The sequence below is a fragment of the Salegentibacter holothuriorum genome (assembly GCF_900168045.1).
GTDB lineage: Bacteria > Bacteroidota > Bacteroidia > Flavobacteriales > Flavobacteriaceae > Salegentibacter > Salegentibacter holothuriorum.
Genome location: NZ_FUYY01000004.1, coordinates 1 through 115,343 on the forward strand (window position 1 = coordinate 1; position 115,343 = coordinate 115,343).

106 protein-coding genes, 2 tRNA genes and 1 pseudogene are annotated in these 115,343 nt (G+C 36.7%); 62 read left to right on the forward strand and 47 right to left on the reverse strand.

What is annotated here, in order from left to right; translation table 11 throughout:
* Together B5X51_RS15825 and B5X51_RS10490 are read left to right on the forward strand one after the other, a co-directional pair.
* A pseudogene (locus tag B5X51_RS15825) lies at positions 1 to 164 on the forward strand (IS1595 family transposase); the annotation flags it as partial.
* 96 nt (positions 165 to 260) lie between these two features.
* Complete coding sequence (locus B5X51_RS10490; RefSeq protein ID WP_079721139.1) at positions 261 to 1,724, forward strand: glycoside hydrolase family 130 protein; 1,464 nt, start codon at positions 261 to 263, stop codon at positions 1,722 to 1,724.
* Positions 1,725 to 1,740: 16 nt separating this feature from the next.
* On the opposite strand, the gene B5X51_RS10495 is transcribed toward B5X51_RS10490, so the two are convergent.
* Positions 1,741 to 2,754, reverse strand: a complete 1,014-nt coding sequence (locus tag B5X51_RS10495) for a glycosyltransferase family 4 protein (RefSeq protein WP_079721140.1) — start codon at positions 2,752 to 2,754, stop codon at positions 1,741 to 1,743.
* A complete protein-coding gene (locus tag B5X51_RS10500; RefSeq protein WP_079721141.1) occupies positions 2,754 to 5,033 on the reverse strand; it encodes a glycosyltransferase family 4 protein in 2,280 nt (759 codons plus the stop codon). Before B5X51_RS10500 ends, B5X51_RS10495 begins: the two co-directional genes overlap by 1 nt.
* 715 nt (positions 5,034 to 5,748) lie before the next feature.
* Here B5X51_RS10500 and B5X51_RS10505 point away from each other — a divergent pair.
* The 7 genes from B5X51_RS10505 to pflA all read left to right on the forward strand — a co-directional run bounded on the left by B5X51_RS10505 (position 5,749) and on the right by pflA (position 17,633).
* The gene (locus tag B5X51_RS10505) at positions 5,749 to 6,138 is read left to right on the forward strand and encodes a hypothetical protein (RefSeq protein WP_079721142.1); all 390 of its coding nucleotides are present in this window, start codon (positions 5,749 to 5,751) and stop codon (positions 6,136 to 6,138) included.
* 204 nt (positions 6,139 to 6,342) lie between these two features.
* On the forward strand, positions 6,343 to 10,683 hold the full coding sequence (locus B5X51_RS10510) for a CusA/CzcA family heavy metal efflux RND transporter (RefSeq protein WP_079721143.1): 4,341 nt from the start codon (positions 6,343 to 6,345) through the stop codon (positions 10,681 to 10,683).
* Positions 10,684 to 10,687: 4 nt separating this feature from the next.
* The gene (locus B5X51_RS10515) at positions 10,688 to 11,878 is read left to right on the forward strand and encodes an efflux RND transporter periplasmic adaptor subunit (protein WP_079721144.1); all 1,191 of its coding nucleotides are present in this window, start codon (positions 10,688 to 10,690) and stop codon (positions 11,876 to 11,878) included.
* 10 nt (positions 11,879 to 11,888) lie between these two features.
* Entirely contained in the window at positions 11,889 to 12,302 is a 414-nt protein-coding gene (locus B5X51_RS10520; RefSeq protein WP_079721145.1) for a Fur family transcriptional regulator, read from the forward strand.
* A gap of 325 nt (positions 12,303 to 12,627) precedes the next feature.
* Positions 12,628 to 13,908, forward strand: coding sequence for an L-lactate MFS transporter (locus tag B5X51_RS10525; RefSeq protein ID WP_079721146.1), 1,281 nt, complete (start codon positions 12,628 to 12,630; stop codon positions 13,906 to 13,908).
* 554 nt (positions 13,909 to 14,462) lie between these two features.
* Positions 14,463 to 16,703 (forward strand): formate C-acetyltransferase, encoded by a 2,241-nt coding sequence (pflB, locus tag B5X51_RS10530; protein ID WP_079721147.1) that lies wholly within the window; start codon positions 14,463 to 14,465, stop codon positions 16,701 to 16,703.
* A gap of 144 nt (positions 16,704 to 16,847) precedes the next feature.
* Positions 16,848 to 17,633 (forward strand): pyruvate formate-lyase-activating protein, encoded by a 786-nt coding sequence (gene pflA / locus B5X51_RS10535; RefSeq protein ID WP_245828740.1) that lies wholly within the window; start codon positions 16,848 to 16,850, stop codon positions 17,631 to 17,633.
* 231 nt (positions 17,634 to 17,864) lie between these two features.
* Here pflA and B5X51_RS10540 read toward each other — a convergent pair whose 3' ends face one another.
* The 18 genes from B5X51_RS10540 to B5X51_RS10625 all read right to left on the reverse strand — a co-directional run bounded on the left by B5X51_RS10540 (position 17,865) and on the right by B5X51_RS10625 (position 36,805).
* Positions 17,865 to 18,146 carry a hypothetical protein gene (locus tag B5X51_RS10540; protein ID WP_139374876.1) on the reverse strand — a complete coding sequence of 94 codons (282 nt, stop codon included), beginning with the start codon at positions 18,144 to 18,146 and terminating at the stop codon, positions 17,865 to 17,867.
* Position 18,147: 1 nt separating this feature from the next.
* Positions 18,148 to 18,468, reverse strand: a complete 321-nt coding sequence (locus B5X51_RS10545) for a rhodanese-like domain-containing protein (protein WP_079721149.1) — start codon at positions 18,466 to 18,468, stop codon at positions 18,148 to 18,150.
* A gap of 4 nt (positions 18,469 to 18,472) precedes the next feature.
* Positions 18,473 to 18,760 carry a rhodanese-like domain-containing protein gene (locus B5X51_RS10550; RefSeq protein WP_245828741.1) on the reverse strand — a complete coding sequence of 96 codons (288 nt, stop codon included), beginning with the start codon at positions 18,758 to 18,760 and terminating at the stop codon, positions 18,473 to 18,475.
* A 171-nt stretch (positions 18,761 to 18,931) separates the two neighbouring features.
* Positions 18,932 to 19,141, reverse strand: coding sequence for a YgaP family membrane protein (locus tag B5X51_RS10555; protein WP_079721151.1), 210 nt, complete (start codon positions 19,139 to 19,141; stop codon positions 18,932 to 18,934).
* Between the two features lie 18 nt (positions 19,142 to 19,159).
* Positions 19,160 to 19,465 (reverse strand): hypothetical protein, encoded by a 306-nt coding sequence (locus tag B5X51_RS10560; protein WP_079721396.1) that lies wholly within the window; start codon positions 19,463 to 19,465, stop codon positions 19,160 to 19,162.
* 73 nt (positions 19,466 to 19,538) lie between these two features.
* The gene (locus tag B5X51_RS10565) at positions 19,539 to 22,739 is read right to left on the reverse strand and encodes an efflux RND transporter permease subunit (RefSeq protein ID WP_079721152.1); all 3,201 of its coding nucleotides are present in this window, start codon (positions 22,737 to 22,739) and stop codon (positions 19,539 to 19,541) included.
* A gap of 108 nt (positions 22,740 to 22,847) precedes the next feature.
* A complete protein-coding gene (locus tag B5X51_RS10570; protein ID WP_079721153.1) occupies positions 22,848 to 23,924 on the reverse strand; it encodes an efflux RND transporter periplasmic adaptor subunit in 1,077 nt (358 codons plus the stop codon).
* A gap of 11 nt (positions 23,925 to 23,935) precedes the next feature.
* Complete coding sequence (locus tag B5X51_RS10575; protein WP_079721154.1) at positions 23,936 to 25,246, reverse strand: TolC family protein; 1,311 nt, start codon at positions 25,244 to 25,246, stop codon at positions 23,936 to 23,938.
* Between the two features lie 18 nt (positions 25,247 to 25,264).
* Positions 25,265 to 26,416: an NAD(P)/FAD-dependent oxidoreductase gene (locus tag B5X51_RS10580; RefSeq protein ID WP_079721155.1), complete on the reverse strand. Its 1,152-nt coding sequence runs from the start codon at positions 26,414 to 26,416 to the stop codon at positions 25,265 to 25,267.
* Positions 26,417 to 27,051: 635 nt separating this feature from the next.
* Entirely contained in the window at positions 27,052 to 27,546 is a 495-nt protein-coding gene (locus B5X51_RS10585; RefSeq protein WP_079721156.1) for a DUF2231 domain-containing protein, read from the reverse strand.
* Between the two features lies 1 nt (position 27,547).
* Complete coding sequence (locus B5X51_RS10590; RefSeq protein ID WP_079721157.1) at positions 27,548 to 27,865, reverse strand: hypothetical protein; 318 nt, start codon at positions 27,863 to 27,865, stop codon at positions 27,548 to 27,550.
* A gap of 118 nt (positions 27,866 to 27,983) precedes the next feature.
* On the reverse strand, positions 27,984 to 29,360 hold the full coding sequence (locus B5X51_RS10595) for a TolC family protein (protein ID WP_079721158.1): 1,377 nt from the start codon (positions 29,358 to 29,360) through the stop codon (positions 27,984 to 27,986).
* Between the two features lie 106 nt (positions 29,361 to 29,466).
* Positions 29,467 to 30,825: an HlyD family secretion protein gene (locus B5X51_RS10600; protein ID WP_079721159.1), complete on the reverse strand. Its 1,359-nt coding sequence runs from the start codon at positions 30,823 to 30,825 to the stop codon at positions 29,467 to 29,469.
* Positions 30,826 to 30,827: 2 nt separating this feature from the next.
* Complete coding sequence (locus B5X51_RS10605) at positions 30,828 to 32,492, reverse strand: peptidase domain-containing ABC transporter (RefSeq protein WP_079721160.1); 1,665 nt, start codon at positions 32,490 to 32,492, stop codon at positions 30,828 to 30,830.
* Between the two features lie 182 nt (positions 32,493 to 32,674).
* Entirely contained in the window at positions 32,675 to 33,949 is a 1,275-nt protein-coding gene (locus B5X51_RS10610; protein ID WP_079721161.1) for a Kelch repeat-containing protein, read from the reverse strand.
* Positions 33,950 to 34,094: 145 nt separating this feature from the next.
* Positions 34,095 to 34,247, reverse strand: a complete 153-nt coding sequence (locus tag B5X51_RS10615) for an SsrA-binding protein (RefSeq protein ID WP_079721162.1) — start codon at positions 34,245 to 34,247, stop codon at positions 34,095 to 34,097.
* Between the two features lie 188 nt (positions 34,248 to 34,435).
* Positions 34,436 to 36,436 carry a M56 family metallopeptidase gene (locus B5X51_RS10620; RefSeq protein WP_079721163.1) on the reverse strand — a complete coding sequence of 667 codons (2,001 nt, stop codon included), beginning with the start codon at positions 36,434 to 36,436 and terminating at the stop codon, positions 34,436 to 34,438.
* Between the two features lie 3 nt (positions 36,437 to 36,439).
* Positions 36,440 to 36,805: a BlaI/MecI/CopY family transcriptional regulator gene (locus B5X51_RS10625; protein WP_079721164.1), complete on the reverse strand. Its 366-nt coding sequence runs from the start codon at positions 36,803 to 36,805 to the stop codon at positions 36,440 to 36,442.
* Between the two features lie 221 nt (positions 36,806 to 37,026).
* Here B5X51_RS10625 and B5X51_RS10630 point away from each other — a divergent pair, with 221 nt between their 5' ends.
* The 10 genes from B5X51_RS10630 to B5X51_RS10675 all read left to right on the forward strand — a co-directional run bounded on the left by B5X51_RS10630 (position 37,027) and on the right by B5X51_RS10675 (position 48,888).
* A complete protein-coding gene (locus B5X51_RS10630; protein ID WP_079721165.1) occupies positions 37,027 to 37,974 on the forward strand; it encodes a calcium/sodium antiporter in 948 nt (315 codons plus the stop codon).
* Between the two features lie 122 nt (positions 37,975 to 38,096).
* Positions 38,097 to 40,283 carry a glutamine synthetase III family protein gene (locus B5X51_RS10635; protein WP_079721166.1) on the forward strand — a complete coding sequence of 729 codons (2,187 nt, stop codon included), beginning with the start codon at positions 38,097 to 38,099 and terminating at the stop codon, positions 40,281 to 40,283.
* A 972-nt stretch (positions 40,284 to 41,255) separates the two neighbouring features.
* On the forward strand, positions 41,256 to 41,999 hold the full coding sequence (locus B5X51_RS16000) for a hypothetical protein (RefSeq protein ID WP_262506831.1): 744 nt from the start codon (positions 41,256 to 41,258) through the stop codon (positions 41,997 to 41,999).
* Between the two features lie 70 nt (positions 42,000 to 42,069).
* Positions 42,070 to 42,555 (forward strand): hypothetical protein, encoded by a 486-nt coding sequence (locus B5X51_RS10645; protein ID WP_139374877.1) that lies wholly within the window; start codon positions 42,070 to 42,072, stop codon positions 42,553 to 42,555.
* A gap of 5 nt (positions 42,556 to 42,560) precedes the next feature.
* Entirely contained in the window at positions 42,561 to 43,313 is a 753-nt protein-coding gene (csgH, locus tag B5X51_RS10650) for a curli-like amyloid fiber formation chaperone CsgH (RefSeq protein WP_176132754.1), read from the forward strand.
* Between the two features lie 19 nt (positions 43,314 to 43,332).
* On the forward strand, positions 43,333 to 43,731 hold the full coding sequence (locus B5X51_RS10655) for a curli production assembly/transport component CsgF (RefSeq protein ID WP_079721170.1): 399 nt from the start codon (positions 43,333 to 43,335) through the stop codon (positions 43,729 to 43,731).
* 11 nt (positions 43,732 to 43,742) lie between these two features.
* The gene (locus tag B5X51_RS10660) at positions 43,743 to 45,152 is read left to right on the forward strand and encodes a CsgG/HfaB family protein (protein ID WP_079721171.1); all 1,410 of its coding nucleotides are present in this window, start codon (positions 43,743 to 43,745) and stop codon (positions 45,150 to 45,152) included.
* Positions 45,153 to 45,154: 2 nt separating this feature from the next.
* The gene (locus B5X51_RS10665; protein ID WP_079721172.1) at positions 45,155 to 46,645 is read left to right on the forward strand and encodes a carboxypeptidase regulatory-like domain-containing protein; all 1,491 of its coding nucleotides are present in this window, start codon (positions 45,155 to 45,157) and stop codon (positions 46,643 to 46,645) included.
* 120 nt (positions 46,646 to 46,765) lie between these two features.
* Positions 46,766 to 47,944: an AIR synthase related protein gene (locus tag B5X51_RS10670; protein WP_079721173.1), complete on the forward strand. Its 1,179-nt coding sequence runs from the start codon at positions 46,766 to 46,768 to the stop codon at positions 47,942 to 47,944.
* Between the two features lie 221 nt (positions 47,945 to 48,165).
* Positions 48,166 to 48,888, forward strand: coding sequence for a hypothetical protein (locus B5X51_RS10675; protein WP_079721174.1), 723 nt, complete (start codon positions 48,166 to 48,168; stop codon positions 48,886 to 48,888).
* A gap of 67 nt (positions 48,889 to 48,955) precedes the next feature.
* Here B5X51_RS10675 and B5X51_RS10680 read toward each other — a convergent pair whose 3' ends face one another.
* The gene (locus B5X51_RS10680) at positions 48,956 to 49,615 is read right to left on the reverse strand and encodes an ATP-binding cassette domain-containing protein (RefSeq protein ID WP_079721175.1); all 660 of its coding nucleotides are present in this window, start codon (positions 49,613 to 49,615) and stop codon (positions 48,956 to 48,958) included.
* Positions 49,616 to 49,998: 383 nt separating this feature from the next.
* Here B5X51_RS10680 and prfA point away from each other — a divergent pair, with 383 nt between their 5' ends.
* The 3 genes from prfA to B5X51_RS10695 all read left to right on the forward strand — a co-directional run bounded on the left by prfA (position 49,999) and on the right by B5X51_RS10695 (position 52,886).
* Positions 49,999 to 51,075, forward strand: coding sequence for a peptide chain release factor 1 (gene prfA, locus B5X51_RS10685; protein ID WP_079721176.1), 1,077 nt, complete (start codon positions 49,999 to 50,001; stop codon positions 51,073 to 51,075).
* A 209-nt stretch (positions 51,076 to 51,284) separates the two neighbouring features.
* On the forward strand, positions 51,285 to 52,103 hold the full coding sequence (gene pyrF, locus B5X51_RS10690) for an orotidine-5'-phosphate decarboxylase (RefSeq protein WP_079721177.1): 819 nt from the start codon (positions 51,285 to 51,287) through the stop codon (positions 52,101 to 52,103).
* Between the two features lie 9 nt (positions 52,104 to 52,112).
* Positions 52,113 to 52,886 carry an ABC transporter substrate-binding protein gene (locus B5X51_RS10695; RefSeq protein WP_079721178.1) on the forward strand — a complete coding sequence of 258 codons (774 nt, stop codon included), beginning with the start codon at positions 52,113 to 52,115 and terminating at the stop codon, positions 52,884 to 52,886.
* Here B5X51_RS10695 and B5X51_RS10700 read toward each other — a convergent pair.
* The 3 genes from B5X51_RS10700 to purU form a co-directional block, all read right to left on the reverse strand.
* Positions 52,883 to 53,065, reverse strand: coding sequence for a Lacal_2735 family protein (locus tag B5X51_RS10700; protein ID WP_079721179.1), 183 nt, complete (start codon positions 53,063 to 53,065; stop codon positions 52,883 to 52,885). The genes B5X51_RS10695 and B5X51_RS10700 overlap by 4 nt on opposite strands.
* 167 nt (positions 53,066 to 53,232) lie before the next feature.
* The gene (locus B5X51_RS10705) at positions 53,233 to 53,940 is read right to left on the reverse strand and encodes a DUF4197 domain-containing protein (protein ID WP_079721180.1); all 708 of its coding nucleotides are present in this window, start codon (positions 53,938 to 53,940) and stop codon (positions 53,233 to 53,235) included.
* A 64-nt stretch (positions 53,941 to 54,004) separates the two neighbouring features.
* Entirely contained in the window at positions 54,005 to 54,856 is an 852-nt protein-coding gene (gene purU / locus B5X51_RS10710; RefSeq protein ID WP_079721181.1) for a formyltetrahydrofolate deformylase, read from the reverse strand.
* 141 nt (positions 54,857 to 54,997) lie between these two features.
* On the opposite strand from purU, the gene B5X51_RS10715 reads away from it, so the two are divergent.
* Positions 54,998 to 58,453: a methylmalonyl-CoA mutase family protein gene (locus B5X51_RS10715; protein WP_079721182.1), complete on the forward strand. Its 3,456-nt coding sequence runs from the start codon at positions 54,998 to 55,000 to the stop codon at positions 58,451 to 58,453.
* A gap of 452 nt (positions 58,454 to 58,905) precedes the next feature.
* Positions 58,906 to 59,520, forward strand: coding sequence for a MarC family protein (locus B5X51_RS10720; protein ID WP_079721183.1), 615 nt, complete (start codon positions 58,906 to 58,908; stop codon positions 59,518 to 59,520).
* 10 nt (positions 59,521 to 59,530) lie between these two features.
* Here the strand turns inward: B5X51_RS10720 and B5X51_RS10725 are convergent, their stop codons facing one another.
* Positions 59,531 to 59,935 (reverse strand): hypothetical protein, encoded by a 405-nt coding sequence (locus B5X51_RS10725; RefSeq protein WP_079721184.1) that lies wholly within the window; start codon positions 59,933 to 59,935, stop codon positions 59,531 to 59,533.
* A gap of 116 nt (positions 59,936 to 60,051) precedes the next feature.
* On the opposite strand from B5X51_RS10725, the gene B5X51_RS10730 reads away from it, so the two are divergent.
* The 4 genes from B5X51_RS10730 to B5X51_RS10745 all read left to right on the forward strand — a co-directional run bounded on the left by B5X51_RS10730 (position 60,052) and on the right by B5X51_RS10745 (position 63,028).
* Positions 60,052 to 60,507, forward strand: coding sequence for an Lrp/AsnC family transcriptional regulator (locus B5X51_RS10730; protein ID WP_079721185.1), 456 nt, complete (start codon positions 60,052 to 60,054; stop codon positions 60,505 to 60,507).
* A 209-nt stretch (positions 60,508 to 60,716) separates the two neighbouring features.
* Positions 60,717 to 60,911 (forward strand): DUF1328 domain-containing protein, encoded by a 195-nt coding sequence (locus B5X51_RS10735; protein ID WP_079721186.1) that lies wholly within the window; start codon positions 60,717 to 60,719, stop codon positions 60,909 to 60,911.
* Positions 60,912 to 61,017: 106 nt separating this feature from the next.
* Positions 61,018 to 62,442 (forward strand): hypothetical protein, encoded by a 1,425-nt coding sequence (locus B5X51_RS10740; RefSeq protein ID WP_139374878.1) that lies wholly within the window; start codon positions 61,018 to 61,020, stop codon positions 62,440 to 62,442.
* A gap of 28 nt (positions 62,443 to 62,470) precedes the next feature.
* Complete coding sequence (locus B5X51_RS10745; protein WP_245828742.1) at positions 62,471 to 63,028, forward strand: DUF1684 domain-containing protein; 558 nt, start codon at positions 62,471 to 62,473, stop codon at positions 63,026 to 63,028.
* A 5-nt stretch (positions 63,029 to 63,033) separates the two neighbouring features.
* Here B5X51_RS10745 and B5X51_RS10750 read toward each other — a convergent pair whose 3' ends face one another.
* From B5X51_RS10750 to B5X51_RS10770, 5 genes are all read right to left on the reverse strand, one after another.
* Positions 63,034 to 64,149, reverse strand: a complete 1,116-nt coding sequence (locus B5X51_RS10750) for a porin (RefSeq protein WP_079721188.1) — start codon at positions 64,147 to 64,149, stop codon at positions 63,034 to 63,036.
* A gap of 108 nt (positions 64,150 to 64,257) precedes the next feature.
* The gene (locus B5X51_RS10755; protein WP_079721189.1) at positions 64,258 to 65,499 is read right to left on the reverse strand and encodes an ammonium transporter; all 1,242 of its coding nucleotides are present in this window, start codon (positions 65,497 to 65,499) and stop codon (positions 64,258 to 64,260) included.
* A 30-nt stretch (positions 65,500 to 65,529) separates the two neighbouring features.
* Entirely contained in the window at positions 65,530 to 65,868 is a 339-nt protein-coding gene (locus tag B5X51_RS10760) for a P-II family nitrogen regulator (protein ID WP_079721190.1), read from the reverse strand.
* 169 nt (positions 65,869 to 66,037) lie between these two features.
* Entirely contained in the window at positions 66,038 to 66,412 is a 375-nt protein-coding gene (gene crcB / locus B5X51_RS10765; protein ID WP_079721191.1) for a fluoride efflux transporter CrcB, read from the reverse strand.
* Between the two features lie 6 nt (positions 66,413 to 66,418).
* Positions 66,419 to 67,450 (reverse strand): SRPBCC family protein, encoded by a 1,032-nt coding sequence (locus tag B5X51_RS10770; RefSeq protein ID WP_079721192.1) that lies wholly within the window; start codon positions 67,448 to 67,450, stop codon positions 66,419 to 66,421.
* Between the two features lie 302 nt (positions 67,451 to 67,752).
* Between B5X51_RS10770 and B5X51_RS10780 the strand changes: the two genes are divergently transcribed.
* Positions 67,753 to 68,139 carry a pyrophosphohydrolase domain-containing protein gene (locus B5X51_RS10780; protein WP_079721194.1) on the forward strand — a complete coding sequence of 129 codons (387 nt, stop codon included), beginning with the start codon at positions 67,753 to 67,755 and terminating at the stop codon, positions 68,137 to 68,139.
* A 229-nt stretch (positions 68,140 to 68,368) separates the two neighbouring features.
* On the opposite strand, the gene B5X51_RS10785 is transcribed toward B5X51_RS10780, so the two are convergent.
* Positions 68,369 to 69,436, reverse strand: coding sequence for a branched-chain amino acid aminotransferase (locus B5X51_RS10785; protein WP_079721195.1), 1,068 nt, complete (start codon positions 69,434 to 69,436; stop codon positions 68,369 to 68,371).
* A 103-nt stretch (positions 69,437 to 69,539) separates the two neighbouring features.
* Between B5X51_RS10785 and B5X51_RS10790 the strand changes: the two genes are divergently transcribed.
* The 3 genes from B5X51_RS10790 to B5X51_RS10800 all read left to right on the forward strand — a co-directional run bounded on the left by B5X51_RS10790 (position 69,540) and on the right by B5X51_RS10800 (position 71,701).
* A complete protein-coding gene (locus tag B5X51_RS10790) occupies positions 69,540 to 70,046 on the forward strand; it encodes a DUF4920 domain-containing protein (RefSeq protein ID WP_079721398.1) in 507 nt (168 codons plus the stop codon).
* 1 nt (position 70,047) lies between these two features.
* Positions 70,048 to 70,722 carry a tRNA (5-methylaminomethyl-2-thiouridine)(34)-methyltransferase MnmC2 gene (gene mnmD, locus B5X51_RS10795; protein ID WP_079721196.1) on the forward strand — a complete coding sequence of 225 codons (675 nt, stop codon included), beginning with the start codon at positions 70,048 to 70,050 and terminating at the stop codon, positions 70,720 to 70,722.
* A 70-nt stretch (positions 70,723 to 70,792) separates the two neighbouring features.
* The gene (locus B5X51_RS10800) at positions 70,793 to 71,701 is read left to right on the forward strand and encodes a TIGR01777 family oxidoreductase (RefSeq protein ID WP_079721197.1); all 909 of its coding nucleotides are present in this window, start codon (positions 70,793 to 70,795) and stop codon (positions 71,699 to 71,701) included.
* Positions 71,702 to 71,770: 69 nt separating this feature from the next.
* Here B5X51_RS10800 and B5X51_RS10805 read toward each other — a convergent pair whose 3' ends face one another.
* Complete coding sequence (locus tag B5X51_RS10805) at positions 71,771 to 72,439, reverse strand: YceI family protein (protein ID WP_079721198.1); 669 nt, start codon at positions 72,437 to 72,439, stop codon at positions 71,771 to 71,773.
* Between the two features lie 156 nt (positions 72,440 to 72,595).
* Here B5X51_RS10805 and B5X51_RS10810 point away from each other — a divergent pair, with 156 nt between their 5' ends.
* From B5X51_RS10810 to B5X51_RS10840, 7 genes are all read left to right on the forward strand, one after another.
* The gene (locus B5X51_RS10810) at positions 72,596 to 73,189 is read left to right on the forward strand and encodes a nucleotide exchange factor GrpE (RefSeq protein WP_139374879.1); all 594 of its coding nucleotides are present in this window, start codon (positions 72,596 to 72,598) and stop codon (positions 73,187 to 73,189) included.
* Between the two features lie 30 nt (positions 73,190 to 73,219).
* Complete coding sequence (gene dnaJ / locus B5X51_RS10815; RefSeq protein ID WP_079721200.1) at positions 73,220 to 74,347, forward strand: molecular chaperone DnaJ; 1,128 nt, start codon at positions 73,220 to 73,222, stop codon at positions 74,345 to 74,347.
* Positions 74,348 to 74,648: 301 nt separating this feature from the next.
* Positions 74,649 to 75,578: an ABC transporter ATP-binding protein gene (locus B5X51_RS10820; RefSeq protein WP_079721201.1), complete on the forward strand. Its 930-nt coding sequence runs from the start codon at positions 74,649 to 74,651 to the stop codon at positions 75,576 to 75,578.
* Positions 75,571 to 76,863, forward strand: coding sequence for an ABC transporter permease (locus B5X51_RS10825; RefSeq protein ID WP_079721202.1), 1,293 nt, complete (start codon positions 75,571 to 75,573; stop codon positions 76,861 to 76,863). Before B5X51_RS10820 ends, B5X51_RS10825 begins: the two co-directional genes overlap by 8 nt.
* Before the next feature lie 3 nt (positions 76,864 to 76,866).
* Positions 76,867 to 77,799 carry a mechanosensitive ion channel family protein gene (locus tag B5X51_RS10830; RefSeq protein ID WP_079721203.1) on the forward strand — a complete coding sequence of 311 codons (933 nt, stop codon included), beginning with the start codon at positions 76,867 to 76,869 and terminating at the stop codon, positions 77,797 to 77,799.
* Positions 77,792 to 78,700: a DUF6268 family outer membrane beta-barrel protein gene (locus tag B5X51_RS10835; RefSeq protein WP_079721204.1), complete on the forward strand. Its 909-nt coding sequence runs from the start codon at positions 77,792 to 77,794 to the stop codon at positions 78,698 to 78,700. The genes B5X51_RS10830 and B5X51_RS10835 overlap by 8 nt, the downstream gene beginning before the upstream one ends.
* Before the next feature lie 2 nt (positions 78,701 to 78,702).
* Entirely contained in the window at positions 78,703 to 79,869 is a 1,167-nt protein-coding gene (locus B5X51_RS10840) for a sigma-54-dependent transcriptional regulator (protein ID WP_079721205.1), read from the forward strand.
* A gap of 8 nt (positions 79,870 to 79,877) precedes the next feature.
* On the opposite strand, the gene B5X51_RS10845 is transcribed toward B5X51_RS10840, so the two are convergent.
* Complete coding sequence (locus B5X51_RS10845) at positions 79,878 to 80,471, reverse strand: hypothetical protein (protein WP_079721206.1); 594 nt, start codon at positions 80,469 to 80,471, stop codon at positions 79,878 to 79,880.
* Positions 80,472 to 80,791: 320 nt separating this feature from the next.
* On the opposite strand from B5X51_RS10845, the gene B5X51_RS10850 reads away from it, so the two are divergent.
* From B5X51_RS10850 to B5X51_RS10865, 4 genes are all read left to right on the forward strand, one after another.
* Positions 80,792 to 82,210: a M20/M25/M40 family metallo-hydrolase gene (locus B5X51_RS10850; RefSeq protein ID WP_079721207.1), complete on the forward strand. Its 1,419-nt coding sequence runs from the start codon at positions 80,792 to 80,794 to the stop codon at positions 82,208 to 82,210.
* Between the two features lie 83 nt (positions 82,211 to 82,293).
* On the forward strand, positions 82,294 to 83,664 hold the full coding sequence (locus B5X51_RS10855) for an MATE family efflux transporter (protein WP_079721208.1): 1,371 nt from the start codon (positions 82,294 to 82,296) through the stop codon (positions 83,662 to 83,664).
* Between the two features lie 2 nt (positions 83,665 to 83,666).
* A complete protein-coding gene (locus B5X51_RS10860) occupies positions 83,667 to 83,897 on the forward strand; it encodes a hypothetical protein (protein ID WP_079721209.1) in 231 nt (76 codons plus the stop codon).
* Positions 83,897 to 84,466, forward strand: a complete 570-nt coding sequence (locus B5X51_RS10865) for a phosphatase PAP2 family protein (RefSeq protein ID WP_079721210.1) — start codon at positions 83,897 to 83,899, stop codon at positions 84,464 to 84,466. The genes B5X51_RS10860 and B5X51_RS10865 overlap by 1 nt, the downstream gene beginning before the upstream one ends.
* Here B5X51_RS10865 and meaB read toward each other — a convergent pair.
* On the reverse strand, positions 84,463 to 85,551 hold the full coding sequence (meaB, locus tag B5X51_RS10870; protein WP_079721211.1) for a methylmalonyl Co-A mutase-associated GTPase MeaB: 1,089 nt from the start codon (positions 85,549 to 85,551) through the stop codon (positions 84,463 to 84,465). The two genes, B5X51_RS10865 and meaB, sit on opposite strands and share 4 nt — an antisense overlap.
* A 95-nt stretch (positions 85,552 to 85,646) precedes the next feature.
* Between meaB and B5X51_RS10875 the strand changes: the two genes are divergently transcribed.
* Positions 85,647 to 86,078 (forward strand): organic hydroperoxide resistance protein, encoded by a 432-nt coding sequence (locus B5X51_RS10875; RefSeq protein ID WP_079721212.1) that lies wholly within the window; start codon positions 85,647 to 85,649, stop codon positions 86,076 to 86,078.
* Positions 86,079 to 86,231: 153 nt separating this feature from the next.
* Here the strand turns inward: B5X51_RS10875 and B5X51_RS10880 are convergent, their stop codons facing one another.
* Positions 86,232 to 86,795: a DUF2911 domain-containing protein gene (locus tag B5X51_RS10880; protein ID WP_079721399.1), complete on the reverse strand. Its 564-nt coding sequence runs from the start codon at positions 86,793 to 86,795 to the stop codon at positions 86,232 to 86,234.
* Positions 86,796 to 87,036: 241 nt separating this feature from the next.
* Here B5X51_RS10880 and B5X51_RS10885 point away from each other — a divergent pair, with 241 nt between their 5' ends.
* From B5X51_RS10885 to B5X51_RS10900, 4 genes are read left to right on the forward strand one after another with little or no spacing between them, the layout of a single operon-like run.
* Entirely contained in the window at positions 87,037 to 87,582 is a 546-nt protein-coding gene (locus tag B5X51_RS10885) for an RNA polymerase sigma factor (protein WP_079721213.1), read from the forward strand.
* On the forward strand, positions 87,566 to 88,183 hold the full coding sequence (locus tag B5X51_RS10890; RefSeq protein ID WP_079721214.1) for a hypothetical protein: 618 nt from the start codon (positions 87,566 to 87,568) through the stop codon (positions 88,181 to 88,183). The genes B5X51_RS10885 and B5X51_RS10890 overlap by 17 nt, the downstream gene beginning before the upstream one ends.
* A complete protein-coding gene (locus B5X51_RS10895; RefSeq protein WP_079721215.1) occupies positions 88,164 to 89,573 on the forward strand; it encodes a hypothetical protein in 1,410 nt (469 codons plus the stop codon). The genes B5X51_RS10890 and B5X51_RS10895 overlap by 20 nt, the downstream gene beginning before the upstream one ends.
* A 55-nt stretch (positions 89,574 to 89,628) precedes the next feature.
* Positions 89,629 to 90,330, forward strand: coding sequence for a peptidoglycan DD-metalloendopeptidase family protein (locus B5X51_RS10900; protein WP_079721216.1), 702 nt, complete (start codon positions 89,629 to 89,631; stop codon positions 90,328 to 90,330).
* Here the strand turns inward: B5X51_RS10900 and B5X51_RS10905 are convergent, their stop codons facing one another.
* The 7 genes from B5X51_RS10905 to B5X51_RS10935 all read right to left on the reverse strand — a co-directional run bounded on the left by B5X51_RS10905 (position 90,331) and on the right by B5X51_RS10935 (position 99,632).
* Positions 90,331 to 90,807, reverse strand: coding sequence for a DUF4199 domain-containing protein (locus B5X51_RS10905; RefSeq protein ID WP_079721217.1), 477 nt, complete (start codon positions 90,805 to 90,807; stop codon positions 90,331 to 90,333).
* Between the two features lie 127 nt (positions 90,808 to 90,934).
* Complete coding sequence (gene secA / locus B5X51_RS10910) at positions 90,935 to 94,294, reverse strand: preprotein translocase subunit SecA (protein ID WP_079721218.1); 3,360 nt, start codon at positions 94,292 to 94,294, stop codon at positions 90,935 to 90,937.
* Between the two features lie 88 nt (positions 94,295 to 94,382).
* Entirely contained in the window at positions 94,383 to 94,604 is a 222-nt protein-coding gene (locus tag B5X51_RS10915) for a DUF2795 domain-containing protein (RefSeq protein WP_013070580.1), read from the reverse strand.
* 233 nt (positions 94,605 to 94,837) lie between these two features.
* Positions 94,838 to 95,410, reverse strand: a complete 573-nt coding sequence (locus tag B5X51_RS10920; protein ID WP_079721219.1) for a cob(I)yrinic acid a,c-diamide adenosyltransferase — start codon at positions 95,408 to 95,410, stop codon at positions 94,838 to 94,840.
* Positions 95,411 to 95,858: 448 nt separating this feature from the next.
* Positions 95,859 to 96,638 carry a hypothetical protein gene (locus tag B5X51_RS10925; protein WP_079721220.1) on the reverse strand — a complete coding sequence of 260 codons (780 nt, stop codon included), beginning with the start codon at positions 96,636 to 96,638 and terminating at the stop codon, positions 95,859 to 95,861.
* A 270-nt stretch (positions 96,639 to 96,908) separates the two neighbouring features.
* Positions 96,909 to 98,414, reverse strand: coding sequence for an OmpP1/FadL family transporter (locus tag B5X51_RS10930; RefSeq protein ID WP_079721221.1), 1,506 nt, complete (start codon positions 98,412 to 98,414; stop codon positions 96,909 to 96,911).
* Positions 98,415 to 98,558: 144 nt separating this feature from the next.
* Positions 98,559 to 99,632, reverse strand: a complete 1,074-nt coding sequence (locus B5X51_RS10935) for a hypothetical protein (RefSeq protein WP_079721222.1) — start codon at positions 99,630 to 99,632, stop codon at positions 98,559 to 98,561.
* A gap of 111 nt (positions 99,633 to 99,743) precedes the next feature.
* Here B5X51_RS10935 and proS point away from each other — a divergent pair, with 111 nt between their 5' ends.
* The 4 genes from proS (at position 99,744) to rpsT (ending at position 101,788) form a co-directional block, all read left to right on the forward strand.
* Positions 99,744 to 101,222, forward strand: coding sequence for a proline--tRNA ligase (gene proS / locus B5X51_RS10940; RefSeq protein ID WP_079721223.1), 1,479 nt, complete (start codon positions 99,744 to 99,746; stop codon positions 101,220 to 101,222).
* 77 nt (positions 101,223 to 101,299) lie between these two features.
* A tRNA-Glu gene (locus B5X51_RS10945) sits at positions 101,300 to 101,371 on the forward strand.
* A 66-nt stretch (positions 101,372 to 101,437) separates the two neighbouring features.
* Positions 101,438 to 101,509, forward strand: a tRNA-Glu gene (locus tag B5X51_RS10950).
* Positions 101,510 to 101,539: 30 nt separating this feature from the next.
* Positions 101,540 to 101,788 (forward strand): 30S ribosomal protein S20, encoded by a 249-nt coding sequence (gene rpsT / locus B5X51_RS10955; protein WP_079721224.1) that lies wholly within the window; start codon positions 101,540 to 101,542, stop codon positions 101,786 to 101,788.
* Between the two features lie 80 nt (positions 101,789 to 101,868).
* Here rpsT and B5X51_RS10960 read toward each other — a convergent pair whose 3' ends face one another.
* Positions 101,869 to 102,783, reverse strand: coding sequence for a glutaminase (locus B5X51_RS10960; protein ID WP_079721225.1), 915 nt, complete (start codon positions 102,781 to 102,783; stop codon positions 101,869 to 101,871).
* 2 nt (positions 102,784 to 102,785) lie between these two features.
* Positions 102,786 to 103,493 (reverse strand): dipeptidase PepE, encoded by a 708-nt coding sequence (pepE, locus tag B5X51_RS10965; RefSeq protein ID WP_079721226.1) that lies wholly within the window; start codon positions 103,491 to 103,493, stop codon positions 102,786 to 102,788.
* Between the two features lie 143 nt (positions 103,494 to 103,636).
* On the opposite strand from pepE, the gene B5X51_RS10970 reads away from it, so the two are divergent.
* The 8 genes from B5X51_RS10970 to B5X51_RS11005 all read left to right on the forward strand — a co-directional run bounded on the left by B5X51_RS10970 (position 103,637) and on the right by B5X51_RS11005 (position 110,544).
* On the forward strand, positions 103,637 to 104,434 hold the full coding sequence (locus B5X51_RS10970) for a peptidase associated/transthyretin-like domain-containing protein (protein WP_079721227.1): 798 nt from the start codon (positions 103,637 to 103,639) through the stop codon (positions 104,432 to 104,434).
* Between the two features lie 23 nt (positions 104,435 to 104,457).
* A complete protein-coding gene (locus B5X51_RS10975; protein ID WP_079721228.1) occupies positions 104,458 to 105,225 on the forward strand; it encodes a carboxypeptidase-like regulatory domain-containing protein in 768 nt (255 codons plus the stop codon).
* Positions 105,226 to 105,972, forward strand: a complete 747-nt coding sequence (locus B5X51_RS10980; RefSeq protein ID WP_079721229.1) for a peptidase associated/transthyretin-like domain-containing protein — start codon at positions 105,226 to 105,228, stop codon at positions 105,970 to 105,972. It abuts the gene before it with no gap.
* Entirely contained in the window at positions 105,953 to 106,723 is a 771-nt protein-coding gene (locus tag B5X51_RS10985) for a peptidase associated/transthyretin-like domain-containing protein (RefSeq protein WP_079721230.1), read from the forward strand. The genes B5X51_RS10980 and B5X51_RS10985 overlap by 20 nt, the downstream gene beginning before the upstream one ends.
* A gap of 26 nt (positions 106,724 to 106,749) precedes the next feature.
* The gene (locus tag B5X51_RS10990; protein ID WP_079721231.1) at positions 106,750 to 107,253 is read left to right on the forward strand and encodes a DUF6702 family protein; all 504 of its coding nucleotides are present in this window, start codon (positions 106,750 to 106,752) and stop codon (positions 107,251 to 107,253) included.
* A gap of 62 nt (positions 107,254 to 107,315) precedes the next feature.
* Positions 107,316 to 109,625 (forward strand): M1 family metallopeptidase, encoded by a 2,310-nt coding sequence (locus tag B5X51_RS10995; protein WP_079721232.1) that lies wholly within the window; start codon positions 107,316 to 107,318, stop codon positions 109,623 to 109,625.
* Positions 109,626 to 109,695: 70 nt separating this feature from the next.
* Positions 109,696 to 109,977 carry a Sec-independent protein translocase subunit TatA/TatB gene (locus B5X51_RS11000; RefSeq protein ID WP_037315295.1) on the forward strand — a complete coding sequence of 94 codons (282 nt, stop codon included), beginning with the start codon at positions 109,696 to 109,698 and terminating at the stop codon, positions 109,975 to 109,977.
* Positions 109,978 to 109,986: 9 nt separating this feature from the next.
* Positions 109,987 to 110,544: a phosphatase PAP2 family protein gene (locus B5X51_RS11005; RefSeq protein ID WP_079721233.1), complete on the forward strand. Its 558-nt coding sequence runs from the start codon at positions 109,987 to 109,989 to the stop codon at positions 110,542 to 110,544.
* Here the strand turns inward: B5X51_RS11005 and B5X51_RS11010 are convergent.
* The gene (locus B5X51_RS11010) at positions 110,537 to 111,178 is read right to left on the reverse strand and encodes an O-methyltransferase (protein ID WP_079721234.1); all 642 of its coding nucleotides are present in this window, start codon (positions 111,176 to 111,178) and stop codon (positions 110,537 to 110,539) included. The two genes, B5X51_RS11005 and B5X51_RS11010, sit on opposite strands and share 8 nt — an antisense overlap.
* A 266-nt stretch (positions 111,179 to 111,444) precedes the next feature.
* On the opposite strand from B5X51_RS11010, the gene kynU reads away from it, so the two are divergent.
* A complete protein-coding gene (gene kynU / locus B5X51_RS11015; RefSeq protein WP_079721235.1) occupies positions 111,445 to 112,728 on the forward strand; it encodes a kynureninase in 1,284 nt (427 codons plus the stop codon).
* 29 nt (positions 112,729 to 112,757) lie between these two features.
* Positions 112,758 to 113,684, forward strand: coding sequence for a serine hydrolase (locus tag B5X51_RS11020; RefSeq protein ID WP_079721236.1), 927 nt, complete (start codon positions 112,758 to 112,760; stop codon positions 113,682 to 113,684).
* A 143-nt stretch (positions 113,685 to 113,827) separates the two neighbouring features.
* Here the strand turns inward: B5X51_RS11020 and B5X51_RS11025 are convergent, their stop codons facing one another.
* Entirely contained in the window at positions 113,828 to 114,508 is a 681-nt protein-coding gene (locus tag B5X51_RS11025; RefSeq protein ID WP_079721237.1) for a hypothetical protein, read from the reverse strand.
* A gap of 36 nt (positions 114,509 to 114,544) precedes the next feature.
* The gene (locus B5X51_RS11030; protein ID WP_245828743.1) at positions 114,545 to 115,315 is read right to left on the reverse strand and encodes an SDR family oxidoreductase; all 771 of its coding nucleotides are present in this window, start codon (positions 115,313 to 115,315) and stop codon (positions 114,545 to 114,547) included.
* Positions 115,316 to 115,343: the final 28 nt, after the last annotated feature.

A 115,343-nucleotide genomic window follows, 5' to 3' on the forward strand; every position in this document is an offset into this window, starting at 1 on the left:
CTATTGGAAATGCAAAAAAAGACTTGCAGAAATTCCATAAAATAAAGAGAAAATATCTGCAATTATATCTCAATGAGTTCATTTACAAACTCAACAGAAGGTATTTTGGAGACAAAATATTCAACAGGTTAATAATAGCAGGCATTACAGCTACTGGACGTTAAACGGATATGCAAAAAATTTAAGAGTGAAACTAAGTTTCTTATTCATTTAACATCTATCTTTAAAAGGTTGCCAGCCCTCCCTAAATTATTCATATTATGAGAGTTGCCGTAGAACGTAAAGATGTCAAGTTTCTACCTGATTGTAGCCGGGTTGTGGTACGTTTCTTTATGAATGGAGATCAAAGAACTCAAAACCTTATTGCCAGAATTATGGCGATGAGTGATTTCCAGGTAAACCAAACCCTAGAACAAACTCTAAGGGAATTCTCCAGGCGACACCGTAACATCTCTAAAGTGTTTTTTAAACATTGCTCCAATATTCAGCATATCATTGAGGGGATGCAGGTAAACTATAACGCTCTTTCTGATGATAGAAAATTGCTTATTGGTTCTTACTGCACAATGGAATTTGCCCTGGAATCAGCTGCATTTTTCAACCCTTCTATTGTAGAAGATTTTGACCAAACTTATTTAGAAGAAGGTGAAAAAAGAGTGATCATTTCTTTTAGAGCAACTGGAGAAGGCCATATTTCTTCATTAGTATTCAGAAGGGGTATTCTTGATAAAAACAATGATCTGCATTTATTGAAAATTGGGAATCATATAGATAAAGCAGAGATCTCACATAAAAAATTATATGATAAAAGTCGGTTTATAGAGCGTCTTTCAGAAATGGATATTCCCTCAAAATTTTCAAATGCTATTATGGACAGGCTTCCAGATAGATTTGAATACTATGCCTTAAAGCAGGAAGTAAGCAAAATATTAGAGGATACCAATATGATTGCTGAAAGAAGAATGGCGCTGGAAGAAATGACCTGGTTAGTAGATTCTTTTTATGACATTCAATTTAAACACGATGCTGATCTTTCGGCACGCGTAATTTTTCCCATTTCAGAATCTGAAAGCAGGGGAATAGAAGATGCCCGTTTTGTTAGATTTAAGGATGAAGATGGAGAAATAAAGGTCTATGCTACCTATACCGCTTATAATGGACATACTATTTTACCTAAGCTTATCTCTACAGATGATTTCTATACCTTTAGGGTAATGCCCTTACACGGTGATGGAGCTCAAAATAAAAATCTGGCTTTATTTCCTTCAAAAGTAAAAGGAAAATATGCCATGCTGGCCAGAATTGACGGGGTAAACAACTATATCATGTTTTCTGACAGAACAACATTATGGAAAAACCCAATACTCATTCAAAAACCAAAATACCCCTGGGAATTTACTCAAATTGGTAACTGTGGCTCTCCATTATGGACTGCTGAAGGCTGGTTAATTATCACACATGGTGTAGGTCCAATGCGTCGCTATTGTATTGGCGCTTCACTTTTTGATCTCGAAGATCCTACAAAAGAAATAGGAAGGCTAAAAGAACCTCTAATTACGCCGCTTGAGCATGAAAGGGAAGGTTACGTTCCCAATGTGGTGTACTCTTGCGGGGCATTAATTCATAACCAAAGCCTTATCTTACCCTACGCGCTATCAGACTATTCCTCGACCTATGCAATCGTGAATTTAGCTGAATTATTTGCCGCCCTTAAGCGAAATTAGATTCTCATTATTTAATTTATTTATTTTTTATCACGGTCTCATAGGCTCCCAGATAAGCATGGGTCATTGTTTCCAGGCTAAATTTTTTCACCGCATAAGCTCTGCAGGTTTTAGGATCTATTTTATCTAATGCCTTTATCGCTAAAACTGCTTCTGAAATATTACCAGGTAAAAAACCACTTATTTCTTCCCTGATAAGCTCTGGCATGCTTCCTCTTTTAAAAGCGATTACCGGTGTGCCGCACATCATAGCTTCCAGAACGCTTAACCCAAAAGGTTCTTCAAAAAATATAGGATGTAATAAAGCTTTTGCACAGCCAAGTAATTTGTCCCTAGCTTCTGGCCCTACATTGCCCAGGTATTCAACATTCTTATTATCTATAAAAGGTTTTATTTCTGAATTAAAATATGCCTCTTCCTGAATAAGTCCGGCTATTTTAAGACGAAGCCCTGCCTTGCGTGCTATTTCAATAGCCGCATGAGCTCCTTTATGAGGATGAATTCTTCCGAAGTAAAGCAAATAATCTTCTTTTTCTTTTCTGAAAGTAAACTCTTTAGGATCCAGACCGTGATAAATAGTGGCAAGGTAATCCAGCTCTTCACTTCTATCTGAATCTGAAATAGAAACATAGGAAGTTGAATTATTATACTTCTTATAAACCGGAATTATTTTGGGTGAGGAAAAACCGTGAATAGTGGTTAACATCGGGACATTAATAAGGCTAGAATAAGTTAAAGGCAAGAAATCAAAATGGTTGTGAATAATATCGAAACGCCCGGCCTGCTCCATCAAATGACTTATATGTAAACATTCCATTACTTTTGGATCGTTTTCCTTATCTACTTCGTAAGGTAATTTGCTGGCCCATTCCAGTTTTGCTTTTGTGATCGAATTAGCCGTAGCAAAAAGCGTCACATCATAACCTTTTTCAACTAGCCCCTCGGTAAGGTTTGAAGCAACCTGTTCCCAGGGACCATATTTTTCGGGTGGTGTACGCCAGGCTATTGGAGATAAAATTGCAATTTTCATCAGGAACTAACCATTATTTTTGAAGGATTGGCGGCTTTAAATTCCTTAGTTTGATAGAGTTTTTCATAAGCCTTAAGCACGGTGAGGTGTGAGATCAAATAAGCCAATGAACTCTCTGCGCCCTGGTTTCTATTTACTCCATAATTTTCTATACCGTCGCAACACCCTTTTGTATCAAAGTCATAAAGGCTCATTCGCAAATCATTTTCGCCTAAAAACCACATAAATGAAAGGAATAATTTATTTAAAAATTCTTTATCCTTTGTCACTAAAAAAGCTTGATAATACATAAGTACCATAGCTAAAGCGTCTACCGGTTGCTGTGCGAACATAGATCTTTCCTGATCTTTTACATACCATTTTTTATTGCCTATAATTGAAAGATATCCGTTGTTAAAAGTTTGTTCGGTCAGGAAATTCATCGCTTCCAGGGCCACAGATTGCATATAATCATCGTTCAAAATTTGGGTAGCGTGAAGTAGCGCTAAAGGTAAAATTCCATTATCGTAGGCAAGTAAATTTTCAAACCATTTCCAGTCTTCTGTACTATTTTCTTCATAGTGTGTGACCAGTTTTGAACTTAGGTTTTTTAGTTGACTAAGCATTTCTTCATCTGCAGGGTTACTCTTTAAATAGTAACAAATCCCAATGATCGTATTAGCGATGCTTCGAATAGATTTTAATTTTCCAAAATTTGGTACTGCGTTAAAGAAAACCAATTTCCCATTTTGATAATAGGCATCATTAGGAGCATTTCCAATTAAATATCCAAGGGCCCAGATCGTTCTTCCAAAGGAATCTTCGGAACCTGTTATGTCTAAAAAATTTCGATTAAAGCTCAAAAAGTTCCTGAAAGTTCCGTCTTCATTTTGCATATAATGGATATAACTGAGATAAACAGGCATTAACTCTAGCGCTAAAGAATTTTTTTTCTGATTAAATGCCATCAAAGACATAAGTAATGCCCTGGCGTTATCATCCAGGCAATAACCCTCTTTAAGATTGGGAATTCCAAATTTTGCGTGTTGGATAATTCCTGTATCATCAGTTAATCTTTTTATATGCGCCAGTGAAAATGGTGGCAGAATCAAAGGATCTATTATAGTTCCCTCTTCATTTAAAATTTCTTTTTTAGTTGATTTCAATATGTCCTGAGCAAGATCTATATACTTCTCCCCTATTTTGGGCCATTTTATCCCTTTGCCATATTTAAGAGCCTTGCTTTGAATTTCTTTAAGTTTATCTGGATTATCTAATAATTCGTTGAGGGTATAAGCAAGATCGTCTGGATCATTAAAATTAAAAAGGCGGCCTTTACCATTCTGTAATAATTCTGCCGCGTGCCAGTAAGGAGTGGAAACAACCGCACAGCCAGCGCCCATAGCATAAGTAAGTGTACCACTGGTGATCTGGGCTTCATTAATATATGGGGTTATGTAGATATCGCAGGCAGATAAATACTTAAATAATTCAGTTTCATCAATAAACTCGTTCAATAACAAAACGTGATCCTGAAGTTTTAAATTTTTTATAAGCAGTTGTAGATAATTCCTGTATTCTTCTCCAGAATAGCGTAAAACATTAGGATGTGTTTTCCCCAAAACCATGTATAGAATTTCTGGATGAGTTTTGATTATCTGAGGTAAAGCTTTTATAACCGTTTCAATTCCTTTATTTCTGCCAATAAAACCGAAGGTCATTAATACTTTTTTCTTCTTGAGTTTGAATTCGGTCTTAGATTGTTTTTTATCAAATTGAATATCGGGAACGCCGTGTTCTATAAGATTTATTTTTTTACTGGGAACATCGTAAATAGAAGTAAGAAAAGTAATAGCCATTTGGTTCATTACCACGATACTATCGGCCATCTTACATATTTCCTTCAGAATTGCCTTTTCTGTATAGGTAGGATTTTCCAGAATAGTATGTAAGGTTACGATTATCGGGATTTTAAGGTGATGTAGTAGCGGTAAAACATATACTCCGCCAGATCCTCCAAAAATCCCAAATTCGTGTTCCAGAATACAAACATCTACGCCATTAGAATTTATAAAATTAGCTGCTTTTAAATAATCGGCCTGTTGCTCCTGGCGTATAGTGAGTTTAACTTCGGGTGGGTAAGTGTAAGTTTCATCATAATCGTTCATGGCAATAATGAGACGTTTATGAATTTTTTCACCCTGATGGTTCTTTCCGGTCATGGCCAAAGCAAGGTTTTGGGTAAAAGTCCCAATTCCGCATTCCCTCGGTGGATATGTTCCTATATAAGCAATCTTCATTTTGAAGTATTTTTTCTGGTTTACTTTATCGCGTTTTACAAGTGGAAAGACTTGCTTCTTTCACTTTTTCTGGGCCGCTTTTACCAGAAATTATTCTTTATCTTTTTTGATTTGAGGGCATAATAATTTTCAAAAAAAATAATTCAGGCATTGCGTTGGAGGGTGTATTAAAGATAAGATTATTAAACCTAAAAGACTTATCTTCTATGTGTTAAGTTTAACCAAATTAAAGTGAAAATCTACGCTAATTTTAGAGTAAGCTTAGTTATTGACTGAAGGATGCTTCTCTTATTTCATCAAAAAACGGTGTGTTTTTTTCTTCTACACATTTTGCGGCATAAAGATAGAGCGCGGCACTCCAGGTTTGCCAGTCCTGCACATTGGCTAACTTTAATTTCCTGATAAAAAAGGAGGCGGTAAAACACTCATTGTTAATTAGTATGGCAAAGAATTCATTACTTCTGTTGAACGTGAAGGTTCATTATAGGGAGTATTCTCATTTCAAACTAATTGAAAATATTTTGAAGGTGCTTTTTTATGGGATCTACTAAACTCACCCATCCTAAAATAAGGAGGCAAAAAATTGGGTAGATAGACTTTTAAAGGCGAAAAGAAAGAGACTGCTCAAAAGGGGCAGAGCCTTCATTCTAAAAATGAGCATTTAAATCATTTATGCACTACAATTGCATCTTATTTTGTTTAGTTTTGTTTTAGCATGAAATTAATTATCAGCATATCTTTTTCCTTTATATTCCTGTTTCAATCACTGGGCCCGGGAATGGATTTATGCTGTGAACTTCCTAAAATTGATAATCTCTTAACGCACTACGAGGAACTTCATCAGAAAAATCAGATCTCTTTATTTGATTTTATAGCAGATCACTATGGTAAAGATAAAACCGACCATAATGATAAGCATGATGGAGAACTCCCTTTTCAGGAGAAGCATTCCTGCTGCCATGCTCACGTGCTTGTTTACAATATTTCGGAAGTTTCTTATCAGATATTTGTTGAAATAGGAAATCATACTTCCCCTGATTTTTATCGACTTAATCAAGACTCCGGCATTTCAATATCCATCTTTCAACCGCCTAAAATAGCTTAGCGGCGGGCATCTCATTTTTCATTTTGTGTAATCCCAACTTCGGGATGTAAATGCTCGTATTAAAAGTTTACTCGATAATCGAGGTTTATATGCTACGTCCCAAAGCATCGGGACGCCTCGAATTCTAAAATTTTTTGCACTTAATGACTCGTGGGTTCGCTGCGAGGTAATTGACTGTTAATACTAATATTTACATTTTTTTCTATGCTAGATAAAATCATTGATTTTTCAATCAATAATAAGTTTATAGTGGGGCTATTCACCTTAGTCCTTATTGGTCTGGGGATTTGGAGTATGCGGGAAGTGCCCGTAGACGCCCAACCCGATATTACCAACAACCAGGTGCAGGTTATTACCCAGGCACCCAATTTAAGTACCGCAGATATAGAGCAATTTGTGACCTATCCTGTAGAGGTAGCTATGAGTAACTTACCGGGAGTGCAGGAGATACGCTCTGTTTCTCGTTTTGGTCTATCGGTGGTGACCATTGTTTTTAATGATAGCCAGGGAACATATCTTCCCCGGCAATTAGTATCTGAGAAACTCTCTGAAGTTAAAGAGGAGATCCCGGAAGGTTTTGGAAAACCTTCCATTGGACCAATTTCCACCGGATTGGGAGAAATTTACCAGTATACCCTGGAGGTTGAGGAAGAATTTCAGGATGAATATGACCTTACAGAACTTAGAACCATCCAGGATTGGATTGTAAAACGGCAAATGGCCATGGTTCCCGGGGTGGTAGAAGTAAACGGAGTGGGAGGGCATATTAAGCAGTTTGAAATTGCATTTGTCCCAGACGAGTTGCGTGCTATGGGAATAAGTATAAGCGAGGTTTTCACTGCTCTTGAAGAAAACAATCAAAATACAGGTGGTGCTTATATTGCAAGAAACCATCAGGCCAATTTTATCAGGGGGGAAGGCCTGGCCAGGAATAAAGAGGATCTGGAAAATATTGTGGTGAAAACCAGTAATAATGTTCCAATTACAATTAAGGATATTGCTAAAGTACAAATTGGTGGCGCGGTTAGGTACGGTGCCCTTACTAAAAATGGCGAAGGAGAAACCGTAGGCGGTATGGTGATGATGCTAAAAGGAGCAAATTCCAATGAAGTTATAAGCAGTGTAAAAGAGCGTGTTGCTGAAATTCAAAAATCTTTACCGGAAGGTGTTTTTATAAAACCGTTTTTAGATCGTAGCCAGCTAATAGAAGAAACAACAGGAACTATTGCCGAAAACCTGATGCTGGGCGGGTTAATTGTTATTTTTGTTTTGGTTATACTCCTGGGAAACTGGCGCGGTGGACTTATAGTAGCCTCTACTATTCCACTATCCCTTTTGTTTGCTTTTATTCTAATGAATGCTTTTGGGGTTTGGGCAAATCTTATGAGCCTTGGCGCTATAGACTTTGGGATTATTGTGGATGGTGCGGTAATTATCGTAGAGAGCACGGTTTTCCTAATTCATGATAGAATCCGGAAGAAGCAACAATTTAAGGATGGAAGCATGGATAGCATTGCAGCTTCTTCAGCTAAAAAAATGATGAATTCAGCCTTCTTTGGGCAACTTATTATTTTAATTGTGTTTCTTCCAATACTGGCTCTGGAGGGTGTTGAAGGGAAAATGTTCAAACCAATGGCTCTTACCTTCATTTTTGCAATGCTTGGAGCCATGATATTATGCCTCACCTATGTCCCCATGATTTCGGCATTGTTCTTAAAACCCACCAGCAAAATAAAAGAATCCAAAGGTGATAAATTCGTAAGCTGGCTGGAAAATAAGTATGAACCTTTATTGAATAAGGCATTAAAGAAATCTAAAATAGTAATTGGTGTTGCAGTTCTATTATTCGGATTGGCAGTTTTATTGTTTAGCCGAATGGGGGGCGAATTCGTACCCCAGTTAGATGAAGGCGATATCGCTTTTCATATTATTCTGAAACCCGGCAGCTCCTTATCTGAAGGAATTGCTACCGCCACTAAAATTGAAAGTCTGTTATTGGAAGAATATCCTGAAGTGGAACAGGTGGTTTCGCGGTTTGGGGTTTCTGATGTTCCTACAGATCCTATGCCTATGGATATAGGGGATAGTTTTATTATTTTAAAGCCGAAAAGTGAATGGGTTAGTGCCTCTACTAAAGATGAACTGATCTCCCGGATAAAAGAAACTATAAGTATATTTCCGGGGGTCTCTTATGAATTTACGCAACCTGTTGAAATGCGTTTTAATGAACTTTTAACCGGAGTTAGGGAGGATGTGGCCGTAAAATTATATGGCGAAGATCTTAATGTTCTTGCAGATAAAGCAGAGGAAATGGGTGCGATTATCGCCGGCGTAGATGGGGTTGCGGATATGAAGGTTGAAGCAATTTCGGGTTTACCCCAAATTACCGTAGATTATAATAGGGAGAAACTTGCACAGTATGGCCTAAATATTTCGAGGCTTAACGCTTTAGTAGAAACTGCTTTTGCCGGAAGGAAAGCAGGGGTGATTTTTGAAGGAGAAAAAAGGTTTGACCTGGTAGTGCGCTTAGAGGATTCACAGCGTAAAAATATTGAAAATCTTAAAAACCTATATGTAAGCCTACCCTCCGGAACACAAATTCCATTAAAGGAAGTTGCAGAAATTAGTTATCAGTCAGGTCCGATGCAGATTAGCCGGGATAATACCAATCGGCGGACGTATGTAGGAATTAATATTCGAAATCGGGATGTGAAATCGGTAGTAGCCGATATTCAGGAAAAACTGGAAGCAAATTTCGAGCTTCCGGCTGGTTATTATATTCGTTATGGTGGTGCTTTTGAAAACCTGGAGCGTGCCACTGCCAGGCTGCAAATAGTAGTTCCCATCGCACTTCTACTCATCTTTATCTTAATCTATTTCGCATTAAAATCTTTTAAACAAACTACTATGATCTATATGGCCATACCTATGGCGGCTATCGGCGGGATTTACGCACTTTGGTTAAGGGATATGCCTTTTAGTATTTCTGCGGGCGTTGGTTTTATAGTGCTTTTTGGAGTAGCGGTGCTAAATGGCCTGGTGCTTATAAGTAGTCTGAATGAACTTAAGGAAGAGGGAGTTAGTGATCTAAACCGGCGCATCAAACTTGGAACGAAACGTAGAATACGTCCCATTTTGCTAACGGCACTTACTGATGTTCTTGGATTTTTACCGATGGCTGTTTCGGCTTCTGCAGGTGCCGAGGTGCAACGGCCGTTGGCAACAGTGGTTATAGGTGGGATGATTTCGGCTACCTTATTAACTCTTCTAGTTCTTCCTATTTTGTATAAATGGGTAGAACAGCGTAGCGAACGCCCCGTGCCCCAAAAAGGTATGCTCGGGTTTACACTTATTGCGGGGATATTTTTCCTTATTCCATTTAATTCGCAAGCTCAGGAAAACCCTTTAGGTAAGCCATTGTCTCAGGCAGAGGCGGTAAGTTTAGCGCTGGATAATTATCCTTTGTTAAATAGTAAAAAGTTACAGATTGATAAGGAAAAAGCTTTAAAAAAATCGGCCTGGAACATAGGAACCACGCAAGTCTTTACCGGTGGTGAAGAAATTGATGATAGTCGCGGTGTTTATACATTGATCGGTATTCAACAGCAAAATATTGATCTTTTTGGAATAGCTCCCGAGCTTAAACTTCAAAATAGAAAAGTAACTCTTGCCGAAAATGCACTTAATTTATCCAGGTTACAAGTAGAAAGGGAAGTGAAAAAGGCCTGGACTGAAGCTTATATTGCCAGAAATAGATATAAGGCTTTTAAAGAGCTAGATTCTGTTTATGCTGAATTTAAGCGAGCCATAGATCTGCGTTTTGAAGCAGAAGCGATTTCAAAATTGGAAGCAATTACGGCAGGCAATAAAGTAAACCAAATCCATAATCGCTTTAGTCAATCTCAAAACGATTTTAATATCGCGCTGCAGAAACTCAATATTTGGTTTGGTGATGATAATTTTTATTCGGTAGAAGCAGACTTTTCTGAACCTGCAGAAATACAGTTAATAGGAGGTAAAGAATCTATTAGTGGCCATCCGGGAATGGAGATGGCAGAAAATAGGCTTGATGTAGCCCGGCAGGAATATAAAAGGGCACAGGCTAATTTTCTTCCGAAATTTAATATTCAGTATGGGTTACAGGAAATTAATGGTGATGCCGGTTTTTACAGTTATCAGGCCGGGATTTCCATACCGATTTTATCCGGAAAAACCTATGGTGATAACCAGGCAGCTAAAATTGAAGCCCAGATTACCAACCAGAATGCCCAATTTGAAAAACAAAAAATAAAGGCTGGTTTTCAGCAAGCTAAAGAGAATTATCAAAAATGGAAAAGATCCTGGGAATTTTATAGGGATAAGGCCCTGGTGGTTTCAAAAGAGCAACAAAAAGGAGCCTTGCTAGCTTTTAAAGAAGGAGCTATGGAATATGTAGGCTTTCTTCAAATTCTTGATAATGTTATTGAAACCGAATTAAATGCCCTGGAAGCACTACAACAATATTTACAGGCGATTGCCGAATTAGAATTTTACCTAAATAACTAGAACAATGAAATACATCAATAGATATACAAAATACAGTTTCTTGATTTTAATGATTTTCAGTCTTCTTGCCTGTAATAACAATAACGAGAAAGCTGAAGAAACTGAAACTTCTAAAGAAAAAAAAGAGACGGAACATGTTGAAGAGGCAATGCTTACTCAAAACCAGTTTGAAAGCCTGGGGATAAAAGTTGATACTTTAAGTAAGAGAAATATGAGTGGTTTTATTTCTGCCAATGGGCAATTAGAGGTTCCTCCACAGAGTGAGGCGACGGTTACCACGGTGATTGGTGCCAATATTGCTAAAATCCTGGTAATAGAAGGAGACCAGGTTAGTAAAGGGGAAACCATAGCTTATGTAACCCATCCTGATATTATTGAAATTCAAACACAATATCTGAATGCTATTAGTGAAATGAAATTACAGGAAAGGGAATTTTCCCGCCAGAAACATTTGTATGAAGAAGGTGTGGGATCAGGAGAAACTTTTCAAAGAACTGAAGCAGCTTTAGAAAGTTCCCGAAGTCATGTGAAAGGTCTGCGATCTAAATTGCAGCTTTTAAACCTTAATCCCAAAACCATAGAAAAAGGAAATATTATACAACAAATTCCAATTAGAGCTCCATTAGAGGGCGCCATAGAGAAAGTGAATGTACAAACGGGACAATTTGTAGCCTCCCAAACTTCGATGTTCCAGATTGTTAATACAGACCACGTTCATGCAGATTTAATGGTGTTTGAGAAAGATGTTGCGAAAATTAAAGTTGGACAAAAAGTAGAATTTACGGTAGCCTCGAACCCCGGAGAGGAGATTGAAGCCCGCATAATTTCGATAAGTAAAACTTTTGAACAGAACCCTAAAGCCGTTCATGTTCACGCAGAAATAAATGATAAGCCGGAAAATCTAATCCCGGGTATGTACGTAAAAGGAAGGATAAATGTTGAAGATGTGCAAAGTTTAGCATTGCCCGAAGATGCCATCTTTAGAAGTGGGGAAAGCTATTATGCTTTTACCGCCCAGGAGGAAGGAGAAGACTGGAGTATGCGGCCTGTAGAAATTATTAAGGGTGAAGTTGTTAATGGTTGGGTATCTGTAAAACTAATGGAAGATCTTCCAAAAGCAACCCGTTTTGTTCAAAATAATGCGTATTATTTAGATGCCCAAATGAATAAAGGAGAAGGTGGCCATTCCCACTAAAATGAAGTTTATGAAAGAGATACAAATAAATTTAAGGAAAAAAGGTATTAGGCAAACTCCTGTCCGAATGCTGATATATGATTACCTGGCAAAAAAAACTGTTGCCAGTAGCCTTTCCGATATTGAACAGTTTATGGATAGGTCTGATCGTACAACCTTGTATCGCACTTTAAAGACTTTTGAAGAAAAAGGGGTGGTACACCAAATTGATGATGGAACGGGGGTTCAAAAATATGCGCTTTGTGAGGAAGATTGCAGGTGTGATCCTTTAACGGATCTTCACCTGCATTTTCATTGTATAAAATGTAGTGAAACAAAGTGTTTGACAGAACAAAAAATACCGCATATTAATCTTCCTCCCGGTTATGTTGTTAAAGATGCAAACTTAGTGGTAAAGGGCATTTGCGATCAATGCGAAATTTAATTTGCCGGATAATAGATATTTAAATGATCTGAGGCTTGCCGCGAAGTAGTTTTCTCAAGCTAAAAGTACTTCTATGGCATTTAAAGAATTTTATACCAGGAACAGGGGTTGAAACTACAATGAATTAAGTTTGTAATCAAGTTGCTATACTTAATGAAAATTGGTGTTTCTTCTTTTTCTTAAGCACTCCTTAGGGATTAAAATTGCTTTGAAGAAAACATAGTTTTATTTTTTTTGTTTAATTTAATTCTCCATATCCTGATGCTGGTCAGGTTTTATCTCTCCCTCATATTTTTACTTTGTAATTCCTAAAAACATTTTAAAAATGGACAAAGTTAAAAATAGATGGCTTATTGCGGCTTCAGCAGTAGGTATTCATATTTCGATTGGTTCGGTCTATGCCTGGAGCGTTTACACCAAACCCCTTATTGAAAAATTTGGCTGGGAACTGGCAGATACTCAGTTCACCTTTAGTCTTGCCATATTTTTTCTTGGTATTTCTGCTGCCTTTTTAGGCCATTATCTGGAAAAAAAAGGCCCCAGGAAGTCTGGACTTCTCGCTGCTATTTTCTTCGGTGTAGGAATTTTAGGTTCGGGGGTGGCAATTCATCTTGAATCTATTTACCTCTTATATTTATTCTATGGTGTATTTGGTGGTGTTGGTCTTGGTTTAGGTTATATTACTCCTGTTTCTACCCTGGTAAAATGGTTCCCCGATAAACGAGGCCTGGCAACCGGATTGGCTATTATGGGATTCGGTTTTGCGGCCCTAATCAGTAGTCCCGTAATTGTTTATCTAATCTCTGCCGTGGGTATCGCAAATACCTTTTTTATAATGGGTAGTATTTATTTTGTATTAATATTAGTGTCTTCACTATATCTTGCCCCACCTCCAAAAGATTGGATGCCGGAAGGGTTTAAGGACATCGCAAAATCAGGAAAGAAAGTCGTAAAGGCCGATCTTTCGCAGCTAACAGCCAATGAAGCTGTTAAAACAAAAAGATTCTGGTATTTATGGCTTATGCTTTTTATAAATATTTCCTGCGGAATTGCAATTATTTCGGTGGCATCACCTATGGCTCAGGAATATGCCGGAATGGGTGTTGTTGCAGCTGCTACCATGGTCGGAATTATGGGGTTATTTAATGGTGCAGGGAGAATAGGTTGGGCCACTTTGTCTGATTTTATTGGAAGACCAATGATGTTTGCGCTATTTTTTACTATACAGATCGTAGCTTTCTTCCTGTTACCTACGGCCGGCAATGCTATAATATTTCAGGCACTTATTTTTCTAATTCTTTCTTGTTATGGAGGAGGTTTCTCTACCGTTCCCGCTTATATAGGAGATATGTTTGGAACTAAAGAACTGGGAGCAATTCACGGGTATATTTTAACTGCCTGGGCAGCAGCAGGTATGGCAGGCCCTTTATTCGCAGCCTGGGCCAGATCTATTTCAGATAGTTATAATGGTACATTGTACTTCTTTGCAGGATTATTGGTGATTGCATTGTTTTTATCGGTGCTAACCATATTAGAGATTCGAAAATTGAAAAAAGGAAAAATAGCTACCCCTTCAAAAAACCAGACTGAGGCAGTATTAAGCTAAGAGCTGGTATAGATTTATTTATGTTTTTTACTCGATAATCGAGATTAAATGCTCCGAGGCTTGCCTCGAAATTAAATTATATTTTCCAATAATAATGCTTCGTGAGCTTGCTCCGAAGTTGTTTACTCTTTAAAGGAGAACCGAGGTTCTCCTTTATTTTTGGAAAATATTTTCCCGTCTACTTCAGCGAGCTATATAAAATAAATGCTTGTCTGGAAAAGCACCTAAAAAAGCAAATTTGAACTAAAATTGTCAGGTCGAGCGCAGTCAAGACGCTCATGTTTAACCTTTGGACTGCGCTCAAGGTGACAAAAACTAAGCTTAGGGATTTAAACGAACAATCATTTAAACTAAAGACCCTTTTGTCCCGGATTTTTTCATTTAAAAACTTATTAACAAAACCGTTGTAGTTGTCTTTTTGTCAAATGCTTACATCAAAATATGATTTAGATCAGCATTTATAGTCCAAAAGAGCATTTATTTTATATAAATAATAAAAGAACCTGGGAAGGTTAAAAAATCATCTGAACTACTTTCATTCAAAATGCTTTATTATGAAAAATCAAACTGCAGAAACTAAAGATCTTATTGAGAAAAAACTCTTAAACCTACCTATAGATGTTAAAGGTTTTGTTGAGAAAAATGTAACACCATATTATGGAGACGATTCCTTTTTGGAAGGTCCAACAACGAGAACTAATGAACTTTGGCAGGTTTGTTTGGATGCCATGCTTAAAGAAAGGGAAAAAGGAGGTTGCCTGGCTATTGATACCGAAACTATTTCAAGTATCACCAGTCATAAACCCGGATATATTAACAAGGAGTTAGAGCTTATCGTTGGTTTACAAACCGATGAATTATTAAAGAGGGCTATGAAGCCTTTTGGTGGGATTCGCGTAGTTGAAGGTGCAGTTGCAGAACGAGGATTGAAAGTTGCAGAAGAGGTGTTAAATGTGTTTAAACACACAAGTGATCATAATAATGGTGTTTTTTCAGCTTATGATGATGAAATAAAACAATACAGGTCCCTGGGTATACTCACCGGATTGCCAGATAACTATGCCAGAGGAAGAATTATTGGAGATTACCGTCGTCTTGCTTTATATGGAGCAGACGAACTTATAAAAGCGAAGAAAAGAGATTTAAAAGCTGTTACCGGGGTTCTGAGCGAACATAAAATACGTTTACGTGAAGAGATTACTTCGCAAATAAAAGCTTTAAAAGATATGGTGATCCTTGGGAACTCCTATGGATTACAATTAAATCGTCCTGCAGCATCTGCAAGAGAAGCGATTCAATGGCTGTATATGGCTTATTTGGCTGCTGTTAAAGAACAGGATGGTGCGGCTATGTCTCTTGGGAATGTGTCTAATTTTATGGACATCTATATTGAGAAAGATCTGGCAGCAGGTGTTATTACCGAAACAGAAGCGCAGGAATTGGTAGACCAGTTTGTTATGAAGTTGCGTATGGTGCGTCACCTTAGACCGGGGGCATACGACGATATTTTTGGAGGAGACCCAACCTGGGTTACCGAGGCTATTGGAGGCCAGTTTAATGACGGAAGAACAAAAGTGACAAAAACTTCATTTAGATTCTTACAAACTCTTTATAACCTGGGAGCATCTCCAGAACCAAACCTTACCGTGCTTTGGTCTCAAGATCTGCCGGAAGGATTTAAAAAGTTCTGCGGAAAAGTTTCTATTGACACCTCTTCTATACAATACGAGAATGATGACCTTATGCGTGAAACTCGCGGGTCAGACGATTACGGAATTGCCTGTTGTGTTTCTTACCAGGAATTAGGTAAAAGAATTCAGTTTTTTGGAGCTAGAACAAACCTTCCAAAAACCTTATTAATGGCATTAAACGAAGGGCGCGAAGAAATTTCAGGAACAAAAGTTCTTAAAGATATTTTGCCTTTAGAGGGAGAGTACTTAGACTACGAGCTTGTTATGGAGAATTTCAAAAAATCTATGAGCCAGATAGCAGAAGTATACTCCAGAGCGATGAACATTATTCATTACATGCACGATCGCCACTATTATGAAAAAGCGCAACTCGCTTTAATCGATTCAGATCCTGGTATTGATATGGCTTATGGTGCCGCCGGGATATCAATTATCGCCGATTCACTATCTGCCATTAAATACGCAAAAGTTAAACCGGTAAGAAATGAAGATGGTCTAACGGTAGATTTTATTGTGGAAGGAGATTATCCGAAATTTGGAAATGACGAGGATAGCGTAGATGAAATTGCAGCTTATATCACTAAATACTTTTCTGAAGAATTAGCCAAGCACGCTTGTTATAAAAATGCAAGACCAACACTTTCTCTACTTACCATTACCTCTAATGTAATGTACGGTAAAAAGACAGGTGCTACCCCAGATGGTAGAAAAGCTGGAGAAGTTTTTGCTCCCGGAGCTAACCCAATGCACGGTAGAGATACCAACGGAGCCGTTGCAGCACTAAGCTCTGTAGCGAAATTAGATTATAAAGATGCCTTAGATGGAATTTCTAATACCTTTTCTATTATTCCTAAATCTTTGGGAAGTGCGAGAGAAGAACAAATAGAGAACCTTACAAGGCTTTTAGATGGATATTTTGAACTTGGAGCACATCACTTAAATGTAAATGTGCTGGATAGGGAGACTTTAATGGATGCTTACGAAAATCCTGAAAAATATCCTCAATTAACGATAAGAGTTTCTGGTTATGCTGTAAACTTCACAAGGCTTTCTAAAGCCCACCAAATGGAAGTGATCACCAGAACTTTTCACGATAGTTTGTAGTTAGTAGTTTTTATGTTAATTGATGAGAGGTACTGTTTTCTAAAATTTGCAGGCCTCTCATCTTTTTTAATTCTACATTAAGGGATTATTTTTTCTAATTTATACCTCGTGGATTCACCAGGGGGTTCTTCATTTTAAAAGGCTATGAAAAGCGAAACAATCACAAGGTCAGGGAATTTAATGGCTGATTTACAGAAGTCGGAACTCCTTCGGGTGCATTCTATTGAAACTTTTGGAACCCATGACGGCCCGGGTATTCGATTGGTGATATTTGTCCAGGGATGCCAGTTTCATTGTCTGTATTGTGCCAACCCAGATACTATTAGTATTGAAGGAGGTACCCTGATGAGAATTGATGAAATTGTAGAAAAAGCTAAAAAACAGAAACCATTTTTTGGAAAGAATGGGGGAGTTACTATCTCTGGCGGAGAACCACTGTTGCAGCGGGCTATGCTATCAGAGTTATTTCTTAGACTTCGTAAAGAAGGTATTCATACAACTTTAGATACCAATGGTAAGGTAATAGATAAACAAACTAAGCAGTTGCTGGAAACAACAGATCTTGTGATGTTGGACATTAAACATATCAATGACGATTGGCATCATAAAATTACCAGGCTATCTAACGTAAATACTTTGAAATTTGCCGAGTACAGGGAATCTACCGGAAAACCAATGTGGTTAAGGTATGTATTGGTTCCCGGTTATTCAGACCAGGAAGAATACCTGCACCAGTTAGGAAAGCATTTTAAAGATTATAAGAGTATTCAGAAAATTGAAATTCTGCCTTATCACCAATTGGGAATGCATAAATGGGAAGCTCTGGGATGGAAATATGAGCTTGAAGATGTAAAAAGTCCAGATATTGCTTCCTTAAAAAAAGCTACAGATATTCTCCAGCAATATTTTAAGGAAGTAAGCGTAGGCTAGTTATATAATTTGAAATAGGCTGTTTGAAAAGTTAATTTTCGTCAAGCTGAATTTATTTCAGCTTCAAATATGTTTTTAACTATCAGTATATTAGATCCTGAAATAAATTCAGGATGACGGTTTTAAAACCTTTTTAGACAGCCTCTTTCTATTTATACCGATTCGAAAATATTTAACTACGGAAAGGAAGTAGAGCACTGTTTATTTATAATTAGGTTTTAAACAGTAAGATCAATGATTAGTATCCAGATCTGTTTTTACTCGATAATCGAGATTTAAATGCTTCGAATCTATTTTTTTCTCATTTAATGCCTCTTGATCTACTTCACAAGTTCCGGTTGCACAATTTCCACCTGCACAGGCAAGTCCGAAAAGACCCATTGCAGCCGGCCAGGCACCAAGAGCAATGCCAATCCATTCGCCTTCCAGGGCGCTTTGTACAATTACCCAGCTACCTATTAAAAAGTAGGCTGCCCGTATCCATGTCCAACCGGTAAAAATTCTTTCTTTCATATTAATAAGAAATTCTTCCATTTAACCTGGCCCAGCTTCCGCCGTTATGAACATTCGAAAATCCGTTAGACTTCAACATACTTTTTGCCGAAGCACTTCGCATTCCCGATGCGCAACAGGTTATTATTGGTTGATTTTTATCTTTTAGTTTATTAAGATTTGTATTTAGTGTTTGTAAAGGAATATTTTTAGATCCTTTAATGTGACCACCCGAGAATTCTGCTTTAGTTCTCACATCTATTATAATTCCACCTTCTTGAAGGAGCTCTCTATAATTGGGAGCTGGTTTTATTCCTAAAAGCTCTTTAAGTTTTGCTATCATATTTTTATGCTGTTTCTGAGGTTAGGTAATTCACTTCAAGCCACGAGCCGCCATTTAGGCAATTTATGCTTTGCTGACTTAAATAATTTGCTGCCTGTCCACTTCGGTTTCCGGAAGCACAGCATAAAATCAGCGGTGCGTGCATTTGTTTTAGTTCATCTATTCGGTGTGGAATTTCATTCAAAGGAATATTAACAGCTCCGGAAACACTTCCACCCATAAATTCAATATGAGTTCGTACATCTACGATTGTACCTTCCTTATTTTTAATTGTTTCTTCTTTACTCATCATATAATTATTTTAAATCAGCATAAAACATTAACTGATTTCCAGGTGCGAAAATAACTCTAAAGCCCGTTTCTTACAGTTACTTTTGTTACACAATCTATTGGTAAACAAAGGATTTGAATTGGAGTATGCTTTTTTTTGCCATAACTCGTTTAGATTAGTCTACGCGGAAAATTAGCATTTTTGCCCGGACTTTACTTTATCTGAAACCCCAAGTTTCTCAAGAATTTTATCCATAAGACACCAGTGGGTTAAGGAAGATTGAAGAAGATTGGCCCCAACAAATGCGGTAAACCATAACCAGTTAATATTTACATATACAGCTAAAAGAAGGCTTATAAGCACAAAACTTCCTGCGATACCTCGTACAATTCTATTTTTCATTTTTATAATATTTATGGATTATATATGATTTTCAATGTTTATTACTACTGCCCTTATAGGATTATTAGTTTCCATTTTTTCGTTAAAGTCTGTAACTAATTTAAAAAGCAGATCAATTTTTTCTTTTTCGGTGAAGGAGAAAAACATAAGGGATTCGGTTCCACCTTTCTCTCCCGGAAACCAGCTTAGGGTAGCGATTATTTTATTTGGGTTTTTATAACCATCTATTTCAGAACGACTAAAGGCTTCGATCTTTGCCATCTTAAATATGTTGAGAATATCCTTTTGGAATTCCGCCACACTTGTTACAATTAATAATTTCATATTTTGAATATTTAGTAGTTGGATAAAAGCTGAAGAGATTTTTAGTTCCTTTTCAGCTTTTTTCCAACTTAATTTATTGGTGATTTTTCTTTTCAATCATATAATAAACCAGTGGCACAACCAGCAACGTAAGTATGGTTGATACAATAGTGCCGCCCATAAGAGAGATTGCCAGTCCCTGGAAAATTGGATCAAAAAGAATAACAAAAGCTCCAATTACTACCGTTCCGGCAGTTAATAGAATAGGAGTGGTACGTACTGCTCCTGCTTCTATTACGGCCTGTTTTAATGGAATTCCGTCTTCCAGCCGTAGGTTTACAAAATCAATAAGTAATACCGAGTTTCGTACCATGATTCCCGCCAGGGCTATCATACCAATAAAAGAGGTTGCGGTAAAGAAAGCACCCATAATCCAATGTCCCAGCACAATTCCAATAAGCGATAAAGGGATTGCTACCATCATAACTATTGGCGCCCTGTAATTCTGGAACCAGCCTACAATTAAAATGTAGATAATAAAGATCACTCCCAGGAAGGCAATACCCAGGTCTCTAAAGACTTCAAGCGTAATTTGCCATTCTCCATCCCATTTTACGGTATAATCATCTTCCATTGTTGGTTGTTCTATATAAAGCTCATTAAGCTCGTAACCCGGAGGAAGATTTATTTCCTTTAATTTTTCTTCCATTCCTAAAATGGCATAAACCGGACTTTCTAGTTCACCCGCCATATCGGCCAGCACATAAACGACTCTTTTTTGGTTCTTTCTAAAAATGCTGTGCTCTTTTACCTTTTTATCTATCTTAACAAGATCGACCACACTTACCATTTCTCCCATTTGGGAAGCGATCTTGATTTGAGAAATATCCAAAGCAGTTGATTTTTCCTGTTCTGCTAAGGCTAAAACAATCTCCACTCTTTGGGTCGCATCTTCATCGTAGAGGTGCGTCACGGCCCTATCTCCTAAAGCAGCATTCATCGTATGAACAATCTGTTGCGGAGCAACTCCGTAGCGCATTGATTTTTCCTTGTCTATCTCGAAATGGAATTCTGTTTGATCATCCTCCACCATCCAATCTACATCTACAACATCTGCTGTTTGGTTCAGGATACCCTGGATTTCGTCGGCAATTTCAATTTGCTTTTCATAATCGGGTCCATAAACTTCAGCAACAATGGTAGACATTACCGGGGGGCCGGGTGGTACTTCCACGATCTTCACATTGGCGTCAAATTTCTTAGCGATCTTTTGTATAGTAGGCCTAAGCAATTTTGCAATATCGTGACTCTGGGCACTTCTTTCGGTTTTATCCTTCAGGTTCACCTGTATATCGGCAGTGTTGCTTGCGCCCCTAAGATCATAATGTCTTACCAGGCCATTGAAGGTTATTGGGGCCGAGGTGCCTACATAACTTTGGTAATTTACCACCTCTGGCCTTTGAGCCAGGTATTGGCCAATTTCTCTTGTGACCGTCGCGGTACGTTCCAAAGTTGTACCCTCGGGCATATCTATTATCACCTGGAATTCATTTTTATTGTCAAATGGCAGCATTTTTACGGCAACAGATTTAGTAAAGAATAAGGCTACAGAGCCCAATAACAATACTATAGTTGTGCCCAAAAAGATCCATCGGGTACTCTTATTAGTAATAAGCGGTCTTTCTAATTTGTTATAGAGTTTATAAATACGTGTATTCTCTATGTTATCTGCAGGTTCTTCTTCTTTTTTCTTCTTTCCACTGCTTTTTTCCCTAAGGAAAATAAGCCCCAGGTAAGGAGTAATAGTAAGTGCCACAAATAGCGACAAGATCATTGCAATAGAAGCTCCAATAGGCATAGGGCTCATATATGGTCCCATTAATCCGCTAACAAAGGCCATTGGCAATACCGAGGCAATTACTGTGAAGGTTGCAAGAATGGTTGGGTTCCCTACTTCATTGATGGCATACAAAGCAGCCTGCTTAAAAGGCAGTCTTTTCATTTTAAAATGCCGGTGCATATTTTCGGCAATGATAATAGAGTCATCTACCACTATTCCTGTTACAAATACTAAAGCGAAAAGCGTTATACGGTTAAGGGTGTAGTCCAATAAATAATAACTAAGCAGGGTAAGAGCAAAGGTGACCGGTACCGATAGGAAAACCACTAAGCCGCCGCGCCAGCCCATAGCCAGCATTACAACCAGGGTAACCGCTATAATAGCCCCAATTAAGTGCAATAGTAGTTCACCTACTTTGTGGGAAGCTGTTTCCCCGTAATTTCGGGTAACCTCCACGTGTACATCATCTGGAATTAGATTGCTTTTTAGTTTGTCTACCTTCCCAATGATCACATCAGCAATTTGCATCGCATCGGCTCCTTTGATCTTGGCTACTGAAATAGTCACTGCAGGATACTCAGAAGAAAAATTACTTCCTGCTTCAGAGCCCTGACCATAACCAAAAGAAACATATTCTTTAGGCAATTCGGGCCCTTCAATTACTTCTGCTATCTGGTACAAATAAACCGGCTGTTGCTGCTGAATTCCAATGATAAGATTTTCTACATCTTCGGCAGATTCAAGGAAACTCCCGGTGCTTATCAAAAACTCGGTATCATTCCGGTCAAAGCTGCCTGAAGAAAGTTGTTGGTTGTTCGCCTGTATTTTTTCAGAAACACCAAGGAAGTCCACGCCGCTTGCAGCCATCTTTTCTTTATCCAGAACCACGCGTACCTGCTTGCTACGGCCACCAATGGCATTGGTAACCGAAACATCGGGTACTTTTTCTATCTCGTGCGTGAGCTCATTGGCTATCTGCTTAAGCTGGTAATCGTCATAATTTTCACTCCAAAGCGTAAGTCCCAACACCGGAACATCGTCTATAGACCGTGTCTTCACCAAAGGCATTGTAGTTCCCTTTGGCATCTGGTCCATATGCTTCATAAGTTCATTATAAAGCTTCACATAGGAGCGTTCAATATCTTCTCCTACCAGGAACTGAACGGTTACCATTCCCTGTTCTTTCATTGAAGTGGAATAGATATAATCTACTCCCGGAATATTGGAAACCATTTTCTCCAGGGGTTTTATTACCCGTGATTCAAGTTCTGTGGGGCTGGCACCAGGATAACCAACAAAAATGTCGGCCATTGGCACGTCTATTTGTGGCTCCTCTTCCCGGGGAATCAAGAATGAACTGTATACTCCAATGACCATAAAAACGATCATAAGAAGCACCGTAAGTTTTGAATCCATAAAGCCTTTGGCAATTTTGCCTGCTAATCCTTCTTTCATTTTGTAGTAATTTTTTTACCCGATAATCGAGATTTAAATTTTTCAAGATTTGTCTTGAAATTAAAATGTTGCTACCAATTAATATTTCGAGGGCTTACCCGCGTAGACTTATTGCTGAATACTGAGGTTGGCACCATTGTATAGTTTTCCTTCGGCTGAAGTGATATAAGATTCCCCGGCACTAAGACCTGATAATACTTCGACTTTATTACCCACTTTTCTGCCAAGTCTTATCCACCTTAGGATAGCGGTGTTTTGCTCGCTAGGCGTATAGATGCCCTGAAGATCGCCGTGGTTAATTATTGCGGTTTCGGGTACTAATATCATTTCTGTTTTATCCCCGGTTGTTGGAAACTGAACGCTTGCATACATTCCTGAATAGATTTCGGCATTGTTCTGATCTAATGCGATTTTTACAGAATACTGACCTCCGGAATTACTGGCTGAAGTACTTATTTCTGAAACTACTCCTTCAAGGGTTTCTCCCGAAGATTTAATGAGTACCTCTACTTTCTTTCCTTCTGTTACTGAAGCTATTTCAGATTCCGGCACGCTTGCCCTCACTTCAAAATTCCCCGGCACTTGCAATCTAAGCAATGGCATTCCGGGATTGGCCATATCACCAACTTCTACATTTTTATCGGTAACTACACCGCTAAATGGAGCTGTGATATTAGAATACGCAAACTGCGCATTGATCTCATTTTTTTGTTGCCTGGCCGCTTCAAGTCGGGCTTTTGCCATTTCATACCTGGCGGTAATGTCATCCATTTCCTTTTGAGTAGCACTGTTCTTAGAAAATAATGCCTGATATCTTTCATAATCCTTCCGGGCATTGTTAAAAGCCGCCTGGGCCTCTGTGATCCCTGCATTTACCTGGGCACGTTTTGCCTGTAAGTCTGCATTATTAATGGCGATAAGTAATTCACCTTTTTTTACCTCGTCTCCAACTTTAGCATTTATCTGGGTAACATAGCCCATATTTCTAGTGCTTAAAGTGGCATTTTCAACAGCTTCAACTTTACCGCTAAAAGTGAGAAAAGATTGATCTGATTCTGTAGGAGTATTGACCGTTACTTCTACCGGTGCTGCTTTTTTAGTAGGATTTTCTTCTTGCGAATCTCCGCAACTAAAAAAAAGGCTTGTTGCTCCTAAGATTCCTATTATATATAATTTAGTATTCATAAGTTGATAGTTTAGTTTATTAGAAATTCCAATTGTGCCTGGGCATAATTGTATTCATAAATTGTTTGTGCGTATTCTAATTGTTTTTGAGAAAATTGAGCTTCTGCTGATAATAAGTCACTCGTTTTTTCGAGCCCTTGTTCAAATCGGTTAGCTCGTATTCTTAAAGACTCTTTGGCTTGTTCAAGAGCTAAGCGGGTAAGTTCAAGCTTATTTTCGGCATCTTTTACTGCGCGGCTGGCCCTGTTTCTTTCCATTTCACTTCTTGAAACATAAGATTCATATTCAAGCCTGGCTTTCTCGTAAGTTGCCCGGCTTTTTTGAAGTTTTCCGAAGCGTTTGTAACCTTCAAAGAGATCCCATTTTAATTGTATACCGGCAATATATCCATTAGCGTCACCAGCAAAGAGCTCATCATCATAGAGTTCATAACTACCAAAAGCATTTAGATTAGGCAGGAAAGTCATTTTATTTGCATTTAGCATTTCTTCTCGGGCATCTGTTGCTAGTTTCATAGCACGAATATCTGCGCGTTCTAAAGAAACGGAACCAGGGTTTTCCTGTAGAGGAAGAGTAACTTCCAGAGGATCTGTAGGTTCAAAAATGGTATTTACAGGTTCATTAAGTAAGTATCCAAGATAATCTGATGCATTGATCACGTTACTTTTGGCATATTGCAACTGATTATTGACTTCAGAGACTCTGATCTCCACAGACAATAAATCAGATTTTTGCAGGTAACCCTCCTCATAATTATCATCTGCCAGTTTTTTGTTGGCTAGCGCTGCTTTTTGAGCACTTTCCAGGACAGCTACAGCTTTTTGGGCCAGTTGCAACTCCATATAGGCTTTTTTAACTTCAAGAACCATATGATCTATGGTGCGGTCTGTTTTTAAAGCAGTTGCGGCCATCTTACTTTTCGCAGCTTTACGTTGAAAGATCCCATCCACATTTATAAGCGGTTGTTCCACTTCAATCTTAGTGGCGAAATTGTTGATCCTTTCCGGATTGTTTAATAACGCCGGGTTAAAATCGCTTTGTGTAACTATTCCCTGGTTGAGTTTAGATCCAAATGCCATTAATGGATTCGTGGTGGTCATCCCCGAATGGGATACGGCAACATTTGGCAAGAAGATTGAATTCGTTTGCCTGAAATCTCCCCGGGATTCCAGAAATTCCTGTTGAGATATTTTGATCTCCCTGTTGTTTTGCTTCACCAATTCTATGGCTTCACTTTTGGAAATCGGCCTTACTTCCTGAGCCTGTAACCACAGTCCCGGAAGTAATGACAGCAGCGTTATTACGTATTTTATTTTTATCATCTTTCTTCTGTTTTTTGATTAAAAGTTTTTGAAGAACCAGAATTTTTCATCCCACCATTTGGAGAAATGGCTCCACTGGGCAGGATCTTTCATCTTTACCTCTTTATTTTCTTCACCCGAAAATTTTCCGCCGCTTTCACTGGCTTTTCCTTCACCTGCTTCGATAAAGTATTTTCCTTCGGGTACGAAAATTTGATCTGGTTCCTGATTGCTCATTTTCCTACTAATATTATGAGCTACCACTTCTCCCTGTTGCCTGGCGAAAACTCCTATTTTAGGGAGTACGCTGCCGTTTTTAGTTTCGAGGTGCGTGATGTCACCAATAGCGTATACATTTTTAAATTTGGTTTCCAGGGTTTGGTTATTTACTGCAACCCAATCTGAACTTCCGGCCAGATCACTTTTTCTAATAACTTGCGGCAATTGATGTTTTGGAGTATAAGCTAGCAGATTATAGGAGTAGGTTTTTCCATTACTGAATTCCAATTTATTGGCAGAAACTTTAGTAAGCTCGTGCCCTGGGTAGTACTTAATTCCTTTCTTTTCCAACAAGCCTTTTAATTCCGCAGAAGCTTCAGCACTTGCGAATTCCATAGGGCCTGTTTCCGGGGTAAATAGAGAAACAGTGGTATTATTAGCAAGCTTATTATTTCTTATAAAATCTTCTATGAGCATAGCTGATTCATAAGGTGCCGCCGGACTTTTAAAGGGAAGTGAAGAAACCAAAATGGCAATTTCCCCTCCGTTAAAATCCTTGAGTTCAGAATGAAAATTCTCAGCTCCTTTAAGCGTAAAGAAATTATGTCCAAACTGCTCCAGGTTATAAATATCTGCTTGTTCAACACCCAGAGAAACAACCATATGATCTCCCTTATACTGTTTTCCTTTTACGGTAACACTTATGTTTTCAGGATCTATATTCTCGATATCTCCCTGAATAACCTCAAGTCCCGATGCCTGGAGATTAGTGATGTTTTTGGTGACTTCTTTGTTTTTTCTGTTGCCAACCATTACCCAGGGTAGGGAAGGTGCAAAAAGGCTGGTTTCTCTTTTCTCAAAAACCAGGATCTTCACCAGATTAATATCCTCTTCGTTACCGCTGTGTTTGCTTAATTCTCTAGCGGTAACAATTCCGCCCGCACCAGCTCCTAACACTAAAACCGTTTTCATAAATTATATTTTTAGGTTGTTGTCTTCTTATTTTATCACCTGAACAGTTAGTTTTTTTACAAACATTAATTGGCCGTTTTTTGTCGGGTTTTCTATGATTGCAGCAAAACCTATTTTAACCTATTGTTCAGCTAATAGCTAAGGAAATTTTATTTCTGAATTACAGCACAAAATTAGAAGCTAGGTCGCCCCTTCACAGCTACATTTGTTACACAAGGGTTTGAGGAATAGAAGGCTATAGTGGAATAATTAATAGTTTGCTATGATGTATATCAGGTTTCGTTGTTAGAATTAAGCTTTTTCTCGATAATCGAGATTTAATGCTCCTGGGCTTGCTACAAAAACCAAAAAAATCAGTTTAATGCCTCACGGGCTTGTTCCGAAGTTGTTTACTGAAACTTACTAATAAGTATAAGAGGATACTGGATAGAGAGTAGAATCCCTTAGCGGAATAAAATGAAGAATTTTTGAAAAGGAAGTATCATGAATTAAAGATATTCAGTAGGAATATATTCAAATAAGGGGTAATTCATTTTAGAAAGTTGGGGTAGAGGGCACAAAAAATATATTCCCTGGCTTTAATAAACCTGAGATGAAATTGATAGAAATTAATTTGAAACTTAAGTAAGCAGCGTTTAATTAAATTCAGCGCAATCTTCCGAAGGATGATATACGCCTGCTCCCTGTTGGTAAACTAAAGTGGCGCCTAAATGCCCCACGTACATAAGATAACCGGAGCCTATTGATAAGGTGATGATACAAAGAATGGATAATAAATTCTTTTTTTGGGTAAGAAATCGAATTCTGGAGAATTTTAATAGATCAATAAGGAGGGAGGCAGTAAAAAGCCAGGCAGTTACATACGCCAGGTTTTGATGTTCTTTAAGAACGGTGGGATCGCAAATTTTTCGTGATACAATTCCATCGGCAAGGTTGCCGGTATAAATGGCGATCCAAACTCCTATGGTGCCTAGCAAAAGTAAAAAAGTACCTCCTTGTTTCCAGAGTTCTTTTGCCGAGCCGAGAGCTATTAGTTTAAACAAAAATGCAACTAATAGAATAGCGATAGGAAAATGAACGGACAAAGGATGAAAAACCTCTGTCCGCCAAAAATCAGGTAACTGATCCATGTTATTCCATAATTTTTACAGAAATAGGATCTAAACGCTTTCCTACTTTTTCTACTTCAACTTCTACTTTTTGCCCTTCTTTCAATTCTGAAAACTCTACGGTGCTACCGTTTCTGGTTAACTCAGTATTTTCTTTGAAATACAGTTCTAAAGTCTTGTTGTCGTCTGTTTTTACGTAAATCTCATCTTTAGAAGCTTCAACTTCCTCTATTGTTCCCTGGTAAGTTCCAGATTCTACAGTATCAGTAGTTTCTCCGCAGGAAACCATAAAAAGAAATATACCTAAGAATGCGACAGATTTTAAAGTTTTAGTAATCATAGTTTTTAATTTAAGAGTTATTAGATATAAGCGAACTTACAAATTTATAGGTTTAAATATTGAAAAGGAATACTGAATTTTAGCATCTCAGTTTTTTATTAAAAAATAGAAATAGTTTCTATTGTACCGCATTGCTACCAAGGGCTTGTAGATATTCAGCCTGGGTTTTTAAAAATTTAATCTGAAGATCTAATTGCTTAAGCCTTGCTTCAATAAGTTTACTTTCGCGAGTGTTTATTAGAAAGATTGAGCTTTCACCAAAATTAAATTTCCGCACTTCAGCATCCAGTAATGTGTTAGAATCGGCGACCATTTGTGCCGTCATTTCAATTTGTTGTAAAAATGCCTGAAGCTGTTGTTGAATGGCATCAAGACGCGCTTGTAACTGGTTATCTTTAAGATTGAGTTCCAGTTTAGCATCTTGTAGCTCATATTCTGCAATTTTAAGATCTCCGCGCTCTTTTCTTAGGAATAAAGGCATAGAAAATTTTAAACCTGCGTTATAAGCACCCGCATTAAAAGTTTCAAAATTTTCAGGTTCTTCTGATAGAAAATTATACTCCAGGTCTATTTTCGGCAATAATTTATTGAAACGATAGCGTTTTTCTATCTGCAGCGCTTCTATCTTCTGACGGTAAAAAACTAATTGCGGATGAGTTTCAAAATTTGTTTCGGGTATTTCAGAAAGCAGGTTTCCCAAAATTATATCGGTTTCAACCGGTGCTACTCCTTCTTGTAAAAGTAAGGCTTGATCCTGATTCCATAAATAAGTAGAAAGTTTTAATCTGGCCTTTCCAAGGTCTACTGCCGCCTGGTTGGCTTGCAATTTGCGCTGTTGAATATTGAGTCGTGCTTCAACCGTATCTATTCCTGCGATATCACCGGTTTCAGCCCCTCTCTTAATCCCACGGTAACGCTGGTTTGCATTTGTTAGAAAATCTTCAAAAATATCTAGTTTTTCATGGGCTCTTAACCATTCAAAATAGGAGAAAGAAGCTTTTAAGAGAATATCGTTTACTAAGAGTTGTTGTTCGGCTTTACTTTGTTCTCTATAAGCCTGGGCCTTTCTTAGACCGGCCATTCGTTTGTTTATCCATAATCCTTCGCCAAGGGATAAAATTACCCCGGCTTGAAAAAGCCCTGCTTCAGGTACCTGGTTTTGCGGATTTACATAGGCACCCTGGTTTTGTTGAAATCCGCCTTTCAATTTTAACCCATACCACATAGGTACCTGCAATTGGGCATCCAGAAGATCGTAATATTCTGTGCCTTTGTATTCTTTTTGCTTATAATCTACTACAAAACGCGGATCAAAAGCACCTCTGGCTGATTGTACTTTTGCGTCAGCTATATTTCTTACCAGTCCTGCCTGCCGTACCACGGGATGTTCGCTTATTACCTTATCTAAAAATTCGGTATAACTTAAACTGTCTGTTTGTGCAAATGCAGAAGAACAAACAAAAAATAGCATTAAGAAATAGTGTGCTAAGCGCATTTTTCGGTCTACTTTTTACTCGATAATCGAGATTAAATGCTCCGAGGCTTGCCTCGAAATCAAATTATATTTTCCAATAATAATGCTTCGTGAGTTTGCTCCGAAGTTATTTGCTTTTTGCCGGTTTCTCTTGTTTAGTGCCATCTGGCGCATAATAATTAGGTGGGAAACCGTTTAAGTTTCGCCACAGTTCATACCAAATTGGAACATTTTCAAGCAGCGCAATAGTTTGGGCCCCACTTCCAATACCAATTTGGTTTGGCCAGGGATTATCATCTGGATCTGGTGCTAATAATACCCGGTATTTACCATTAGGAGAAATATAATTTTCTACCGCTACAACTTTAGCGCTATAAGTACCATAGGAGAGATTGGGCCAACCGCTAAATATAATAGCCGGCCAACCGTCAAATTGTACCTGAACTTCTTCGCCCACATGAATTAATGGTAAGTCTAATGGTCTAACATAGGTTTCTACTGCCATTTGGTAGTTTGAAGGCATGATGCCTACCAACTGCTCTCCTTGAGAAAAAGTCTCCCCCAAACCTGCACGTAATGCTTTATTTACGTAACCATCCTGCGGGGCGAGAATATAGTATAATTCACTACGCTGTTCGTAATTAGAAAGTTGAATTTCCAGTTTGTCTACTTCAGCGCGAGTATTAAACTGATTGCCTTGCGAGGTGAAAATTTCCTGCCTGGTTTTCGAAATCTTATCGGCGTATTCAGCGCTAATTCTGTTAATTTCAATTTCAGCGTTTATTACTTCGTTTCTACTGGATAAAAGCTGGTTTTGCTGTGCAATTAATTTAGCTTGCGCTTCCTGTAGTTTTAAGCGCCTTGCCTCTAAATCGGTTAAGGATTTTAAACCTTCTTCCTGGAGTGTTTGTATTCGCTCAAATTGTGTTTTGGCAATTTCTACCTGGGTCTCTGCTGCTTCAACTTTTATGCTGTCGCTAAGTACTTTTAAACGCGATTGCTCTATTTTATTAATCGCCTGGTTTCGCTTTAATCCCCTTTCGTTTTCCTGGGCCGCTAATTGTTCACCTAAGGCATTAATCTTTTCATCGTATGTAGAGGCAGATTGGTTTTTGGCGTTGATCTGGCCAGAGGTTCGGCTAATAAGTTTAGGATCAAAATAATCACTACTTACTTCAGAAATCCTTAAAATTGTATCACCTTTATTTACAAAATCTCCCTCGTTGATATACCATTGTTCAATACGGCCCGGAATAGGAGATTGAATAGTTTGCGGTCTATGTTCCGGGCTTAAGGTGGTTACATTCCCGGTGGCCCTAATATTTTGCGTCCAGGGTAAAAAGAGAATAATTAAAAATAAAACAAAAAGCCCAATAAGTACTTTATTGAATATAGTATAATGTGTTCTAAAAAATACAAATTTCCCCGATTTGGAATCAGTAATGTCTATTCGCTCGTTTAATTTTTCTTCAGAAATATTCAGCATAACTACAGGGATTTAACGATTCTTCCTTCCTGCAATTCCAGGCGTTCATCGCAAACATCTTTCCATAACTCATCGTTACTGGCTACTATAAGGCTCCAATTATTTTTAGGATCGGTTAAAAATTTAAATATCCTTTTCTTTTCCTGTGGGTCAAATTTTTCTAAAGGTTCTTTTAAGATTAATATAGCTGGCTTTCTTACAATAGCTCGAGCTAAGATTATTCTTTTTGCTATTAACGTAGAAAGGTATCTGCCTTCTGGATGAATTTGGGAGAATATACCTTCGGGTTGGTCTTTTACGAATTCTTTTAAGCCTGAATTCTCCAGCGCCCAATCTATATTTTGATCTGAGATAGTCTCATCGCCAAAAGTGATATTTTCCCAGAGGCTGCCTTCAAATGGAATTTCTTCTGGTAGCATAGTGCCAAGATGCTGTCTATATTCATTTAAAACCAGCGTGTGCCTGGCGGTATCGTTAATATAAATTTTTCCTTTAGTGGGAGTGAAAATACCCGAAATAAGCTTTAAAAGACTGGTTCTTCCATTTCCGGCGAGCCCCGTTATCAGTAAGTTTTTTCCTGGCGTTAAAGTGAAATTAATCCCGTATAAAACTGTATGGCCTTCTGGCTCAAAGGCTACTTCCTTTAATTCTAATTTAATTCCGTTTGAGGCATCAACAGAGTTCTGGCTGTTAAATGCTTCCAAAGGCTTGTCAACTACCTGTCCAATTTTTTCCAGTGAAGTTAATGTATCGTAGACATCTTCCAGCCCCCGAATTAGTTTTTCTACGGAAGAAATTATCAATAAAATAATAATCTCGGCAGCTACAAACTGGCCAATATTCATTTGTTGATTTAAAACCAATATTCCTCCTATAGCTAATAATCCACCGGCGACAAGTAACTTAAAGATGATAAGTTTTATATACTGCAATTTAAGTACCCCGAAGTGGTCTTCTCTTTCTTTTAAATAAGCGGCCGTTAAGCGATCGTTCTTATCAAGTGCCAATTTACTTCGGCCAGAAATTTTAAAACTTTTTAAATTTCTGGCTATTTCCTGAATCCAATAAGCCACCTGGTATTTATTCTTAGATTCGTCTAAGCTGGTTTTTAAACCTTTTGCTGCTGTAAATTTAAAAACCAGATAAAGCAGTAAAACAAGTAGTAGTCCATATATTATGAAAAACGGATGATAAAGGGATAGTAGGGTGACTCCCAATATAATTTGAACTGTGGCTGCAGGTAAGTCTAATAAAATTTTGCTTACCCCTTTTTGCACTGTAATAGTATCAAAAAAACGGTTGGCTAACTCTGGGGGATAGATGTTTTGTAAAGCTTCACTTTTAATTTTCGGAAATCGGTACGCAAATTCAAAACTGGATCTTGTAAAAATCTTTTGCTGAATATTTTCAGCCAGCCTAAGTTGTAAGAGTTCAAAAACCCCCACCATTCCCACAGCAAGAGTAACAAGAATAACCAAAATAACCCAGCTGGTACTAACTCTACCTCCCTGAATAAGATTTACAATTGCCTGGATGCCTAAAGGGACTGCCAGGTTGATTAAACCTGCAAGAAGGGCATAGAAAAGTATATGTTTTACATCGCGTTTATCTAATTTAAGTAAGTTCCAAAGTCGTTTTACGGTTATGCCTGGTTCTGTTTTATTCATCAACTAATACTAAGGATATTTAAAATATAGATATTTTAGGCAAAAATAAATTACCGGAAAATGTTTATTAAAGATTTAGTTAAAATTTAACGATTGTTTGTAGCTGCAGCTAGCAGCAGAAAACCTTATCTAAGCTTAAATGGGTTTAAAATTATTCCGGCTTTAAAACATTATTACATATTTTAATTTTTGTTATTTAAATGAACTGTAATAAGTTCTTTTCTTCCTGATCTTGTAATTGTAAGCTTTCCTGGATTTTGGTTTCCCTGTATTTTTAATTCAAATTCTGAGCGTGGAGCTAAAACAAATGGTAGGTTTTTGGGGTTTAAAATTTTAAAGTTATCGCTCAGCTTAATATCCGTAATTACTATAGCCTGGTTTCCACCTTTGTGGGAGATTCGTAAGCTTTTAGTTTCCTCATTAGTGAAATCGAGGTTCGTGTTGGATACCTTTAAGCTTCCGGCCAGAATGGCTTCTGTGCTAAAATTAAGTTTGTTATCGTGCGAAAAGATTTCAAAGGTGTTCAACTCAGGTGAGCCACCACGTTCTCCGCTTCCGGCTCCAATAATAATTTGTTTATTAAGGCTTATGGCCTGGGTACCGTGTCTTCCCTGATTCATAGGCGATAAAGTCTCCCATGTTTTTTTAGCCAGATTAAAAACTTCAGCTTCACTATGCGCAGCTTCCTGCATATCGCTTTCACCTCCTATAATTACAGGATTATTATCCAAAATCCCAATTGCAGTGCCAGCTCGTGGGGTAGGGATAGCTTCGGCAGAGGTCCATTTTTTAGTATCAAAATCATAGATATCGGTTGGTTTTACGGTTCCTGCAAATCCGTTGCCATCTACACTTCCCGATTTTCTGCCGCCAGCAACAAAAAGTATATTTCCAATAATAGCAGCCTGAAAATGATCTCTTTTGTTGGGGGAATCTGGAAGAACATTCCACTTGTTTTTATATAAATCATATTCATCAAACCAGTTTACCCAACCGGAAGTATGCCCGTTTGTAATTCCATTTATTATATAAATTTTCTTGTCTTTTAAAGCCACTCCTGCAGCCCCGCGTCTTCTATCTTCAGGAATTTCGGGGCCTTTTATCCAAAGATCTTCCAGGGGATCATAAATATAAATATTGGGAATGGGATCTTCAGTAGGCCAGCTGCCCGTAAATGCTCCCAGAATATAAACAAGACCATCTATAGCTATAGCCTGGCTGTGATGCATTTCTAAAGGTGGCTGTGCACCCTTTTTCCAACTTTGATTTTCTGTATTATAAACATCTATAGGTTTATTTCCACGCCCACCAATTAAAATAAAACGTTTTCCGGCTTGTACAAAAGCATTCTCATGGCGTTTCTGAGCATTGTCATTAGTAGGGAGTTTTTTCCAGGATTGTGAATAAAGGTTACTAACAGTAAAACAAAAGATAATAAGGAGCAGGTATATTTTCATTCTAGCATGTATTTATAATAAATATAATACCTATAAAGTATTAACCTATGAGGTGTTATTTTATTAATCTGTTTTGATTAGTAAATATAGATTGTTTCGAAACTAAGAATTTAGATTCTTAAACAGGTGAAGAATGAAGTTTATTTTAATCTAAAGAATTTCTTGTTACCCAGGATTTCCAGCCAATAATTGCCATTTGGACCTTACTGGCTTTCCTAAGATCCAATTCTTTTTTGGTGTAATTGGGTAGGATTTTTTTGTTAAGTTTAGAAAGCGCTTTAAAAATTTTCTTTTTCATAAATAGTTGGTTTACGCGATAATCGAGATTCAATGTTTAAAGGCCAGATTTAAAAAATAACAATTTATTCCTATCAGCTATTTAGCTGCTTCTATAAGAATTGTTTACTCAAAGATATTGAAAATCAGTTAAACGAAAAAGGCAGGTAATGAGCCTGCCTTTAAATTCAAATTAAGAAATCAAAGAAATTATTCTTTGATTTCTTTTTTGGTAGTAACTTCTATAGCTCCATTTTCGGCCTCTTCGCCATATTTGTCAATTGCACTTTTACCTTTTAGAACATTTATTTTTTCAATATTTACGGACTTAATTTCCTTTAAAATAGCTTCATTTGACTTTTTACCATCAATAATTATTACCGGGCCAATTTTTTCTTCGAGGTTAATGTGAAAATTGATTTTTTCGTCAGATTCTTTAGTCCATTGAAAAGCATTGATATCCTCTCCCGTGCGAAAACCAATTTCTTTTCCAGACATTATTTCCTGATCGGTTTTTTTCTGAAATCTTTGAAACCCGAATGAACGTCCTTTACCTTTTTTTGTATTTTTTCTTTTAGACGATCTATCTAATACTTTAGTAGTAATAATCACCGCGCCGTCTTTGGCTTCCTCGCCATAAAGAGAAATCGCGCTCTCACCTTTGAGCACATTTACACTTTCAATTAATTTGTTATCTATAAGTTCTATAATTTCCATTTTGCTTTTTTCGCCGTTTAAAATATAAATTGGGTCTCCTGGAATTTTTTTAGGCTTTTTAGAAATTTTGGTAGAGATAAGTATTACCCCATTTTCACCATTTTTCCCGGCTTCATGTATGGCTTTTTTCCCCTTAAGTACCTGCACTTTGGCTATATTCTCAGGGTCCAGGCTCTCTACATCTTTTTTAAAGGCTTTTTTACCGTCAATTTTATAAATCAAATCTTCCGGCAGTTTTTCTTCTTTTATAGTTTCAACATCAACCTCGGTTAAGCGGGAATCAGTTGGTTCGTTCGGTTTTTTATTACCAATAAAGATAAAAGCAATTTTCCCGGCTTCATGAAATTTGGCAGCAATTTTAAACGCTAGCATATTCCCATTTTTATCAGTTTCAGACTGGAATGTTTGAGTATCGCCTTTTTCTAAAGTATAGGAGATATTAATATTTTTTAACTTATTAGCTGAATACTTGAGGTCACGCCACTCAAGTTTCACCATTTTTTCAGCGAAAGCATGTTGAAATTTTTCCAGATCGGCTTTTGAAGTATTTTCTGAAAAATTTGCTTCTAAAACTTTTTGATTTTCTTTAGAATTTATGTTGAACCTAGTATTGTTTTCTGAAAGGTTGTTGCTAGCCTGGGTCTTTACATTAAATATGAGCATAAAGGCTAAAATTGCCGGAAAAACAAGGCTTATTTTCCAAAGACAGGGATTTTTAGTAGTTTTTTTGTTTAGCATAAGAATTCGTTTTTTGATAAATGATTGATAAAAATGATTGGTGAGTGCCGGTTGTGAATTTGTAATAGAAACCTTTACTAATGCTTGCTGATATGATTTCTTTGCCCCGGATAGTGCCACGGTCTCCTTGTCGGCTATATACTCCAGGTTTTGTTCCACACTTTTTTTATATAACCAGCTTAACGGATTAAACCAAAGTAGGGCAGTAGTGAGATTAGCGATTATTATATCTAAGGAATGCAGTTGAGACGCATGAATTTTTTCGTGTAGTAAGATCATTTCAAGATCTTGCTCTGAATGCGTTTCCGGATTGTAAACGATAAATTTGAAAAATGAAAACGGACTTATCGCAGTATCTGTTTTTATAAATTTAAAATTACCGTTTTTAGAGATGGTACTATTGGATATGAGCTTTAAAATACCGTAAAGCTGAAATGTAATTCGACTTAAAAAGAAAGTGGCGATAAATATGTAAACCGTCCCGAGAACTTCCCAGATTCCCAAAGTGGCTGCTAAATTTCCTGAAACTTCCTGAGTAGTTATTGGAATCTGATTCAATGAAAAATTATTGGCTTCCACAATTACTTTACGGGTGAAATAAATAGCAGGTAAAATTGCCGATGCAAAAATACCACCCAATAAAAACCTTCGATTCACCTGGAAATTAGTATCTCTTATAAGTAAAACAATATAAGCCAGGTGAAAAATAGATAGGAGTCCGGCGCTTTTAAATAAATAGGTTAGCAATGCTTCCATAACCTATTCCTTGTTTTCTTTTTCTATAATTTCAAGGATTTCCCGAAGTTCTTTTGCACTAATTTTTTCTTCTTTAGCGAAAAATGAGACCATGCTTTTATAAGAATTATCAAAAAAGCGTTTAGAGGTCAGACTCATAATATGTTTTCTGTATTCTTCTTTTGAGATCACCGGGTAATATTGGTGGGTGTTGCCGTAGGCTGTGTGAGACACAAAACCTTTATCTTCTAGGTGCCGAACTATTGTAGATACGGTGTTGTAATGCAATTTTTGGTCTTTAATCTTAGGTAAAATCTCTTTTACAAAGGCTTTCTCTAATTGCCAGAGAATGCGCATTACTTCTTCTTCCTTGTTGGTTAATTTTTTCATCTCTAATTTTTGCTTATTTCAAATATAACGAAATAAATAGTTTAACTACTAAATAAGTAGTTGATTTTTTCCTTTTATAATGTTTTTGAGTTTGGCTTTATATTGAAATTTAAATATTTCGAGGCTTTCCTCGATAAAAATGTATTCATTTAATACCTTCTGGGCTTGCCTTCGGGGTAGTTTACTAACAGGATTATTTTATCTTCGCAAAAAACTTTTAGATGAGTATTGCTTTTATTCTTATTGGGCTTGTTTTATTGGTAGTAGGTGGGGAGTTTTTGGTTAGAGCTTCAGTAGCCTTATCTTTTAAATTAAATGTTTCCAGAATGGTGATTGGGTTAACGGTGGTTTCCTTCGCTACTTCTGCCCCGGAACTTTTGGTAAGCCTGCAGGCTGCCCTTTCTGGCTTTTCAGATATTTCCCTCGGAAATGTTATAGGATCCAATATTGCCAATTTAGGATTAGTGCTGGGGATTACCGCTATAATTTCCTCTATTGCGGTAGATAGGGAGTTCTACCGATTTAACTGGCCGGCGATGATGATATTTTCTATCGTGCTATATTACTTTTTAAGTAGCGGGGGGAATATCTCTCGTATAGAAGGTATAATCTTATTTGCGGGATTGGTGCTATTTTTATTTCTATTGATAAGAAGATCTCGTAGAAAGACCGAAATAGCCGTAGAAGGAATAGATGATTCCTTAAAAGATACGTCTAATTTTAAAATGATTATTTGGTTGCTCATTGGTGGTGTTTCGCTTTGGGGAGGGTCAGAACTATTAGTAGATGGCGCAGTAGACCTGGCAACAATGCTTGGGGTAAGTGAAAGAGTGATTTCGGTTACCATGATCGCTATAGGAACAAGCGTTCCTGAGCTTGCGGCTTCAGTAATTGCCGCTTTAAAAAAGGAAAAGGCACTTTCATTAGGAAATCTTATAGGGTCAAATATTTTTAATATTGCTTCGGTTTTAGGGATTACGGCAATGATTCAACCAATCTACATTCAATCAGATCAAATACTTACCAACGACATTTTTTGGATGATAGGGGTTGCTTTTGCCATTGCTCCATTGGCTTTTCTTCCTAAAAAGTTTCTTTTTAACCGGTACAAGGGAATAATTTTGTTTGTAAGCTATGTGATTTTTACGGGTCTTGCATTTTTGGGTTAATTTTAGGGGGGTGTATTAAGAAAGTCATAAAAATTTCAATCGAGGGGTGGTTGTTTGGTGGGGTGTGTGTAAAAATACATACATTTGTTAGCTGAAATTTAAAATTATCAAACAACACAGTCATGTCAACTTTAAGATTTGAAGCTTTAAAAGAAATTTTTAACCGCAAGCCGGTTAAGATAGAAGAGCCGGCCAGAAGGTCTGAGATTTTTGGAACAAATGTTTTCAACGAAGCCTCTATGAGACAATACCTTACCAAGGAAGCTTACCAAAATGTTATGGAAGCTAATAAAACAGGTAAGAAAATTGAACGTAGGGTGTCAGACCATATTTCTACCGGAATGAAAGAATGGGCTATTTCAAAAGGAGCAACCCATTATACGCACTGGTTCCAGCCATTAACAGGAACAACAGCAGAAAAACACGATGCTTTTTTTGAAACTCAAAGTGACGGAGGTGCCATAGAAAAATTTGGTGGAGGTGCTTTGGTACAACAAGAACCAGATGCCTCAAGTTTTCCTAGTGGAGGAATAAGAAATACTTTTGAAGCCCGTGGATATACTGCCTGGGACCCTACTTCTCCGGCCTTTATTTGGGGGACAACACTTTGTATTCCTACGATCTTTGTATCTTATACCGGTGAAGCCCTGGACCATAAAACACCACTTTTAAGGGCACTGCAATCTGTAGATCAGGCAGCAACCGCTGTAGCAAAATATTTTGATAAAAACGTTACCAAGGTGACGGCTACTTTAGGCTGGGAGCAAGAGTATTTTCTTATAGACTCGGCTTTAGCCGCCACACGTCCCGACCTTACTTTGGCAGGACGTACCTTGCTTGGGCATTCGCCTGCAAAGGGACAACAATTAGACGACCACTATTTTGGTTCTATCCCGTCAAGGGTTTTGGCTTATATCCGAGACCTGGAAATTGAGTGCATGAAACTTGGTATTCCAGTAAAAACGCGTCATAACGAAGTAGCTCCAAATCAATTTGAGCTAGCGCCAATATTTGAAGAAGGAAATCTTGCCGTAGACCATAACTCTTTGCTTATGGATATTATGAGTAAAATTGCCGAGAAGCATAATTTTAAGGTGATTTTACACGAGAAGCCATTTGCAGGAATAAATGGTAGTGGTAAACATAATAACTGGTCTCTGGCAACAGATACCGGTACTAATTTATTAGCTCCGGGTTCTACGCCAATGAAGAACCTTCAGTTTCTTACATTCTTTATTAATATCCTTAAAGCGGTTCATGATAACGAAGAGCTTTTAAGAGCCGGGATTGCAAGTGCATCTAACGATCATAGGTTAGGCGCACAAGAAGCACCACCAGCAATTATTTCAGCGTTTATTGGAACGCAATTAACCGAAGTTTTGGATGAATTAGAAAAGGTAACTGACGGTAAATTATCTCCTAAAGAGAAAACAGAATTAAAACTAAATGTAGTAGGTAAAATACCAGAAATTTTACTTGATAATACAGATCGTAACCGTACTTCTTCTTTTGCCTTTACCGGTAATAAATTTGAATTTAGAGCAGTAGGTTCTACCGCTAATTGTGGTAATCCTATGACCATTCTAAATACCATCTTATCTAAACAACTTATAGACTTTAAAGCAGAAGTTGACGAGTTGATAAAAGGTAAAAAGATGAAGAAAGACGATGCTATCTTTAACGTTCTTAGAGAATACATTAAGCAATCTAAGAATATCCGTTTTGAAGGAGATGGTTATGGCGAAGCCTGGGAAAAAGAAGCTAAAAAACGTGGTCTAAGTAACAATAGAACTACACCTCAAGCTCTTAAAGCATTAACTTCTGAAAAAACAATATCACTTTTTACAGGATTAAAAGTGATGAATAAAATTGAGTTGGAAGCCCGTCATGAAATTCAACTTGAGGATTATGCGATGCGTATCCAGATTGAAGGTAGAATTCTTGGCGATATTGCCCGAAATCACGTAATCCCAACTGCGGTTCGTTATCAAAATATTCTAATTGAAAACGTAGAAGGTTTAAAGCATATATATAATGAAGACTTTAAGAAGCATTCTAACGAACAATTAGAGATTATCGAAGAAATTTCTGCCCATATCGCTAAAATAAATAGCGGTGTTAAAGCGATGATAGAGGCTAGAAAAGTTGCTAATAAGATTGATGATGCAGAAAAGCGTGCTTTCTCTTATTGTGATGAGGTGAAGCCTTATTTTGATGAAATAAGATATCACTGTGATAAACTGGAACTGCTTGTAGACGACGAACTTTGGCCATTAACCAAGTACAGAGAATTGTTATTTACTCGATAATCGAGATTTGAAGCTTTATTGGTTCACTGTGAAGTGATTTGCCGGATAATCCGTGAAGTTTAAAAATTGGATAGAAAGCCACGTGTGTAATGCACGTGGTTTTTTTTTGTTTTAGAGCTAACCTGGAAGAGTTTTAAGAGCAGCTGGTGAATTAAATTTATCTGGTATCTCTATAATTTAAATTCTTATTTGGGAAGGTCTTCTTGATTTTATAATGCTTCAGCACTTTTAAGCTTGTTTATACTTGAAATTACTTTTATTGACGTTGAAATTTATAAGTTATTTCCTACATTTTGTGTTTTTAGCTGATTTTCAGAAAGATATCTTTTTAAATTCAATTTTAAGATACGATTTTGTTTTTAAAAACCTGATAATCAAAATATTATTGTGTTTTTTTCGTTCTGAAAAATTGAATTATTTTTCGTGAATAAATTTTATCAGAAAGTTCACATAAGACCGATTAATTAACCTTCTTAAAGACTTGAAACTAATTTCAAGGTTACTTTCCTTTTTAATTAAACTTCAAAAATTTCAGGATTAATAACTTCATAAAACGTCTGATAATGAAACGTTTAAAAGCTTGGTGGCTTCAAAAGCTTTCAAACAAAAAGATAGTGAGAAATTTCCTACGATTTCTAAGGGATTTTTTTAATGTTTTTCACTATAATCGTCTGATTATTGATCCTTTACATTTTATCAAAAAATGCAGCGATTCATCGAAAAATAAAAATTCGTCCAGATTAGCATTATATATTAGCATCAGAATTTAATACGCAACTCCCCCTACCTTGGTTGATTTAAATTCTAAAATCCTACGTAATCCCTACATAAGTTAAATTCTATAATAAGAAATTTTTATAGAGCTAAAATGAACTGTTTTGCCCCTAAGTGAAATTGTAAGTTTTTAATTTAAATATTTTTTAACCTTAATTTTTTATTATGAAAAAAGTGATTTTTTGCGCAGGAGCGTTAATGTTTGGGGCAGTAGCATTTGCTCAAAGTAATTTTAGTTCAGTTGATCAGTCAGGTAACAACAATGCCTCGGATGTTGATCAACAAGGTTTGATGAATTCATCTTATGTTACTCAATCTGGAGCTCACAATTCTGCTGATGTAGATCAAAAGGCTCAGGATAATGAAGCTTTTATTATTCAATCTGGAGATCACAACTCTGCTGTAACAGGCCAGAATGATGACGGACTACAAGGACCTGGGGATAATTTTTCCTGGCAATATCAAAGTGGGAACCACAATGAAGCTGTGATTTCTCAAGACTCTCCTTATACTAACGGAGCTGGAAGCGGAACTGTGAATTCTGTTGCGATGCAGGTACAATCTGGAAATGGAAATGAAGCTAATATTGAACAGTTAAATAGTAATCATATTTCTATGCAAAGCCAATCTGGTAATAATAACTCTGCTGACGATTTTCAAACTGGTGCGGGTCATGAATCTTATACCACACAAAGCGGAAATAACAATGAGAGTGAAGTTTACCAAAATGGATGGGGAAGTGACTCATACGTAATGCAAACTGGAAATCACAATACTAGTGATGTAGAACAAAAAGGAGATCGCCATTTGTCCTGGTCTCTTCAATCTGGAAATCATAATGCCAGTACTGTTATGCAAAGTGGTAGCATGCAGATGAGTATAGTTACACAAAGTGGAAACCATAATAGTTCAATGGTTAATCAAGGTAACCTTGGACAATAGTAAACTAATTAGTAAATACCCCGGATATGATTTTAAGTATCCGGGATATTTTTATTTTAAAAATTTTCCTATGAAAACTATTAGTTTCAGTATTTCCTTATTTCTGTTTTGTTTTATCTTTCAATTAAATGCTCAAGATAATTTAAAGCAAGCTCGAATTCAGACTCTGGTTGGAGAGAATTTTCACACAATTGAACAAAAGGAATTCAAACAGCCGACTAATGAAATTTTCATAAATCAAATAGGAGATAGGAACCAGGTATCTACTACAGTAAGAGTTCAGGAGAATAAATCTGTTTACATTCAAACTGGAAATTATAATAATATTTATTCTAATGTGAATGCTAAAACCTTGACCTCCTCTATTATACAAGATGGAGACAGGAATAAAGTTTTTAGTTTTGTGAACAGGCCAGCGGAAGAAGTAAGTTTAGAACTTAATCAACAAGGAAATAATCATCATTTTGAGCAATTTGGCTCTAATTCTATAGGGAACAAAATGAAATTTCAAATGAATGGTGAATCAAGGTCTTTAATTGTAAGAAATTTTAAATGATTTCTTTGAAGAAAATAATATGTAGATCATTAAAGTTTCTGATTCTACTACATTTATTTACAGTTTCAGCGGAAGCTCAAAATTTCAATTCAGAAGTAGAAGCTTCTATTAGAATAAATGATAGCAAAGATAATCTTCTGGAAATTACAGGTATTTCTAAAAATTTAACCGAAGCTACTTATAGTTTACATTACGAGTTATCTATAATAACCTCTTCCGGGAATAATAATTCTTCAAAAAATTCTCAAACAGGCAGGTTTCCTTTAGAACCTTTTGAAACCCGGGAACTTTCTTCCACTACGGTTTCAATAAACTCTAAACAGCGAACCATTGTTCTCTTAATGATTTACGATGAAGATGATGAGGTAATGGGAACCAGTAGAATGGTATTTGACGAGAAAACACAGAAAAAAGAAGAAAAGCAGTTTTCTTATGAAAATAAAAATGAAGGAATTGAATTAACAAGTATGGTAATTCAAAGTACAAAAACTAAACCTGGAAAAGATTTTTATGACTTTTTTTATCAGCAATACAGTTTAAATCCTGTAAAAGGCAATAAGATGATAAAAATAGAAGAGATGATAAGTTTTGGTCGAACTACAAAAGTAATGGTAAAAGTAGATGATAGGGTAGTTTATGAGTTTTTTGCAAGACCAAAATTAGATTATTTAAAAGAACAGGCTATATCAGCCTTAAAACAGGTGAACAGGTATATGGAATACCTGAAAAACCGAAGCGAAAAGATTTCACAATATTAATTTTTTAATCCCCCCGATTATGAAAAGATTAGTTTTAATTCTATTAATTTTTTGGTGTGCTCCAACATCTGCTCAAGAATTGGTTTACACACCTAAAAACCCTGCATTTGGCGGAGACACATTTAATTATCAATGGCTCTTAAGTAGTGCGGAATCACAAAATTCTTTTGAAGATCCTGATGCATCGCTACAGGACCTTTCTGAAATGGAGCAGTTTACCCAAAGTTTAAATTCCCAATTATTGGGCCAGGTAGGTAGGCAGTTATTTACCGAAGAGTTTGGTGAAGCAGGTTTAGAAGAAGGAAAATATTCTTTTGGCAGTTTAGCTATAGATATTTATCCCTCCAACGAAGGTTTGGTTATCAATATCCTTGATACCAATACCGGCGAACAAACCCAAATTATAGTTCCACAATAAACCTTCTATTTATGAAATTTTTTCAATACTCCATATTAATGGGGGTAGTGGCACTATTTTGTTCTTGCGGATCCTATTTTAATCAGCCTGTAGATTATCAGGATGCTAGAATAGGGGAGAGTACCAATGCTACAAGCGCCCTAAAAAACCTTCCTTTGCCTGAAGAACCGGTAGTAGTAGGTGTTTATAATTTTAGAGATTTAACCGGCCAGTATAAACCCTCAGAAATTGGGAGTACATTCAGTACGGCTGTTACACAAGGTGCGACTTCTATTCTTATAAAAGCCCTGGAAGATTCAAAATGGTTTACTACTATAGAAAGAGAAAACGTAGGAAATCTTTTGAACGAGAGAAATATAATTCGTTCTACTCGGCAGGAATACAGGGCTAACTCTAATACTAATGAACCACAACTTCCACCTTTACTTTATGCGGGAATTATTCTTGAAGGAGGGATAGTGTCTTATGATACCAATATTATTACCGGTGGTTTAGGAGCCAGATATTTTGGTGTGGGTGGTTCTACACAATATAGACAGGATAGAGTGACTATTTATTTAAGAGCTGTTTCCACTTCTAGTGGAAGAATTTTAAAGAATGTATATATTTCTAAAACAATCTTATCGCAAGCTTTAGATGCCAGTTTATTTAAATATGTAAGCTTTCAGCGTTTAATGGAGGCCGAAACGGGATTTACACGAAATGAACCTGTTCAACTAGCGGTTACAGAAGCAATTGAAAAAGGTGTTGAAGCCTTGGTTTTAGAAGGAATTCAAGATGATTTATGGACACCCAGGGAAGATCAAAAACCTTTTGCTGAAAAATTGATTGCTAGCTATAATGCAGAAAAAGAAGACGCATCTGTAAATAGGTTATATAATAGAAAGTTTATAGATAAAAGCGGCAGCTCTTTTGGAGTTAATGTGGGAACCTCCCTTATTAGTGGCGATTACTCTAAAGCTAAAGCAGGTGGAATGTTGAGACTGGATTACACTAAGAATATCTTGCCTTCTCTTTCAGTAAATCTTGCGGGTAATGCTTTCGAACTTGAAAATGAGGGAGCGTTCTCAGAAAAGTTTGTGGGATTAGATGTGAATGGGCAATACAATGTTCTGCCTAATGATACTTTTGGTCCTTACTTATCAGCTGGGGGAGGCGTTATTTATGGTTTGGAAAGTGATGGGCTTCCAGAAGGGATGTCTTCAACCCATTTTAAACTTCAATATGGTCTTGGCCTTGAATATATGCTTACAGATAGATTGGGTATAAGAGGGTTTGCTGAACATAATATTATGTTCAACGACGAGCTGGATCAGCTGGTGCACGGAAAAAGAAACGATCACTATTTCAATTTCAGTGTTGGTCTTAATTTTTATTTGGGTAAATCTAAGCGTGAAAGAAATAACAACTTAAACAATTAATAATGAAAAATCTAAAATATATCTTTCCGCTGTTATTTATTTTCATTTCAGTGGGTTGCAGTGAAGATACTATTGATGCTTTACAAAGTGGAAGTATAACCGGAACTGTAGTGGGAGAGGGAAGTTTTGAGCCTATTGAAAATGTTCGAATTTCTACTACTCCAGCCACTTCTACAGTGTTTACTGATGAGAATGGAGAATTTGTGATTGAGAATGTTGCAGTTGATGAATACTCGGTACAGGCAAGAAAAGAAGGTTTCTTAACTCAATTTGAAGGAGCTGAAGTTTTAGCAGATTCTGAAATAAGCGTGATTTTTGAAATGCAGCCTGAAAATGCAAATAACAAAAAACCTAATGCACCAACATTAATAACTCCACAAGATAATGCTGAAGGAATTCAAACTGTGGTAGATTTCACCTGGAATTCGCAAGATGCAGAAAACGACATACTTACTTATGAACTCGAAATAAGGAATGATCGTAACAATGAGGTAATTAGATTCACTGATTTAAATGATACCGTAAAAAAAGTTGAGGGTTTAAATTACGGATATAAATATTTTTGGCAGGTGAGTGTTTCAGATAGCCTAAATGAACCAGTACTAAGTGAGGTATATTCTTTTAACACATTAGAATTTCCTAAAACACGATTTATATATGTGCGGGAGATGAATAATAATAATGTGATTTTTGCTCGAGATTTAAATGGAAATGAATATCAGCTTACTTCAGAAAACCATAATAGTTTTAGACCACGTAAAAATCATCGCACCAATAAAATAGCTTTTTTGAGAACGGTTGGTAATCAAACTCATTTGTTTACCATGAATTTAGATGGGTCTGTACAAACTCAAATCACTTCAAATATTCCGGTAAATGGTTTTAATCTGGAAAAAGTTGATTTTTCCTGGGCCAATGATGGAGGCAGCTTAGTTTATCCAAATTTTGAAAAGTTATATAAGGTAAATGTAAGCGGAGGAGGAACTTCGCTAATATATGAAGAGCCTAATGATAAATTTATAACCGAGATTGATGTAAGCAAGGATAATTCCCAAATTGCTTTGTTGGTAAATAATGCAAATGGTTACAATGCTGAAATCTACACTATAGATATGTCAGGTAATTTTATGCATTCTGTAATATCAGGTCTTGATGGAGCATTAGGAGGATTAAATTTATCTGTAGATAATCAAAGACTTCTGTATACGAGAGATATCTCAGGCTATGAGAGTGATGATTATCGCCAACTTAACTCCAGAATGTTTATTTATAATTTCAACACCAACCAAAGTATTGATATTAGTGATGATAAACCTGAAGGTACAAACGATTTAGATCCTAGATTTTCACCTAATGAAGCTGAAGTGACTTATGTAAACACATCTAATGATGGTATCTCTGAAATGTTTATTGAACAAACGCTTGTAGAGGGTGGAGGAACTACCAGTAGACAGGAATTATATTCCAATGCTAAGATGCCAGACTGGGAGTGAAAATTTTTATTTTTTTTTGGGGGGAAGCGGTAGCAAATTATGTGCTATCGCTTTTTTTATTTTAGAATACTTCAGTGACTAATCTAATCTGTTTATCTTTGGGGCTTCAACATAAGAATTATGAGTCAGGAAGTAAGTAAAAGATACGCCCAGCGTGGGGTTTCAGCAGGAAAAGAAGATGTGCACAATGCTATTAAAAATGTAGATAAGGGGTTATACCCTAAAGCATTTTGTAAAATAGTGCCAGATTATCTAACTGGTGATACCGATCATTGCTTGATTATGCACGCCGATGGTGCAGGTACTAAATCTTCCCTGGCTTATATGTACTGGAAAGAAACCGGAGATCTTTCGGTTTGGAAGGGAATAGCGCAAGACGCCTTAATAATGAATATAGACGATTTACTTTGTGTAGGCGCTATAGATAATATTATGCTTTCTTCTACGATTGGTAGAAATAAAAATAAGATTCCGGGAGAGGTAATTTCAGCAATAATTAATGGTACCGAAGAATTGATTACCGAATTAAAAGACTTCGGTGTTGAGATTCATTCTACCGGGGGCGAAACTGCCGATGTTGGCGATTTGGTGAGAACTATTATCGTAGATTCTACCGTGACTGCCAGGATGAAAAAATCTGATGTTATTGATAATGCCAATATAAAACCGGGAAATGTAATTGTTGGTTTAGCTTCTTCGGGACAGGCTTCTTACGAAAAAGAATATAATGGCGGGATGGGTAGCAACGGACTTACTTCTGCGCGCCACGATGTTTTTTCAAAAATTTTAGCTGAAAAATATGCTGAAAGTTTTGATAACGATATTCCGGATGAATTGATCTATTCCGGGACTAAATCTTTAACTGATAAGGTTGAAAACTCACCTTTAGATGCAGGGAAATTAGTGCTTTCTCCAACAAGGACTTATGCGCCAATTATTAAGAAAATACTTTCTAAATTTAGCAATAAAGAAATTAATGGGATGGTGCATTGCAGCGGAGGTGCCCAAACCAAGATACTTCATTTTATAGATAATTTACATATTGTAAAAGACAATATGTTTGATGTGCCGCCACTTTTTAAGCTTATTCAAGAGGAAAGTAAAACCGACTGGAAAGAAATGTACCAGGTTTTTAATATGGGGCATCGAATGGAACTTTATGTAAATCCTGAGATAGCCGATGAGATTATAGCTATTTCCAAATCTTTTGATGTAGATGCACAAATTGTGGGTAGGGTAGAAGCTTCAGAAGAAAAGAAACTTACTATAAAAAGTGAGTTCGGGGAGTTTCACTATTAAAGCTTTAACATTTTGGTGATAAAGTCTTTAATTTAAAAGTTTACCTTAATAAGCTATAAAACTAAATAGGCTTACGGTTTTTTGGTTGCGTAAATCTTAATCCTCTTTTTTATTAATAATGATGTATTTCGGGGATAGCTGGAGCTAAAAACCGAGATATTTAGATGAGTCCAAATATTCAAAAAGAGTATTTGTGCTTCTTTAAACTTTAAAATATCTTTTTGGCGAATTCAAAGAATCTCTATAACTCTAAATTTATAATTGCTTCTACAGTATTTTGGGTTATTATAAACTTACTTGGTGTCTATTTTTTAGATGAAGAAGATAGCAGATGGTTAAGAGTAGCTAGTTCACTTTATTTTGTAATATGGAGTTTCACTTTTGGAGTTTTTAAATCCAAAATAGATTATGTTCTGGTATCCTATTTGATTTGCGATATCTCTTTGGTGTATTATGAAATTCAGATTTCTAATTTTATAACATTCATCGCCAGGTCGCTCATTTTCTCTCTTTTAATTTTTATTGTCTTTCCTAAGATTCGATCTGTAAAATTTAAGTTTTTTGAATTGATGCTGGGAATTGCTGTCGTAGCTATCAATATTTATTTGTTGATTGAATTGTTGGACATGGTTCCAAAAGCTTATTTGTACGATTCTTTTTATCCGGCCTACTTGATGCTTACTGGTTTAACTATGTTATTGGTTGTGGTAGCATTTACTTATAACAATAGGTTTAGTAGTAAAAGGAGTTTTTACTTTTTATTGGCCGCGCTTTTTTTAGCTCTTTCTGATGTTAATTTCTTTATCGCTTTTTATTTAGAAGTGCCTGTGTTTAATTACCCTGATAGGTTTTTTCATGTTTTTGCTTTAGGATTACTTCTTCTTTTTTGGATAAAACCTTTAGAAAATAATGCTTATAATAATTTGGATCAAAGAGAGGTTTAATTTTCATCGAAGCTCAGTATAAACTTCAAATTGAATTCTTTTAAAGAAAGCTATAGAAAAAAATAATTCAAAGTGTTCCTACTTTAAGATAATTGTAGTCTTCTAGTTCGTTAGTTTTGCTAATCAATTTTGTGCTGCCATTCTTTAGTAGGTAAAGGGCATCACTGGAATCCAAAATATGCCGATACATGTGGTCACTAAGAATTATAGCTTTTTCTTTCTTTAATTCCTGAATTAAGTTTTTAATTTTTTCAACATAAAGCGGTGAAAGATGTGAAAAAGGCTCGTCTAAAAGAGCAAGTTTAGCTCTGCTATTTAGGCATATATAAATTTCAATAACACGCCGCTGCCCACCTGAAAGATCTCGCATTCTCACTTTTGTGTAAGTTTTAAAATCAGGGAATTTTTTTAGAAACCTCTTAAGATCTACCTTAAAAAGTTGAAAGCAAGTTTCAAGCTTCATTTTTGGCGGAATAAAATTTTGTTGCGGTAGATATGTTACCACTCCGTATTTAAAAAGTGGCTTTAGATAAGGTTTTTTGTTAATCCTAATCAGTTTGTGTCTGGGTTGTAAACTTCCGAAGAAAATATTGAGTAAGCTGCTTTTTCCAGAACCATTAGCGCCGAGTATGCCGGTAACCTTTCCTGTTTCTGCTTTTAAGTAAATCCCATTTAGAATTTGCTTTTCGGCAAAATAAAGCTCAACGTTATCAATTTCAAAAATCATAATATCAGAGAATAAATTACGGCTGAAATAGTGATGAAAATAAAATCTATAAGGAAACTGAATAAAAACAGTCTTATGCTACTCAAGGAAAGGTTTTGGTAAAAGTAAAGCTGGTGTTTATAGGAAGTTTTATACAAATAGAATATCAGTACGCCAATTGCAAGTTTAAATATCACGATAAATATTATCGGGTTTCCGAAAAACAGGAAGAAGAAATTCAATAAAATAGACCCCAAAATAAATTGTCGGTAGAAATATAAGATCGCCCTGGTTTTGCTTAGCATTTTAATTCTCTTGGAGATTTCAATTTACAATTCTTTTTTCAATCTTATAAATCGATCAATTTATCGTAAATTTGTGTTCCTAAAAATCAGAGTGATTATATGATCGAGAAGCTTAATATAGTAAAGCAGCGTTTTGATGAGGTGAATGATTTAATTATTCAGCCAGATGTGATATCAGATCAAAAGCGATATATAGAACTAAATAAAGAATATAAAGACCTTAGGGCCTTAATGGATGAGCGCGAAAGATATTTAGAGCTCACCAATAATATTGAAGAGGCAAAGGAAATTATTTCTGACGGTAGCGATGCTGAAATGACCGAAATGGCCAAAATGCAATTGGAAGAAGCCGAAAAGGAAGTTCCGAAGCTGGAAGAAAAGATTAGGATGATGTTGGTGCCTAAAGATCCAGACGACGCCAAGAACGTGGTGATGGAAATTAGAGCAGGTACCGGTGGTGATGAAGCCAGTATTTTTGCCGGAGATCTTTATAGAATGTATACTAAGTATGTTGAAAGCAAAGGCTGGAGACATAATATTGTAGATTATAGCGAAGGTACAAGTGGCGGATTTAAAGAGATGATTTTTGAAGTTTCCGGAGAAGATGTATATGGAACAATGAAGTTTGAAGCCGGTGTACACCGTGTGCAACGTGTTCCACAAACCGAAACTCAGGGACGTGTGCATACCTCTGCCGCTACTGTAATGGTACTTCCTGAAGCTGAAGAATTTGATGTAGAGATAGATCCAAAAGAAGTAAGAATAGATTATTTCTGTTCTTCTGGTCCCGGCGGGCAATCGGTGAACACTACGTATTCTGCGGTGCGTTTAACTCACGAACCAACCGGTTTGGTGGCTCAGTGTCAGGATCAAAAATCGCAGCATAAAAACAAAGAGAAAGCTTTTAGAGTGTTACGTTCCCGTTTATATGAAATGGAACTTGCCAAAAAGCAGGAAGCAGATGCAGCTAAAAGAAACTCTATGGTTTCCAGTGGAGACCGTAGTGCGAAAATTAGAACCTATAATTATTCCCAGGGAAGGGTTACAGATCACCGTATAAACCTTACCCTTTATGATCTTTCAAATATCATTAACGGGGATATTCAAAAGATAATTGATGAATTACGATTGGTAGAAAATACCGAGAAGCTGAAAGAAAATTCAGATATATTCTAACAATTTCGGAGGTGCCTATTATCGTCAAGCTGAACTTGTTTCAGCTTCTAACTTGTTTGAGATATTAACTAATTAGATTCTGAAATGAATTCAGAATGACGATTTTAATAAATTTTCAATAGCCTCTAGTTTTATTTCAAGAAATACTTTCCGCGAAAGCGGAATTTTCTTTTTATATTTCAAATCATGCTAACCACAAACCATAAACTATGTCTCCACAAGAATTAACTAAACAGATCTTTAAAAAGAAATCGTTTTTATGCGTGGGACTGGATGTAGACATAGACAGGATTCCCACCTATTTGCTTTCTGAAGACGATCCTATTTTTGAATTCAATAAAGCCATAATAGATGCTACTCATAAATTTTGTGTGGCCTATAAGCCTAATATCGCTTTTTATGAAGCCAATGGGGTTGAAGGCTGGCAGGCTTTAGAAAAGACAATAAACTATCTTCATCACGAATATCCCGAAATTTATACTATTGCTGACGCTAAGCGGGGCGATATTGGGAATACATCCAGGATGTATGCCAAGACTTTTCTTCAAGACCTTGGGTTTGATTCGGTAACCGTGGCGCCATATATGGGAAAAGATTCGGTAGAGCCGTTTTTAGAGTTTGAAAATAGGCAGGCAATTTTATTGGCTTTAACCTCTAATGAAGGCGCTTTCGATTTTCAAACACAGGAAGTTAATGGAGAGGAGCTTTATAAAACAGTGCTAAAAACTTCTAAAACCTGGAAAAATTCAGAGAATTTAATGTATGTAGTAGGAGCTACCAAAGCAGAGTTCTTAAAAGAAATAAGAGAGATTATTCCAGAAAATTTTCTTTTGGTACCTGGGGTTGGAGCACAGGGTGGAAAACTGGAAGATGTTTGTAAATACGGAATGACGAAAAATGTAGGTCTCCTGGTAAATTCCTCCCGAAAAATTATTTATGCTTCAGAATCTTCGAATTTTGCTGAAATAGCCGGAGCTAAAGCTGAAGTGCTTCAGAAACAAATGGCCGAAGAGTTAAATAAGCTTTAGTGTTTTAAGATGGAAGTTAAAGATCAATTACAAAGAAAGATTTCCCTTCCAAACGTTCCCAGGCGAATTATCTCTTTAGTACCCAGTCAAACCGAACTTCTTATAGATATGGGTTTGGAAGAACAGTTGGTTGGAATCACTAAATTTTGTGTGCATCCCAAATACCTTCGGAAAACCAAAACCATTGTAGGGGGAACAAAGCAGGTTAAGATTGAAAAAATCAAAGCTTTAGAGCCAGATATTATTCTCTGTAATAAAGAGGAGAATACCAAAGAAATGGTGACAGCGCTGGAAAAAATTGCTCCCGTGCACGTTTCAGATATTGTAAAAATTGAAGATTCCTTTGAGTTGATGAAGCAGTATGGCGAGATTTTTCGCAAAGAAGCTTTGGTGGAAACTATGGTTAATTCTGTAATAAAAAAAATTGAGGTGCTACAGGAACAACTCAAAGATAAATCTATTAGAAAAGTAGCTTATTTTATTTGGAAGAAACCTTTAATGGTTGCCGGGAAAGACACGTTTATAGATGAACTTTTAAAGCTGAATAAATTTGAAAATGTGTTTAATACCTCTAGATATCCGGAAACCTCTTTTGAAGAATTAAAAGTTAAAAATCCTGATTTATTACTACTTTCATCTGAGCCATTTCCCTTTGAGGAAAAGCATAAAGAATACTTTTCAGACCTAAATATAGAAATTGAATTGGTAGATGGCGAATATTTTAGTTGGTATGGTTCCCGATTGGTAAAAGCAATGGACTATTTTAGAACAATCAATTTTTAATGGTCTATTTTATCGTACTGCATTCTTCTAAGTTCCTCTAGAATTTTTTTTGCTCTCTCATTCAATCGGTCGCTTTCCGCTTTATCGGTAAGTGCCAACTTATAAGATTTGTGCATAAGATGTGTGTACTTATCACAAAGGCATTCTTCTGTAGATTTTGTTTCAAAGATTTTGAACATAATTTTGTTTTCGTCTTTGATGCAAAGATAGGAGTCAGCACCGCAAAGGATTGCCAAGTATGCGTTAATCTTAATCTAAAATATTTTTCTTTATTCTTTAAAATGTTAAAAAATTAGATAAACGGTTTTTTAGAAGATTTGTCTAAATTTTAGCATATAGCTTTAAACTAATATTGCCTGTCTTGTAGCGCAAATACTCGCTTTAGTAATCCAGTAGTTCTTGCAGAAACTTTTTCCCTAATTTCTTTTTCCTCAATAGCAATCATAGTATACACTCCTTCAAGAGCCTCTTTGGTAACATAATCTGCAAGATCTGGATTAACATTGTTGGTTAGAGGTAAACTATTATATCGGTTAATAATATCACCCCAAACCCTGGTAGCGCCCACTTTCTCCAGTGAATTAGTTACTACCGGATTGAAATTACTATAAAGTGGTTCTTCGGTTTTACTGGTAAGATATAAAGTGGCCGCATCATTTTGGCCCAATAAAATATCCCTGGCATCATTAAACGTAATCTCTTTTACGGCATTCACGAAAATAGGAGTTGCTTCTTTAACTGCTTCTTCTGCAGCCCTGTTTAGTACTTTTAGACCTTCATCGGCTAAAGCGCCTAAACCCACATCTCGAAGTGTTTCATCTACTTTTTGCAATTCTGTGGGAAGCGTTATTCTTACCAATTCATTACTATAGAATCCGTTTTCTTTGGTGAGTTTGGTGACTTGCTTTTCAATGCCCATATCTAAAGCCTCTCGTAAACCTGAAGCTATTTCAGTATTACTTACGCCTACTTGTGGGTATTGACTGGCAATTTCCTGAAGTTCAGCACAAGATGAAAATAATAAAATACTAAGGATAAGGCATAATTTTTTCATTGCGTTGCTTTTTTTACAAATGTATCATTTTTGTACGAAGATGAATTGGCCTGGAAAAAAGCTACTAGGTAAAAACTATAGTCTTGTTGTTAAAAACCAGTGTTTTTCTCTCAATATGGTATTTTATTCCATTGGCTAAAACAATTTTTTCTAAGTCCCTTCCTTTTAAAATAAGGTCTTTAATTGAATGGCTATGTGAAATGCGGGTAATATCCTGTTCAATTATTGGGCCTGCGTCGAGCTCTTCAGTTACATAATGACTGGTAGCTCCAATTATTTTCACACCTCTTTTGTAGGCCAGGTGGTATGGCTTAGCCCCGGCAAAGGCAGGTAAGAAAGAGTGATGAATATTAATGATTCTATTCGGAAAGGCTGCTATTAAAGATTTTGGGATAATTTGCATATACCTGGCCAGCACAATAAAATCTACTTTTTCCTTTTGAAGCAATTCTAGCTGTTTTTCAGCAGCTTCTTCTTTTGTATTAGCTGTTACAGGAATATGATAAAACGGAATTCCAAAATTTTGCGCTACCTGTTCAAGGTCTTTGTGGTTGCTAATAATTAAGGGAATAGACACCTTGAGTTCGCCCGATTTATACCTGCCTAAAATATCATATAGGCAATGATCATATTTAGAAACAAAAACTGCCATTCTGGGTTTTGCATCGGCTGAGTACATTTCCCAGGACATATTGTATTTTTCAGCTACAGTTTCCTTAAATTCCTCTTTAGTGTTGCTAATACTGGTTTGAGCAGTAAACTCACATTCTAAACGCATAAAGAAAACAGTATTCTCTAAATCTACATATTGATCTATATAATTAATATTGCCGTGCCTTTTGTAAAAGAAGGAAGTAACATTGGCAATAATTCCAGAAGTATCGGGACAATGAATTAGGAGCGTAATTTTTGGCATAACACGGCTTTAAGGTCCTAAAATTAAACATTTCATGTTGGTTCAAAATAGCAGAAATGAGAATTATATTAATATCATAGTAGGAGCTTAAGAATTACAATTTTCGTAAATTGCAGGTCCAAAATTCAGAGATAATTAGCAATGGAACAACAAAAGCCATATACCCCTAAAAATAAAATAAGAATCGTAACCGCAGCTTCGCTCTTTGATGGGCACGATGCCGCTATAAATATAATGCGTCGTATTATTCAATCTACAGGAGTAGAGGTAATTCATCTTGGTCACGACCGTAGTGTAGACGAGGTTGTGAACTGCGCTATACAGGAAGATGCACAAGCTATTGCGATGACTTCCTACCAGGGTGGGCACACAGAGTATTTTAAGTATATGCACGATTTACTTCAGGATAAAAACGCCGGTCATATCGCTATTTTTGGTGGTGGGGGTGGAGTAATTCTTCCTGAAGAGATAAAAGAATTGATGGACTACGGAATAACCCGGATTTACGCACCAGATGATGGGCGAGAAATGGGACTCCAGGGAATGATCAATGATATGGTGAAGCGGGTAGATACTGAAACTCGCGACTTGGTTGAAGAAAAATCTGTTGCTGAAGATTTAAAGAATAAGAATGTAAATACTATTGCCAGACTGATTTCCCTGGCTGAAAATAAGCACGATACTTTTCTACAGCATTTCCATCCGTTAAAAAAGGCAACCGATAAGAGTGAAATTCCGGTTCTTGGAATTACAGGAACAGGTGGTTCTGGAAAATCTAGTTTGGTAGATGAGTTGGTACGCCGATTTTTAGGTGATTTCCCAGAAAAAAACATCGGAATTATTTCAGTAGATCCTTCTAAAAGAAAAACCGGCGGCGCTTTATTGGGAGATAGGATTAGGATGAATGCCATAAACAATAAACACGTTTATATGCGTTCCCTGGCTACCCGCCAATCTAACCTGGCGCTTTCTAAACACGTGGCTGAAGCTGTTGAGGTTTTAAAAGCGGCTGAATTTGATTTGATTATCCTGGAAACATCAGGAATTGGCCAAAGTGATACCGAGATTATGGATCATTCTGACGTAGCTCTATACGTAATGACGCCAGAATTTGGAGCCGCTACTCAGTTAGAAAAAATCGACATGTTAGATTTCGCCGATTTAGTGGCTATCAATAAATTTGATAAACGTGGAGCTCAGGATGCCTTGCGTGATGTAAAAAAACAATATCAGCGAAATCACCAATTATGGCATGAAGACGCTGAAAAACTTCCGGTTTTTGGAACCATCGCCTCTCAGTTTAACGATCCTGGGATGAATACCCTATATCGTCAAATTATGGATAAGATTGCTGAAAAAACCAAAGCTGATTTGAATTCTACCTTTGAGATTTCAGCAGAAATGAGTGAGAAGATCTTTGTAATTCCACCAAAACGAACACGTTATCTTTCAGAAATTGCCGAAAATAATAGAAGCTACGATGAGAAAGCCGCTAACCAGGCTGAAGTGGCGCAGAAACTATACGGAGTTTTTAAAACTATCGAGTCGGTTTCAGGTTTGGAAATGACAAACAATCAATCTAAATATTTAGAAAAACACGGAATTAATCAGGAGGAAATAAATGAGTTTGCCGAAGATTCCCAAAAGGATTTTCTAAAATTACTTTTCGCAGAATTTGACCGGGTAAAAATGGATTTAGATCCTTACAACTGGGAAGTGATCCAGGGCTGGCAGGAAAAGGTGAATAAATATGTAGAACCTATTTATTCATTCAAAGTTCGCGATAAAGAGATAAAAATAGATACGCATACCGAGTCGCTTTCGCATACTCAAATTCCAAAAGTTTCACTTCCAAAATATAAAGCCTGGGGCGATATTTTAAAATGGTGTCTTCAGGAAAATGTTCCGGGAGAATTTCCATATACCGCAGGTCTTTATCCGTTTAAAAGGCAGGGCGAAGATCCTACAAGAATGTTTGCCGGTGAAGGTGGGCCAGAGCGTACGAACCGCAGGTTTCATTATGTGAGTATGGGATTACCTGCAAAAAGGCTTTCTACCGCTTTTGATTCTGTAACGCTTTACGGAAATGATCCAGATGAACGTCCCGATATTTATGGGAAAATTGGAAATTCCGGGGTTTCTATTTGCTGTTTAGATGATGCTAAAAAGCTTTATTCAGGCTTTGATCTTGCAGATGCTATGACATCGGTAAGTATGACGATAAATGGACCTGCGCCTATGCTGCTTGGTTTCTTTATGAATGCGGCCATAGATCAGCAATGTGAGAAATATATTAAAGAAAACGGACTAGAAGACAAGGTTGAAGCAAAATATAAAGAGCTTTATGATGATCGCGATTTAGACCGTCCCGTTTATCGCGGGGAACTACCCGAAGGAAACAACGGACTTGGCTTAATGCTTTTAGGGCTTACAGGGGACCAGGTTCTGCCGGCAGAGGTTTACGAAGACATCAAAGAGAAAACTATTAGCGTGGTTCGCGGAACCGTTCAGGCTGATATTTTAAAAGAAGACCAGGCGCAAAACACCTGTATCTTTTCTACGGAATTCGCTTTGCGTTTAATGGGCGATGTTCAGGAACATTTTATTAAAGAAAAAGTAAGAAACTTTTATTCGGTTTCAATTTCAGGATATCATATTGCTGAAGCGGGTGCAAATCCAATTACACAGTTGGCTTTTACCCTGGCCAATGGTTTCACTTACGTGGAATATTACTTGAGCAGGGGAATGGATATCAATAAATTCGGGCCAAATCTTTCTTTCTTCTTTTCTAACGGAATAGATCCCGAATATGCTGTAATAGGAAGAGTGGCACGTAAAATTTGGTCTAAAGCACTGAAACATAAGTACGAAGCAAACCCAAGGGCACAAATGTTGAAATATCATATTCAAACTTCAGGAAGATCGTTGCACGCCCAGGAAATAGATTTTAATGATATTAGAACAACGCTTCAGGCACTTTACGCGATCTATGATAACTGTAATTCATTACATACCAATGCGTATGATGAAGCGATCACCACTCCTACCGAAGCATCGGTGAGAAGAGCGATGGCGATTCAGTTAATTATTAATAAGGAGTTAGGACTTGCTAAAAATGAAAACCCAATTCAGGGCTCTTTCATTATTGAAGAATTAACCGATCTGGTAGAAGAAGCCGTTTTAACCGAATTTGACCGAATTACAGAAAGAGGCGGAGTTCTTGGTGCGATGGAAACCATGTACCAACGTGGGAAAATTCAGGAGGAAAGTTTGCATTACGAAACTTTAAAACATAATGGCGATTACCCAATTATAGGGGTAAATACCTTCTTAAGTTCTACCGGTTCGCCAACGGTTACTCCTGGCGAAGTGATTAGAGCCACAGAAGAAGAGAAGCAACATCAGCTTAAAACTTTGACTACGCTTCATAAAGCCAAAGAAGATTTGGCTGAAGAAGCTTTAGAGAAAATCAAAGAGGCGTCTATTAAAAATGAAAATATTTTTAAAGAGTTGATGGAAGCCACCAAAGTATGTTCGCTGGGGCAAATAACCCAGGCAATGTTTGAGGTTGGTGGACAGTATAGAAGAAATATGTAAGCAGAGAGCCACATTCTCAAAGCAAAAAGCTTTGAGAATGTGTGCGAATCGCTTATCCCGATGAGCTTAGCGAATCACAGCTTTAATCCCTCCAGAGGGTTTAATTCCCCGAGGCTAGCCTCGAAATTTCAAAAAGTTTTTTCCAATTCATACCGCATGGGCTTGCCCCAAGGTTTTTGACTATAGAGTTATTGATAAATCATCCCAATGGGCGAAAGCTTCATTGGGATTTTTGATTTTAAGCTAGTTCTTACTTTAGAAATTCAATCCTGTAACAAAATAATTCCCACTGTGATTTCTTCAATTTTCTAAAAATTCGATATGTTAATCACTAAGTTTTAAGGTGCTTAAAACTTTTGTCTTTTTTGTTGGGTGGGGCTAATTTTTCAGATTAATTTTGCAGATTGTTAAATTGCAACTTGTAACTACGTAAGTGAAAAAAATATAAATCTATGGAAAATATCTGGTTATACGCTATAGGGGCGTTCACAGCATTTTTCGCGATCAATAATCCAATTGGAAATATCCCAATATTCCTTAGCTTAACTAAACAAGCCGATGGAAAAAGGAAGCGGTTTATTTCTAAAAAAGCGACTTTCACAGCCTTTGTGATCGTAACAGGATTTGTACTACTAGGTAAATATATCTTTCAGCTTTTTGGATTAACTATTCCTGCCTTTAAAATTACAGGTGGGATTTTAGTGTTTTTTGTTGGTTTTGAAATGATAAGGGCGCAACAATCCAGTATTGATAACCAGACAGAAGTAGATTTTAACGAAGGAATTTCTATCTCTCCTTTGGCAATTCCAATTCTTGCTGGTCCTGGAACAATTGTTACAGCGGTAAACTACACCACAACTGCAAGCTATATGGATATGGGGATTATTGTGGCAATGTTTGCTTTAATAATGTTTTTAAATCACCTGGCTTTTATTTCCAGTGAGTATTTAGTGCGTTTTATTGGTCAAAATAAGATTATTGTGATCGAAAAAATAATGGGACTAATAATAGCAATTATTGGAACCAACATGCTCATAGAAGGTGTGAAACTAGCTTTTTATGAATAACAGATCTTAATTAACTTCTTCTAAGTTGTTGAGTCCAATCAGCGATCATTTTATCAAAAAGATGAATTTCTTTCTTCAATAGAATTAAAAACTCACTTTCTCTTACGCCAGAAAATTCAAGGTTTTTACAGAGTAATTTTAAGCTTTTGCTTGCTTTTCTAATGTTTCTAACACGTTCTAATCTGGAGCTATAGTTTTTTGCTGTTGCTACAGAGGCAACACCGGGAGCAAGTAGTAGAGATTCATTAACCAGGTCTCCTGCATATCTATCTTTTGGGCAGGCAGAAATACTCATTTCCAACACATGCTTATCTTGCGTAAAATGTATTGCCATCGCCCTGGAAAGTTTAAAGATCTCTAAAGCTTTATGGTAAACCGGTGATTGGTTGGTATTGTATGGAAAAACCTGTGACATTAGTTATTAATTTCAGCATAAAATTAAAGAGAAATTAAATAGCTCCACTTAATGTTTTAAGCTCAGAAATATATTTTACCTTTGATTAAATGGTATTACTTATATAAAACTTTAATATGCAAACTGATGAACTTAATTGGGCTATTTTAATCCGCTTACAAGAAAACGCCAGATATTCTTTTGCTAAAATTGGACGGGAAATAGGGCTTAGCTCTCCTGCAGTAGCAGAAAGAGTAAAAAAAATGGAAGATGCGGGAATTATAAAGGGTTATAAGACTCAAATATCTTATCATCAAACAGGCTACCAGTTAAAAGCTATAATTACCCTTCGCGCCTTTATGGGAAGATTAAAACCTTTTTTGGAAAAGGTGAAAGAATTTAAAGAGGTGATTAACTGTTATCGTATCACAGGGAATGAAAATATTATCATGGAAGTTGTTTTGAGAAACCAGGCTCATTTGGAAGAATTTATAGATAAACTAATCACTTATGGTGAAACCAAAACCCATATTGTGCTGTCTCAGGTGGTAGCATTCGCTCCAATAGATAAGAATACCACAAAATTATCTTAATTTTTGACAGGCATTTATTTTAATGCTATTCTAATGGGTCGTTTTTAATTCTATTATTATGCTTTTCAGTTAAAATACATGCTTTTTTGCGTCTATTTTAACTAAAACCTGATTGCTATATTCGGTTTAGTTAAATAATAGCAAATTGTAATTTTATTAATAGCACAACGACTATACTCTCGCTATTTTTACCAAAAAGAAATTGCATTATGAGAAAGTATAGTACATTGTTCCTAATTATAGCAGCCTTAACCGGTGCGATAGGATTTTCCGGTTTAAATTTTGCCGGTATTGAAGTAGTGAGGGTTTTGTTTTTAATCTTTGCAGATTTACTTGTAGTTTCGTTAGTTGCCCGTCTTTTCTTTAAAAACGACAATTTAAGATTACAACGCGTTAAAAAATAAAATATAGCATCTATAATATTTATGTGGCCTTCATCTTATGATGAGGGCTTTTTTTATGCATGATCTTTGATATCTATGCTTATATTTATATTAATTATGTGATGTTATGATGAAAAAGATACCTTTTTTAGTTTTACTTCTAAGTTTTATTCCTCAACTGGTAAGTTCACAGGAAATAAAAATTCCTTTGGGTACTATTGTAGATTCAATACCTATTAGTGATACTATTGAAGAAGGTTTTGCTATTTACCTGCCACGAAATTTTGATGAAAAGAAAGAGTGGCCGGTAATTTTTGTATTTGATCCTCAAGGTAGGGGAAGAGCAGCTGCCCAACTTTTTAGAACTGTAGCAGAAAGGCAATCTTATATTATTGTGGCATCTAATATGAATTTAAAGGAAGATTCTTTAAAAAACAACATTACTAAAATAGGTTCTTTAATTAATCAGGTAGATGGTATGTTTACTATAGATAGGGAGCAGGTTTATTTAGCTGGGCTCTCTGAAGGTGGGCAACTGGCAACTGCACTACCCTTTATTTACAATAATATATCTGGAGTTTTAGCTATAGAAGATGCCTGGTTGAATACTGATTATTTAAATACTAACAGTAAATTTATGTTTAGTGCAGTTGCCTGTGATAATAAGAATACAAGACAAACTCTAGTGGAAATAGAAGCTTATCTAAATGGAGAGGATTTTCCAACCGAAATTAATTTTTACACTTGTAAGGGAAAAGTAGAATGGCCTGTTGGAGATGTGATTGAAAATGCTGTAGCAGGATTTACATTACTTGCCATAAAAGAAGAAAAAAGACCTAAAGATATTGACTTAATTAGAAAACTGTATAATGCAGAAGTGGAACATGCCCAGGTTTTAAGGCGCACTCGTAATTATTATCAGGCATTTGAAAAACTAAAACAAATTGAAGATAAGTATGATGATTTTGGACTGGAGATAGATTTGGGTGACGAAATAAAGAATATTAGGCGGAATAAGGCTTTTAAGCAGCAAAGGCGAGATTATCGAAACGCTATAGCTGAAGAAAATACAAGAAGGGAGGATTACATTTACTATATGGATGCCGATGTGATGATCTCTAATTTTGAAAATATTGGTTGGTGGGTGTCCCAGGTTGATGAGTTAAAAGAGCGAGTAGAAAAGTCAAGTGGACCAAAACAAAATATGGCAAACAGACTTCTTGGATTTCTGGATAGTCTTAGTAAGAGTTATTATGATAGTTATGTGAATTCCCAGGCTAATGCCAGATCAAAAGTATTTGTGAGTATTCTTCGCACTATTTTCGATAAGAATGATCCTGAAGCATATCTTAATATCATTAAAATTGCCGGTCACGATGGAGATCACGAGACAGCGCTCTTGTATCTGGAAGATTTACTTAAAACCGGATTTAAGGATATGCAGGCATTATATGATATTGAAGGTATTTTAGATCTAAAACTAAGTAAAGCATATAATGAGAAAATCAGGGAATATCTTGGAGAAGCAAAGTATTATAATGCTGATAGTTAGGCCGAAATTGCTTTTCTTATTTTTCTTAATGATATCTGTTTCAGCTATTGCTCAGGAAAAAAGTGTGGTAGAATTTCAGCGGGATATGAATGAAAAATTTAATGATCCAGAACGCACTCCGCTTTCAAAAAAAGATTTAGCTGAATTTAAAAACCTGGATTTCTTCGAGATTGATTCTGCTTTTAAAGTGAAAGCTCAATTTTTAAGAACTCCGGCTGAAGCTCCTTTTAGAATGCAAACAACTACAAATAGAAAGCCTGTGTACGTAAAATATGGAGAATTGTATTTTAGTATTAAAGAAAAAGACTTTAAACTAGATGTTTATCAAAATCAGGAGTTAATTTCAGATCCTGAATATTTTAATTACCTGTTTCTACCTTTTACAGATCTTACCAATGGAGAAACCACCTACTCCGGCGGACGATATTTGGACTTAAGGATACCGGAGGGTGATTCCATTTTTATAAATTTTAATAAAGCATATAATCCATATTGTGCTTATAATGGTGATTATTCCTGTCCTATAGTTCCTGCTGAAAATAATTTAGAGATAGCTATTACAGCAGGAGTGAAGAACTTTAAATAATTAGTTTAGAACGCATAAACCGCGGCCAGTACAAAAGATGAAAGCTTATCGGTTCCATCTAAATCAGAATCAACAAAAACCGGTGATGAAGTATTTGAAACTTTATCAAGCCGTATTTCGGGTTTAATAGTTAAGCTTCCAACAGTGTAATTGCCGGTAAGCGTAAAATCTATTGTTTCAGCATCAGCGCCGTAAACAGGGCCGCCATCTTCCAGTTCTTTAAAATATTCAGCTCTTAAACCAATAGCAAAACTATCAGACGTTTGAAACTGCGGATATAATGCTGCTCCGTAAAAACCTACCCCATCTGTAGTAGTGTAAGTTGTATTCAGCCCAAGGTAAAAAGCCTCAGTAAAATCCCAACCGGTAGTCAAATCTATCTGAAACGTTGCTTCGCCTGAAATTGGCATTTGCTCACCATATAATAGGTTTAGGTATGCGCTTCCTTTAGTATTTGAATACCCTAATTGACCACCAAAAGAATATTTTCCGTAGGGATTAAATTCAGTCCAGTCTGTAGGGTTCATTATGGCCAACATTGCGCTCCAGTGATCATCTATCGTGAAATCTGCTTTAATTCCGGTATGGGAAAAAGGTCCATATGAAAACATATAGGAAGTGGAATAGTTGAAATTTGCAGCCGGTGAAATAACTTCATACCCCAGGAAAGTATTGAAATTTCCCATTGTTAAAGTTACCGCATCTGAAACATTCCAGTAAGCATATAATTGATTTACAATATTACTGGGTGCTGCTGAAGCGAAGACGGCATCTTCCCCACGAGGGCCAAAAACCAGGTCGGCCACAAAACCTACTTTCTCCCCTTCGTAACCTAAAATCACATTAGCCATTCCAATGGCGAAACCGGGATCGTTGGCAAATGAAGAAGCGGGAGCTTGCGGGCTGGCAATAATATTACCTGCTTCATTGTACTCGTACTTATTTAGGCCATTAATATTTGTTCTGAAGTAAGTATCTATAGAACCACTAATACTAAAATTAGACATAAAGCTTTCAACTTTAGTTTCTTCAGTTTCCTGTGCCTGCAAGTTATTTCCGGCAGCAAAACAGATTCCTAAAAGGAATATTTTTCGGATATTTGTAACGGTAAATTTTTTCATAATAAAAGTCTTGTTTAATAAGTTGAAATGTGTTGAGCAAAGCTGTATGGAAGGTTTACTTTATAGGAGCGCTCCGCCAAGCGCTCCTTTTTATTTTTAAGCTTTAATTTACCTATCGTGAGCTGTTCCAAATTCGGCATAAGCATCCATACCGTGTTCGTGAATGTCCAGTCCTTCAGTTTCTTCTTTTTCTTCCATTCTTAAGCCCATGGTCGCTTTAATAATAGAGAGAATTACGAATGCAGAAATACAACAGAAAGCACCAATTATTCCCACGCCCGCTAGCTGGGTAAGTAATTGATCAAAGCCTGCCATACTTCCAAAGATTCCTACAGCTAGTGTTCCCCAAATTCCGCAAGCAAGGTGAACAGCTACTGCACCAACGGGATCGTCCAGTTTTAGTTTATCAATAAGGGAAACTCCAAATACAATAACTCCTCCGGCTACTAAACCAATAAGTACGGCATCAAAAGGAGACATAAGATCTGCACCTGCTGTAATCCCAACCAGTCCACCTAGAATTCCGTTTAAGAACATAGTTAAATCGTAGTTCTTATAAGCAATCGTTGAAACTAAAAAAGCTGAAATACCACCGGCTGCGGCAGCAAGACAGGTTGTTACCAGTGTAATAGAGGTTAAAGAAGGATCGGCAGAAAGAACTGAGCCGCCATTAAACCCAAACCAACCCAACCAAAGGATAAAAACACCTGCCGTTGCCAATGGTATATTGTGTCCCGGAATGGCATGAGATTGCCCATCTTTTCCGAATTTACCTAAACGAGCTCCCAATAAATAGATGGCTATTAAAGCTCCCCATCCACCTACTGAATGAACCAGGCTAGAACCGGCGAAATCGTAAAAACCAATTCCATCTAAGAAGCCGCCGCCCCATTTCCAGGAACCTATAATAGGATAAACAATGGTGATATAGATCACAGAGAAAAGCATAAAGCTTCCCAGTTTAATTCGTTCTGCAACTGCACCGGAAACTATGGTGGCCGCGGTTGCCGCAAACATTCCCTGGAAGAGAAAATCTGTCCAGTAAGTGTATCCTTGGTTATAAGCTAAGTCTAAAGCACCATCTGCCACAGGTGCACTTAACCCAAAAAGGCCAAAGAAATAGTCGGGAATTATTCCGGCTAGAAATGAGCCCGGATACATTAGATTAAATCCAAGAATAGCATAGGTTAATAATCCGGCACAAATAATAAATACATTTTTAAACAGGATATTGATGGCATTCTTTTGTCTTGTAAGCCCCACTTCAAGAAGTGAGAAACCAAGGTGCATAAAAAAGACCAGTGCAGTACACACCATCATCCAAACATTGTTAGTAGTAAGTAATTCCATAAAAGTGGTTTTTTATAATGAGTTTATATTTTAAGAAAGAGAGTCGGTTCCTTTTTCTTTAGTTCTTATGCGGTAGGCTTCTTCTACCGGTGTTACGAAAATTTTTCCATCACCCACAGAGCCTGTATGGGCAGCTCTTAAAATGGTTTCTACCGTACTATCTACATTGTGATCTGATACTACCAGCGATATCTTACGTCGCTGTATATCACTAGTGCTGTAAGATACTCCACGATAAACGTGACCTTGTTTTTCGTTACCTACCCCGGTAACATCCCAATAAGTGAAGAAGTTTACTTCAGTTTCATGAAGTGCTTTTTTGACTTCATCAAATCTGGATTTTCTAATAATCGCTTCTATTTTTTTCATAAAACTTTGTTTTTACTGATGTAAAAGTAAAAAATTATCATAACACCCTTAAAAAAATAGGGGTTTCGATGTAATTAATATGAATTAAACAAAAACAACCCCTATAAATTTAGGGGTTGTTTTTTAAAAAGCGTAAGTTTTGCTTAGTTTGTAGTTTTTTGGAGATGTGTTAGGTGAGTTTGGAGAGAAAAAGACCTAAAAAGACAGCTAAAATTCCAATAATTATACTTCCAAAGGCATAAAAAAAGAAATTTAGATAGTCGCCCGAACGTAAAAGTGCTTGATTTTCAAGAGTGAAAGTGGAAAAAGTGGTGAACCCCCCGCAAAAACCTACGGCCAGGAATAAAACAATATTAGAATTAAAGAATTCGTATCTGGCAGCGAAGCCTATAAATAGACCAAGCAATAAGCTGCCAATAATATTTACGGTAAAAGTGCCGTAGGGAATGAAAAAGCTTTCAGAATTTAAACTTTTACTGATTAGATATCGCAATGCACTACCCAGGCCGCCACCTAAAAAAATCAATAATAGTTGTTTAAGCATAAGTGTTTATTTAATAGGAATATAAAGATGGGTAATCCATTTTGCCGGATTTGCAACATCCTCAGGCGAAGTTAAGTGAACTTCAAAATTGTTAGCGTTCTCTGCAATTTCAAGATCATTTGTTTCAATATAATTATAGGCAGTATCCCAGGCTTCCTTGAGGTTCTTATAATCTCCCTTTAGTGTGGTTTTTAAAACTTTTTGGTTAGGCATAAGTCCGGTTAAAATTTCACTTGTGGCAGGAGTTATTACCTCACTAGGGGTAAATATACCTGCCGAAAAAATTGCTGTTCCAGATGTCTCGTTCCATTCATTGTATAAAACAAAAGGATTTCCGTTTTTCTCAATTTCGTTTTCATCCATATAGGTAGAAACTTCGGTAAACATAGATGCCATTTTTTCATCTACCTGGCTAATTTTACTGGCGGTAGTAGTGTACATGTAATAACCCCCACCGTGCTGAATAACTCCGTCTACACTAATCGTGTACTTATCCATTTTATTTAAAATAACGCTTTCCATATTGTTAAGTCCTTCTTGAAATTTTGGACGCATCATTTCAGTAATACTTTGTTCCTGAAAGATGAAAGCCAGTTTTTCCATAAAGCTTTGATGGCCTTTTATTCCCCAGGTCACTTCTGTTCCATTTTTAATCTCATTAAATTCCCAATAAGTCTGGCTTGTAGATTCTCCAAATGGGGTTTTAAAAATAAGTTCCTGTTCTATCTCAGAAAAAGGTTTAGCCGAAATTGTTTTTATTTCACCATTACCGGCGCTTTCACTTTTCCAAGAATAACTGGCACTATCTCCGCTGGTTTTGGCTCCATATTCAATAATCATATCATTGGTTGCAGTAGACCAGGGCTCCCAGTTTTCCCAATTTTTTAGTTCGTTTACTTCCTGGAAAACCATTTCTACAGGTGCGGTAATTACTTTGGTCTCTTCAATTTGATAATTTCCATCTTTTGTGGCAATATAAATTGAACCTGCAATAATCACTATCAGTAGTAAAAAGAAAAGGTATTTTAAAATTTTCATATAGGTTGGTTTAGAAATGGGAGTATCTATTTTAATGAATAGGGAATTTAGGGATTTAAAAAGGTTTTAAGAACAAATAGCAAACCTATAAAGGCAAGAAAAGCCAGAAGTACCCATATACTCCCTTTATATTGTTTTTTATGTAATAAAGTATCTTTTTTATAGCTAATTATAATAATGATCACAAAAACGACTACAAATAAGCCTGCGAAAACGAGTTGGCCTGTACTAAACATTTTATTTACTTTTATGCAAAGTTAAGGTTTTAGGCTTAATCTGTAATTGATTTAAATTATATTAAAATGAAGAAAAGACTCTCCGCAGTAAAGGAATTTCATAAAAGCTTTAAATTAGGAATTTCTGAAGATCCGCAGGCGTCCCTGGGAACTAAAAAGAACAGGTTGCGATATGAATTAATGAAAGAAGAGAACGAGGAATACCTTGAAGCAGCAAATAACGGAGATCTCACTGAAGTGGCTGATGCCCTTGGCGATATGTTATATGCTTTGTGCGGAACGATTATAGAACATGGACTGGAACATAAAATTGAAGCCGTTTTTGATGAAATTCAACATAGTAATATGAGTAAGCTTGATGAAAATGGAAACCCAATATATAACGAAATGGGCAAAGTGATTAAAGGACCGGACTATGTAAAGCCGAATATAGCGAAAGTGCTTAAAGACTGATTTTTGGTTTTTTAATCGAGTTTATGCCTTTTCCTGGGGAAAAACAAAACTATTTTGGCATAAAACTTCATAAACTACCTCGGGGCAAGCCCACGAGGCATTCGTTGGAAACAAATTTTTAATTTCGAAGCAAGCGTCGGGGTATTACACCCTTTGGCGGTGCCAATAAAAAAACCTCACAGAATATTTCAATCTGTGAGGTTTATTTTTTTTGAAAATATCGGTAATATTATTTTACTAAATGTCTCCAACCGTGCTTGTCTTCTGCCTGGTTGTATTGAATTTTCATTAGTTGGTCTTTAAAAGATTTCCCGTAAGAATCTTCCATTGTTGGAAGTTCAAATTTCTCGTCTTTATATCCAAAACCAGAAATTGGATTAATAACCGTTGCGGTACCAGAGCCAAAGATTTCTTTTAATTCGCCTTTTCTTGCTGCTTCAACAATTTCAGAAACTTTTACTCTTCTTATTTCTACTTCAATATTTAGATCTTTGGCCAGGTCTATTACACTTTTTCGGGTAACACCATCTAAAATTCTATCGCTCGTTGGCGCCGTAATTAGTTTATCGCCAATTCTAAAGAAGATATTCATTGTTCCGGCTTCCTCCAGGTAGTCATGCGTATTGGCATCGGTCCAGATAATTTGTTGAAAACCTGCCTCTTTTGCAAGATTGGTAGGATAAAATTGTGCAGCATAGTTTCCGGCAGCTTTTGCAGCTCCAACACCACCATCTGCGGCGCGGCTGTATTTTTCTGAAAACTGAACCCTTACTTCACCGCTATAATAAGCTTGTGCAGGCGAACAAATAATCATGAATTTATATTTGGTAGAAGGGTTTGCAGAAACGCATTCTTCGGTGGCAATTACAAAAGGACGTATGTATAAGGAGTTTCCAAAACCTTTTTTTATCCAGTCTTTTTCAAGTTTTAATAACTCCTCTAATCCGCTAAAGAAAAATTCTTCCGGAAATTCAGGAATAGCTAACCTGGCACTGGATTTATTAATTCTTTTATAATTTTCGTCTGGTCTAAAAAGCCAAATTTGGTCTTCTTCATCTTTATAGGCCTTCATTCCTTCAAAAACGGCCTGTCCATAATGAAATACTTTCGCCGATGGATCCATTTGTATTGGACCGTAAGGCCTTATTTTAGGGTTTTGCCATTCTCCATTTACATAATCACATTCAAACATATGATCTGTGAAAATCTCGCCAAAAACCAGGTTATCAAAATTTACTTCTTCAATTTTGGATTTTTGGACTTTGTTAATTTCAAGCTGGTTAGTATCGTATTTCATTATCATTAGTTTAGTTAACAAATTTACCTAAATTAAAACAGAATCAAAATCTAAAGTTTTGGTAAATTTGTTTGCCTACAAGGTTTTAACCAATAATAATAATATGAGAAAAATAGCATTCATACTTAGCTTATCCCTAATTTTTGTAGCTTGTAAAGAAGAAAAATCTAAAGAAGAAGCTCAAGTTTTAGACGAATCTATTCCTGTTTCATATAATTCTTTTGGTGCTGAAATTTCTGCAGAGAATTCTTTAACTAAGGCTGAGGCGCTTAAACAATTTGAATCGTTAAAACCGGGCGATACTATAGACCTTAAATTTGCTTCAAAAATCAAGACTGTTTGTAAAAAGAAAGGTTGCTGGATGATTTTAGAGCTTCCGCAAGAAGAGGAGGTAAGGATTACCTTTAAAGATTATGGTTTTTTTGTTCCTAAAGACAGTGAAAACACAGATGTAATTGTACAAGGGAAAGCTTTTTTAAACGAAATGTCTGTTGAAGATCAAAAACATTATGCTGAAGATGAGGGGAGATCTGAAGCCGAAATCGCAGCGATTACTTCTCCTGAAATATCCAGGGCTTTTATTGCAAATGCGGTACTTTTAAAACAATAAAGTGGAAAGAAAAATCATAAAAACCGGCGATGGTTCGGTAACCATACATTTAAGCGATTGGGACGAACAATACCACTCTAAACATGGGGCGATACAGGAAGCGCAACACGTGTTTATAAAAATGGGTTTGGAATATTGGCTTGGTCTAAATAAAGAAAAAAATCTTTCTATCCTGGAAATAGGTTTTGGCACCGGTCTTAATGCGTTTATCACTTTTCTTGAAGCGAAAAAACTTCAGCTGAATATAAACTATACGGGGGTAGAAGCTTATCCTGTTGCTAAGAATGAGATAAGTGAATTGAATTATGCCGAAAAGCTTTCTGCAGAAAATCAGCTTGATTCTTTTCAAAAAATGCATCAAATCCCGTGGAATGAGGTAGCGACTATTTCTGAAAATTTTCAGCTTGAAAAGCAACAAAAACGTTTTGAAGAAATTAAAGATCTCAATACATACGATTTAGTGTATTTTGATGCTTTTGGTGCCAGGGTACAGCCAGAACTTTGGACGGAAGAAATTTTCGCTAAAATGTATGCCGCAATGAAAAACAATAGCCTTTTAGTTACTTATTCAGCAAAAGGAAGTGTGAGAAGGGCAATGCAAACTGCAGGTTTTATAGTTGAACGGCTTCCCGGTCCTCCAGGTAAGCGTGAAATGTTAAGAGCTTTAAAAAACTAAGCAGAATCGCTGTTAAATAGGTGGTAATATTTAGCTAAGGTTTATTGTTGTTATTATCTTGTAAAGAAAAATGCGTGTACTAATTACAGGAGCTACCGGTTTAATTGGAACAAGAATTAGCCAGCTATGCCGAGATAAAGGAATAGAAGTCCATTATCTTTCTACCAGCAAAGAAAAGTTGGAAACGAAAGAAGACTATAAGGGCTTTTACTGGAATCCAAATGAAAATGAAATTGATAGTGATGCCATACAAGGTGTTGATGCTATTATAAACCTGGTAGGTGCCAGTATTGCTGAGCGCTGGACACCAGAGCAGAAAAAGACCATTCTAAAAAGCCGAACCGAAACGGCAAAATTACTCTACAAATGTTTACAGGAAAATGAGCACCAGGTAAAAAACCTGGTTTCTGCCAGTGCTATTGGAATTTACCCCAGTTCGCTAGAAAAATTATACACCGAAGAAGATAAAGGCGTAGATGATTCTTTTGTTGGAGAAGTGGTGGTTAAATGGGAAGAAGCAGTAGATAATTTTAAAGATCTGGGGCTTGAGGTTGCTAAGATTAGAGTTGGTCTTGTGCTTGCGCAAAATGGAGGTATGCTCCAAAAACTCAAGGAGCCGGTGAATTTTAATGTAGGCTCACCACTTGGTAATGGCAAACAATGGCAATCCTGGATTCATATAGATGATATAAGTGGCATTTTTATGTTTGCCTTAGAAAACCAATTAACGGGTATCTATAATGCGGTAGCTCCAAACCCTGTGACTAATAAAGAATTGGTGAACGAGGTGGCTTCAAAATTGGGAAAACCGGTTTGGTTGCCCAATGTTCCAAAAATAGCCCTGAAACTGGTTTTAGGAGAAATGTCTCATCTTGTGTTATCCAGCCAGTTGGTGAGTAGTGATAAGATAGAGCAGGAGGGTTATACCTTTAATTATGTAAATCTTGCCAAAGCCCTGGAAGATTTGATAAGTAAATAAAATAGTAAACATAAAAAGAGGCTGCCAAATTTCTTTGACAGCCTCTTTTTATACGTATTACAAATCTTATTAAGCTTTAGTAGCTTTTAGATTGATCTTTAAAGTAATATCATCACTTACAAAGTTATCTCCTAATCCATCAAAAACAGATTTAGATCCAAAGTTTACATTCCAATTTGTTCTGTCTATACTAAACTCTTCACTGGTAATTTCAATGCTATCATCAGATTGATTAATGCTAACCGGGAAAGTAATATTTTTAGTTTTCTCTTTAATGGTAAGGTTACCAGATAACATTTTTTGACCTTCTTTTTCAGTAATCTCAGTTACCTCAAAAGTAGCTTCCGGATATTTTGGAGCATTAAAGAAGTCACCTTCTTTTCCTTCTACAGTACCCATTAAGTGAGCTTCAAGGTCTTTTTTATCTTTTCCTTCAAGATCGGTAACGGTAATAGATTGCATGTCAATTACAAAATTTCCGCTTTCAATAACACTATCATTAGCGCTAAAAGTACCTTCAGTAAATTTTATAGTACCGGTATGAGTATTTGTTGGCTTACTTCCTTTCCATTCAATTATAGAAGTTGCCGTATCTACCTTAAACTCCATAGCTTCGGCTTGTGCAGTTGCTGCATCTTTAGCTTCAGAAGTTTCTGCCTTATTTTTATCGTTTTTACACCCAATAACCACAGTTAAAAAAGCTGCAATTACAAAAGTGCTTAAAATTGATTTCTTCATTTTGTTAAAAATTTAGTTTTTATTTAGTTCGCGAAATTACATAAACTAGAAATGCGTTAGTGCTAAATATTTATTAAATCGTAAGAATGACATTTTGACATCGAATCATTATTGGCAATGATTTTGACCCGATGAGCGTATATTAAAATGAAAAAAATGAGCAAGAATAAAAAAGATATAAAGGAAGACCTACAGGACAAAGCTGTTAAGGATCAAGTTGAAGATGTTATAGATGAAGCTATAGAGGAAGTTGAAAACGATAAAGAAGGGAAAGATGCTAAGGGTGAAACGCCTGAACTAACTGAGGAAGAGCAGTTAAAAGAAGATCTTCAGAAAGAAAAAGATAAGTTTTTGCGCCTTTTTGCTGAATTTGAAAATTATAAGAGAAGAACTTCAAAAGAAAGATTAGAGTTGTTTAAAACTGCCAATCAGGAAGTGATGACCGCCATGTTGCCAGTATTGGATGATTTTGACAGGGCTTTAAATGAATTACATAAATCTGGTGATGAGAATTTAATTCATGGAGTAGAGCTTATTCATAATAAACTCAAGGAAACCCTTAAGAGCAAAGGCCTTGAAGCAGTAGAGGTGAAAGAAGGTGATGCTTTTGATTCTGAGATTCACGAAGCCATAACTCAGATACCTGCACCTAAAGATAAACTTAAAGGCAAGATAGTTGATGTAGTAGAGCAAGGTTATAAACTAGGAGAACGTATAATTAGGTATCCTAAGGTGGTAACCGGGAAATAAAAAGCTTTTTAGAATTCGCAAAATGAGACCATGAAAGAAGATTATTACGACATATTAGGCATAAGTAAAGGAGCTTCAGCTGCCGAGATTAAAAAGGCATACCGAAAAATGGCCATTAAGTATCATCCAGATAAAAATCCCGGAGATACCGAGGCTGAAGAAAAATTTAAAAAATCGGCTGAAGCATACGAAGTACTAAGCAACGAAGATAAGCGCGCCCGTTACGACAGGTTTGGTCACCAGGCATTTGAAGGTGGAGCTGGCGGTGGTGGCTTCGGCGGAATGGATATGGACGATATATTCAGCCAGTTTGGAGACATCTTTGGTGGTGGCTTCAGCGGTGGCGGAGGTTTTTCTGGTTTTGGCGGTGGCTTTGGCGGTGGTCAAAGACGCGTTAAAGGAAGCAACCTTAGAATTAGGGTAAGTCTTACTTTAGAGGAAATAGCTAATGGTGCCGAGAAAAAGATTAAAGTAAAGCGAAAAGTGCAGGCACCCGGCACTACTTATAAAACCTGTACTACCTGCAAAGGTACAGGCCAGGTAACCAGGGTAACCAATACTATTTTGGGTAGAATGCAAACTGCTTCCCCTTGTACGGCTTGCAGTGGCTCTGGACAAATAATAGATAAAAGACCACCTGAAGCAGATGCTCACGGCTTAGTGCAAAAAGAAGAAACGGTTTCTATTAAAATTCCTTCTGGAGTTGAAGATGGAATGCAGTTAAAGGTTTCAGGAAAGGGTAATGAGGCTCCCGGAAATGGAATTGCTGGAGATTTACTTGTGGCTATAGAAGAGAAAGAGCATCACAGCTTACAAAGAGAAGGTGATAACTTGCATTATGATTTATATATCAGTTTATCTGAAGCGGTTCTTGGATCTTCAAGAGAAATAGATACCGTTACCGGAAAAGTGAGAATAAAAGTTGAAGAAGGAGTGCAATCTGGAAAAATTCTTAGGCTTAGAGGTAAAGGAATAGGCAATCTTAATGGCTACGGAAAAGGAGATTTACTAGTACATGTGAATGTATGGACACCTAAAAACCTTAACAAAGAACAACGTGATTTCTTTGAAAGAATGGCTGAAGACGAGAACTTCCAGCCTAATCCGGAGAAAAGCGATAAATCATTTTTTGAGAAAGTAAAAGATATGTTTTCTTAGAACCCTGCTTTTAAGAAAAAATTTATATATTTGATTATCACTAAGTCTTTTAGTGATAATTTTTCTTTTTCATAGCAATTTTTTTCCCATCCTTAATTTATTAAGGGTGGGTTTTGTTTTTTATAGCATTTATGAAAACCTTATTTTTTTCTTAATGCAAAACATCTCTCATGCTATTTCAATATATTTACTCATCAAGTGTTTAGTTAAACACCTTAATTTTGAAGCGAGATTCATTTTTTTTTAAGACTAATAACTTGTAAGCCTTAATAATAGGAATTTATTTATATCAACTTTCTATATGGAAAACCTTTTAGTAGCAGAAAATATTTACAAGCAATTCGGCAATTTTACTGCACTAAACAATGTCTCGATAGCTATTCCTCGTGGTAGTATATTTGGTCTTTTAGGGCCTAATGGAGCAGGAAAAACTACACTTCTTAGAATAATTAACCAAATTACCATGCCAGATAAAGGGCAGGTTTATTTAGATGGAACACCTTTACACCCTAAAGACATTGCGCATATAGGTTACCTGCCGGAAGAACGCGGACTTTACAAATCTATGAAAGTTGGAGAGCAAGCACTTTATCTTGCCCGGTTAAAAGGACTTTCTAAAACTGAAGCCAAGGAACGCCTGGAATATTGGTTTGAAAAACTACAAATTGAAGGCTGGTGGGATAAGAAAATCCAGGAGCTTTCTAAAGGAATGGCACAAAAAATACAATTTATCATCACAGTTCTGCATCGTCCTAAATTGCTGATTTTTGATGAGCCATTTAGCGGTTTTGATCCTGTTAACGCCGGTTTAATTAAGAACGAGATCCTTCAGCTTAAAAAAGAAGGGGCAACAATACTTTTTTCTACACACCGTATGGAAAGTGTAGAGGAGTTGTGCGATTATATGGCTTTAATTCACCAATCAAATAAATTGTTGGATGGTAAAGTTTCAGAAATTAAGCGAGCCTATAAATCTAATACTTACGAAGTTGGTCTTGAATCAGAAAATAACACTGCCTTGTTAAACGAGTTAAAGGAGAAATTCGTGATAGGAAATACTAATTTTAAGAGTATAAATGACGATCTTAAATTAACAATTCAATTAAATAACGGAGAAACACCAAATCAGCTTTTAGACTATCTAATAGGGAAAGCCAGAATAAACCATTTTGTAGAAGTTATTCCTTCGGTAAACGATATTTTCATTAAAACTGTCACTCAAAATGCGTAATCTAAAACTTATAATTCAACGAGAGTATTTGGCGCGGGTGAGGAATAAAACCTTTATTATCATGACTTTTTTAAGTCCGCTGATTTTGGTAGGAATGTTTGCTTTAATCGCTTATTTAAGTATGCTTAATAGTAGCGAACAGCGCATTATTGGATTGTATGATGAAACCGAAATGTTTGCTTCAGAATTTAAAGACCAGGAGCATGTTCAATATTTAGATTTATCTGGAAAACCTCTTGAAGAGGCAAAAAAAATGGTGAATGAGCAAGATTATTACGGACTCATTTATATTCCTGAAAACCTTAATAATAATGTAGAGGGTGTTCAGTTTTTTGGAAAGGAATCTCCCGGTTTGGGAACCATTCAGGCTATAGAAAAAACTATTGCCGATAGACTTACACGGGAAAAACTTATTGAGCGTGGTATTGATGTTAACCAGTTAAATGAAGCCAGAACAGAGGTTAGAATTGAAATACAAAATTTTGCTGGAGAACGCACCTCGAAAATGTCTAACTACATAAAAATGTTTTTTGGTGGTGCAGCAGGTTATTTATTAATGATGTTCATTATCATTTATGGGAATATGGTAATGCGTAGTGTGATTGAAGAAAAAACCAATAGGATTATTGAAATCATAGTTTCTTCGGTAAAACCTATTCAACTTATGATGGGTAAAGTGTTGGGTACTTCTTTAGCTGGGATTACTCAATTTGCTATTTGGGTGCTCCTGGCCAGCGTTTTGGCAATAACTTCATTTTATGTTTTAGGAATAGATATCTTCACGGTGCAGAAGTCACAACTAGAAACAGTTGAACAGATAGCACAACCAGAGATAGCTCAATTGGTCATTGATGTAATTAATTTACCAATTCTAAGCCTGGTAATATTTTTCCTTATTTATTTTATTGGTGGTTACTTTCTATATAGTGCGATCTATGCGGCAATTGGTGCTGCAGTAGATAGCGAGACCGATACCCAGCAGTTTATGTTTCCGGTTATTTTGCCGTTAATGTTAGGGATTTATGTGGGTTTCTTTTCGGTGATAGAAAATCCTCACGGTAGCATTTCTACTATTTTTTCTATGATTCCGCTTACTTCACCTATTGTGATGTTAATGCGTATTCCATTTGGGGTACCCTGGTGGGAATTAGCAATTTCGGTTGGGATTTTAATCGTTACCAACTTTGGAGTGATATGGCTTGCTGCTAAAATATATAGGGTGGGAATTCTTATGTACGGTAAGAAAGCGAGTTACAAGGAATTATTTAAATGGCTTAAATATTAAAATATGCAGGAACAGAAAAATCCAGAAACTACAGAAGTTATAAAAGAAGTTGTTGAAGAAGATATTTGGGGTAGTCTCGTAGATCTATGGAATTTTGTTCTTTTTCCTATAGAAACCGGTGAAAATACCGTGCATATTACCATAGGAAATATTCTGCTTGTTATTTTCGCTTTTTTGCTTACCAGTATTGTCCTGAGGTTAATACGGTCTTTTATTACCGATAAACTTCAAGAGGGAGACAAGCACAAGTTTATAAGCATTTTTAAATTTATTAAGTATTTTGTTTACTTAGTGGTGATACTTATTACTTTGAGTTCGGCAGGAATAAATATTACCATAGTTTTAACAGCTTCAGCTGCACTTTTTGTAGGTATAGGTTTAGCTTTACAGGAGTTTTTCCAGGATATTATTGGTGGGGTTTTTATCATTCTGGATAAATCTCTTTTAGTTGGAGACGTTATTGAAATGGAAGGAAGAGTAGGGCGGGTTTTTCAAATAAAACTGAGAACCACTCGCGCCCTAACACGAGATGATAAGGTGATGATAATCCCTAATCACAAGTTTATGAGTGATGTGATATTTAATTATACTCAAAACCATGAAACTACAAGAGAATTTGTTAGCGTTGGGGTTGCTTACGGCAGTGATACAAAAAAAGTGGAAGATCTTTTATTGAAATGTGCGCTAGAAAATAAGGATGTTATGGAAAGTCCAAAGCCTTTTGTGCTTTTCGATGCTTTTGGAGATTCTTCTCTGAACTTCTCTCTACATTTTTATGTGACTGATAGTTTTGTAGACCCCAAAATAAAGAGTCAACTTAGATTTAAAATAGACGAAGAATTTAGGAGGAATAGCATCACCATTCCGTTTCCACAGCGGGATGTACATTTCTACCCAAATAAAGACTATACCCAAAATTTATCAAAGAATGAATAAGACCTTTAAATTTATAGCTTTCTTTTTGCTGGGCGTTGTAACTTTTCCGGCTATGGCTCAATCTACAGATTTAGCCAGGATAGAATATACTTATTTTCCACAGTCAGATTCAGATAATTCCTTTAGAAGATTCAGAACATTTGTAAACTTTCCTATAAAACTTAATGATAAGGATGCTTATTTGATACCTGGAGTAGAATACCGGAATGTAAATTTTAAGTACGAAAATGATGAGACTTTTTCTACAAGTTACCTGGATCGTTTTCAGTCTTTTACCGGCAAGATAGGCTATACTTTTAAAATGAATGATGTATGGCGTTTTGGAGTTGAGACCGGAGTTAAAGTTGCCTCTAACTTTACAACCAGTGAGTTGGTAAGAGATGATTTTATTTATACCGGTTCGGTATATTTTATAAAGATAAAAGAAGATGAACGTTATGTAGAACCCTGGCGTTTAATTTTAGGATTAAGCTACTCCACAACAACAGGATTCCCTTTTCCGCTACCGGTTATAAATTATTATAAACGTTTTGATGAAAAATGGTCTTACGGGCTTGGAATTCCAAAGACCAATCTTGTACATTATTTTAATGATAAGCACCAGGTGCAGGGTTTTGTAACTTTAGATGGTTTTTTTGCTAATGTTCAGCAAAATTTTAATCCTTTTCCCCAAACCAACCCCAGCGCTAATAGGCTTGCGGAAAGTATGTCAATGACTATTGTATTAAGCGGTTTGGGATATCAATATAATTTTACCGATCATATATCATTTTATGCATACGCCGGTTATACCGTAATGAATGATATTAGGTTGCGAGATAAAGACCGGGAAGATATTTATACAATAGACGACACCAATACATTCTATGCCCGTAGCGGCTTAAAATTTAGTATTTTATAATTATGGCACGTATTTTATTAATTGAGGACGAAGCAGCAATAAGAAGGGTTTTAATAAAAATCCTTACAGAAGAGAGTGAACAATACGAAGTTGAAGAAGCTGCAGATGGCCTGGAAGGAATTGAAAAAATAAAAGATCAGGATTTTGATCTGGTACTTTGTGATATCAAAATGCCCAAAATGGATGGGGTAGAAGTACTGGAGGCAATAATGAAAATTAAGCCAGAAATTCCTGTAGTGATGATCTCTGGGCACGGCGATCTTGATACTGCGGTGAATACAATGAAAATGGGCGCTTTTGATTATATAGCAAAACCACCAGACCTTAATCGCTTATTAAATACGGTAAGAAATGCACTAGACCGTAAAGAGTTGGTAGTAGAAAATACCCGGCTAAAGAAAAAAGTAGGGAAGAATTTTCAAATGATCGGAGAGTCTGAAGAAATTCAGCGTATTAAGGATGTTATTGAGAAAGTTGCTCCCACAGATGCTCGTGTATTAATTACAGGACAAAACGGTACCGGGAAAGAGCTGGTAGCGCATTGGTTACATCAAAAAAGCGACAGGTCTAAAGGTCCTATGGTAGAGGTGAACTGTGCCGCTATCCCTTCAGAATTAATAGAAAGTGAACTCTTTGGGCACGTAAAAGGGGCTTTTACATCGGCGAATAAGGATCGTGCAGGTAAATTTGAAGTAGCTAACGGCGGAACTATATTTCTTGATGAAATTGGAGATATGAGCCTTTCTGCTCAGGCCAAGGTGTTGCGCGCACTTCAGGAAAATAAGATTTCACGCGTAGGTAGTGGTAAAGATATTAAGGTAGATGTTCGCGTTGTTGCGGCAACTAACAAAGACCTGAAAAGAGAAATTGATGAAAAGAAATTTAGGGAAGATCTTTATCACAGGCTGGCGGTTATTTTAATTGAAGTGCCTTCGTTAAACGAGCGCCGTGAAGATATCCCTTTACTTATAGATTATTTTAGCGAAAAAATTTCTACCGAACATGGTACAGCTAAAAAAGAGTTTACAGAAAATGCTTTAAACACCCTAAAAAATTACGATTGGCGAGGTAACATACGTGAGCTGCGAAATGTAGTTGAACGTTTAATTATCCTTGGTGGGGATAAAATAACCGAAGAAGATGTAAACCTCTTTGGAAGTAAGTTTTAAAAGTTTAGTTAGTTTTTTGCAGGCGGATTGTATCTTAAAAAGTACATAGTATCCCCACTTGGGTGCTGCCATTCATGAAACAATTCAAACCCAAAGCGTTGGTAAACCAGTGCGTTTTTGCGCATTCTTGTTTCAGCATAAAGTGGGACCTGATATTCTTTTGCCTGCCTGTAGAATTCATCTTTCATTTCCTTGCCTACCTGGGTGTCGGCTCCGCGAGACTCGGCTAAAATTCCCCAAAACCAGCAATAAAGGTATTCCCCGGTTTGCGGGCGTTGTTTTTTAATATAGTTCTGGTTTTTAACAATGCGATAAGCATTCTTTATTCCGGTAACATTTAAAACCAGTCCAATTTGTGAGCGGATATCTTTTAGAAAATTATCGTCTTTCTTGCTGGTTTTGAATAAAATAGCGATACCCATTCGGTTTTCAGAAATAATAAGTGCATCTTTCTCAATGGCTTTTTCCACCATGTGGGTAGCAAGATATTCAAAACGTTTATGCCGGTTCCCACCTTTTTTAACGATATCCATAGAAGATGGAATTTCCTTTAAAAGGCTGGTAACTTTAGTGATGATTTCCACTTTTTCTGCTTTATTCAAACTACTAGAATTTAGCGGCGAAGATATAAAATTTATCTTTTTTGAAGCTTATAAAACTCAGCTATAAATAGTATGTTAATGCTTAATTTTTGGGCATATTCTTTGTTTATATTTTTATGATTATAATATTTGAAGTTCTAGCAAAAAAATGAGCTGTACTAAAATAGCTTTCCACGGAATAGTTATTTTCGTAAATAATAATTTTAAGTAAACTACTTCGGAGCAAGCTCACGAAGCATTATTATTGAAAAATATAATTTGATTTCGAGGCAAGCCTCGGAGCATTCAATCTCGATTATCGAGTAAATCAAAATCCTAATATGAGAAGATATATTTTTACCACGCTCACCGTGCTATTTAGCCTAAGCTTATTTGCCCAGGCTCCAGAAGTGAAGGAAGATTCCCTTAAAATTCGTGAAATTTATAATGCAGCTTTGGTGAAAGGACAGGCTTATAAGTGGCTGGATCATCTTTCTAACAATATAGGCGGTAGGCTGTCTGGCTCACTAAATGCGCAAAGAGCGGTAGAATATACTAAGGCTCAATTAGAAGAGCTGGGGCTGGATAGAGTTTGGCTGCAACCGGTTATGGTGCCTAAATGGACGCGTGGTGCAAGAGAACACGCTTATATTCAAACCGGTCCGGGTATGACAACTGAAGTTAATATCACTGCTCTGGGAGGCTCTGTGGCTACAAACCCGGGGGGATTAAAAGCCCAGGTAATAGAAGTGCAGGGAATTGAAGACCTTGAAAACTATAAAGATGAGATTAATGGGAAAATAGTATTTTATAATCGCCCAATGAAGCCAGAACTTATTCAAACTTTTGAAGCCTACGGTGGTTGTGTAGATCAGCGTTATTCAGGGGCTGAAGCTGCGGCTAAATATGGTGCTGCCGGAGTGATTGTTCGTTCCTTAAGTCATAAGATAGACAAATTTCCACATACCGGTTCTATGAGTTATGGAGATTTGCCAGAGAACAAAAGGATTCCTGCTGCGGCAATAAGTACTAAAGACGCCGAATATCTCTCTGGAATTTTAAAGTTGAAAAAGGACCTTGAATTTTATTACAAACTGAGTTCAGAAAATCATGGGGAGGTGCAATCTTACAATGTAATTGGAGAAATAATAGGAAGCGAATTCCCCGAAGAGATTATGGTTGTTGGCGGTCATCTTGATTCCTGGGACCTTGGAGATGGTTCTCATGACGATGGTGCCGGCGTGGTACAATCTATGGAAGTATTACGCCTATTTAAAGAAACCGGTTACAAACCTAAAAGAACAATAAGAGTGGTGCTTTTTATGAACGAAGAAAACGGTTTGCGAGGCGGAAATAAATATGCCGATGTAGCACATAGCAAAAATGAAAACCACATTTTTGCCCTTGAGAGTGATGCAGGTGGATTTACGCCACGCGGATTTTCGTTTGATGCCGATGATGCCCAATTTGCCCAAATTAAAAGTTGGAAACCGCTTTTTAAACCCTATTTGATACATTATTTTGAAAGAGGGGGAAGCGGTGCCGATATAGGCCCTTTGAAAAAAGGAGATGTTGTACTTGCAGGATTAAGACCAGATTCCCAAAGATATTTTGACCATCACCACGCTGCTACAGATACCTTTGAGCATGTTAACAAGCGGGAATTAGAGCTGGGAGCAGCTACTATGACCTCACTTATCTATTTAGTAGACAAGTATGGAATGAGGCATATAAACCTTCAAAATGATAAAAAACTTTAGGTTGATAATTTAATTTATTCTTTATACCATTTTAAATTCCGGGGCGGTAAAATCCTACTATCTTTGCCGCCAAAATTTATGTTTTGCAATTAAGTGCCTACACCAAAGAATTCAGCAAGAATTTACACATTGCTTTCCCTATAATGCTCGGCCAGTTAGGCCATGTGCTGGTAGGGTTGGTAGATAATTTGATGATAGGGCAGTTGGGCCCTGCTCCCCTTGCGGCAGTTTCATTAGGAAACTCTATGGTGTTTATAGCTCTTTCTTTGGGAATTGGTTTTTCTTTTGCAATTACGCCCTTAATTGCCGAAGCAGATGGTGCCCGGGATATTCAAAAAGGCCGTAGCTACTTTCATCACGGTGTTATTTTATGTACTATTAATGGCGTTCTATTATTTATTACGCTATTAATTGCTAAGCCTGTACTTTATTATTTAGATCAGCCGCCAGAAGTAGTAGCGCTTGCTATTCCCTACCTGAACATTGTTGCTTTTTCAATGATTCCGTTAATGATATTTCAGGCATTTAAACAGTTTGCAGATGGCCTTTCACAAACCAAATATGCCATGTATGCAACTATAATTGCCAATTTGGTTAACGTATTATTTAATTATCTTCTTATCTACGGTATCTGGATTTTTCCAAGGTTGGAGCTGGAAGGTGCAGCTATTGGTACTTTAATTTCTCGTTTCTTTATGCTTTGGTTTGTATGGGAGATTTTAAGACGAAAGAAGAAATTTGCCGAATATTTTAAGTGGGGAAAAAAGGAATCTTTAGATTCTGAAATATTTAAAAAGATATTAAATCTCGGTTTCCCAACTGCACTTCAAATGCTTTTTGAAGTGGGAATATTTACCGCTACGGTGTTTCTTGCTGGTTTACTAGGCACAAACCCACAAGCTGCAAACCAAATTGCCTTAAATCTTTCTTCCATGACTTTTATGATAGCCGTTGGCCTTGGAGTAACCGCTACTATAAGAGTTGGAAATCAAAAAGGATTGGCTAATTTTAGGGATTTGAGAAGAATAGCAATGTCTATTTTTCTATTGGTATTTTTAATTGAAGCGGTTTTCGCCCTTGGTTTTATTTTGCTGAAAGATTGGCTTCCTATGTTTTACCTTGATAATGTTGAGGTTATTTTACTTGCAGCCCAATTATTAGTAATAGCTGCGTTATTTCAACTAAGTGACGGCTTGCAAGTGGTTATTTTAGGAGCCTTAAGAGGGCTTCAGGATGTTAAGATTCCAACTGTTATTTGTTTTATTTCTTACTGGATTATTGGCTTTCCCATCTCCTGGTATTATGGAAAAGCAGAAAACCTTGGAAGTATGGGGATTTGGTTAGGACTGCTGGCCGGGCTCTCTGCTTCGGCATTAATGTTGTACATTCGATTTCACTATTTATCAAAAAAACTTATTTTGCAAGAATCAAAGCTTGCGCAATCAAAAATATAATTATGGATTTTCCTAAATTTTTACTCGGTGATAATACCGATTACCCTACTGCTATTTTCGTGATACATACAGAATTCCCCCGTTTTATTATCAATCTTGAAAACGATGAGGTAGAATGGTTAGAGGAGTTTGACCAGCATGATGAGAAGGAATTGGAAAACGAAACAGAAAACCTTATCAATGAAGCTTCAGAATTTTATGACAGGGAAATAGCCAGATACGAAGAAAATTAATGGATAGATTAATTGAATTAGATCACCAATTATTTATTTGGCTCAATAACCTGGGTAATGAATCCTGGGATTGGCTTTGGTTACTTATTACCGATAAATGGACAGCCATTCCACTTTACGCCCTGCTTTTATTTCTTATTTTTAAGAAATTTGGTTGGAAACCCAGCCTTATAACCGTTGTTTTTATCAGCCTGTTAATTACAGCTACAGATCAATTGGGGAATGTATTTAAGGATGGTTTTGAACGTCTAAGACCATGCCGGCAGGAAGGGATAATGGAATATACTCGTTTTGTAGCCGTTCGCTGTGGCTCTTACGGATTCTTTTCTGCTCACGCTGCAAATTCTATGGGAGTAGCGATATTTCTTGGCTTATTGTTTAGAAAGGTTATTCCAAAAATGATACTTTGGCTCGTAGGTTGGGCGGTACTGGTAGCTTATAGTAGGGTTTATCTTGGTGTACATTATCCCGGAGATATTATTGTAGGAATGTTAATTGGTGCTTTTATAGGTTTTATATTTTATAAACTTCACCAGTGGACGCAGCTACAAATATTTAAAAACTCTTAAGCCAGGTTTTCAAACTTTTTAATCAATAGGTCTGCAGCGGCAAAGGCTGTGACTTTATTGTTTTCAATTGCCTTTAGTTGAATTTTAAGTTCGTTTTTCATCACAGGATTTTGATAAAAACGGTTCTTAAGATGCTCGTTTATAGTTTGTAAAAGCCAGAATTTATTCTGCTCTTTTCTGTTTTTTAGGAAAAAACCATTTTCTTTTCCAAGCTTTTCAAATTCTTTAATGAGTTTCCAAACACTGTCTATACCGATTTGTTCTAATGCACTGCTAAGTGCTACTTTTGGTTTCCAGCCACTTTCTTTTGAAGGGTATAGTTGAAGGGCACGATTAAATTCCAGTTTCGCTTCGCGGGCCGCTTTTATATTATCTCCATCAGCTTTGTTGATTACAATCGCATCTGCCATTTCTATAATTCCTCGTTTTATGCCTTGCAATTCGTCTCCGGCTCCGGCTAGTTTCAGCAATAAAAAGAAATCGGTCATACTGTGAACCGTAGTTTCGCTTTGGCCCACACCAACTGTTTCAATTAAGATAACATCAAAGCCTGCAGCTTCACATAAAATAATACTTTCGCGGGTTTTTTTGGCTACACCACCCAGCGAACTTCCTGAAGCCGATGGCCTTATAAAAGCATTTTCTTCTGTTACCAGATTTTCCATTCTGGTTTTATCTCCTAAGATGCTTCCGTGGGAAACACTACTGCTGGGATCTACCGCTAATACAGCTACCTTTTTACCTTTCTCAATTAAATAAGAGCCAAAGCTTTCTATAAAAGTACTTTTTCCCACGCCGGGCACACCGGTAATTCCAATCCGGATAGATTTCTGCGAATAGGGCAGGGCACCTTCTAAAAGCTGCTGTGCTTTTTCTCTGTGAGAAAATTGATTGCTTTCTATCAAAGTAATAGCACGTCCTAAAGCAGTTTTATTGCCATCTAATAATTGCTGAAGAAGATTTTCTTCGGAAAACTTACTTTTTCGGGAAGCCCTTATTTTTTGAGCCGAATTAGGGTTTACATTAATTGTTCCCGGCTTGCTACCCGATTCATTAAGTGCTGATTGGTGTTTCTGCTTGCTCAAACTTAGGTTATTTATGACAAATTTATGAATTCGATCTTTGTGAGCCTTGTTTTTGCTTGGTATATTCAAGCCTAATTAATATAACTTAAATAACGATGAAAAATTTGTATAAAACAACAGTAACAACAAAAGGAGCTAGAAAAGGTCATGCTAAGAGTGATGACGGAATACTGGATGTACAACTCAGTATGCCTAAATCTATGGGAGGTGAAGGTGGAGATTATACCAACCCGGAACAACTATTTGCAGCTGGATATTCAGCCTGTTTTGGAAGCGCATTACAAGTGGTAGCTAAAAAACACAAAATTGAATTGGGTGAAGATCTTAGCGTAAGCGCAGTTGTTGAATTAGGCCAGACTGAAGAGGAGAACCTGCAGCTTGCGGTTGTTTTAGATTGCTTTTTACCAGGAGTAGATGTGGAAACCGGGGAAAAGTTAGTAAATGAAGCTCACGTAATTTGCCCCTACTCTAGAGCGACCAGAGATAATATTGATGTAACGCTCAATCTTTTGGTAGACGAAGATTAAGGATTTTTTTCTTTAAAAATTTAAAGGCTGTTTGAAGTTTTATTTCTTCGTCAACCTGAACTGTTTCACGTTCTAATACGTTAAAATCAAATATTAGATTCTGAAATAAATTCAGAATGACGAGATCATAATTAAAACTTCAAACAGCCTTTTTTATGCTTTTTCGGGTTTTATAGGTACGCTTACTAAAGTTTGATCCCAGGCGAGATTAAGGAAAATAAATTCATTTTCTTCTTTAAAACTAATGGTAAATTTCTCCAGAGTCTTTTTTAGATGCTGGGAATTAACTTCTAAAATTAATGCATCAAACTCTGGGTTGCGATAGGCTTTTTCTTCTAAATTTATTCCCCAGGGATACATTTTATCATTAAAAATCACTTTCCAGGAATTTTCCATTGGGATAGTCCATAAGGTATATTTCCCGGCTTTTAAAAGAGAGCCGTCTACCATAATATCTTTGTTGGTTTCAAAAGTAGTAGCTTCATTAGCACCTGTACGCCAAACTTCGTTATAAGGCACCAGGTTACCAAAAATCACCCTTTCCTTTTTATATGGGCGGTTGTAGAAAATTTCCATTCTTAAATCCTTCTCAGTATAAGATACCGTGCCTTCGGGACTATGAGCTTTAGTGCTGTAGCGCAAAATAAGTAAAGTTACGGTGGCCAGCAGGACAATAATGCCGCCAATCTTCAAGAAAGTCTTTACCGGTTTTTTCATTATGATACAATTTACAATATCTAATTCAAAAAGCGTGCAAACTTCATTTTGAGCATTAAACAAGAAAAAACGTATTTTCAGCTAAAATTGGATAGAAGCTTGCAACACTAGGAAAATAGCTTCGTCTTTATAATGAAACCAAGCTGGTAAAAGCCGAATTTCTTGATCACCAATCAAAATCTTTTACTGCTTATTTCCAGAATTTTAAATCCTACTAAGTAGGTGTAACCAACCATTACAAATGATACAGCATAAATTAATAGAAGCCTGTAAAAATAATGATCGCAGAGCGCAGTTAAAGCTCTACAATCAATATTGCCAGGGGATGCATTATGTGGCCTTACGTTTTTTGAAAGATCCGTTTGAAGCGGAAGACGCGATGCAGGAAGCATTTATAAAAGCCTTTGCTAAACTGCAACAATTTACTGGAGAAGTCACTTTTGGCGCCTGGCTTAAGCGGATTGTAATTAACAAATGCATTGACAAACTGAAGGCTAAAAAAATGGAACTGGTGGCCATAAACGAACAGGTGTTGAGCAGTGCCGAAGAAGACGATAATTGGCAGGTAGATGATGGTATTGGAATGGAAGAAATTAAGCAAAGTATGGAAAAACTACCGGAGAAGTATAAGTATCCGTTGATGTTGTTCTTAATGGAAGGTTATGATCACGAAGAAATCTCAGAGATTTTGAATGTTAGTCCGGTAGCCTCGCGGACGTTAGTACACAGAGGTAAGAAAAAATTGCAGCAAGAATTAAAGACTATAAAAAATGGCACAGGATATTAGGGAAATGTTTAAAAATGAAAAGGAGCCCAAGCCCAATACATTACCCAAAGGGCACCAAAAACGATTTGAAGATCGTCTTGAAAAGGAGTTTCCGAAGAAAAAAGAACATAATTCTTTCTTCTTTCTAAAGATTGCAGCGGTACTTGTTGTGGCGCTGGGAGTAGGATTCTTTTTTCTGAACTCAGGCGGAGATAAATTTAATGGGCCTTCAGTGGTCGATACTCCAAGTGAAAAATCTTCGGTAGAAAAAGAAGATAAATTAGAACCTGCTGAAAATAACTTTCAACTAAGTGAGGTTTCTCCGGAATTCAAGAAAATTGAAGATTATTATATGGCAAGTCTGAATATTGAACTTTCCAAGATCAATATTACCCCAGAGAATAAAGCGCTTATAGATTCTTTTATGAAGCAAATGGCAGAGCTAGATAAAGAATATCAACGCTTAAATACAGAGATAAAAGAAACGGGGCCAAACGAGGAAACTTTAGAGGCAATGATCGCAAACCTTCAATTAAGATTGGATTTGCTGTATAAGCTGAAGAATAAATTAAAAGAAATCAAACAATTACAAGACAAAGAATATGAAAACTACGAGGTATAATTTAATGTTTGCACTAGCACTTTGCCTTCCGGTAATGCTTGGTGCCCAAACAAAAAAGCTTAATAAAACTTATAAAACTTCAGATGATGTAGAAGTGAAAATAGATGCAAGTCACACCAATATCGTGGTAGATTACTGGGATAAAAATGAAGTTCAAATAGAAGCCACTTTAGAAACCGGAGAGCTTGCAAAAGAAAAAACGGAAGATCTTATGGCAGCCTGGAAATTGAATACTTCAGGAAATACTTCTACAGTTAATATTTCTTCCGGTGGAGGAATGCAGTGGAATGGAGAGATAGATCTAAGCGGATTAGAAAAACCGCTGGCCAGCCTTCCGCAGATGCTGGAACCGCTAATGAATAACCTTGTAACACCTTTATTACAAAGTATGGGAGAAAGCATGGGCGAAGGTATGGGGGCACCGCTTCCACCAGAATTCAGTGAGAAAATGGGCAAGATAAAATTTGACTATGAAGCCTACCAAAAAGACGGCGATGAATATCTTGCGAAGTTTGAAGAAGAGGTAGAAGCGAATTTTGGAGACGATTTTGAAAAATCTATGGAAAAATGGGCTAGCCAATTTGAGAAAAATGCAGAAAAATGGGAGAAGAATTTTGAAATGAAAATGGAAATAAATGAAGAAGAGCTGGAAAAGTCTATGGAGAAATGGGCAGAAAGCTTTGGGAAAGATATGGAAGCCTGGGGTGAATCTTTTGGCGCACAAATGGAAGCTAGTTTTGGTGAAGGTGAAAAAGGAAAAAGTAAAGTGATAGGTTTAAGTAATTCCAAGGCTAAAAAGACCATTAAGCTGAAAATGCCAAAAGGCGGTAAACTTAAACTTGATGTTCGTCATGGAGAGGTTAAGCTTTCTGGAACTACCAATAATTTGAGGGCTGATCTTTCTCACAGTAAACTTAATGCCGATAGGATCATTGGGAAGAATACCAATGTGGAAGCCGCCTATACACCTGTAAATATTAACTACTGGTCTTACGGAATTATGGATGCTAAATATGTAAAGAACTTTAAAATTAATAGAGTTAAAAGCATTAAACTCACTTCAAATTCAAGTAATGTGATTATCAACGAGCTGGAAGATACCGGGATCTTATCGGGGAATTTTGGTGAATTGAATATTGCGAACCTTAGTCCTAATTTTAAAAACCTGGATATAAATTTAGAGAATAGCGATCTGGAATTAGGTTTACCTTCTTCGGCATTTAATTTTATATACAGCGGCACGCAGAGTGATATTAAGCATCCCAATGCTTTAAAGTTAACAAGTAGTGAATCTTATGATAATAAGAAGCTAAGCGGCTATCATAAATCAAAGGATGCAGGTGGGAATATTAGTATTAAAGCTAATTTTAGTGAAGTCTTGTTAAATTAGATTTCATACTGTATTTTGCGATCTTATAAACAATAAAGCGTTTATAAGATTGCTTATGGGAACCACCAATTTTTCTGAATTACTTTCACGACTAACTTCTGGGTTTACCCGGGTTTTAGACGTGAATTTAAAAGAAGAAGATTATATAGTAATAGATTTATCTGAAGATAATGTAGAGCTCGGGAAAGTAGATGTATCTTCTTCCCGGGCTTTTTCTAATTATATAGCTGAATACTTAAATGCTTTCGGAAAAAAAGTGGCTTTTGGAGGTTATTCTGAAGTTCGAAAATTATATAAGAGAAGTGAACTTTTTACAGCTTCAGAAGATGAAGATTCTAACAGAAATATTCACTTAGGCCTGGATTTTTGGGCTGATGCCTATACCGATGTTTTAGCGGTTCTGGATGGTAGAATTCACAGTTTTAATGATAATACCAATTTTGGCGATTACGGCCCCACAATTATTCTGGAACATAAGTTTGAAGAGATGCAATTCTATTCCCTTTATGGTCATTTAAGTCGCGCTTCCTTAGAAAATTTAACACCTGGAACTCCTGTTAAAAAAGGAGAGAAAATAGGTCAACTGGGAACCGCCGAAGAAAACGGAGATTACGCGCCACATTTACATTTCCAGATCATAGAGGAGCTGGATGAAAAAATTGGAGATTTTCCGGGAGTAACTTCAAGAAGGGATCTCGATTTTTATTTACAAAATTGTCCAGATCCTAATTACTTGCTAAAACTTAGAAATTCTTGATTACTTTCTCTTTAAAATAAGTGCGGCTATGGCTGCGGTTACCACACCCATCATTAAAGCTCCGGCGATAGATTGAACTATGTAAGAGTTGAGGTTAAAATAAGCTACAGCATCTTCGCGGCTCATAGCATTTCTTTCCACACTGCTTTCTATGGCATTTTCAAAGAATTCAGGGGAAATAAGATAGTGTGTAATTAGCTGGCCAATAGGGGAGAGGAGTGCAATAACTATGCTTAAAATAACTCCTGAAACAAAACCCTGTTTCCAACTCATTTTTCCGCGGAAAAAATTTTTTCGCTTATCGTGGATGGCAAATAAGTAAACAGCGATAGCGATTAAGCCAAAAAAGTTTGTAAAAATAGGATGCTTTGCAATTAGCACATCGTGCCAGCCCATTATTTTTTCAAAATACATCCAAAGCAAAGAGATCACGAAGAAGATAACGCCCCACTTTATTTCGATCTGATAGTTTTTCATTTCTTTGATTGATTAGTTGAAAAGCTAATTTACTCAAAAAAATAAGCGAAAAAAGAAAGGGCTGTCTAAAAGCTTCCAGATTCTGGAGTTTATAGACAGCCCTTTTTAAAAGGAATTGAAAATTAGATTATTGGTTTACCACAACCCAATCTCCTTTTTCAATAAGCGGAATCGCTTGTTTATACTTTAAAGTCTTATTTTCACCACTCATTACATTTTTAATAGTCACTTTATCATTACGGCCAATTTTAGGTTGGTCTCTAGTAATGGTTTCAGTCACCTGCGGTCTACGTTGCTGTTGGGTATTCCCTGCAGCACGACTTTGAGCGGCTCTCTCATCTATATTAGGAATTTCTTCCTTCTGTGTTTCTACCTTTTCTTTTTTACGTTGTCTTGCTTCGTGAATATTCGAAACATTTCCTTCAGGAATTTCACCTTTGAAAAGGAAGGAAATAACATCGCGGTTTACCTGATCCAGCATAGCTTTAAACAATTCAAAAGCTTCAAATTTATAGATCAGTAAAGGATCTTTTTGCTCGTGAACGGCTAACTGAACGCTTTGTTTTAACTCATCCATCTTACGTAGGTGGGTTTTCCACGAATCATCTATTATGGCAAGACTTATATTTTTTTCGAAATCTTTAACCAGTTGAACACCTTTAGTTTCGTAGGCTTTTTCAAGATTGGTAACTACCTGAAGTGTTTTTTGACCATCTGAAAATGGAACAGAAATCCTCTCAAAATTGTTGCTTTCATCTTCGTAAACCTGCTTAATTACCGGGAATGCTCTGGAAGCACTCTGCTTCATCTTTTCCTGGTAATGCTTATAGGCTTCTTTATAAACAATTCCGGCGATTTTTTGTACGCCCATTTTCTCAAATTCTTCTTCTGAAACCGGGGCACTCATAGAGAAATACCTAATTAGTTCAAATTCAAAATTCTTATAATCCTGGGCAACTTTATTATTTTCTGTAATCGCTTCAGAAGTGTCAAAAATCATATTGGCGATATCAACTTTAAGCCTGTCACCAAATAGCGCGTGATATCTACGTTTGTATATTACCTCACGCTGTGCATTCATCACATCATCATATTCCAGCAAACGCTTTCTTATTCCGAAGTTATTTTCCTCTACTTTTTTCTGTGCACGTTCAATAGATTTAGAGATCATAGAATGCTGAATTACTTCACCTTCTTCCAGACCCATTTTATCCATTAATTTGGCAATCCTTTCAGAGCCGAATAAACGCATTAGGTTGTCTTCCAGAGAAACATAGAACTGAGAACTTCCCGGATCTCCCTGACGGCCTGCACGACCTCTTAACTGGCGGTCTACACGACGTGAATCATGACGTTCTGTACCAACAATAGCTAAACCACCGGCTTCTTTTACTTCTTTACTAAGTTTAATATCGGTACCACGACCTGCCATGTTCGTGGCGATTGTTACTATACCAGATTTACCGGCTTCAGCAACAATATCGGCCTCTCTTTTGTGCAATTTCGCGTTAAGCACGTTATGCGGAACATTTCTTAATTTCAGCATCCTGGAAAGTAATTCTGAAATTTCTACCGAAGTGGTACCAATAAGCACCGGTCTTCCGGCATTAGAAAGTTCGGTAACGTGATCTATAACTGCGTTATATTTTTCTCGTTTGGTTTTATAAACCAAATCGTCTTTATCATTTCTTGCAATTGGGCGGTTGGTAGGAATTTCTACTACATCTAGTTTATAAATTTCCCATAACTCACCTGCTTCAGTAACCGCAGTACCTGTCATCCCAGATAACTTGCCGTACATTCTAAAGTAATTCTGCAGGGTTACGGTAGCAAAAGTTTGGGTAGCATCTTCAATCTTTACATTTTCCTTAGCCTCAATTGCCTGGTGTAAACCATCACTATAGCGACGCCCGTCCATAATACGACCGGTTTGCTCATCAACAATTTTCACCTTGTTGTCCATAACCACATACTCGTCATCTTTTTCGAATAATGTGTAGGCTTTAAGCAATTGACGCAGGGTATGAATACGTTCACTTTTTACGCTGTAGTCTCTAAATAGCTCTTCTTTTTTCTGAGCCTCTTCCTCTTTAGGAAGTTCTTCTTTTTCAATTTTAGCGATCTCCATTCCCATCTCTGGCAATACAAAGAAATCTGCATCTCCATCGGCAGAAAGGAAATCTATACCTTTATCGGTAAGATCTATTTGATTGTTTTTCTCTTCAATTGTGAAATAAAGGTCCGCGTCTACTTTAGGCATTTCGCGGTTATTATCCTGCATATAGTGATTTTCGGTCTTTTGCAATAGTTGCTTTATACCTTCTTCACTAAGGAATTTAATTAATGCTTTATTTTTAGGAAGTCCGCGATAAACTCTTAACAGTAGAAAAGCACCGTCTTTGGTGTTTCCTTCATTGATTAGCTTTTTAGCTTCAGCAAAAACCTTGGTAAGATGTTTACGTTGTAACTCTACAATATTGGAAATTGCCGGTTTTAACTCATTAAATTCGTGTACATCTCCTTTTGGAATAGGTCCTGAAATAATAAGTGGCGTACGGGCATCATCAACTAACACCGAGTCTACCTCATCTACAATAGCGAAATTATGTGGCCGTTGCACCAAATCGTCTGGCGCGTGGGACATATTATCACGTAAATAATCGAAACCGAATTCGTTATTGGTTCCGTAGGTAATATCGGCATTATAAGCCTTTCTTCTTGATGCCGAATTTGGCCTGTGGTAATCTATACAATCTACACTTAACCCGTGAAATTGAAAAATTGGCGCCATCCAGGCGCTATCCCTTTTTGCCAGGTAATCGTTTACTGTAACAAGGTGAACCCCGTTGCCGGTTAAAGCGTTAAGGTACATTGGTAAAGTAGCCACAAGGGTTTTACCTTCACCTGTTTGCATCTCTGCAATTTTACCCTGGTGCATCGCTACACCACCAATTAACTGAACATCATAGTGAATCATATCCCAGGTTACCGGTTTGCCGGCAGCATCCCAGGAGTTATTCCAAATAGCGTGATCACCTTCAAGATTTACATAATCTTTTTCGGCAGAAAGTTCACGATCATATTCTGATGCTATAACTTTAAGTTTTTCGTTATGGAAGAAACGTTTTGCGGTTTCTTTTACGGTAGCGAAAGCTTCGGGAAGAATATCGTTTAAAACTCCTTCAGATACTTCGTAAGATTTAGCCTTTAAGGCATCAATCTCTGCGTAGATATCTTCTTTCCTGGTAATATCTTCACTGGCATCAGCCTCAGCTTCCAGGTCTTCAATTTGTTTATTGATATCTTTTAAAGCTTCAGCAATCTTTGCTTTAAAACTTGTAGTTTTTGCTCTTAGTTCGTCTATAGACAAAGCTTCAAACTCTCCTTCAAGCGCCTTTATCTTATCGACTATGGGTTGTATTTCTTTGACGTCTTTTTTTGACTTATCGCCAACGAATACTTTTAATACAGAATTTAAAAAACTCATAATAGTTTTTATTTAATACGGGGTTCAAATGTACGCAAAAAAAAAGCCTCACTTTGGAGACTTTTTTCTATTTTTTGCGTGTTGTTATTTAATATTCATCCTCATTCCAAAGATAATCATCGTCAGTAGGATAATCGGGCCAAATTTCCTCAATAGAATCATACGAGTCTCCTTCATCTTCAATTGCTTGCAGGTTCTCTACTACTTCTAGCGGAGCACCGGTTCTAATCGCATAGTCAATTAACTCGTCTTTAGTTGCTGGCCAGGGTGCGTCACTTAAATAGGATGCTAATTCTAAAGTCCAATACATGGGTTGATCAGGTTTATTATTTTTGCAAAAATAAATTTTTTGTGGTAATAGCCAAGAAAAAAATCTATTATTTAATCAATACTATTAAGAACTTACGCAAAAATTATAAAATTTACTCGATAATCGAGATTTAAATGCTTTGGGATAAGCTACCAAATTCGAAATTTTTATAGTTTTATTGGTATTGCCCTAGATAGTCTATTTTATAACTCTTACTAGTGCCTTAGGTGGTATTACGATTTTTCTGGAATCCATTTTACCTCTTCGGCCTGTAATCTTTTAGACAACATCCGTGCCAGTACAAATAGGTAGTCAGAAAGTCTATTGAGATACTGTAACACGGCTGCGTCAAAAGCTTCAATTTCATATAAAGCGGTTGCTAGGCGCTCTGCGCGGCGGCAAACGCAACGCGCTATGTGACAGAATGACACGCTTTGGTGCCCTCCAGGAAGAACAAAATGAGTCATTTCAGGAAGTTCTTCATTCATGTTATCCATTTCCTTTTCCAGAAGTTCGATGTCTTCCGCAGAAATTTTCGGAATGTTTAATCGGTCTTTACCATTCTTCAATTTTTGCTTTTCAGGATCTGTAGCTAATGTAGAGCCAATGGTGAAGAGTCTATCCTGAATTCTACTTAGTATTTTCTTGGTGTGTTCTCCGGTATCCTGGTCGCGAATAAGCCCAATGTGAGAGTTTAGTTCGTCTACCGTCCCGTAGCTTTCTATGCGAATATGATGTTTGGGAACTCTTGTGCCCCCAAATAATGCGGTGGTTCCTTTATCACCGGTTTTTGTATAAATCTTCATATATTTTTTTGCTATTGCTTAATTCACCAATGGTGAGTTGATCTTCCAAAGGTACAAAACGAAGATTTAAGCCAATGTGGAAATCAGATTTTGGTTTCTGATTTTTCCTCATTCCTGCGAGCCATGTAACGCTTCCTGAAATTTTGGTTTTTGCGTGCTTTCCGGTTCTTTTTAGCCCTGCGAGAATTCCAGATAAAATAAATAAGAAAAACCGCTATGAGCGCGAAGTAAATCCAGGTTTCCTGGTCAAACTCAAACATGATAAATTATTAATTTTTTACAAGATAAGAATTTCTAATTTTTTTGGGAATTAAAATCTATTTTTCAGATCAAAAATTAAGAAATAGCTTTGGGAAGCTATATCAATTAAGTGTTGAATTGTTAAGGTAAATAATAAAGCCTGTCCTGTGAATTCACAGGACAGGCTTTATTATTTATTTCATTTTTTTTAATCCTGTGTAGAGGTGGTAACCTGTGGGCCTATGCCACTTAGACTTTGGTTATATATCCATACTTCTTGTGAAGCTCCATTAGTGATATCCATCCATTCTTCTACAAAAGTATCAAAAGAACCTGAGCCATAAACTTCATTAAATTTCTCTTTTAGTTTTTGATCTTTTCCTAACCAGGCAAAATCATCAAAGAAATATACAACCGATAGATCCTGACCAGATTGGGTTGAAGAAAATTCATTGGTGTAGATTCCAAAAGGTGTTTCAGAGGATTTTTCCTTTAACACTTTTGTTACTTTTTCTAGTTTGGAAATCATAGTTTCATATTTGCCTCTTGTAATATCCCAAATAGTAACCCTGAGTTTGCTCATTTCAAAATTTGTGGGGAAATTAGAGAAGTTATTATGAAACCTCCAATAGGTTACTTCGTCCTCGTTGTCTAAATAAGGAACCACGTTGGTATTCCAGTCTTCATCATGAGCTTCCTGGTTTGGGTAAGATTCATCTAAGGCACTCCAGGGCATAGGTCCCATAACTGCCATATAATCGTAGGCGTTTTGACCATTCATGATCGTGAAAATTCGTACCCCCATAGCACCTTCAGCGTGAAATTGCTCGTTGTGATTCTTCATTCCTTCGGAAAACTCTTTTGCCTTATCATTTTTGGCTGAAAAAATAGTAGTTCCTACAATGAGATATTCTTCATTGTTATTTTCTTGATTTTGGGAGAATACTAAAAAAGGAATTAGCATTATCCAGTAAAAAATTGATTTCATAAGCTGTTTTAATTAAGTGTTAGTAATGCAGCTATGATAGAGGGAGCTAAGATAAATAGGTTCTCTAAGTTACTGAAAAATAGTTTAATATGTATGTTTGTTCTGTGTTTTTTACCCTGTAGTCTAAATTTAAATGCTTGGTGTTATACTTAGATAGTGAAAATTTCTATTTAATGATTTGTGGTTTTGTATCGAAATAATACATTCTTAAAGCAATAAAAAACGCCCAAAAAGGGCGTTTCTGCATTTAAATAATGTTTTTTTTATTTGTTATAATCCGAAGCTTAAAGATAGTATTACATTAGAAAGATCTCTATCTATATTTGCCGTATTTGTTAGACCGTTTTCATAAAGCCTCGGGTTTTCTTCGTATTGTGCATTGGTGTATGCTAAGTCTATCTTCATGCTTCCAAAATCGTAGCCCACACCTCCTGAATAACCGGTTAAATCTCCTACGGTAGTTTCGTTTGCGTAAGGGCTCTGTTCTAAACGGTAACCGCCCCTTAGGCTCCAGTTGTTAATTCTATATTCACCACCCAATCTAAAAGTAGTGACTGCTTGAAGCTCTTCTGAAATAAGTTCGTTTTGAAGTTGTAATTCAGGATCGTCAGTAGGTCTAAATTCAGTTGCAGAGTAGTCTTTATAAGAATAATCAAAACTAATTAATCCTTTGGTACCAATTATTACGGCAAGACTTCCTGTTAATTTGCCTGGTGTTTTTAAAGTGTAATCGGGATAGATATTTAGGACATTTGGATCTACAATTACACGTTCATTTGCATTATTGTTGGTTTCCAGATATTGCGTAGCTTCTTCGGTAATATTAAACCAGGTGGGAGATTGGTAAGATGCTCCAACTCTAAACCTTTGGCTCACTTTTGCAATTGCTCCTAATTGGAAAGAAAAACCATCACCAACCGTACTTAAGTTGTTATTAAAACGTACATCATTTGTAGCGCTTCCAGCATTATTATTGGTTTCTCTAAACCTGGTGGATCTATCGTAATTTAAAAAATGTGTATTGAGATTTGCTCCCAGGTAGAGGAAGTCCTTGTATTGTGTTCCAAAGTTAAAAGAGAATTTTCCGTTTAATCCGGTAGCTACTTTACGGTATTCCTGGTTAAAATTTCCCGGACCTATAAAAGAGTTGTAAGAAGTGTTTTCTAGCGAATTATCGTCCTGATCAATAATATAAGCCTGGTATCCTAAAAAAGCTTGTTGGGCGCCATAACCGTGGTTTTCTCCAAGATAGGCGTATAGGTCTGAAATACTCTCATCTTCCCTGGTTTGAAGCAGGTCTAAAGGTATACCATTGGCATAATTTAAAAAGTAGCTGTCTATAGAAGTCTGACTGATTCCGGTAGCGACATAAGCATCATCAAAATTATTTGTTTGCTCATAGTTGATGCCTAGACTAAATTTTCTCCAGGGGCTATCACTTCGGGTGTCAAATATAAGTACACCACCAGCCTGGTTAAAATTGAAATCTGAGTTTTCATTAGACGTGCCTGTACCAAAATAATCTACCAATTTATCGGTAGATCGGTTCGCTAATGTGATGGTTCCAAAAGACTTTAAAAATACAGCAGAACTGGCTGGGTTTACGCTAATAGCTGAGAGATCTCCGCCCAGGGCACCAAAAGCACCACTCATAGCTCTATATCTTGCGGTTCCATTTAATTCTTCAGAGCTATACCTGTATGCATCGGTAATGTTTTGGGACTGGATGTTTCCTGCTATAAACAAGAGGCCCAGTGCTAAAAATATCTTTTTCATAAACTTTTTTTAATCCGTTATTAAAGAGGTTGTTTTCTCGAGCCTAACTCAATAATTTTAATAAATGATTTCAGAAAAAACCTTACAACTTAAAGCTGTAAGGTTAGTTTTATTTGTTTTTGTAGTTTTCAAAAAAGGAATTTATTATCCTCTACCGCCACCTCGTGAGGATGAAGAACGACCTCCGCCAGAGCTTCTTGTTCCTGAACTTCTAGAGCTACTTGAACTACTACGAACAGTACCGCTGCTCCTTGAAGAATTAGAAGATCTGTTGTAAGTAGAGTTAGACCTTGAACTTCTGCTAGATCTATTTATAGATGAATTTCTTCTAGTTGAAGAAGTATTAACTCTTGCTGGTTCGCTTCTCCTATTTGAGCGAGAGTATACATTGGAATTATTGGTATTGCTTCTAGTATAACTTCTCGTAGAATTTTGATTGCTTCTTATATTTCTAATACTTCTGGAGTAGGAAGTTTCATTATCCCTTAAGCTAGAGTTGTTTCTACTATTAGAACTATAATCTGAATAGCTGTCTCTTCGGCCGCTATTGTATGCTACATCTCTATAGTTATTTCGGTGGTGATAATAAGGGTTGTTTACATAGCCTGGACCCCAATAGCCATTATGGAATCCCCCATAACCAAATCCAAATCCAAAGGAATTACCCCAACCCCAACCAGGACCGTAAGCAAATCCTCCGCCCCAGTAACCGGGACCGTAAAATGGATCCCAAAAGAAAGGATCATTCCAGTAGCCTCCAAAACCATAACCGTATCCAAAACGATTCCATCGCCAGGGATTGTAAAATCCTCCGTGGAAGCCAGTGTTGTATATGTTAATGGTATATTGATCTGGATCTTCGCCCCAGGGAGCACGACCACTGTTATAATTCTGCTGGTCTTCATAATATATTTCATCTCCTCCTCCTTCTGCAGAAGAATAAGATTCTACATCGGTAAAGACTATATTATCGGCCATTTGCCCATAAAATTCAGATTTTTCTGAAAAAAGGTTCTTATAGTAAGTATCACCCTGATCCTGATTATTATTAGCATTTTGAGATGGCTCTTCAGAAGTTATTTGCCGCTGGTTAGAATCACCATAAATTCCGTCTTCATAACCAGAATATTGGTAAGAACCGCAAGATGCTAACAATAGCAAGATTACCGGAGCAACAAATAGAATTGCTTTTTTATGTAAGTCGTAATTGCGTATCATTAGCTTAGTATTTTATTGTTGAACATTACAAAAATAGTTAGTTTTGCGCTAACTAAACTTGCATTAAGATTGTGTTTTTATAAAATACAAGATTTATGCCAAATACATAGAATGAGTAAAAAGTTAAGCAAGAGAAGCGAAGATTATTCAAAATGGTACAATGAATTGGTGGTAAAAGCCGATTTAGCTGAAAATTCTGCAGTACGAGGTTGTATGGTGATTAAACCTTACGGATTTGCCATTTGGGAAAAAATGCAGGCCCAACTTGATAAAATGTTCAAGGAAACCGGTCATCAAAATGCATACTTTCCACTTTTTGTTCCCAAACATCTCTTTGAAGCGGAAGAAAAAAATGCTGAAGGTTTCGCTAAGGAATGTGCTGTTGTTACTCATTACCGTCTAAAAACAGACCCTGACGATAAATCTAAGTTAATTGTAGATCCGGAAGCTAAACTGGAAGAAGAATTGGTGGTACGCCCAACTTCTGAAGCTATTATCTGGAATACTTATAAAAACTGGATTCAGTCTTATAGAGATCTGCCTATAAAAATCAATCAATGGGCCAATGTGGTGCGTTGGGAAATGCGTACACGTTTGTTTCTAAGAACTTCAGAGTTTCTTTGGCAGGAAGGGCATACCGCTCACGCCACCAAACAGGAAGCACTGGAAGAAACAGAATTGATGAATAATATTTACGCAGAATTTGCTGAGAAATTTATGGCAATGCCGGTTATAAAAGGAGCTAAAACTGAAGCCGAACGCTTTGCCGGTGCTGTTGAAACTTATTGCATTGAAGCGATGATGCAAGATGGGAAAGCATTACAAGCTGGAACTTCCCATTTTTTAGGTCAAAACTTTGCAAAAGCTTTTGATGTGAAATTCACCTCTAAAGAAGGTAAGTTAGAAAATGTATGGGCAACATCCTGGGGAGTCTCTACTCGTTTAATGGGGGCACTTATTATGACTCATAGTGATGATAACGGATTAGTACTCCCTCCAAATTTGGCGCCTACCCAGGTAGTAATTGTTCCAATTTATAAAGGAGAAGAACAATTGCAGGAAATCTCAAAGGTGGCCAATAAACTTGCCGATGATCTTAAAGAGGCCGGTATTTCGGTGAAATATGATGATAGAGATACCCAAAAACCAGGCTGGAAGTTTGCGCAGTACGAATTACAGGGAGTGCCGGTTAGATTAGCTATTGGACCAAAAGACCTTGAAAAAGGAAGCGTAGAGCTGGCAAGAAGAGATACGCTCACTAAAGAGTTTGTAAATCAAACTGAAGTGGTAGAGAAGGTGAAGCATTTAATGGTGGAAATCCAGGAGACTTTATTTGAAAAAGCGAATAATTTTAGAAATGAACATATCACTGAAGTAGATTCTTTTGATGAATTTAAAAAAGTTTTAAAAAATAAAGGTGGTTTTATTTCTGCTCATTGGGATGGAACTACAGAGACAGAAAACAAAATAAAAGGCCTTACTAAAGCCACAATTCGCTGTATACCATTTGATTCCGAAAGGGAGTCGGGAAGCTGTGTGCTTACAGGTAAACCTTCAGAACAAAGAGTGCTTTTTGCAAAGGCTTATTAAATTTTAAATTTTTTTTGTTCAACTCTTGTGGCATTGAAAAATAGTTGTATTTTTGCATCCGCATTGAAACAAAAAATGGTCCGTTCGTCTAGGGGTTAGGACGCCAGGTTTTCATCCTGGTAACAGGGGTTCGATTCCCCTACGGACTACAAAAGAATACGAATTTAAGTTTTGTGTTTTTAAAGTCCTGAAAAGGCAATTTGAAATAAATTAATGGTCCGTTCGTCTAGGGGTTAGGACGCCAGGTTTTCATCCTGGTAACAGGGGTTCGATTCCCCTACGGACTACTTTAAAAAAATAATTAAAGCAATTTTGTAATGGCAAATCACAAGTCAGCATTGAAGAGGATTCGTAGCAATGAGACCAAACGTCTTAGAAACCGCTACCAGCATAAAACTACCAGAAACGCAATGAAGAAGTTGAAGGAGTCTGAGAAGAAAGAAGCTGAAGCTTTATTGCCTTCTGTTATCTCTATGGTAGATAAATTGGCAAAAAAGAATATTATACACGATAATAAAGCTGCGAATTTAAAATCGCAACTTACAAAGCACGTAGCTGCGCTTTAATAAGTATTACAGTGTTCAATTATAAAAGAAATGCTTTCTGTATTTACGGAAAGCATTTTTTTGTTTCTATATTTTTTCTTCTAAAATACCGAAAGTCCGGTTAAGGTGGTAAGGCGTTCCAATGCCTTCATTCCTAATTCAGAATTTCCTTTTTCATTTAAAATAGGGCTCCATACCGCTACAGAATATTGATCTGGGTGAATGGCTACTATACCGCCACCAACTCCACTTTTTCCAGGGAGTCCAACCTCAAAACTAAATTCTCCTGCTTCATCATAAAATCCACAGGTTTGCATTAAAGAATTAATTCTCTTTACTGTGGTAGGAGTTAAGATTTCTTCTTCTGTTCCCAGTATTTTTCCTTTATTGGCGAAAATCATAAAAGCCTTTGATAACTGCTTGCAGGACATTGCCAGGGAACATAGATGGAAATAAAAGTCTATAATAGGTTCCACTTCACATTTAATGTTTCCAAGTGCTTTCATATAATTTACCAGGGCTACATTTCTATAACCGGTAGATCTTTCTGAAGCGGCAATCTGAAGATCAAAATCAATACTATTATCTTCGGTGATTTTTCGAACAAAATCTAATAATTCTTGTTTGGGGTCCTCCAATTGGTCTACCAAAATATCTGAAATGACCAGGGCACCAGCATTAATAAAAGGATTTCTGGGTACACCGCTTTCATACTCCAGCTGGCTCAAAGAATTAAATGGATCTCCAGAAGGCTCTACATCTACCCGATCCCAAAGGTCTTCTCCCATAAGCCGCATGGCCATAGAAAGGCTAAAAACCTTAGATATACTTTGAATAGAAAAAAGCTCCTCGCTATCTCCAAAACTATAATGTTGACGATCGCCACGATATACATGCATCCCAAATTTTCTTGGGTCTACCTTTGCAAGTTCCGGAATGTAAGAGGCAACTTTTCCTGTAACATCCCTGTAGCTTAATTCATCATTGATAGTATTTAATATTTTTTGATAATCCATAATTAATTTAGTTCGCTTAGATCACTATTGGTTTCTAATTCGAAAGGTAATTTTTCTGTTTTAAAAATGCGGGCGCTTAACTTACCTTTTAACTCAATTTTATTATCTGAAACCAGCAACCAGCTACCTTCACGTAATCCAATAACTGGTTGTGTATTTATACTGTGAAATTCTTTAATTCTTGTTTCGCGGGTTTCTCCCTTGTGGGTAGAGTTTGAGTCTGGATCTAAATAGTGAGGATTAATATTAAAAGGGACAATTCCCAGGGTTTTAAAACTTGGTGGGTAAACTATAGGCATATCGTTGGTGGTTTGCATAGTAAGTCCAGCGATATTGGTTCCTGCACTGGTTCCCATATAAGCGGCACCATTTTGAATGCTCTCTTGTAAAGCTTGCATTAATTTGTGACGGTAAAGTTCTGAAACAAGTAAGAATGTGTTTCCGCCACCCGTAAAAATACCCTTGCTTTTAATTATAGCTTCTTGCATATTGTCAAATTCGTGAATTCCACGCAGCTTAATTCCGGCTCTTTTAAAAGCTTCAGCAGCCAGGTGTGTATATTTATCGTGTGATATTCCACCGGGGCGGGCAAAAGGGATAAAAATTACTTCTTCTACTTCACTGAAAAATATTTTTATTTCAGGATTAAGATATTCCAGGTATTCCTCTCCGTGTAAAGTAGAAGTACTGGCCAATAATGCTTTACTCATAGTCTAAGGTGTTTTTCTTTTGCTAGTATATGATTTATACGTTTAAATTTAGTCTAATTGGGGGTTTTAACAAAAGTTTACAAGCTGCTTTACTGATTATAAGAAGTAAGAATTGTTACTTTATTAATAGGAAGATTACCATTATGATAAAGAATACATTATATATTGCTTTTATTTTATTCAGCAGCATTTTATTTGCCCAGGAACAGGAAAGAATTTTGGTTAACGGTAAAATTATTGTTCCTGAAAATGATTCTCCAGAAGGAATGACCATTTTTAATCTAAGCACTTCCCGGGGCACCATCGCAAATTCTAACGGTGAGTTTAAGTTGCAGGTAGCTCTAAATGATACCGTGGTATTCTCTGCCATCCAGTTTCAAAATTTTAAAGTGGTTGTAGAAGAAGGTGTTATAAACTCAGGAGAAATGAACGTATTTTTAACCGAGACCATTACCGAATTGCCTGAGGTACTTTTATCTGATAATGATCTTTCTGGAGATATTAGGGTTGATGTTGCCAGGATAGCAATTCAGGATCCTGATGTTCCAAGGTACTCGGCAGCCGATTTAGAGGCAATGAATGTTAGACGACAACCCGATTCATTAATGGGGCCGGGAAGAAACGCTGCTCTGGCAGCCGGGAATACCCGACTCGTTAACGGACTCAATTTTGTAAATGTATTTAAATTACTGGTTGGTGCTGAAGTAGAAAACAGTCCTTTTAGCAAACCTGAACTAGATGAAAAATTACGTGATTTATATGATGATGATTTTTTTAAAGCTAATCTAGATATTGAGCGAGATAAAATTAATGATTTTATTTATTACGTTACAGATCACGGCCTGGATCAGGAATTGCTTGAGGACGGTAACGAGTTAAACCTCATCGAGTTTTTAATAAATAAAAGCAAAGAATATAAGGCCTTTCACGCCCGCAAATAATTCAATCTAACCATCATCAATCAATGAAATTTAATGTATTCATCACACTGTTTTGCATAGCTCAAATAGCATTCGCGCAGGAGAAAAAAAAGCTTACCGGGAAAATAGAGGCCAATTCTATAGAGGCTCCTGTTCATATTATAAATGTAACCCAGGAAAAAGGCACCGTGAGCGATAAAGCGGGGAATTTTAAACTTGAAGTTACAGAAAATGATTTGCTTCTAATTTCTTCAGTACAATTCCAGCGAAAAGAAATAAAAATAACGTCTAAAATTTTTAATCAGAAAGTTTTAAAAGTTAAGTTGCTGCCTGCCTTAACCGAACTGGAGCAGGTTCGAATTCATAATCTTAGCGGTAACCTTAAAGAAGATATTGCCAGTATCAAGGTAATAGATATGCCGGTTATTAGTGTACCGCCTGTACCGCGTAGCGTGGTTCCCAGGGGTACGCCAAATGCAGCTTTTAATGCCAGCCAAACTCAGGGCCCGGCCGGGGGGAATATTTTAGGTTTGGTGGGTTTAATCACAGGAAAACCTAATTTTGGATCGTTAAAGAAGTCGGTGTCTCCTGCCAGGAACGAAAGGGAGGTGGTAAATAGTCTTCGTAACAGGTTTGAAGATTATTTCTTTACCAATCATTTAAAAATTGATGCCAGGCATATTATGAATTTCCTGAGCTATATTTTTGAAAATGGCTTTCAGGAAAAATTGTTGAAGGAAGAACGCGCTTTAGAACTGGTGGTGTATTTAGAAAAACGAAGTGAAGCTTTTCGCAAATTTATTGCTGAATAAATGAAAAGTAGCTTCTTTTTTATTGTTTTACTCATTTTTTCATCACATTTATTCTCCCAGGAAAGCATAATTCTTAAAGGAAAAATACTCACCGATTCTATAGAAGCTCCAATCCATATAATAAATATTACAGCAGAAAAAGGAACGGTAACCAAAGCAAATGGAGAATTTTTGGTAGAGGTGAGGGAGCAGGATCTTTTATTGTTTTCATCGGTGCAGTTTCAGAAGAAAGAAATATTGGTTACTCCACAAATTTTATCTTCCGGAATTTTAGAAGTCAAATTACAAAAAGACCTTACCGAATTAGACGAAGTAAGGCTGCATCAATTAAGCGGAAACCTAGGAAATGATATTGAGGGAATTGAAACTTTTGATCCAAGAATTATTGGCTTTGCTCTTTCAGATAAAGAACCTTTAATTATAGAAGAGCGAAAACTGTTTGCAATTACCAGGCCCGATGACCCTGTAGGAACCCTTTATGGAATCATTTCGGGGCAAAAAAAAATGTATGAAAAGGCTATTGAAAATAGTAAATTAAGCAAACTTGTTTATAAGGCCAGGGAATTTGTTCCTGATGAATTTTATACAGAAACCCTGGAGTTGAAGGGAAACAAGATCATGGATTTTCTCTACTATTGCAGCCTAAAGCCTAATTTCAAACAATTAGTGAATAAAAATGATCCTTTAGTTTTAATAGAGTTTCTTAAAGAGACGATTACTAAATATAATGAGTTTATTCAGGATTAATTTTATAATTCTATTAGCGGTTCTACTGCTAATTTGGAGTAAAGGCTTTTCACAGGAGAAAGAGATATTATCTGGTAAAATTATAACTGAAGAATCTTTAAATTCCCCGGTACACATTATAAATATTAGTCGAAAAAAAGGCGGAGTGAGTGAACTTTCGGGGCGTTTTTCAATTGAAGTTAGTGTGGGTGATACTCTTGTCTTTTCTTCGGTTCAATATAAAAAGGAAAAGATTGTAGTAAATCGGGAAATCCTTCAGCTAAAAAATTATAGAATTAAACTGATAGAAGATCTCACCGAATTAGAGGAAGTGAAACTTCATAAACTATCCGGAAACCTGGCCAAAGATATTTCAGGAATTGAGACTTTTAATAAATTCGATTTAAATGCTACCATGGCGAGGAAACCGCCCCCAACGCAACTGGAAAGGCAAACCTATACTGCTACTACTGGGCCGGGTGGAGGAATTCCTTTAGATCCTATTCTGAATAAATTAAACGGGACTTTAGATAAATTGGAAAAAAGAAAAGAAAATGCCGATTTAAAATTTCAGGTAGAACAAGCAGTTTATCTAATTTCTGAAAAAACCTTTACCATAGACTTTGAGATTCCGGAAAGCGAGATAATGAATTTTGCGTATTATTGTGCGGAAAACTATGATTTAGAAAATTTACTGGATAATCTTTTAGAATTATACGAGTTTTTTCAATCTAAAGCTGAAGACTATAAGGCATTGAAGGTTTTGGACTGAAATTTGCAATCATATTGGAAAAATTAATGAGAAAAATAAGCCTAATTCTGGCCAGCTTTTTTTTGCTTTCAGGTTTCAAATCTGGGGCGCATGAGTTTTATTTAAGCGTTACTGAGATTGAATACAATAATGAAAAGCAGAGTCTTCAAATTATTACCCGTGTTTTTATAGATGACTTTGAAGATGTTTTAAACGAACGTTACGGCTCAGATCTTCAGCTTTCTGAGGAAGCGGAAGAAGGTGAGGTTGCCGAAAATATTTCAAAATATCTCAAGCAAAAATTAAGGCTTCAGGTTAATGGCGAAGAACTTCAGCTAAATTATTTAGGAAAAGAATATGATGCCGATCAATTGATACTATATATTGAAGTTGAAAATCTAGCTCCTTTCAATAAAATTGAAGTTTCCAATGAGATACTAACCGATCTTTTTGATGATCAAAAAAATGTAGTACACGTAAAAGTAAACGGTAAGACTAAAAGTTTACTTCTTATGCGAAAACAAGAAACCGAAAAACTTACTTTTCCTTAAAATTCAGGGAAAGACTAAGAAAAATATTTATTTTTAGCAATCTTTAAATTAAAATAGTATTGATGAATAGATTAAGATTATTAAGCTTCGCTTTAGTGGTTCTTTTTGTAAGCGGTGTTCAGGCTCAGGAATCAGAAGACCAAGAGGAACAGCCAAAGCAGAAAGGTCATGAAAATAATAACAAGTTTAAGCAACTTTACGAAACCTTCGCAACTCCAAATCAATATAGAACCGGTGCAGGGGCACCTGGGGAAGCCTACTACCAAAATCAGGCCGACTATAAAATGGAGATTGTTTTAGATGATAAAAACACCCGTTTAGATGGTGAGGCCCAGGTGACTTATTATAATAATTCTCCCGATAAATTAGAATATTTATGGGTGCAGCTAGATCAAAATATACGAAAAAAAGATGCACCAACTATAGATCAAAATCCTAGTTCAATGAGATCTGTGGCTACACCACAGCGGTTTGTAAACGAGCATATGGAAGAATCATTTGATGGTGGTTTCAATATTATAGATTTAACGCATGATGGAGATAAACTAAATTACATCATCAATCAAACGATGTTAAGAATAGATTTAGAAGAGGCTTTAGAGCCTGGTGAATCTTTTGAATTTGAAATGAAGTGGTGGTACAATATCAACAACCATATTACCGATAGAGCAAGAAGCGGATACGAGCATTTTCCTAAAGATGGAAATAATGCTTACGTAATTGCTCAATTCTTTCCAAGAATGGCAGTCTACAACGATGTTGAAGGCTGGCAAAATATGCAGTTTTGGGGAAGTGGTGAGTTTGCCCTTCCTTTTGGAAACTACGAAGTAGATATTACTGTTCCTGCAGATCATATTATGGAAGCTACAGGAGAACTTCAAAACCGTGATGAAGTTTACACTAAAGAAATGATGCGCCGCTACAAGCAGGCCAAAAAATCTTATGACGAACCCGTAATTGTTAGAACCCAGGCAGAGGCTGAAGAGGCAGAAAAGTCTTTTTCTAACAAAACTAAAACCTGGAAATATAAAGCCGATATGGTGAGGGATTTTGGATTTTCTACTTCAAGAAAGTTCATTCTTGATATGATGGCTACCGATATAGATGGCAAAGATGTTATGGCGGTTTCTCTTTATCCCAAAGAAGGAAATCCGCTTTGGGAAGAGTGGTCTACAAAAGCCGTAGCCAGTACTTTAAAATCTTACTCTAAACAAACTTTTCAATATCCATATCATAAAGCGGTTTCGGTTCACGCAAGAAACCAGGGAATGGAATATCCAATGATCTGTTGGAATTATGGTCGTCCAGATGAAGACGGAACATATTCTGATAGAACAAAGTTTGGGATGATAAGTGTAATTATTCACGAAATTGGGCATAACTTTTTCCCAATGATTGTTAACAGTGATGAACGCCAATGGGGTTGGATGGATGAGGGTTTAAATACCTTTAGCCAGTATCTTGCAGAGCAGGAGTTTGGAGAAAAATATCCGAAAGCTATTGGGACTTTAGAGCAATATCCCTCTAGAAGAGGTATTCCTTCTAAAATTGTTCCTTATATGAGAGGCAATCAAAAGTATATTGCTCCAATAATGTCTAATCCAGAGAATGTATACCAGTTAGGAAACAATGCTTATGGAAAACCTGCAACGGCTCTAAATATTTTGAGAGAGACCGTAATGGGCCACGAGCTTTTTGACCACGCTTATAAAACTTTTGCCCATCGTTGGATGTTTAAACACCCAACTCCTGAAGATTTCTTCAGAACAATGGAAGATGCATCAGCGGTAGATTTAGACTGGTTTTGGAGAGGATGGTTCTATACTACGCAAAATGTAGATATGGGAATTAAGGAAGTACAAAAGCTTTATGTAACAGATAATGTAACTCAGGAAGGAAAGGAGTTCTTAGAACGTTACGGTGCAGATCCGGAAGAGATAGATGCGGTTTATGTAATTAATGAAGAGAGCGAAGAGTTTGACCAAAGTTCAAAAGGAAAATCGGTTTTAGACAACTCACCTACTATTAAGGAGTACGTGATGGACAACTTTTCTGAGGCTGAAAGAGCTAAGTTGAAAGACCCTAAATATTTCTATCAGGTTACTTTTGAAAAACCCGGTGGAATTCCAATGCCTTTAATTGTACAATTCACTTACGCTGATGGCTCTACCGAGTTGAAGAGGTATCCGGTTCAACTATGGAGAATGAATGATGAGGCGGTTACCAAGGCTATTGCCAGTGATAAAGAAATCATTAAAATGGTGGTAGATCCTAATCTTGAAACAGCAGATATTGACGTAAGCAACAATATCTGGCCTAAGGAGAAGACTACCAGTAAATTTGAAGAATTCAAGGAGAATCTTGCGAACTAAAAAATTTTTAAGCCGACTTTAACGAGTCGGCTTTTTTTATGCTTAAATTTGTGTCTATATTTGTTTTGCTATGAACATCATACCCCTTTTTATTAGTGGTGCCGAGATTGCCTTTATCCTTTTTATTTTGGTAATGGTTTTTGGTGCCGATAAAATTCCTGATATCGCCCGCGGAATGGGTAAAGGAATGAAAATGCTTAGAAATGCGTCTAACGACATCAAAACTGAAATTCAAAAAAGTGCCGATAAGCAAGGAATAAATACCGATATTTCTAAAGATGTTAAAGGCGAGATCGATAAAGTGAAAGAGGATATTGATGAAATTACCGGATCAGTAAAGCGTAGATTTTAATCAATTTTTATGTTAGAACAGCTAGAACAATGGGATAGGGAGCTGTTTATTTATCTCAACGGATTAGGAATTGAATCTTATGATAATTTCTGGATTACCGTGACTACCATCCAAAACTGGATTCCTCTTTACGTTACTTTTTTTATTCTTTATTTTGTAGCTTTTCACTGGAAAAAAGCACTTTTCACCAGTTTATTTACAATTGCTACAGCCCTTTCTACTTACGGCTTTACCAACATAGTTAAAAACTTTTTTTTGCGGCTTAGGCCAAATAACCAGCCTGAAATTGCCGATATCATTAGAATTTTACAAACACCAGATAATTATAGCTTTTTCTCTGGTCATTCAGCGGTTTCTGCAGCCGCAGCCCTATTTTTAATTCTTGCTTTAAAACATAAATATCCCTGGATTTGGGTGGTACTTATATGGCCGCTATTATTTATGTTGAGTAGGATTTATGTTGGAGTTCATTACCCGGGAGATGTACTGGTTGGCGCAGCTGTAGGAATTATTTTTGCAATTATTTTTTTTATGCTCTACCAACGTTCCGGGAAACGTTTTATTTAAGCCTACTTAAAGTTAGCCCATCTCGAATTGGTAAAATAACGGTTTCTATTCTCTCGTCTTCCGCAAGCATCTTATTATATTTTAAAAGTGCCCGTGTAGATTCATCATCGGTTTTAACCGGCTTCACCACTTTGCCACTCCATAAAACATTGTCTGATAATATAACGCCTCCGGGATTCATTTTCTCAATGATCAAGTTGAAATAAGCAGGGTAATTTGGTTTATCGGCATCAATAAATACCAGGTCAAATTTTGAATTGATTTTTGGGATTATCTCTCTCGCATCCCCAATATATTGCTTAATCTGATTTTTGTATTCTGAAGCCTCGAAATATTTCTGCTGAAAATCGTATAATTCTTCATTGATATCTATGGTGTGCAATAATCCATTTTCAGCTAAACCTTCGGCCAGGCATAATGCCGAGTAACCGGTATAAGTGCCAATTTCTAAAATACTTTTTGGAGCTATTATTTTTGAAAGTAAGCTCAAAATCCTACCCTGATAGTTGCCACTTAACATTCTGGGCTGTAATACTTTTTGATTAGTTTCCCGGTTTAGTTTTGTTAAAAATTCTGGTTCTTTAGCTGAATGTTCTAAAATATAGTCATCTATCGTTTCAGGTAAAAAATGCATTGGTTCTATTTTTGTTCAAATTTAGAGAAATTATTGATTCTGCAACTTGTATTATACTTCCTCTTTTCGTGTAAAAGCCCGCTTTTAGAATAGCTTGTAACTATTTTTTAAATTGTATTTTTACTCGATAATCGAGATTAAATGCTCCGAGGCTTGCCTCGAAATCAAATTATATTTTCCAATAATAATGCTTCGTGAGCTTGCTCCGAAGTTGTTTACTTGATAACTTAAATTTTAAATCTTTAAGATTGAAAATGAAACCACACATGCAGTTTAAAAATACCCTAGAATTTGCCAGAGAACTCGATGCCGAAGACAAATTATCATCTTACCGAGATCAATTTATTTTTCCACAGCACGAAGGTGAAAATGTAATCTACTTCACCGGAAATTCACTGGGTCTTCAACCAAAATCAGCTAAAAAATATGTAGACGAGATTATGACCGATTGGGCGAATCTTGCTGTAGAAGGTCATTTTTATGCCGAAAAACCCTGGTGGGATTACCACGAACGTTTTTCGGCAAAACTGGCTAAAGTAGTAGGAGCAAAACCTGCTGAAGTTACGGTAATGAATACACTTACGGTAAATTTGCACTTATTAATGGTTTCCTTTTATAGACCTAAAGGAAAACGCTACAAGATTATTTGTGAGGAAAAAGCTTTTCCCAGCGACCAGTATATGATTTCCAGTCAGGTGCGTTTTCACGGTTACGATCCAGAGGATGCTATCGTGGAAATTAAAAGACGCGAAGGAGAAAATAATTTTAGGACCGAAGATATTTTTGCGAAAATAAAAGAAGTAGGCGAGGAGTGTGCTTTGGTGCTTATTGGAGGAGTGAATTATTATACTGGCCAGGTTCTTGAAATGGAAACAATTACCAAAGCAGGCCACGATATAGGCGCTTTTGTAGGCTGGGATCTTGCCCACGCAGCAGGAAATATTGAATTAAACCTAAGCGAATGGAATGTAGATTTTGCTGCCTGGTGTAGCTACAAATATATGAATAGCGGTCCCGGAAATGCTTCTGGATGTTTTATAAATGAAAAATATCATAACCAAAAAGATATTCCTCGCTTTGAAGGTTGGTGGGGCCATAGCAAAGAACGAAGATTTTTAATGGAACCCGAATTTCAGCCTGAAGACGGTGCCGATGCCTGGCAAATCTCTAATGCTCCTGTATTAGCTTTAGCACCTTATTTAGCTTCCCTGGAAATGTTTGAGGAAGTAGGGATGCCCGCTTTAATAGAAAAACGAAATAGAATTGTAGCTTATCTCGAGTTTGTTTTACACGAGATTGATAAGGAAGTTGATAGCAGTTTTGAAATTATCACTCCGGCAAAACAGGAGGAAAGAGGTACGCAACTTTCTGTGTTTTTACATGGAGAAGGTAGGGAGTTATTCAATTATTTAATGAAAAACGGCGTGATCACCGATTGGCGGGAACCCAATGTAATTCGATTGGCTCCGGCTCCTTTTTATTGTTCTTTTGAAGATATGTTTCAATTTGGGCAAATTCTTAAGAAGGGGATTTTAGAAAAATCTAAATAAAAATAAATGCTTAACTAATTTAAAATCAAATGAAAAAGATATTAGCTTTTTGTTTGTGGATGGTTTCAGTAACAGGTTTTTCCCAAAACACTGAAAGAGATCTAGAACTTCAACAGAAATTGGAGGCGCTAATTGATGATTTTAAAGGTGAGGTAGGTATTTATGTGAAAAATTTGGAAACAGGCAAAGAAGTCGCTATAAATGCCGATACCATTTTTCCAACGGCAAGTATCGTGAAAGTGCCAATTCTAGTCAAGATTTTTGATAAAATTGAAAAGGGAGATTTAAACTACAATGATACCCTGGTTTATTCTTCAGATCGTATTTACGGTGGTTCCGGGTTGATGCAGTTTTATAAAGATAGTACTAGAACAGATTTGAGAACGCTGGTTGCTTTAATGATTAGCTATAGCGATAATGTTACGTCTTTATGGAACCAGGAGCTTGCCGGGGGCGGAGAATCTATTAATAAGTTAATGGCTGAACTTGGCCTGGAGCATACCCGCGTAAATTCCAGAACTGATGGCCGGGAAAAGAATTGGGAGAAATACGGTTGGGGACAAACCACGCCTCGTGAAATGGCTTCAATTTTAGTTGAAATACGAAATCGTGAATTAATTAGTCCTGCAGCAAGTGACGAGATGTATAGGTTGCTGGGTAATTCTTTTTACCAGGACTATGCTTTGTCACAAGTACCTCCTTATGTACAGGCAGCTGCTAAACAGGGAATGGTAAATAGATCCCGATCTGAGCTTTTTATGGTAAATGCAGCTTCCGGGGATTATGTGTGTTATATAGCAACAAAAAATAATAAAGATGAATCCTGGGAAGATGATAATGAGGCCTGGGAATTACAACGGGAAATTTCTGCCTTGCTTTGGAAATACTTTGAACCAAACTCTGATTGGCAACCTGCGGAAGGAGCTAAAGAAATTTTGAGCGGGTTAAAATACTAGTAGCTTCAGATGATTTTGGAAGCTGTGAGTTCAACTAAATTGTTTAAACATCAACTAAATACACTCATACTAATAATTAAAAAGCCACTAATTCATTAAAATTTAGTGAATTTGTGGCTTAATAATATATTCAAAGTTTAAAATTATTTCACCTCAATGTCGGTAAAGAATAATTCAAAACTTCCATCGGGAGATTTATGGGATTTAGCGATTTTTAATCCCTGGAAATCTTCAAAATTTTCCCAGGTAGTGGGCATTTCTCTTTTTCCATCTGCAGATTTATAAATCCATTCTTCCAAAAGAAGGTCATCTTTATAATATACCACATAAGTATCGCCGGGAGTATAGCCGCCTTCCCCTTTATAAGAAACTTCCAAATAGTTCATTTCTTCCTTGCTAATTGGGGAAACACCGGTTTTTTCTTCAGAAATGTCTGCATCACTCCATACCATTTGATAAGGGAATAATAGCCAGTAGGAATCGTTAATAAACTTCTGATCTATTTCCTTATCGTCTTCAGAAATGCTATCTTTTTTAGTGTAAGTTTGGCTGATGTCACCTTCGGTAAGCCTAATTTCATCGGTTTTTGGCTTCCATGTCCAGGCACGGCTGGTTCTTATTGAATCCTGAACCTTAACATTAAATGTAAATTGAATTTCTTCAACAGCATCAAAATTATTTAACCCATGGGCAACAGCAATTTGTTCTGGAATACTTTTTTCAGCTTCAACGGCGACTTCCTGTCCAACTTCGGTTTTGTTTTCATTATTCTTACAGCTAATTAAAGCAGTAAATAAAAAAGTAAAAAGGATTAGTTTTTTCATAGTGTTTGATTTGCGATAAATATACAAAAACTGCTATTAAATGGCATTTACGCTCATTCCGCCATCTGCCACTATATTTTGTCCGGTGATATAAGAAGATTTATCCATAGCTAAAAAAGCGATTATGGAGGCCATTTCACTGGCTTCGGCAACGCGATTTAAAGGTGTTCGTTTAACAATGGGCGCCATTCTTTCCTGTTCACTCAAAAGTCCTTTAGTGAGTGGTGTAACCGTAAACCATGGAGAAACAGCGTTAACCCTAATTCTATCTTTAGCCCATTCTACCGCAAGACTTCTGGTTTGTTGTAATAATCCGGCCTTAGACATTGCATAAGGTGTACCCGTGCCAACATCTTGTGTTGCTGCAGAAGACGCCACATTCACGATCTTTGCACTGCCGCTTTTCTGAAGTAGGGAATGAAGTTTTCGGCTTAATTCAAAAGGAGCATTAAGATTTATTTCCATTACTTTTCTGAATTCTTCATCAGTATAATCGTTGGCCTTTTTGCGAATATTGATACCTGCGTTATTTACCAGAATGTCCAGTTTGCCCCAATGCTTTTCAATATAATCAAAAACCTTTTGCCTGTCTTCAGAACTAGTTACATCGGCCACCAGACCGTGTACCTTTTTGCCCTCTTTTTGCAAGTCCTCTAGTAAAAGATTTATATCCTTTTGAGTTCTGGAAGTAAACAATACTTCGGCTCCCAGTTCCAGAAATTCTAAAACAGCCGCTTTTCCAATTCCTTTTGTTCCGCCAGTTACCAGCGCTTGTTTATTCTTGAGATTCCACATAGTTTGTTGCATTATTCTGGAACATAAAATATAGAAATAA

Coding starts and splice junctions, on each gene's coding strand:
- B5X51_RS10490 (WP_079721139.1), top strand. CDS start 261: ATGAGAGTTGCCGTAGAACGTAAAGATGTCAAGTTTCTACCTGATTGT.
- B5X51_RS10495 (WP_079721140.1), bottom strand. CDS start 2,754: ATGAAAATTGCAATTTTATCTCCAATAGCCTGGCGTACACCACCCGAA.
- B5X51_RS10500 (WP_079721141.1), bottom strand. CDS start 5,033: ATGAAGATTGCTTATATAGGAACATATCCACCGAGGGAATGCGGAATT.
- B5X51_RS10505 (WP_079721142.1), top strand. CDS start 5,749: ATGAAATTAATTATCAGCATATCTTTTTCCTTTATATTCCTGTTTCAA.
- B5X51_RS10510 (WP_079721143.1), top strand. CDS start 6,343: ATGCTAGATAAAATCATTGATTTTTCAATCAATAATAAGTTTATAGTG.
- B5X51_RS10515 (WP_079721144.1), top strand. CDS start 10,688: ATGAAATACATCAATAGATATACAAAATACAGTTTCTTGATTTTAATG.
- B5X51_RS10520 (WP_079721145.1), top strand. CDS start 11,889: ATGAAAGAGATACAAATAAATTTAAGGAAAAAAGGTATTAGGCAAACT.
- B5X51_RS10525 (WP_079721146.1), top strand. CDS start 12,628: ATGGACAAAGTTAAAAATAGATGGCTTATTGCGGCTTCAGCAGTAGGT.
- pflB (WP_079721147.1), top strand. CDS start 14,463: ATGAAAAATCAAACTGCAGAAACTAAAGATCTTATTGAGAAAAAACTC.
- pflA (WP_245828740.1), top strand. CDS start 16,848: ATGAAAAGCGAAACAATCACAAGGTCAGGGAATTTAATGGCTGATTTA.
- B5X51_RS10540 (WP_139374876.1), bottom strand. CDS start 18,146: ATGAAAGAAAGAATTTTTACCGGTTGGACATGGATACGGGCAGCCTAC.
- B5X51_RS10545 (WP_079721149.1), bottom strand. CDS start 18,468: ATGATAGCAAAACTTAAAGAGCTTTTAGGAATAAAACCAGCTCCCAAT.
- B5X51_RS10550 (WP_245828741.1), bottom strand. CDS start 18,760: ATGATGAGTAAAGAAGAAACAATTAAAAATAAGGAAGGTACAATCGTA.
- B5X51_RS10555 (WP_079721151.1), bottom strand. CDS start 19,141: ATGAAAAATAGAATTGTACGAGGTATCGCAGGAAGTTTTGTGCTTATA.
- B5X51_RS10560 (WP_079721396.1), bottom strand. CDS start 19,465: ATGAAATTATTAATTGTAACAAGTGTGGCGGAATTCCAAAAGGATATT.
- B5X51_RS10565 (WP_079721152.1), bottom strand. CDS start 22,739: ATGAAAGAAGGATTAGCAGGCAAAATTGCCAAAGGCTTTATGGATTCA.
- B5X51_RS10570 (WP_079721153.1), bottom strand. CDS start 23,924: ATGAATACTAAATTATATATAATAGGAATCTTAGGAGCAACAAGCCTT.
- B5X51_RS10575 (WP_079721154.1), bottom strand. CDS start 25,246: ATGATAAAAATAAAATACGTAATAACGCTGCTGTCATTACTTCCGGGA.
- B5X51_RS10580 (WP_079721155.1), bottom strand. CDS start 26,416: ATGAAAACGGTTTTAGTGTTAGGAGCTGGTGCGGGCGGAATTGTTACC.
- B5X51_RS10585 (WP_079721156.1), bottom strand. CDS start 27,546: ATGGATCAGTTACCTGATTTTTGGCGGACAGAGGTTTTTCATCCTTTG.
- B5X51_RS10590 (WP_079721157.1), bottom strand. CDS start 27,865: ATGATTACTAAAACTTTAAAATCTGTCGCATTCTTAGGTATATTTCTT.
- B5X51_RS10595 (WP_079721158.1), bottom strand. CDS start 29,360: ATGCGCTTAGCACACTATTTCTTAATGCTATTTTTTGTTTGTTCTTCT.
- B5X51_RS10600 (WP_079721159.1), bottom strand. CDS start 30,825: ATGCTGAATATTTCTGAAGAAAAATTAAACGAGCGAATAGACATTACT.
- B5X51_RS10605 (WP_079721160.1), bottom strand. CDS start 32,492: ATGAATAAAACAGAACCAGGCATAACCGTAAAACGACTTTGGAACTTA.
- B5X51_RS10610 (WP_079721161.1), bottom strand. CDS start 33,949: ATGAAAATATACCTGCTCCTTATTATCTTTTGTTTTACTGTTAGTAAC.
- B5X51_RS10615 (WP_079721162.1), bottom strand. CDS start 34,247: ATGAAAAAGAAAATTTTTAAAGCGCTTTCTAAACTTAACAAAAAAATC.
- B5X51_RS10620 (WP_079721163.1), bottom strand. CDS start 36,436: ATGGAAGCATTGCTAACCTATTTATTTAAAAGCGCCGGACTCCTATCT.
- B5X51_RS10625 (WP_079721164.1), bottom strand. CDS start 36,805: ATGAAAAAATTAACCAACAAGGAAGAAGAAGTAATGCGCATTCTCTGG.
- B5X51_RS10630 (WP_079721165.1), top strand. CDS start 37,027: ATGAGTATTGCTTTTATTCTTATTGGGCTTGTTTTATTGGTAGTAGGT.
- B5X51_RS10635 (WP_079721166.1), top strand. CDS start 38,097: ATGTCAACTTTAAGATTTGAAGCTTTAAAAGAAATTTTTAACCGCAAG.
- B5X51_RS16000 (WP_262506831.1), top strand. CDS start 41,256: ATGTTTGGGGCAGTAGCATTTGCTCAAAGTAATTTTAGTTCAGTTGAT.
- B5X51_RS10645 (WP_139374877.1), top strand. CDS start 42,070: ATGAAAACTATTAGTTTCAGTATTTCCTTATTTCTGTTTTGTTTTATC.
- B5X51_RS10655 (WP_079721170.1), top strand. CDS start 43,333: ATGAAAAGATTAGTTTTAATTCTATTAATTTTTTGGTGTGCTCCAACA.
- B5X51_RS10660 (WP_079721171.1), top strand. CDS start 43,743: ATGAAATTTTTTCAATACTCCATATTAATGGGGGTAGTGGCACTATTT.
- B5X51_RS10665 (WP_079721172.1), top strand. CDS start 45,155: ATGAAAAATCTAAAATATATCTTTCCGCTGTTATTTATTTTCATTTCA.
- B5X51_RS10670 (WP_079721173.1), top strand. CDS start 46,766: ATGAGTCAGGAAGTAAGTAAAAGATACGCCCAGCGTGGGGTTTCAGCA.
- B5X51_RS10680 (WP_079721175.1), bottom strand. CDS start 49,615: ATGATTTTTGAAATTGATAACGTTGAGCTTTATTTTGCCGAAAAGCAA.
- prfA (WP_079721176.1), top strand. CDS start 49,999: ATGATCGAGAAGCTTAATATAGTAAAGCAGCGTTTTGATGAGGTGAAT.
- pyrF (WP_079721177.1), top strand. CDS start 51,285: ATGTCTCCACAAGAATTAACTAAACAGATCTTTAAAAAGAAATCGTTT.
- B5X51_RS10695 (WP_079721178.1), top strand. CDS start 52,113: ATGGAAGTTAAAGATCAATTACAAAGAAAGATTTCCCTTCCAAACGTT.
- B5X51_RS10700 (WP_079721179.1), bottom strand. CDS start 53,065: ATGTTCAAAATCTTTGAAACAAAATCTACAGAAGAATGCCTTTGTGAT.
- B5X51_RS10705 (WP_079721180.1), bottom strand. CDS start 53,940: ATGAAAAAATTATGCCTTATCCTTAGTATTTTATTATTTTCATCTTGT.
- purU (WP_079721181.1), bottom strand. CDS start 54,856: ATGCCAAAAATTACGCTCCTAATTCATTGTCCCGATACTTCTGGAATT.
- B5X51_RS10715 (WP_079721182.1), top strand. CDS start 54,998: ATGGAACAACAAAAGCCATATACCCCTAAAAATAAAATAAGAATCGTA.
- B5X51_RS10720 (WP_079721183.1), top strand. CDS start 58,906: ATGGAAAATATCTGGTTATACGCTATAGGGGCGTTCACAGCATTTTTC.
- B5X51_RS10725 (WP_079721184.1), bottom strand. CDS start 59,935: ATGTCACAGGTTTTTCCATACAATACCAACCAATCACCGGTTTACCAT.
- B5X51_RS10730 (WP_079721185.1), top strand. CDS start 60,052: ATGCAAACTGATGAACTTAATTGGGCTATTTTAATCCGCTTACAAGAA.
- B5X51_RS10735 (WP_079721186.1), top strand. CDS start 60,717: ATGAGAAAGTATAGTACATTGTTCCTAATTATAGCAGCCTTAACCGGT.
- B5X51_RS10740 (WP_139374878.1), top strand. CDS start 61,018: ATGATGAAAAAGATACCTTTTTTAGTTTTACTTCTAAGTTTTATTCCT.
- B5X51_RS10745 (WP_245828742.1), top strand. CDS start 62,471: ATGATATCTGTTTCAGCTATTGCTCAGGAAAAAAGTGTGGTAGAATTT.
- B5X51_RS10750 (WP_079721188.1), bottom strand. CDS start 64,149: ATGAAAAAATTTACCGTTACAAATATCCGAAAAATATTCCTTTTAGGA.
- B5X51_RS10755 (WP_079721189.1), bottom strand. CDS start 65,499: ATGGAATTACTTACTACTAACAATGTTTGGATGATGGTGTGTACTGCA.
- B5X51_RS10760 (WP_079721190.1), bottom strand. CDS start 65,868: ATGAAAAAAATAGAAGCGATTATTAGAAAATCCAGATTTGATGAAGTC.
- crcB (WP_079721191.1), bottom strand. CDS start 66,412: ATGCTTAAACAACTATTATTGATTTTTTTAGGTGGCGGCCTGGGTAGT.
- B5X51_RS10770 (WP_079721192.1), bottom strand. CDS start 67,450: ATGAAAATTTTAAAATACCTTTTCTTTTTACTACTGATAGTGATTATT.
- B5X51_RS10780 (WP_079721194.1), top strand. CDS start 67,753: ATGAAGAAAAGACTCTCCGCAGTAAAGGAATTTCATAAAAGCTTTAAA.
- B5X51_RS10785 (WP_079721195.1), bottom strand. CDS start 69,436: ATGAAATACGATACTAACCAGCTTGAAATTAACAAAGTCCAAAAATCC.
- B5X51_RS10790 (WP_079721398.1), top strand. CDS start 69,540: ATGAGAAAAATAGCATTCATACTTAGCTTATCCCTAATTTTTGTAGCT.
- B5X51_RS10800 (WP_079721197.1), top strand. CDS start 70,793: ATGCGTGTACTAATTACAGGAGCTACCGGTTTAATTGGAACAAGAATT.
- B5X51_RS10805 (WP_079721198.1), bottom strand. CDS start 72,439: ATGAAGAAATCAATTTTAAGCACTTTTGTAATTGCAGCTTTTTTAACT.
- B5X51_RS10810 (WP_139374879.1), top strand. CDS start 72,596: ATGAGCAAGAATAAAAAAGATATAAAGGAAGACCTACAGGACAAAGCT.
- dnaJ (WP_079721200.1), top strand. CDS start 73,220: ATGAAAGAAGATTATTACGACATATTAGGCATAAGTAAAGGAGCTTCA.
- B5X51_RS10820 (WP_079721201.1), top strand. CDS start 74,649: ATGGAAAACCTTTTAGTAGCAGAAAATATTTACAAGCAATTCGGCAAT.
- B5X51_RS10825 (WP_079721202.1), top strand. CDS start 75,571: ATGCGTAATCTAAAACTTATAATTCAACGAGAGTATTTGGCGCGGGTG.
- B5X51_RS10830 (WP_079721203.1), top strand. CDS start 76,867: ATGCAGGAACAGAAAAATCCAGAAACTACAGAAGTTATAAAAGAAGTT.
- B5X51_RS10835 (WP_079721204.1), top strand. CDS start 77,792: ATGAATAAGACCTTTAAATTTATAGCTTTCTTTTTGCTGGGCGTTGTA.
- B5X51_RS10840 (WP_079721205.1), top strand. CDS start 78,703: ATGGCACGTATTTTATTAATTGAGGACGAAGCAGCAATAAGAAGGGTT.
- B5X51_RS10850 (WP_079721207.1), top strand. CDS start 80,792: ATGAGAAGATATATTTTTACCACGCTCACCGTGCTATTTAGCCTAAGC.
- B5X51_RS10860 (WP_079721209.1), top strand. CDS start 83,667: ATGGATTTTCCTAAATTTTTACTCGGTGATAATACCGATTACCCTACT.
- B5X51_RS10865 (WP_079721210.1), top strand. CDS start 83,897: ATGGATAGATTAATTGAATTAGATCACCAATTATTTATTTGGCTCAAT.
- B5X51_RS10875 (WP_079721212.1), top strand. CDS start 85,647: ATGAAAAATTTGTATAAAACAACAGTAACAACAAAAGGAGCTAGAAAA.
- B5X51_RS10880 (WP_079721399.1), bottom strand. CDS start 86,795: ATGAAAAAACCGGTAAAGACTTTCTTGAAGATTGGCGGCATTATTGTC.
- B5X51_RS10885 (WP_079721213.1), top strand. CDS start 87,037: ATGATACAGCATAAATTAATAGAAGCCTGTAAAAATAATGATCGCAGA.
- B5X51_RS10890 (WP_079721214.1), top strand. CDS start 87,566: ATGGCACAGGATATTAGGGAAATGTTTAAAAATGAAAAGGAGCCCAAG.
- B5X51_RS10895 (WP_079721215.1), top strand. CDS start 88,164: ATGAAAACTACGAGGTATAATTTAATGTTTGCACTAGCACTTTGCCTT.
- B5X51_RS10900 (WP_079721216.1), top strand. CDS start 89,629: ATGGGAACCACCAATTTTTCTGAATTACTTTCACGACTAACTTCTGGG.
- B5X51_RS10905 (WP_079721217.1), bottom strand. CDS start 90,807: ATGAAAAACTATCAGATCGAAATAAAGTGGGGCGTTATCTTCTTCGTG.
- secA (WP_079721218.1), bottom strand. CDS start 94,294: ATGAGTTTTTTAAATTCTGTATTAAAAGTATTCGTTGGCGATAAGTCA.
- B5X51_RS10915 (WP_013070580.1), bottom strand. CDS start 94,604: ATGTATTGGACTTTAGAATTAGCATCCTATTTAAGTGACGCACCCTGG.
- B5X51_RS10920 (WP_079721219.1), bottom strand. CDS start 95,410: ATGAAGATTTATACAAAAACCGGTGATAAAGGAACCACCGCATTATTT.
- B5X51_RS10925 (WP_079721220.1), bottom strand. CDS start 96,638: ATGAAATCAATTTTTTACTGGATAATGCTAATTCCTTTTTTAGTATTC.
- B5X51_RS10930 (WP_079721221.1), bottom strand. CDS start 98,414: ATGAAAAAGATATTTTTAGCACTGGGCCTCTTGTTTATAGCAGGAAAC.
- B5X51_RS10935 (WP_079721222.1), bottom strand. CDS start 99,632: ATGATACGCAATTACGACTTACATAAAAAAGCAATTCTATTTGTTGCT.
- proS (WP_079721223.1), top strand. CDS start 99,744: ATGAGTAAAAAGTTAAGCAAGAGAAGCGAAGATTATTCAAAATGGTAC.
- rpsT (WP_079721224.1), top strand. CDS start 101,540: ATGGCAAATCACAAGTCAGCATTGAAGAGGATTCGTAGCAATGAGACC.
- B5X51_RS10960 (WP_079721225.1), bottom strand. CDS start 102,783: ATGGATTATCAAAAAATATTAAATACTATCAATGATGAATTAAGCTAC.
- pepE (WP_079721226.1), bottom strand. CDS start 103,493: ATGAGTAAAGCATTATTGGCCAGTACTTCTACTTTACACGGAGAGGAA.
- B5X51_RS10970 (WP_079721227.1), top strand. CDS start 103,637: ATGATAAAGAATACATTATATATTGCTTTTATTTTATTCAGCAGCATT.
- B5X51_RS10975 (WP_079721228.1), top strand. CDS start 104,458: ATGAAATTTAATGTATTCATCACACTGTTTTGCATAGCTCAAATAGCA.
- B5X51_RS10980 (WP_079721229.1), top strand. CDS start 105,226: ATGAAAAGTAGCTTCTTTTTTATTGTTTTACTCATTTTTTCATCACAT.
- B5X51_RS10985 (WP_079721230.1), top strand. CDS start 105,953: ATGAGTTTATTCAGGATTAATTTTATAATTCTATTAGCGGTTCTACTG.
- B5X51_RS10990 (WP_079721231.1), top strand. CDS start 106,750: ATGAGAAAAATAAGCCTAATTCTGGCCAGCTTTTTTTTGCTTTCAGGT.
- B5X51_RS10995 (WP_079721232.1), top strand. CDS start 107,316: ATGAATAGATTAAGATTATTAAGCTTCGCTTTAGTGGTTCTTTTTGTA.
- B5X51_RS11000 (WP_037315295.1), top strand. CDS start 109,696: ATGAACATCATACCCCTTTTTATTAGTGGTGCCGAGATTGCCTTTATC.
- B5X51_RS11005 (WP_079721233.1), top strand. CDS start 109,987: ATGTTAGAACAGCTAGAACAATGGGATAGGGAGCTGTTTATTTATCTC.
- B5X51_RS11010 (WP_079721234.1), bottom strand. CDS start 111,178: ATGCATTTTTTACCTGAAACGATAGATGACTATATTTTAGAACATTCA.
- kynU (WP_079721235.1), top strand. CDS start 111,445: ATGCAGTTTAAAAATACCCTAGAATTTGCCAGAGAACTCGATGCCGAA.
- B5X51_RS11020 (WP_079721236.1), top strand. CDS start 112,758: ATGAAAAAGATATTAGCTTTTTGTTTGTGGATGGTTTCAGTAACAGGT.
- B5X51_RS11025 (WP_079721237.1), bottom strand. CDS start 114,508: ATGAAAAAACTAATCCTTTTTACTTTTTTATTTACTGCTTTAATTAGC.
- B5X51_RS11030 (WP_245828743.1), bottom strand. CDS start 115,315: ATGCAACAAACTATGTGGAATCTCAAGAATAAACAAGCGCTGGTAACT.